Raw genomic sequence first — 115343 nt, 5'->3', positions numbered from 1 at the left:
GCATCGGTCGTTTTATCCTTTTTGCAGGAGATACCGGCAGCCGTTATAAGGAACAGGCATAGTAAGGAAAGTAGTTGTTGGTTGAATATTTTTTTCATCTTCATTGATTATTTTTTTTCAATACCATTTATTTCTTAATGACTTTCGGTACCACGCGGAAATTATCAAAAGACATATCACAGTTGAGATCACCGCCACCATGGAATAATACCCGGGCGTAATAACCAGTAGGCGATACCGTTAGTTTACTGTTATAGGCAGCCGCTACTTCTTCAAATGGTATGATCACCGTTTGCCACACGCCTTTGGTATCGTATGGCGGATTCCATAAGTAATCACCGTGTGAGTCATTGTCTACGCCAACACATAATTTTATGACATTAGCATTGAAAGGTTTTTTGGTATTGAGTTCAAATTTCAGGTTAAAATTTTCCGGTTTAAGAATCGCCTCATCAGGAATGTTTTTGCTGATGGCGCCCATTGCATCTGCCGGTCCGCCTACTACTTCCTTCCACTGCCAGCCGGATATGGCGTCTTTTACCCTGATATAATTTCCATTGATAGTGGCAGGGTCCTCCGGGCCGGGATTACTAACCACGAAACCAGATCCCCACCAACCGGAGAATGGGTCACTGCTGATGAATATATTCCTGTTGTCACGGAACCAGAAGTCGGATGCTACTTCACCGAAATTTGTTTTCACCGTGATCTGCCCTGGCAGTGCTCCTGCCGGTACTGTTACTTTAACCATCTCATCTTCTACAGACACAATTTCTGCTACGCCGCCACCCGGAAAGGTTACGGTAAGCGGTTCATAGAAATAATTTCCGGAGATAGTAGCCACACCACCATCGGGTACATACTCACAGTCCATCCGCGTAATGATGGGTTCACCGATCTTTACAGGAAAGAAATATTCCAGCGTCTTTCCATTGGAAAAATTAATCTTCAGTTTATTATCAACTACCGTCGGAATTTTACTGGGCACACTTACCAGGATTGTAGTGCTGGTAACATAGGTGGGTGTTAAGGAGGCCATCAGGTCATTAAACCATATTTCCTTTGCATCCTGTAGGTTTTCCCCTACAATAGCGATGAGCATTCCCTGGGCAGCCGCTGCCAGTAAGGAGTCTCCGGACACAGGGTCTGTTACCCGGATATAGCTGATCCTGGGTTCCCCGTTGTTGGGCAGGTCATTGTCTTTCTTACAGGAAGTATAAAATACCACCGTAGCCATCGTTATGGCAAGTAGCAGTAAGGAGCGATATATATTTTTCATGTGAGATACATTTTTATGAGAACAGATGAATTTACCCGGCTTAATAATCTACTGCTTCTTTCTTCAGGTTTGGCGCCTGGCTTATTTCTGCCGCAGGTATCGGGATGCGGAAGTTACCGTCGTTGGCCGTGATATATTTAAATGTTACCCATGATGTTTTAACACATTTCCAGGAGGTAGGGTCCGGCATTTTATCCGGTGATGTAAAGAAAAGTCCCCTGTATTGTGAATTTAAAATGCTGTAGGCTTTTGCTTTATTATAGTAATGCAGGCTTACGAGGTCATACCATGCCATTCCTTCCATGGCAAATTCAACGATGCGTTCATTAAAAATAGCATCCGCTGTGAGTGGCTTATCGTAAGGTGGAAGACCGGCCCTGGTATGTACTGCGTTGAAATAGTCGAGTGCCTTCGCATCAGTAGTGGTGGCGGCGTTACCTAAAGTCGCCTCAGCATAGATCAGGTACATTTCCGACAGGCGCATCATATAGGTATCATTGCCATAATTCTGGGTGGCCGACTGCCCGCCTACATCCGCAGCACGACCTGTTACATATTTTTTAATGCACAGGAAATTGTTGTCTGTACCATTGAACGGATATATTAATTTAGGCGTAGTGCCGTCCGGTAATTTTTCGGTGATTTCCGGGTAAAAGGAGCCTGGCATAAAAAAGGTGGCCTTTAGTCTTTGGTCCAGTGTTCTGCCACTGATGAGCGTATCGCCATAATTAATCATGCCTTCATATTTGCTCATGATCCACCAACTGGCGGTTTTATCACCACCCCAGCCATCGCCGTTACACATTTTGCTGTCGTAGTTCAAATCAGAAGGCGATGCGTTGGATGCGCCCCAGTCGTTAGGTGCGTATACCCATTGCAGTGAGAACAGCGATTCCGCATTATTATCATAGGGAAACAGGAAGAGGTCTGCATAATTTTTCAATAAAACATTCCCGCTTTTAGTGATCACACGTTCCGCATAATACTTCGCGCTGTCTAAATAGGTCTGATCCCTGTTACCGGCGCCATTGGCGCCTACTCCGGCCCTGGTAAGGTAAAAACGCGCGAGCATGCCTTCAGCAGCCCACTTTGTAAGCCTGCCGGGGCTCACCGGTGTTTCCGGCAGATCTTCTGCAGCGGCAATCATTTCATTGGTGATAAACCGCCATACGCTTGGAATGGTATTCCTGCTGATAGTAGTATCAGAAAGTAAGGTCAGGTTGTTTTCTATAATAGGTACTTCTCCCCAGTTCATCACGAGGTAGCGGTATGCCAGGGCCCTCATAAACCTGGCTTCTGCAATGGCCATCTTTTTAATCTGTGGTGACACACCCTCTCCCGCATACTGGTTGATGTTGGCGATAGCAAGATTAGACTGCCCGATCACAATAAAGAAGGAGCGCCACGATGCACCATTGGCGGTGGTATTGGCGGTGGTATTAAACTCTACGTTGTCCTTGTCATTGTACCCGGAAAAAGAGGTCCCTGCCCGGAAATCACCGATGCTGATAGCAGACCGCCCATTGTAATCAGACCATACTTTACTGTATAATAAAGCAGTACCGGCCAATACCTGCGCATCGGTTTTATAAAAGTTTGCATCAACAATCGCATCTTTAGGTGGTCTGTTCAAAAAATCCTTTGAACAGGCAAACAGGATAAGAACCGGAACCAGGAAATATATACGTTTCAATTTTTTCATAACCAGTGTTTTTAGAAGTTTACGCCTACACTCAATGTATAAACAGGTGTGAGTGGATACCGCCCGTAATCCAGCCCTATGGCCTGATTACCGGCTGATGCATCCCTACCCACATATCCCCCTACTTCCGGATCGAAGCCGGTATAACCGGTGAGGGTGGCCACATTTTGCGCACCCACTGTGATCCTCGCACCTCGTACCACTCTTTGTTTTGCTAACAGGGAAGCAGGCAGATTATATGACAGCGATATATTTTTCAGCCGTATAAACGATCCGTCTTCCACATACTTGTCCGTAATGCGTCCGTAGTTACTATTTGGTCCGTGAGAAATCCTGGGGATATCTGTTCCGGGGTTTTCGAGTGTTACCGACCCGTCAGTACCGGTAATCGGTTTTGCATAATCCATAGCTGCTACCAACAGGTTCCTGCTGGTATTGATATTATTCGGATTTGCATTTACCCTGGCCAGGTAGTTATACACATCATTTCCTGATGTGGCAGTAATAAGGATGCTCAGGTCGAAACCTTTATAAGAGAAAGAGTTGGTAAACCCTGCAAACAATGTGGGATAAGGGTTACCGATAAATGTCTGGTCATTGATATCAATGATGCCATCAGGCACGCCGTCAGGGCCACTGATATCTTTGTACTTCACATCTCCCACCCAGATATTATCTACATTGGTAGGCAATCTTTGACCGGTATTATCTGCCGGCACGGCACTTTTATTTATCTCTTCAACAGACTGGAATATGCCTTCTTCTTTATAACCCAGGAAAAGCCATGGCGCTTTACCTACAACAGATTGCTGGGTCCAGTCATTCATCCACCAGGAAGTGCGGTTCAACTGGGATGCATCTGAATTGAATTTTTTAATTTTTGTTTTAAAGCCGGAGATATTAAAGTTAGACTCCCACTTGAAGTTTTTGTTCCTGATATTGGTAGTGTTGATGGTGATGGCCCATCCTTTGTTTTCCAGTGCGCCGATATTTACCGTAGGTGATTCTACAGCACCGATACCATTGGTCCCCATGTACCACGGCAGCGGGTTTATCATCAGGAGGTTGTTTGTACTTTTTACATAATAATCAAATTCAACCTGGATCCTGTTATCAAACAATCCTGCATTCAGGCCGATATTGTTCGTCTGGGTTTCCTCCCATTGTAATCCGGGGTTGGGATAGCGGCCGGGTAAAAAGCCGGTGCCTGAAGGTGTAGCCGCCGAGGTCATAGGAGAATAAATTCCTCCACCGCCGCCCTGGTTACCGGTGGTACCGGTTTCCAAACGTAATTTCAACTCACTGATAAAAGGAACATTAAAAAATGATTCTCTTGAAATCCGCCATGCTGCTGATACAGCGGGGAATAGCCCCCACCTGTTATCCTCTCCGAAATTGGCAGAACCATCCCCCCGGATAGTAGCGGAAACAATATAGCGGTTGTCGTAATCATAGTTGAGCCTGCCCAGGTAGGATTCCATCGCCCAGTCTCCCTGACCACCTGTGTTGGTGGCAGACAGCGGATCGCCCCCGGCCAGATCCGGCAAATCGTTGGTCAGGAAACCTGTTCTGTTAGCACCTAAATTCTTCCACGCCGATGTCTGTGCTTCATGACTGGCCATTACATTGAAATTATGTTTTCCCAGTTTTCCGTTATACTCAATCAACTGGTTCCAGCTCCAATAAGTATTTACATTACTCGTGTTGGTCAGGGAAGCTTTATCATTTACTGCCCATCCAATGGCATAAGTAGGCAGGAAGATCATCGCGTTTGAATAACCGACATTGGTATTAAAAGATGATCTGATAGATAAATTCTTTATAGGGGTAATACCGATGTTCAGTCCTCCCATGAACTGTCTGCGGGTATTTTTATTCTGATTTAAACTAGCGATGGCGATAGGGTTTACCGGTGTGTACTGATTGGCACCATTGGTAAGATCACCACCACCCCAGCTACCATCCATATTTTTCACGGGGATTTGTGGTGTTATCTGCAACGCATTGGAGATCACATTTTCCTGGCTGGTACCCAGGCTCTCATTCGTTTGGTTAAAGCTCAGGTTAGCGCCGATAGTTGCCCATTCCCGCGGTTTATTATCGAGGTTCAGCCGGAAACCATACCTGTCAAAACCGGAACCTGCTGCTATCCCATCCTGTTTCAGGTATTCGCCCGACAGGTAATAGGTTGTTTTGTCATTTCCTCCACTCAAACTCAACTGGTGTTTGTCCATGTCGGCATTTTTAAATAACACATCCTGCCAGTCGGTTCCTTTTCCCAGCAGAGATGGATCTAAAAATTCTGCCGGCGTACCTCCTCCTGCCAGCGCATGATACTCTTTCACCATCTGTGCATACTGTTGTAAGTCCATTACTTTGAGGTGAGGCGGCGGTGTTTGTATACTATGCTGGAAAGTGTAATCTATCTTGGTATCCCCTGCTTTACCACGTTTGGTGGTGATTAACAGTACGCCGTTGGTAGCCCTTGATCCATACAAAGAAGTGGCCGAAGGGCCCTGTAATACCTCAATGCTTTCAATATCAGCAGGGTTTAAACCTGCCAGCGGGTTAGATGAACTTTGTCCACCGAAGGCAACGGCTTGTCCGGCTACCTGCACGCCGTCAATCACATACAGTGGCTCATTGGTACCATTGAGCGAGTTGATACCCCTGATATTCACAGAGATGCCACCGCCCGGCTGACCGGAATTCTGTGTAATGTACACGCCGGCTGCCCTACCCTGAATGGCCTGTTCCAGGGTAGTGTTGACCGTTCTGTCCATCTCTTTTGATGTGACAGTTGTTTGCGCGGCAGTGAGGTTGGCGCGTTTTACTTTTCCATAGGCTACAACTACCAGTTCATCCAGTTTGCTGGCCGTGCTGGTCAACGAAACATTGATCACGTTGTTGTCCGAAACGAGCATTTCCCTGGATTGAAAACTTATGTAACTAAAAACGAGGATACTTCCTGCGTCAGCATTGATCACATATCTGCCATCGGCATTGCTGATAGCCGATATTTTAGTTCCTTTCACCAGGATAGTGGCTCCTGGTAAAGGTTTGGCATCATCGGCAGTGGTGATCAATCCCGTAATCCTATGGGTTTGGGCGATGCCGGTAAAACTGATCAGCAACAATGAGAGGCTGAGAATAAGACAGCTTCTTACGCTTGTTCTTTTTAATTTTTCCCCCATGTTAAAATGAATTAAGGTTAGTAGATAATTGGTTCATAACGTTTAGTTTAACTTGATTTTGGAAGCTTTCTACAGTGAAAGTTGTCAGGCATGTTTATTAAAGTGGAATGATGCGCGTGGATACTCAGTGGAATAATAATAAGGGATGTCAGTTATTCTTTGGTTGTAAAGCAGATCTTACGGTACAGGCAATCGCTTTTCCGCAAAATCTGCCGGTCCGGCAGTTTTACTTTTCATAACGTTTGGAATTACAACTGAAGCTAAAGTAGTTTGTGTAGAATCAATATCAGCTTTGATAATGATTATACCACAAATGTTAAGCAGTTACAAATGACTGATTAACAGGATTTTATTTTTCAAAAACCGGAAATTATTTAACAATAGTGGGTATATCAGGAAAATTTGGGGGATTTATTTCCTGTAACAACCGGTTGCGTGTAGCCGGTTCCGTGGGGTATAAAATGGCGTCTTCGCTAAGATCGGTCCCTCCGGGACCGATCTTAGCGATTGATTTATGGGGATGATTTATGCAGATGATTTACAGAAAAAAAACCACTAAGAAATTTTACTTCACAAAAACCCTTTCTTCTTTTTCATATTCTCTTCTGATACCTTCTAAAATATCATTTACAGAGATGGTAGGGCTGTTTCGGTAAATGGTCTGGAGGGAGGCATATTGAATGACGTTCGTGATGGCAGCGCCACTCAGGTCATACCGGAGCGCAATGTTTTGCAGGTCGGCGCCGGGTTCGAGCGGTGCTTTGACAGGGAGGGCTGTTTGCCAGAGCGCATAACGTTCTTCGGCGTTGGGCATTGGAAAGTGTATGATGGAATTAAAGCGGCGCACAAAAGCCTGGTCTATATTACTTTTATAATTCGAAGCCAGGATGATGAGCCCTGGAAAGTCTTCCACACGTTGTAACAGGTAAGATACTTCCTGGTTGGCATATTTATCATGTGCGCTCTGTACATTGGAACGTTTGCCGAAGAGGGCATCTGCCTCATCAAAAAATAAGATCCAGTCTTTATTTTCTGCTTTATTGAAAACTTTCTCCAGGTTCTTTTCGGTTTCGCCAATGTATTTGGAAACGATCTGCGACAGATCTATACGATATACGGACTTCTTAAATTCCTTTCCCAGCAGGGTGGCCGTTAATGTTTTACCGGTTCCTGAAGGACCGTAAAACAAGGTTCTGAAGCCGGGTTTGATCCGTTTATCCATCTGCCAGTCGCGCATGAAAGTACCGTTGTGCAGCAACCATACTTTTATATCATTGATCTGGTTGGCTGTTTTTGTGTTGATCACCAGGTCGCTCCATTCCATGGCGGTAGTTACCGGGCGGGCAGGGAAGTCGGGACTAAAAGCAGGTGGGCTCACCGTTCCTGTTGTAAACAGATCGATATATTCGGGTTCCAGCAAAATTCTGCCACTCATGCGCGGCTCTCCTTCTTTCACCTGTTCCAGCGAAAGGATGTGGTTTTTCGCAAAGAAATGTTCCCCGGAAAAATAACTGGTAGCCTGTAATCTTTTGGAGATGTCATTGCCTGCCAGCACAAATAGAGCGGTTTCCCCGGTGGGTAGTGTGCCCCGGTGATTGGTACCTTTTACGCCGCCGATCTCCTGGAAATCGCCGCCATCAGGCAGGTACTGCTGGATGATTGCATCCAGAAAATTGGGCTGTACATGTGGCATCAGTGCCAGCATTAAAATGATGCGTTCTTCGTTGTTGGGTTGATACAACGACAGAAAATCACTAAAGGCGGAGTCGTTGCCATCCGGCTGCCATTCAGGATAAGAGAAGGCGGTGGCATGCTCCTGTTTGAAATAATCTGCCAACCTGCTGTTAATACAACTTTGCAGAAAACTGAGTGAGCTGGTAATATGCTGATGATTTGTCTCCAAAATAAAATCTCCTTTTTAAAAAATAACCGGTCGTTAAGGTTGTCCCTGTAAGAGTCGCTGTGCTTCTTCACTACCCATTTCAGCAGGTGGCCTGTTGAAACTAACCAATCCGTTGGCCTCCAGGCTAAGCATTAACTGGTACATAGATAAGCGGCCAATATCTGCCACGGTAAACCTGACGGGATTTCCGCGACTGCTCATAGCGGTGTTGATGTCTGCTGCTATTTCTGTCAGTACACCGGCAACGGGATAATCACTGAGATGTTTAGAAAGATTGATCAGCAGGTTATCCGGACTACCACTCAGTGATAAAGAAGATATAATGGCGCCCATAAAATTGAGGTGCCGCCGGCTTCTGACAGGCAGAATGTTATAGGTCCAGTTGCCCGGATCACAGATGGCTCTTCCTGTCATGATGCCCTGCAATATAACGGTGCCGGCAATCCTTCCTATGGCGCCCAGTGATGCACTTGCCACTGAAATACCGCTGGCAATAGCGGTGCTGACCTCATACACCCTGGAAGTAACAAAGGCTGGTCCGCCTTCGGCTACAATACCGCCGGAGTCGGTGAAGGTGTGCCGTAAAGCATCTCCGATACCTGCACTCGCATCATACTGATCAGGCGTACCGCGACAACCGGCATAAGGATGATTGACATCTACCAGCACACCGGAATGATCATATACACATTCATTCATGGGGTCACTGGGAGTAGGCGCCCGTTGTTCAAGAATAGTTCTGAACCCGCAGTGGAATACAGCAGTAGGGCCCGGATACAGCCGCCACCCGGTTGGTACGGGATCGCTGTCATTGAGATGTGTGGGGCATGCAGCCATACGTTGTATAACTGGCTGGCGCTGAACAACCGGCTTAAAAAAAGGCGACTGCCTGGTACTACCAGTGCTGCCTGCTGTGGTAGTAGGCATATGCTGTTTTTTTATGGCTGTTGTTCCGGACATAGCGATCATAATTATTTAAGGACATGCTGCTCCTGCGGCCATGGTGGGGCAGGGGTTATTATTTCCCGGCGGACAGGTATTTCCTTCACAGGCATTTGCTATCATACCAAAAGGATCTGCGAGTAAACGGCTCTTAAAACATTCCCAGGCAGTACCGGAATGATTTTCACCGGTACAACGTGGTGCTGCAATCGAATTTAGTGTATTGAATACAGTCGTGCCGGTGGCAAACTGCGCTGCCAGCACTGCCTGCAAATTAGCGGGAAGCGCCCTGATATTAGCGGCACGCCAGCTGAATACGGGATTAGTTGTAGAAGAAGTATCTTCTGATGGAATCAATGAAAGTGCCCTGAAGTTTGCAGGATCAATCATAGAAGTTAAAGTAACGCCGCTTCCCGGATGACGCGCCTGTTCCACTTCCAGGTAACTCAGGTGCACCGCTCCTTCCACCATTCGCTGGGTTTGTTGCTGCGCTGTAACCATAGCGGTATTTGCAGGATCTATCGTACGGTATAAATTGTCGTCGCCAATAGCGCGCCAATGGAATGGCGTGGCGCCGGTACTTCCCGGCGGCGTAGCCTGACTAACTACATCCAGTCCTGCGTTATCTGCATCATGCATAGCCAGCGACAACAGATCGCCAATAGAATAGTTATTCAGCCTGTTGCCAGCCAATGCACGAACCACAGGCTCTACCCGGGTAATTATCAGTGCCACAGGCGCGATGTAATGATTATCCACATCCTTGATATAAGCGGCCATAAAGCAGGAAATTAACTGGATGAGATTATCTGTAAAGTTAGGATACATATTGTTCCAATACTGTTTTACCTGTCCTCTTGGTGTGCGGACATGGCCAGCAGAAAATGCATCTGTCAGGAAGTGATCAGCGGATGCTTCCAGCGATTCTGGCCAGAAAGGTTGCACCGTCAACGGCGAAGCACCTGCGAGGAAAGCCGCCCTGATAGCCTGTGTATGCAATGTGATATACATATCGCGGTTGTTGCGGCCCAGCGCGCCGGTAGAAAAATGCATTTCATTCTGCCCTGCCAGCGCATCGTACCGGGCATCTACCGCTGCTACTACGCCCGCACCTACAGTGGGAGCCGGACCGGAAGAACCATTTACTTTCCATCTTGCATAATCAATTTGTTCCCGCCCAAACTGGCCCTGGTGGGCAAGGTCCTGCATTTGCGACAACGATTCAAAATAGTCGCCTGTCATGGCGATCAGCTCCCCGAAAGAAACACGACCATATCCGAAAATAGATACCTGCTGATCCGCTGCGGGAATAGCATTATTGCCAATGGTAACATGTTCGGTAGAACCAAATTTCTGTACCTGATGCACGCCATTACCCTCGTCCTGCTGGATCACATGGGTCAGTTCATGCCCCATTAATCTTTTTCCTTCCTGTGTATCAGGATTATATTGTCCACTGTTAAATACAATGTTGCTACCGGTTGTAAATGCCAGCGCATTGATAGATTGTGCCGACTTCGCCGCCACCGTATCCGTATGTACTTTTACGTGACTGAAGTCATAATTAAACCGGGGCTCATAGTAACTGCGCACGGTATCGGGCAAAGCGGCGCCACTACTGCCTAGTTTACCCACATAACTTTCCAGTGCATCATCTGAAGTTGTTTCTTCCCCGTTCATTTCCTTGCGTTGTAATTTTTCTTCTTCTTCACAGTGGGCACATTTCCGTTGCAGCCGCGAAATAGTATGTGTAAAAAAAGGAGACGGCCCTGTTCCTGGTGCAGGCATACGCATCACCTTATCGGCCATGGCATCCGCTTCGCGTTCATACGGATCATTGGGTTGACCCACGGCCAGCCTCGGCTGAATGGCCGGCTTAAAAAAAGAGGCCGGTCTGCTTTGCGCCACAGCATTTCCGGTCGACTTATCTCCCGTGCGCTGTATTACTTTATTGGACATTGCCTTTATTATTTACTTGTTTTACAAACTGCCCGATGGCAGGTTCACTACGCCGTATCAACATACAGGACCACCAGGCGGACAAGTAGCCGCGCGTCCGGGCGCGGGCGGATCATCCCAACCCGGTACCGTACCCAATGCAGCCGGCTGCGGTGACATATTATCACAACAAGCCCTTGCGAGCGTACCGGCAAAAGTATTGCTGTTGGGTCCTAGTCCCCTGTACAAACTTGGATCTGCGTAAGCAGTAAATGCATTTCTTAAACAAACATCGAGATTGGTGACGCCGGGTCGAGGCCTGCATTCAACACAGGTAGGTCCTTTCCCGCAAGGGTCAGGAGACGCATCTGTTTTGGTGGCTGCTGTACCCGTAACCACCCAGTCGTTTCCTGAAGTAGGCTTACACCTCGTTATGATAGCATATTGTGAAGCGGGTGTGGCTACAAAGGCATGATTGGCAACAGCGCCCAGGCTACCCTGTAACTCACGGGAACAAACACGGTAAGGTGTGGATGGCCCTACAACGGGCAATCCGGGTGTAGCGGTGGCCAGCTCCTGCCGGAGGTGCACATCCCGTTCGGGATCGCCAATCGGCGCATTATCCATATTCCATTTCTGGATCACCGTATTCATTTCCTTGCGCTGCACTTGCTGCTTTTCTTCTTCCTCACAATGCGCGCACTTACGCTGCACACAACGCGGTGCAAAAAAAGGAGCGGCGCTTTCCGGCGGCTTCTTTTTCTGTACCGTTGTTGCGCTATGTTTTTGCAATAAGTGATGCATTCATTTAATTATTTACTTCAACGGCCGGATTTATTCAGGAACGTGCGGATGCTGCTATCCCGCGCATTAACATCCATGGGAACAGGCACTTTATGCTGATCAATTTCATTGATGAACGCCATCGCATAATCGCAAACCCTGTACTTATACCGGTTGTACTCATAGTATTCTTCAGACCCCCACATAGGCGCCTGCGACGTATCACTTAATAAAGGGATCAATGCGGGCCGTATCAGGCGCCCTTGTTCAATGATCGCCTTTCCACCATCTTCCCAATAGCTATGCGGCAAGCCCCATGTATTGAAATAATGCGATCCCTTCAGCGATATGGTTAAGATGCTGCTTTTAATTGCCGCATTCACTGAATCATAACTGGCTTTATCTATTTTACGCAATGCCAGTAAATTCAGCAATGCAGCTTTGCCGGGTTTGTCCAGTGATGCTTTCAGCGATTCGGTCATACTTTTATTTCTGCTTGTTACTTCCGCAAAAACAAGGGAATTGTATGGCTCTCTGCCCTTCTCTGATTCCGCTTCCATAGCGGTGATCAGCTGTGCAGGGCTCATCGCTTTTAATTGCTTCAGATAGGCTTCTTTTTTCCGGCCTGCATCTTCCATTACTTTATTTCTTACGGTTGTTATACTATCATGCTCATTCGATGCACCACCGTTCTTTCCCTGTTGCTGACAGGCAGATAAAAAAGCACCAAAAATGAAACAACCTGTTATCAGATCTTTTATTTGCATAGCATTTATCATTAAGGCATCCTGCTAAATGTTGGAAAAACATGCTTCCCGGCGCTAGGCGCGGTTGCATTCCATTGCGCCACTGCCGCATCAAAAGCATCCTGGTGCCAGGTGACCGCTATTTCGTGAAAAGGGTTGCCCGCTACACCATTGTTGATGGTAAACAACCAATAGTAATAGCCCGACAACTTATTCACACATGCTGCTGTACGATCAATACAAACCGGTACACTCACTGCATCAAACCAGCTGTTGTCCGGCCAGCCGAAAGGCCCATCCAGTAAGGTGGCCGTAGTATGATCACTGCCAATAGTGATGGTCCCTGCAAAGGTGTTATCATCATTCCGGCCGTAGTATCCCCATTGCTTTCCGCTCAACCGGTCCACTGCCCAGCCATTAAAGGCCGGTTGCGGATTACCGGTTACCATGCGGGCTGTTTGTTCTGAATTAGGCGAAAGATAATTACCTGTTTCAATATCAATCACCCGGATCATTTGTACATATACGACCGAATCGCAATTGCATGCGGCGCCTTTACACAACGCGGGATCAAATGCAAAGTTTAGTTGCATATTGATGCCCCTGTTGCTATGTGGCGTACCCGTAAAATTGAATACGCCACAAGGCAGGGTAGGTTTACCACAACCAGCTGCAAGAGAAAAAATAAGGAAGAGCGCAGCTATTAAACTGCCGGCACTATATCTTTTTTCCATGGAAAACTTATTTTAATGCTGCCGGTTTTTATTTCTTACGTCTTGTCAATAAGAACAACAGGATCAGGATCACAATACCAATCAATATCCAGATCCAGTAATTAGAGCCTGGTTCTGTAACCGGTGGTGGTGGCGGTGTTACAGGACCTCCATCTTCTTTCACCAGCGGAAAACTTTGTATAACACCACCCAGTGTCATTTCTTTTCCACCTATAACGGCTACCTGTTCAATCCGGATTTGCAGATCTTTTACGCCGGCAGGTGCTTTCTCCAGTAATTTTAAAGAGAACTTTATACCGTCCACCTGTTGCGGTGCGAAGAGAATATTTTCAAAGGCAGCCATATTCCCGGCCAGGAAGAAGTCATTTCCCCGTAATTCAATACCATGCTGCTTCAGCGCCATCTTAAAACTATCGCTTTCATGTGTAAAATTATTCCCTTTCAACCACCACTCTGTTACATTTTTACCCAGGGTCACTTTTACTTCTGCATACTTCATAAACCCAGTACCTTCACCCAGCACATTGATCCTGATACCACCCTTATAAGCATCTTTACTATAATTACCGATCATAAAAAGACCGGCTGTTTCGCCACCGGGATCGGTCACAGGATCTTCAATACCAATATTCTTCCAGATAACTTTGTTATTGTTTTTTACATAGTCGCCCAGGATACCGGTAACAGACAAGCCAAATGGAGGATCAGGTTCTTTTCCTATCCTGGCCAGCAAACAGAAATGCTTGTGGGAGGAACCGGGAAGACTCGCAAAATCATATTCATTGGGATTGGGCGGTGTCCAGTTTACGGCTACTCTTACCACGCCACCGGCAGGAATCGCTGGTATGTCTGCGGTACCGATCAGGCCACCGAGCGGCACACTGTGGTTGTTGGTGTTTGTCATGGAAAGACTTCCATCCCAGGGAGAAGGCCAGGCCAATCCTGTAGATGCCTTTGCCCAATAAACCTTTACTTTATTACCCGCAGTGGCGGTTCCCGGAAAATCGGCGGTCCCCTTATTCCTGATTTTTACATACAGGAAATTAGGCTGACCACCAACAGGATCTTCCTGTGTTTCCTGGTCTGCCAACGGGTATGAACTGATATCATGGCGCTTTACCCATATATCAAGACTTCCGTAGAAATAACTTGAAATGGTATTAGGCTCAGTGCCCACATCAGTGGGTAAATCCTGTGCCCATAGATCAAAGGTCTTATCCTGCGCAAAGGAGACATGCCCGCACAACAGGACAAAAACAGAAAGCAGCAGCCTGCGGGAAATTACGTTCACAGACCCTTGCATGCAGCGTTTATTCCATGATGCATTAAAAACAGTTGCTTGTAAATTGTTCATGAGTCAGAGTTTAAACATAAATAATTGATATGTTGTACCGGTTATGACCACTCTACATAAATGAGTTCATTTAACCAGGGCAATTTGATCATTGATAAGCCCCAGGGTAAATGACTGAGCAGGATATCGATGGTCCGTTGTTCTACCTGGATCAACCACCCTCCATCTTCTCTCCTGCTGAGTTTTCCCTGTCTTTGTAAAAAATTATTCCTGAGTCCATCAGCGGACGTGTTTTTTAAAATGCGCCAGTGTTGAATAACGGATGCCAGCAGGTTATCTGCTTCCTCCTTTTCATTCACTGTTAAGCGGAGTTCCTTTTCCACCGGTTCATCCAGCGGTACCCCACAGATAATTTTATTTAAAGCAAGGATGTATTCAGGAGGCGTCTCCTCACCTGTTGCCATATATTGTAACAGGTGAATGGCCCTGGTACGCGCTTTGTCGTCAACAAAAACATTTTTATGCAACAGCCCCAGCGCGGTAAAACAAGTAGACAGAAACGGATGTAATAACACCATACCTGCATTGTTGATGTATATTTCACCAGTAATATTCTTCCCTTGTTTTTTATTTTTTTGGGAGATGACAGCCTTCTTTTTCTCCGCTGTAAAAGGTGTAATCGTTTCTTCATCCAAATCCCCGGCAAGTGAATCATTTGGCTGATCCGGGTCCGCCTTTTTATCAGCAACGGTCAGCAATTTTCCCAATACCGTTTGCACAGTGGTAAAGGCAGGAACCGTGCGCACTCTCCACGTAGCCTCTTCATACAGTTGCCGGATACACAGGGCTTCATCCACACGTTCCACATATGCTATCAAAGAAAAAACAACAGCGTTACTGAAATAATTTTCCATCTCTGCCAGTGTCGTGATTCCCGGCTCAACCCCTGTTTGCAATAACTGCTGCCATAACAAGCGTTGTAACCTTTCTTCCGGAATGATAAGGCGTTGCGAAGTGCGGAAGAAATGATGCAGTAGATCAAAACGCTTCATCAGCGCATCTTTTTCCTGCGGATGTAGTAATGCAACAAGACTTAAAAGAAAAGTATCTGAGAACTGTTCCGCACAGCGGATCAGCGCCTGCTTATTGGTTTTCAGCACATGCAGCACGGCAGTAACAACTGCCACTGGTTGTGTCTTAAAAAGATCAACTAACCCCGCTTCATATACGGCGATGTCTTTTACATCAGCATACCAGGGAAATAATCCGGTGTTGAGAAAATGAATAAATGCATCCAGCTCACCCACCGGTTCCTCCACAGCAGCAGCTGATCCGGAATGATCTTTTTTTCCGGTGCTTTCTTTAAAAGCATCCAGCTGTAAAGCAATCTCCTTTATCACCTTATCCACCAGCTCTGTTGCAATCCTGTCAGGGGCTACTTCAATCAGTCCCAGTTCCAGTTTATTAATCCTGAAAACGGCTTCCGGGTAAGTATACCGGTCAAATAACAATTCCAGTTGCGGCAAAAGCAGCTCATAGTAAACCCGCTTTATTTCACGTTGCACCTGCGCAGGATTATTGTCACCCATCAAGGCAATGTCAATCACCTGTTTTTGAATCAGGTGTCTTTGTGAATGGCTGTTTGATGGGCTGTTCATATTATACTGTTCTCAGTGTATTTAATTGTGCGATCAATACATTCTTCGCATCACTCAACTGTTTCTTCTCTATATCATTTACACCTTTCAATGAACCTGCTATTGTTAACCACGCTTTATATGCTTCCTGGAAAGTTTTCATGTCATCCGCTTTGGCGATCCAGTAAATATCCGGGAGGATATGCGCGGGTGTTTCTGTTCTCACTATTTTTTCCACCCATACCCGGAATGCCGGTTCTTTAAACTTCCCCATATAGCCGGGAAACACAGCCGAAACACGGCATGAATAAGTATCTTCGCCCTCTATCGTCAAATCACCCTTGTAATCCAGTGTCAATGAAAGAAAATCATCTTTATAAGTTGGCCCTACAAAAACGGGTCGGAGTAAAATATGTTCAATCAGATAAAAACCTTCCCCGCTATATTTTTCATAGATAAAAGCAATCGTTTTGGCAATGGCTTCCCTGGCCAATACTTCCGTATTAAATTCATCGCTGCTTACCGCCACTGCAACAGCCGTGCTATCCATTACGGAGAAGAAATACTTACCGCCACCATTTACCGCGATCAGGTAATTCTCTTCTCCGGTACCCAGTGCGATCAAGGCATCAACAGCTGCCGACCAAAGCGCAGGGGTATTATAACTCGCTGTACTTTTCAGTAATTCAATGCTGCTTTCATCCAACAGTTTATACCGTTCTTCTCCCGGTAAATCAGTTACTTCCTGCCAGGTCATAAAAAATTCAGCGATGTCCCTTACCAGGTCTCTACGCCGGCTGCTTTGAAATCCCAGGAACCTGGTCACTCTTTTCTCCAATCCTGAAACATTGTCCGTATCCCATACATCGGGGCTTGTATCCGGTTTTTTCGCCCTGTAATTGAAGGCCGAAGACCGGTGTGCACTGAGGAAAGGAAACGCACTTAGAAAATCCAGTTTCTCCTGTATTTCATAACTGCCATCCAGCTTTTTATTAAAGTAGGCCAGCAGAGAAAAATCTTTACTATCCTGTCCAAACCGCGCCAGCATATGATTTACAAAACGGTTTCTCCGTTTCACAAACAACGTCTTGTCTTCAGCGGCGGCAGTTAGTTGAAGCACATAAGGGTTAGTGGTATTTTGTTGAAAGAGATCCCATGCCTGTGCCAGCAGGATTTCATTTTTTATTACGTCCTGGCTGGGGTTAAATCCGGCCAGCAGCGCCGCTACATTGGGCACTGTATATAAGGGTTGTGTAAAATAAGTTTTGTCAATCGCCGGAGAAATAGAAAACAGTTCCCTGATGTGTGCCAGCTGGCTCAGGTAATCCGCCAGCAACTGTTCAAAAAATAACAGGTATGCTTTCATTTGCCGGGCCTGTGCTTTCCGCAGGTCCGTTGCATTGTCCGGTAGGCCCGCCTGCCCGATGCCATAGGTAAGCGGAAAATCGTTCTGAATGGAATAGTAGGTATCCACTTCTTTGAAAGTACCCTGCGGTAATACAGGTTCCATTTCCAGCAACATGCTCTTTACCACTATGTCGGCAGCTTTCAGGGCATTGAACAAGGTATCCAGCCGTGCAGCGTCTATCACGTTTACGATGGCTTCCTTGTAAACGAGTATCGCAGATTTATGAATGCTGAGCCTTGGTCTGTAAATATTGCTCAGGGTGAGTTTAAGACAATTCACCACATCAACGGTAATGGGTTGGTTGTTGATATAATTGGTGATGCTGAAATTTTTCACGGCAATCACACCAGTAATCCCCATCATGATGTTGATCAGATCAGACGTATAGATGATATCAATTGTTTTCAGTTCGCGCAGCTCATCATCATCAATAAATCCATGTGTCAATAACATGCCTTCAAAAATCTCATCTACCTGTTTTCCTTTACCAATCATTTGTGCAAAGGAATAGAAGCTAACAGAGGGATTCAGGAATTTATCTACCTGGTAATAAAATTCGGCCAGTACTACTTCGATATCTGTGTCGGGAGCAACAATGATTTCGGCATTGATAGCAATTTCCTGTACACGTATGACGCTGAAAGAGAAAAAATCTTCCGCTAAATTTCTGTAGATATTTAACTGCTCCCGGATAAGCGCCACCTGTGTATTGGTGAAATTCATTTTACCGGCGAATATGGCGATCACACCGGTGGCAGTGGCATCGGTCAATGCTGTGACCAGCGCCGCTTCAATAGTTGCGGGCACTTTATCTTTCAGGGCAGGTGGCAGTGTAATGTATACGCCGATGTTTTCTGTGGTATCAGGATTAGCGCCCACATGATAGGTGACGGTAAACTCCGCAAAATATTCTTCTCCCGGCGTGATCATATTCACCACCACATTCACCAGTGTGATAATCACCGGATCGTACCAGATGGGAGAAGCCTGATCCCAGAAAGGAAAGGCGATATCCACTTCGTAAGGCAATGCATCTACGGTAATCACAACCGGTAAGATGTTGCTGTTTAAATCTCCCCATATTTCATTCTCTTCAAACTCCAGCTGTACATTGTACAACCCATTGAGCTGGATCGGTTCACTGCTGGTATAGCTCAATGCTTTCAATGCCAGGTTCACAAACAAGGGCTGTTCCGACACTGTTGATTTTTCAAGCCATGCATTGCGGATACCTACCTGGTCAATCAATAGTTTGCGGTAATCTTTGACGGTGACGGGTACATTGGTGAGTACTTCGGCGGCCGTAAAAAAGTCTTTGACAGGTAACTCCGCATTACTCACCGCAATCAAATCCTTTATATCAAAATTGGCTCTGGCGCCTAGATCCGTAATGGCATAGCAAAGCATTTCCAGCATGGTAATACCGGGATCATGCACATTGTAGTCTGTCCACACGGTTCCCGAAACGCCCTGTATATAGGCGATACCGGCCTCCCGCAGCAGGTTATAATCCATGCTCGGTTGTGCAGGCGGATTTTTTGAGATAAAAGCATCGTCCATAAAAACCTGATTAACTTACTTTGGCAATCTTGTTACCGGCATAATGCTGATCTTCCGGCAACTCACTTTCCTGCAACTGCGTTTTACCCTGTACCTGTATTTTATTGATCACGTTATGGACCTGTATGTAGGGCAGGTTGCCCAGCGCATTCAGTACGAGGTTAATTTCTTCTACGCTCAATTTCAGATTGATGTCGTTCATGGGAGTAACATTTTATGGTACTATAATTTGGGGATGATTATTTTGATTTGCTGGCCGATACTTTCCGGGCGCCACCTTCCAGTTTCTTTACTCTTTCTTCCAGTTCCTTCACGGCATTGATCAACATAAAAATAAAATTGCCGGTCACCACAGATAAAATTTCTGTTTGTTCTTCTCCGTCTTCCGATTTATCCAGGTGTGTTTTAATGGCATAGGGTGCAATTTTCTGAATATCCTGCGCCAGTACGCCCACATATTCTTCATCATTGTCGGTCCCTTCATTTCTTTTAAACCTGTATTTCACGGGGGCAATACGGTTTATAACAGACAACCCGTCTTCAAAAGGCAGGATATCTTTTTTCAGTCTGGCATCTGAAATATCGCTGATGGTACCAAAGTATTTTACATCTGCTTCCACGGTAATACCCGAAGCGTCGATGGTGAGGTGTTTTTTGGTGGTAGCGGCTACCACTCCTTTTTGATCTTCTGTTAAAAAACGCAGGGCGAACCCTGTTTTCCAGATAAGGTTTGTGTCTCCTAATGGGCGCGGTGGCGCGCTGATGGTAGTATCAGGGATATTTAAGTAGATAAATGATTCATTGGCTGCACCAAAAGAACAACCGATAGCTGGTCCGCCTCTCAACGGCGTAACGTTGGATGCTTCCACCGACATAGCCGGTGATGGCTGGTTAACGCCCATACTGCCGTTTGGCTGAATGGTGAGGATCTCCTGCCCTGCGGGCGCATTAAAGAAAGAAAAAACCGATGTAGGTGCGTTCAGGTGTAACCGGAACTGGTTGGCTTGCGCGCCGATGCCAAAAGCATTGCCAAAACCATCTTTCAGAATGGCAATCTTTGTATTGCCTACATCGCTTCCCAACGACAGCTTTGCACCGGGTGCAGCATCGCCGATACCAACCGTACCGTTGTAATTCAGCATGGTACCAACTTCTGTCCACTGGCCACCACCACCGCTGCCCAGGGTGAGTGATTTCCAGGCAGCACCATCATATCCTTCAAAATCAGCACCGTTAAAACGGATAGCACCGGGTGAATCAACGGTCGTATTACCTATTTTAATGGCGCCGTTTATATCCGCTCTTTGTGCAGGTGCAACAATACCAAAACCAATATTTTTGGTTACCGGATCTATGTTCACCTCATCATCTGCCTTATTTACAAAGGAGTCAATGAGATCAGCAAAGTTTTGCTCAGTGGGACGGTAGCCCGTTCTAAAATTGGCTTTTATAGCTGCTTTAGTTGCTTGTGCCATTTTATTTAAAGTTTTAAAATGATAATATCATGTTTCACTAACAATAAAATCTACGTCTACGGCCATCATACCAATGCCAAATGCATCCATCCCTGAGCAAACATACTGGCCGGATTCCAGTACGGTGATCCTGTGCTCCGGCGCTGATACCAGGATAGACCGGGCTGTTTTGGCCGCAGCGGTTTCCACATCTGCCCCTACTATAAAATCCACTGCTATCGTCATATCCCCTATGGCGGGGTATACCGGTTTTGCGATAATAAAATCCACATCTATCGCCATTTTGCCGATACCATTATTTTCGTATCCTTCGAAAATGTGGTACATACAGAAATTATTCACGAAGTCCACATAAGGCCGCTGCTCTATAAAAGCCAGGATAACCGATTTGTGGATCTGGTTTTCAAAAATGATGTCATGTCCTTCTTCATAAGCCCAGGGCGACAGGAATTTTTTGATGTCTTCATTCAGCAATTTCCCGTAATAACCGGCGTCCAGGCCAATATGGAATCCTACTTTGAAGTCCACCAGCACCTGTTCATACAACGGGTTCTCTACATGAATATCAACAAAGGGAGATACACAACCGGATATAAACTGCCGGATATCTGTCAGTGTATTCACGCCTGTTCTGGGCTGCAGTGGATCGGGAGCATTTTTATTACGTAGATTGGAGATGATGATCAGCGTAATACTGCCGGGTGCGATCTCGGAGGAATCGTTGGTATGATTGATACATTTGACTTTGTAAACAGAAGGAAACTGTTCCAGCACCATCCGTTCGTAATCCCAGATTTGTACTGCCCTGTTCTTGTGTTTCACTCTTTCACTTACCCGTATATAATATTCACTGCTTTGCTCTGCGGGTTGGCCACCAAAAGAAGGATAAGGCTGTTGCACAGATTTGATCTCCGCATGTTTGCTGACGAATTTTTTTATGGTGTTGCCGGGAAGCCCGTACACCAGGTGTTCCAGGCTATTGCCGTTATCCACAAAAGTGGCCGCTACTGCCTGCGCATTAACAGCTATTAACTTGCTCACCACGCCTGCATTGGCCACAATAGCTGCTTTTAACCAATACAAACCAGCTATGAGGATGGAGGCATTATTATCTGCATCGCCGGGAATATCAAAACTAATGATACCGGCCATCTGGAATTTGTTGGTAGTATCTCCCAATATTTTCAGGTTATCCAGCAGCACCCATTTATTGCGCCGTAAATAACTCCATTGAATGGTTACATTTTCACTGTTGAAGGCGAGGCTGTTATCGCCGGTGCCTTCGGCTACCTGGAAGAAGAGGCTTAGCGTTTGCGGAGGTACCAGGCTTTTAATGCCCAAGTACAAATTGCCTTCTTCCTGGTATTGTGGTAAGAAATAAACAGCGCCGCTTTCTGTTGCAGATACCACCGGTCGCTGACCAAATGGTTCCACATAAAAATACTGCGCACCAAAACCGGCGTCTTCGCCAAAGGCATCAAAACCAGCGTAAGCGCCTGATGCCGTATAATCAACGCTCATGCTTTTAATAACCGGCGTATATGGCTGATTGGGAAAATCAGGATTAGGATCTGTAGGCGCTCTCTTTGCTTTAAGAATAGCGGTGTTGGCATAAAGAGAAGGATACTCCTTATGGCCAAATGCCTGCACCTGGTACAAGGGTCTCACAGGAGATGACAGCTCCAGCTTCGCCATAAAACGGTCTGGTATCAGCTCCGTGCTGATGGCATCCGCATTATTTTTAACGATATCAATATGAGTGGTATCGAGCGCATCAAACTGAAACAGGTTGACCGTTTTCATGCGCCACTTCTGATCATTCCTGTAACTTAGTTTAGCTTTAAAACTGGTGTAGTTGATGGGTATTGCCGGCACATCCTGGTATAGTGCATAGTAGTTATCCATATGCGGCGGCTTATCCATCCAGGTGATGTTTACGGCCATGGTGTCCATGGCTTTGCTATCAAATTCGGGCGCACCGATAGCAAAGGAGGAGCCGATCACCGGTACGGCGCCGAAAGGCTGGAAAGGCTTTTGCGGATTCAATACCGACTGGTCCGATTCCACGATCAACGCAGAAAAGCCGGTCACGGCCACCGCAACGGTTGTTGACACCAGTTGCAACTGACTCAGTACTTTATAGGAATAATCGCTGGCATTGTTGTTCAGCAATAATTTGATTAACGGAAACGAAGTCTGGTATCCTTCTTTGATCACCAGTTCATTATAGGCCGTAACAGCAGGAACTGCCTGCGGCAGATTGAGAATCACCGCGAGCTTATAATATTTCGTAGTGGCATCCACTACCTCCACCGATAACTTTGCTACCGGCGTGTAAGGACCTAGCCATCCTTTTTCTCCTGAGAGATAGGCGGAGAAAGGGTTGTGCAAATCAAAATTAATGACCGAGTTCGTGAATATAAAACGGAAGGTGATAGTGATGGTGCGGTTACCTTCGTTCAGCAACAGCAAGGGGCTGGCTACCGCTATACCTGTGTGTGCCTCCTGCATGGTGAAGCTGTCCGGCCCTTTATCCTGCTGACTTTCACCGAATGTATTCCAGGTAGGATCGGTGGCGGGTAGTTTTTTGCCGAGTCCGTCGGCAGAATTGGCTACCGCAGCGGCGTATATTTTGTAATCTTTATCTACATCTACAAAAACAGTTTTAATACTTTCTACAGTTGCTTTGTTTAATACAATATCAATGTCTGTACTGTACAACAGTTCTTTCCCGGTTTCATCTTTACCGGCACTGAGTAAAGTACCTGCGGGTAAAAGATAGGTACTCACATTTCTGGCCAGTTCAAAAACCAGGTTCACTTTATCCGCAACGGCAGCATTGGCCGGTAGTTGCAGGATTTGCTGGTAATAAAAATCCAGGTGCCGCTGGGTGATGGTGTTAATATCCCGCTGCGCATACCGGAACAATTTTATGAATGCAGCAAAGAGCGCCAGGTGAGGTTTAAGGCTGCTGTTTCTTACACTATCCAACAGGTCGTTAAAATCCATATCGAAAAATGCGCGCCAGTCACCGTCCGAAAAGTTATTGAAATCGTAATACCGGACCAGTTTAGCAAATGCCCTGGCAAAATCGATGATATCCATTCTGCTCCGTTCGTCCACCTTCACAAATGCCGGATCTTTTGGGTTCAATGCCGGCAATAAGCGTTCATCGCGGCTTGTACCATCACGGCGTAAAGGGTTACGGGGCAGAAAAGTATAATCTACGCTCATTTATTTGTTCCCTCTGTTTGATAAAAAGGAAAGACCAGGTTGCTTCTGGTGTTGGTATTACGAATAGTATAATCAACCAGGAGAATAAACAACCCTGCATTATCATCGCCCGGTACGATATCAACTTTATTCACATCAATACGCGGTTCGAAGTAAAGGATAGCCTTTTCAATCCTGTTTTGCATCTCCGTTTTCAGGGTGGTGTCCAGGTTGTCGAATAGCAAATCTTCCAGGCTGCAGCCGTATTTCGGTTGCATAATACGTTCGCCTAATGCGGTGGAAAGGAGGATCTGCAAACTGCTTTCAATATCATCGGCTCCGTCCAGCATCAGTATTTCTGCGGATGATTTATCGAAAGATGGCGGGAAACTCCATCCTCTTCCTAAAAAAGAATTTTCTTGTGTCATAACTATCCGATTAAAACAGTGAAACAGCCTACTACTATACTTCCGCCATGTGCAGTTGTGTCGCCAACCCTGGCTGCAAATTTTCCGCCTATCTGTACAGTTGCTGAGCCGGTGGCAATGGAATCCGGTGGGCCGGTGCAAACCGCCATATCTCCCACACAAGCCGCCGGCATGCCGCCAATCAGCACGGTAGCGCAACCGGGAGGTAGCAACGGTCCGCCTACATGCGGAACAGGCCCGGTGGTGAGCGGACAAACATGCATATCGGTTATTCTTGCTGCTGGAGGCATTTTACGTTAGTTTATTTGTACCAATGATCCTTTTAATTTTGCGATGGCGCTACTGGTCAGTTCTATTCCGGCACTTCCATCTGCTTTGAAGGAAGCCTGTGCCGTGCTTTCAATATTTTTCCCTTTGATCGCAATATCATCGTCTGTTTTGATGGTGATTACTTTCTTGCTTTCGATCGTAATGCCATCCGTATCCATCGTAATTTTATTGCCGTTTTCATCTTCCATTTTCAAGATCCCTGCGTCTTCATCCAGCACGATACTTTTTCCGGCAGGGGTTTCCAGTGTGATGGATTTTTTATTATCATCAAAAAGCATTTTCATACCACTGCGTGATACATATCCTTTTTCATCGTTTTCATCTGTTGCCGTGAGCGGGGCCGGTTTGTTGCTGCTATTTAATGCGCCCAGCACCACAGGATCGCGCGGGTCATTGTTCAGGAAACCTACTACCACTTCATCGCCTACTTCCGGGCGGAAAAAGGTGCCGCGGTTATCGCCTGCATCGAGGCAGGCCACCCTTGCCCAGATACCCATTTCATCATTGTTGATGATAGGTATTTTAACGAGAATCCTGTCTTCACTATCCGGGTCTTCCTTCAGTTGTGTAACCACCCCTATTTGTAAGCCCTGTATCGCCGGCAGGATGCCGGATGCCGGCAACTGGGTTACCGGGTACGTTTGTGTAAACCAATCGGGAGAAAGGCCGAACTGCGCATCCGTTTTCCAGGTTCCCTGGCCAATTTCATGACGGATACCGGAAACGAATACGGTGCCGTTCATCCGGTCACCCAATCCTTCCAGCACGATAAGGTTGCCGGGCTTTATGCCAGCGAAGCCCATAAACCCTACACGTCCCCTGATCTTGGCGAGTTGTTTTTTCAGGAGCTGGGCATCTGCCCACGCCTGCAACTCTTCCTGCGGCAATGTGCCGGTATGTCTTAATTCAAACTGTTCCAATCCTATTACAGCAGCCAGATCTGCGGCGGAAATATTGCCGTTACCACTGATAGCAGGATCTGTGGCATCTGTTTCCAATACCGCCTGTGTGGCGGGGTCCCAGGCATACGCCTTTACCGCCTGGTACTGATCCCGGGCATCCATGGTGGCATCGAAGTCAAGAATGGTACCGCCATAGAGCAGGTTTAAAACTGGTTCGTCACTAAGCGTTGGCGCCTTAACGGTAATCTGACCATCATCTGTGATACAAACCTTTCCGCTCGCATCTATACGGGAGAGCATAAAATCCCAGTCTGTACATCCAAACTGGACTAATCGTTTATGCTGTACCGTAGTCGTCTCAATATCTTTATCCAATCCATATCCATCGATGATCTCTTCAATTACTTCGCTGTCTTTTTTATCAATGAAATATTTGTTCTGCGGGCCCACGGATAGTTTCACCGCTTTGTCCCTGCATTCCAGCAGGAGCATCGAGCTGCCATTACTCCGTATTTTTATACCATGTTTGATGATGATGCCTTTAAAAATGGTGGTTTCATCTGACTGGTATCCTACTAAAATTTCAATTTCTTTACCGGGGATAAAAAGATCGAGGCTACTCACTTCAAAGTTTTCGTCCGCCGCACTTCCATCCTGCAACACGATATCGGCGGAAGGGATTTTATTCACTTCCTTGTTAACCACCATTGACAACACGCCATACACCTGAGAGATAGCCTCACCTTCCATTTTGATGGTAAATGTGACCAGTCCTACCGGGGTACTTGTTGGTAAAATTCTGCTGTCGCTCATTGGTTACTTTTATCTAACGGTGGAAACTTGATGGTATCACCGGGCCTGATATTTCTGAAGTCAGTGAGATTATTAAATCGCGCTACCTCCAGGTAATAGTCTGCGCTTCCATAAATACGGTAGGTCATTAAGGGCAGTGTATCGCCCTGTTTCACTACCCGGATGTGCGTCAGATCCGGTGAGTTGCTTTTCTGCATGGCCACTTTCAGGTCGTCTTCAATGGTACCGCTAAAAGCCGCGGTGGCCACCACTCTTATCGGGGTACCATCGGGTTTGAACAGTTTGAAATTGAAGCTCAGGCTCGTTAGTACGCCTTCAAAAAACAAGGTACCCCACAACAACTGCACCCTGCGTGGTGAGTGCCCGGTACCGTTGTATACATATACTACCTTTTTAAACTTGTTGATATCTGCTAAAATATCGTACTTCTTTACCGCGCCGGTAGCACCGGCAATAGCGCCCGCGATGGCGCCTACAGCGGGAATACCACTCAATGCACCGGCCAGTCCGCCCAGTGGCTGCGGTATCACACCGGAACTATCAAAAAGAAAATCGAACTGAAGATCCGGTGGCGCCGTGTACGCATACTGCTGGTTCTTACCGGTACTACCTGCAGCTGGCGGCGTAGGATTATACACTACCAGGTGCCGCATGGTATATGATTCAGGATTTACCAAAGCATCATACATCAGGTCGGGGTTCTGTGTAACCTGGCCGTTTTCAATGGCTTTGATCTTCAGCTTTTTTAATTCACCGGGCATCGTTTATCTCTCTTTTTTTTCGTTTACAATTTTCAGTACCTGTTCCACACATTCCGCCACAATGGAATTGAGTTGATTCTCAGACACCGTGGAGCCGGTATTTGTTTGCGGCATACTATCCTGTACCTGTACTTTGATGTTGAGTTCTTTTATTTCTATCGGCATGATGCTGATTTTTATATGCCCACACTTACAGATCCTGACAATGCACCTGAAATGGCGCCCTGAAGCCCTGCTGCCAGATCCATGGCCGCTGTTGCGGGATCGTAGTATTTGAAATACTGGTAGTTCAGTGCCATTGTTTCAATGACCACCTCACTTCTCTCTGCGTTAAAAGCGCCTATTTCCAGTCTTTTGGGGATAGCATTGATAACATACCAGTTATACAATGGCAGGTGCTGTTCATTGAGCAGTGAAATGAGAATATTGGTGGGCTTGAATTCAAAATTTTCAATTGCATTTTTACACCACTGAAGGATGCCCGAACCCATAAATTTGCCCCGCTTCAACACCAACTCGTTGTAATTGGTTCTTACCGGCAGCTGGTGTATAAAGCGGTTTTCACCGCCTTCTTTATAGGGTTCTGCTTCTATGTTTACCGTGAGCCCACTTACTTCCTGGAACCTGAAATCATTGGGCATCTGCGGAAATAATTCAAAGGCTACGGTAAAATGAAATCCTGTTTGGGGATAATCCAATATGTCGGGCATGATTATTCATTTTGAATGGTTAACCCTTCATGGGCCAGCTCTATGGTTTCTACCGCCACATCATTCCCATCAGCTTTTAAATCGGTGGGGGTGATCTTGGCCGGCCATGCATTCTTTACTTTCCAGACGACTACCGGTTCATGATTTTCATTGAGCAGGGAAATGATGAGGTTACGCCGTTCAATGGTATTTAAGCTCACGGTGTTGAACCAGGCATAGAACTGGTTGTCTGATTTAAAGGTGCCTCTCTTTAAGGTGATGTTGGAGTATTTGCGCTGGCCCGGCATTTTTACTTTTGAATATTCGGGGCTGGCGCCATCTCTGTATTCAATCACCTCTGTGCTGATATCAAGACCGGAAACTTCAGTAAACCCGATTTTTGAGCCACCCCATTCTACCTGGAAGTGGAACTTAGGAAGAGGATATTCTGCCATAATATTATTTTTTAACTATTACAAAGTGTATATCGATATACTAAGATTCCTGGAGTTTATGTTCGAACCGGAGGATGATGAATTCCGCCGGCCGTACGGCAGCCATAGCAATTTCAACAATCAGTTTACCATCCAGGATGTCCTGTGCAGTCATGGTTTGTCCGAGGCCGCATTTCACAAAAAATGCCTGCTCCGGTTTTGCGCCGGCCAATGCGCCTTGCCGCCATAAGAGGGTGAGATAATTTTCCAGCATGGCGCGCACCTTCACCCAGGTATTGGCATCATTGGGTTCAAATACAAAGGGGAACGTTGCTTTCTTTGCTGATTCTTCCACCATGATAAACAGGCGTCTTACGGAGATATACCGCCATTCGCTGCTGTTGCCGTCCAGTGTGCGGGCGCCCCACACGAGGGTTCCTTTACCGGTAAATGCCCGGATAGCATTGATGGATTTACCTGCTACGTCATCTATATTCAAAGTATCCTGTGTAACGTTATCGATGATCACAGAAGGCCCTACAACAGAATTGAGGCTTACATTGGCCGGTGCTTTCCAAACGCCTCTTGTGCCATCAATTAAAGCGTAAACGCCGGCTACAGCACCAGATGGAGGCAGTTTAGACAACTCACGTTGCAGGAACAATACCCAGTTACTGATCACCGGATGTGATTTATACAAGGCATCCTGCCCGAATTTTACATATGATGCGGTAGCGGTCAACAGCTTATTGATAAAGGCATTTACGCCGTTGATAATCCCATCCAGGTCACCGATAACATTGAGCGCCTGTGTATGCACTGTGCTACCAGCCGTATTATAAACGGTGGTACTCAGTGGAATGGTAGCAATGGTATTCGGTGGCGGCGGAGTGGGTATCCAGAGCGCCAGTAACGGATCATACGCAGCGAGGGAAGCGGAGTTATCTGCTCTCAGCACAATGGCATCGGCATTTTTTTCCAGGGCCACCAGGTCGCTCAGAAATTTTGCGAGTCCGGCACCGGGGTCTTTGGCAAAATCGTCGAAAGCCTGTTTCAGTTTCACATTGACAAAGGCTGTTTTTACAGGTGGTAATGCCAGCATCACCAGTTCTATATAATCCATCAGTGCGTCCAGTGCGGTTTCTGTAGGCGCGCCGTCGGCAGCTTTCAGCACATCATTTTTTAGTTTGTTGTAACGGTCAATGACAGATGGGTATACAGTAGCTCCATCCGTTACCAGTGTGGTAATGGCGCCTGTTACTACTGTCTGATCCGCATTATTATTCCGCAGGCTGGTCACCAGCGCGTTAGTAGCCGGTACGGAGGTAAGGTTTGCCAGATCTATTTTGGTAGCTACAGCAGGAGGAACGGGTGTATCAAAAACATGATCATCCAGTAAGCTGAAACCAATATCCTTTGTAAAGGAGCTGATTAACCAGGGTGTATAACATGCCGCATAGTTGAGCGCATTGATACCGATCCTGTCCTTGAAATTGCTGACGCTTGTCTTCCAGGGTGTAGTGGTACCGGTATTGTTTTCCCGGGTATCAAACACGCAGAACCTGTCCTGCAGGGCAGCGCATTGCGACAACGCCATTTGTTGCAGGGCAAAAAAGGCGGTATCATCCAGTTGTACGGCGTCGGGAAACAGGATCAGGGTGGGTTCATCAAACACTTCGATGGCTTTCACACCACCACGCAGGCCGGTGGGCGGCGTTAGTGTTTCATCGCCGGCAATAACATTATCTGTGTAGCCACCCACAGAAACGATGTAGCATTTGCCGCCGCCATTATCAAAAAAGAGCCGCAGTGCATCAAAGAGATAATACATTTTTGTGTAGGCCACCTGTGTAACCACATAATTATGCAGGGGGTCTACGTTCAGGGTAAAATCGCCCGGGCTAACGGTATACGGGCCACCAAAAAGTTGCCGGAAGTCCACCAAGGATGTGATCTCCGTTGGCTTAAATCTCAACGACTCCCCTTTTCTTTCCGCTATTTCCGTGTATCCGATAAAAGCCGGAACAGCAGTATCCACCTGTGCTACAGACGGTGGGAACAGCGGAATTTCTGTGGTGTAAACACCAGGTGTCTTAATTGCGGTTTCATTAATTTGTGACATGTAACCATCTTTTTATAATAATGAAAAAAAGATATTTCAGATTGTACTTTTAAACACAACATTGTATTGCGGGCTTTGAATCTGCTGATCTGTACCAAACAATTCGTAGGCGCTATTGACAGCGCCGGCAGCGAAAACATCGATCACACCAAAACAGGTTTTATCGGCAGCTACGACGGCCGTATTTTTCAGGTCATCATCATTCACACCATCTGCATGCATGCTGATACATCCACCCGTACCTATATTCACCTTGTTTGAAAAACGATATACCCGTTTTGCGCCGGCAGCTACCACTACAGTCCTATCCAGGAAATCAGTGGATACCTGCATCAGAAAACGGATCAGCAGGTCGCCGGAAACCCTTGTGTAGGGCACCTTCGGTTCTGCCGCAGGCGGGGCAAATAATTTACTGCGTACAAAACAGATCAGTGTATCACTAAAGAACCGGTATCCCATGCTGTAGCTGGTAAACAGTTCTTTTGTCTGCTGATCGGGTTCCAGTTGGATAGCCGATGAAATGAACCGCTGACGTGCAGGATCATAGCCCGGATGCAACATCTTTACGGTAAATAATTGCTTATATATAGTACTGATGACCTCCATTTTATTTTATTGGTACAGTGGACCTATTTTGTATGATAACCGGCGATAATTTCTTTTATGATAGGGCCGTTCATTTCGGTAATACTGTCGAGGGTAACCATGCGTACACGATAGGCCACAGAAGGGTGATAACGCCCGCCCAGCATTGCCCATAGCTGATGGAGCTGTTCCAGGTTCAGGCTGACCATTTCCAGGATAAGTTTTTCTATACCTGCATCCAGTGCCGGGGTGTTTGTATGATCAAATACAAACTTCCGCTGGAAGAAAGAAATAGCCTGCTGAATACTTTGCAATGCCATACCATAACCGCCTGTATCTCTTACAGAGGTAAATAATAAAGTGAGATATAAATGGACCGCAGGATTCTTCATTTTAATTTCCATGCCATTTCTGACAAAGTTCTGGGGGTCTCTTGAAATCCTGTTTTCCTCAATATTAATCAGTGAGATGACGATGTTTTCATCGCCACCATGGCTGTTATTGGCCAGTATCTCTCCGATATTGCCCAACTCGGCCGGTACCCCACCTGCGATTAGCTCAGTGCGGAGTATATCTATTGCCGGAAATATCATGGCACACAGGGGTTATGTGTTAATAGATCATCTCTTGATTCCGTAAAAAAATACTTATTCTTTGGGGTAAATTAAGGGGCAAATGTTCAAACAGAAAAAGTAATCTAACAGTCTGGTTCTTCAAATAAATCCTTAAAAATGCTTATTCAACAACCTATCGTAAGTGAATTCGATGTAAAAGTTATAAACTAAAATCGACATTAACAAAAAGTAGACAAAAAAAATAATATAGCGTTGAAAACAACTTATAAATAGATCCCATAATATAAATATCTGATAGACGTTGGGAAAAAGCAGGAGGGTAAAGCATCTTGGAGGGCTGCCTCTCGGGGCGCAATCAATTGCATTTTTTTGGAGGGCAAGGTAAAAACGGACTTGTTGGTTATACCGGATTATGAAAAGCAGGTAAGATGTGATGCCACCCGTTAAAAATTCCGGCTATAGCCAGGATAAGAAATGTAAAAAAAATGTAATTCTATGGGTTAAAACAAGTAGCTGACAATGTATGATTCCGCTGAAAACTACCACAGCAAACCACTACAACCGGCTAATTCGATTTTATAACGCACTCTCAAAAACCAATAGTTACGCATACCGCAGTGGCAAAGGGTTTGGGCGGCTCCAAACCCAAATTTCATCATAACGAAAACAGCCAAATTATCTCTTTAAAAATAGCTACGCAATTGATAGTTGAAATTAATATTTTTGCTTTTGTTATCCCCGTAGACATGCAGGATTTGATACACCATCCCGTTCATGAATACAAGTTGCCTTTTACCCGGATGCAGATACCGCACTGAGCATAAAAGCAATTCATCCGCCTATAAAACCCGCTAACAGGATTTATGCACACCGTTTGAGAAAACAGACGTGTTTGTGTATGCGACTGCTATTGAAATTAAACAGGTTTACCTCTTGGTATAAAGATACTAATTGTTGAAGGGCAATTGGTTTTACAGTAAGGCACCGATGTGGATCGGTGCCTTTTTTTATGTAGATATTCCTGTTTTATTTTTCACATCAGCAACTAATCAGACTATCTCCACACTACCCACTCCCATATTACAATACGTGCCTACTCCTCCATCTACCAGTAGCTCCAAAGCTGCCCTCGTTCCTTTTACTTTCATCCGGAAATTAGCATATCCCTTGATCTTTGTTTGCGCAGCAGTATCAGTTTCGATGGTTATTAACCGCGGTCTGGGTGATTTACTGAATAACAATACTTCCATCTCTGCGAAAGAAAATGCCAGGTCTGTAGCCACGATGCCATGAAGTGCCCTAAATTTCTCTTTCCAGTTAAAGAGTAATACCCGCATAAAATCGGGATGATTTGGCGCCAGGAAATTATAGTGTCCCTGTTCATTCATTGACCCACAAACAACTGGTGACGTAGGTTTCAGCAGCAACTCCTGTACATGATTATTACTTCCCATTACAGGAATAGCGGCTAATGTCTCCACCCGATCAATGGAAAAAATGGCCCGGCTATGCTGGTCAGCTATTTCTATCCGTTGATGCAAGAATAAACCTTTGATAAAATTTTCTGCCACCTGCGGCAAATGAAATGAAACCACTAATTCTGCTACATCGGACAAAAAATGCAGCCGGTCATCAACAATCCTGAAAGGCGTTTTAATATCTGAGAAAGTGAAAAGCTTAAAAGCTTTGAGTGAGTCTTTTTGCGTATATCCTCGACTATGCAGAAATTCAGCATAGTCCCTGTCTGCGCTGTCAAGAATCTTGTAGATAACCGCTGACAGCGGGTAGGAGTAATTTATAGGTATTAAAGTCTTCGACTGGGCCGGGGATAATATCAACTTAAATTTCATAAATATAAGATGCTACACAGGGATACTTATAATTATACGCTATCACATAATAAGAATAATTTCACATTAAAAAAAAGAAAATAAAAATCAAAGTTCAGCGTAGTACATTTTGAGGAGTTGTTCGTTTAGATATGTTAGAGGATACATCAAAGTACATAGTTAGGCTGCAATACGGCATCATTATGCCCGGGCATACTCAGCGCATTGATAACGCCAACGCATAAACGAAAATACGCCCTACGCCTTCACCCAAAACTTCAGCAAATCATCCATATGCGCACCTACCACATGATACCCTGCGGGGGCATCTTCTTCGGGGCAATGATAGGTCGCCAGCCGCGTTCCTGCCGGCATTTTTTCGAGTTGCTGGCACATATAGCCGTTATAATGATTGAACAACTGGGTAGAGAAATCCAGTTTATCATCTATTCTGAAAGAGCCGGGAAGATGCTCATAGAAAGAGTTAAAGAAATAAAAATGATCGTAGTCTTTTAAGTCAAGCGTGGTGAGGTTACCGTGTATGAAGGTAATATTGTCGAGGCCCAGTTTTTGCTGCGCTGCGGTAGCATAAAGAGATAAGTCATCGCGCTGTTCAATGCCGTAAAAGGAAGCATCAGGATGGTAGTAGGCGCCACTCAGGCAAAATTTTCCGGCGCCACTGCCGATGTCCAGGATCTTTACACCGGCGTTGGTAGCAAGAAAGCTGGCTGCTTTTCTGGCCACCTCCAGTGGGGTCCAGTGCTTGTAAGCAAGGGCCTGTATGTAAAGCGGATAAAGATGGTGAAACTGAAAATCTGATCTAAACCATCTATCTGCATGTCCGGATAAAAACGGCATCGTCGTTGGCACTGTCACTAAATTTTAAGTTGGTTCAACGCTCACTTCACAACAGCGGAGCGATGAACTTCAAAAATCAATATATTATTTTATAGTCTTACTTTACTTCTTCATCCACATCTTCAGCAATAAATCTGCTGATGCTTCTACCAGTTGGTAATTGCGTGGTATTTCATCCTCCAGACTGTGGAAGGTAACCAACTTGGTTCCACTGGGTTTACTATCCAGCAAGTCGAACAAATGCCGGGTATAATAAGCATACAAACTAATAGAATGCTCCACCTGCTGATCTATCTGCCCTTCATCTACCAGGTTCTCAAAAAAAGCATTGTAAAAATAAAAGTGATCGTAGTCAGCAGGATTTATCTCCGTAAAATTACCGTGAATAAAACGCACATTCTCCGTCACCGTTAGTGCTTTGGCTGCTTGTGCAAAATTGTATAATTCCCTTCGTTGCTCAATACCATGAAAAAAGGCGTCCGGAGAATAATGTGCAGCAGCCAGGCAAAACTTACCCACTCCACTGCCGATATCCAATATCCTTGCACCTGGTGCTGACGCTAAAAACCGTGCTGACTTCCTTGCTACCCCCAGTGGTGTCCAATGCTGCCGTGATAACTGCTGGATCCTTTCAGGATATAACCAGTCAAACGCCGCATCATTTACATACCACTTCGGGTTTAATAAAACATTCTCCATAGAAGGATCGGGACACTTTTAGAACAGATTAATAAATGATAGTGCCTGAGCGCATAGCTGCGCAGGGGAATTTATCTGCGAGACTGCATCATATGCATGTCTCCCAGCTAATAAAGCACTTTTCCCGGGAGTACTTTTTACATCTATCATATTATATAAAACATTTCTTTACTATCTATAAAGGCATATACCTGTTAACAGACCCGCAAAGATAACGCTTTTTTCCTTCTCTCCCACCGGGAACTATCATCATAAACCGCAAAAGCAGGCCCCTAGAGGGCCTCGTCCACCAGGTACAGGATGGACTCGTAATTCTTGTTTAATGCCTCAGACATGGCCATTTCGCACGTTTTAGTAGAGGAGTAATATCCGTCATATTCCTTTTTATTCACCTCTTCCGCCTCCGGACGGGTAGCGGATGCAGTGAGCTCGGGGAACATAAAGCCCCGGTCGCCCGCCATCCCACAACATCCGGTATGCAACGGCACCGTTACATTAACAGCAAAATGTTTCGACACCCCGATAAATTTACCGGCTGTCTTCATCTTTTCCAGCGAACAAACGGAATGCAGCACAATATCATTTTTCTTTTGTTTTACATCTGCCAACGGCATTACAAAATCATGCAGGAAATCAACACTGTCCAGGATGGTCAGCCGATCAAATTTATGCTTGTTGGCTTCATCCAGCGTCCCTTTGATATGATGTAAGGTATAAGCACAGGAGCTTACATCCACTACCACCGGCAAAGCCCCTTCCCGGCTAATATCCCATAGCTGGTTCACGATTTTGTTGGCCGTAAAATGATAAGCATCTTTATAACCTTTGGAAGAAAAGATCTGACTACAGCAACTGCCGCTCGCATTGGGCAGCACCAACACCTCAATCCCTGTTTTTGTACAGATACTTAAAAAAGTTTCCAGGATGTTTTTCTCTTTGCCCGCGTAAGTACCCATCATCCGGGAGATACAGCTGGGAAAATAAACGACCGTATTTTTGATAGCAGCAGCCGGTATTTGCTGGTTATATTTCAGCACAGATAGTTTTGGGGGAGATGATAAATGCGCCGTCCACAAAGGCATAGCCGGCACCACCTTCTTTAACCCAACTGTAAGACGGGTCATGGTATTCTTTCCCAACACACTATTAATACCTGCACCCACTTTCAGCGCCGTACGGGCACCCCATTCCACTATCCCAAAATTCTTCGCCGCCATTAAAGCCAGCTGATTGGAGAAAGTTGAATGGTTTTCTCTTCTCAACCGCTTTACCAGGTCGCCGGTATTGATATCCACGGGACAGGCTGTCGCACACAATCCATCTACAGCACATGTTTCCAGTCCTTCGTACTGATATTGATCCAGCAACACTTTATAATTTTCCTTGTCTCCCGATGTTTTTAATTGTTGTAATACTCTCCTCACCACGATCCGCCGCCGGGGCGTCATGGTAACATCACGACTGGGGCACTTATGCTCACAATACCCGCATTCTATACAACGATCCACTTCTTCTTCCACGGATGGAAGCTCTTTCAGATTCTTGATGTGTCCATTGGCATCATCATTAATGATTACCCCCGGATTCAACAGCAAATGCGGGTCAAGCACTTCCTTGATCTGTTTCATCAGGGCATAGGCATCCCCTCCCCACTCTGTTTCTACAAAAGGCGCCATGTTGCGCCCGGTGCCGTGTTCCGCCTTTAACGTACCGTTATACTTCTCTACAACCAACACCACCACTTCTTTCAGGAACTTATCGTACCGCGTGATTTCCGCTGCTGTATTAAAAGATTGCGTCACCACAAAATGGATGTTTCCATCTTTTGCATGGCCGAAAATAATGCCGTTAGGATAATTATACTGTAGGAAGAGTGCCTGCAGGTCTGCGATAGCAGCGCCCAGTTTCTCCACCGGAAACGCCACATCCTCCAGTATAACAGTGGTTCCGCTGGCCCGTACCGCGCCTACTGCCGGAAAAAGCCCCTTGCGTACTTTCCACAAAAAGTCCTGCTCTTTGGGATCGCGCGTAAAAACAGGCGCATTGAAAAGCGACAGGTTTGCCGCCGCTACTAAGAACTGGTTTACCCGCTCATCCAGTGCAGCCACCGTATCTTCCTGGAATTCAATCAGCAACGCCGCTGCCGCTTCCGGCAATGTTTTTACGATAGGCGGCATACCGGGCAAGTCTTCCACGCTGCGCAAAGAAGCCCTGTCCATCAATTCCACCATCATGGCACCGGCATTCGTAAGCGGTACAATCGCTTCACAGGCTGCGTGAATAGTAGGGAAATATAAAAGTGCAGTAGATTTAAACGGATAATCAGGAACGGTATTTAATACCGCCTCTGAAATAAAAGCCAGGGTGCCTTCGGCGCCGATCAACAGATGCGCCAGGATATCCAGCGGATGCTCATAGTCGATCAGTGCATTCAGCGAATATCCTACCGTAGTTTTTGTCTGGTATTTGTCCCGGATCTTTTTATATAATACTTCATCTCCCATGATCCGGCGGCGGATGCCCTGCAAACTGTTATGCAACTCATTACACTCCTGCTCAAACCGGCTATAGTCCTGCGGATCTTCGGTGGTAAAAGTCTTTCCATCCGGCAAAATAAACCGGATATATTTTGTGGTGTGGTAAGAATTCAACTTTACACCGCAACACATGCCGCTGGCATTGTTGGATAAAATGCCCCCTATCATGGCCGCACTGATACTGGAAGGGTCCGGACCAATCTTGCGTTTGTACTTTTTGAGGTAAGCATTCACCATCGCACCGGTAATACCCGGTTGTACGCGCACCTGGTCGCCGGATGCCTCAATCTGTATTCTATTCCAGTGCTGGCTCAGGTCTACTAAAATCCCATCGGTGATAGACTGCCCTGAAAGGCTTGTCCCACCTGTACGGAATACCAGCGGGATCTTATGGAGTTGTGAAAAACGGAACAAAGCAATGATCTCTGCTTCTCCTATCGGCTGTACAACAGCTTTCGGCAGCAAATGATAAAAGCCTGCGTCTGCTGCAAATGATACAATATCAATATACTTTGACCTGATACGATTTTCAGGTAAAATGCTGCTTAATTCTTGCGCAATATTCATACTTATGCTATAATAGATCGACCTCTAATATATAAAATTACACATTATAGCTTTGAACTATTCGCACTTACAACGTTACAATTTCTTAAAATCCGATGGCCGCAGATTGGTAAACTGGTAGAAGGTATTGCTGAAAGACGCGATGCTGTTATATCCTATGGCATAGGTGATGTCGCCGATAGAATGATTTGTCTGGATAAGTTCAATGGCACGTACCATACGCAGGGATTTCAGGTATTGCAGAAAAGAGATATTAAGGGTAGACTGGAATAACCGCGACAAGGTACGTTCGCTCAGGCCGAACTTCTTCCCGATACTATGCAGGGAATGCGTTTCTGCGATATGTTTATCCATATAATTCATGATAGCCAGCATGCGTTCATTTTCTGTAGATGGTAACATGATCGGATTGATGCGGGTACTGATGGCGGGCAGGATGTTTTTGATCGCTGCGAGAAACAGGTACCGGTCTTCCTTTCCGCTGATATGCCCGTCCCAGTCCTGTGTATACTGGATCATCTGCAACAGGAGATCATTGATAGGATAAATGCCCAGCTGCGCATAGAACGGGTCCTTGGAATCATCGTGGGTATAAAAAAACAGGGAGCGCATTACGGTAGCAGAGTAACCTACCTTTAAAATATGTTCCAGGCCAGTAGGCACCCAAAAGTAATGCCTGGCAGGGATTACGTAGGTTTTGTCTTTTATATGAATATAGGCTACCCCACCTTCCACATACGATAACTGTCCTTTTTTATGCTTGTGAAAGGGGATATGCTTTTCTGATTTCTCATGCATCACATAAACGGAATCGGGCCGTTTATCTATTTCCGGCAAAGAGGCTATTAAACTCATAATATGGCTGGAATCAATAAATCACCTACAATTTAAGAAATAATACGCAATTCCTGTAATAAGCGTATAACAGGCAAGTATCTGCTTATTTGGCTGAAATCGACAAATAAATGTCTATTTAAGGAAAACGGCGTCTTTCCCCTCACAATACCTTTGCTGATTATTGCTTTATTCCCTTATATTAACAGAACCGTCATTTACCTGAGATCCAATCAACCAGCACCATTTTAGAATCATTTTAAATTTAAAAAAATGTAATCAGACACATCTCCCTTACAACTTCGTAATTTCATTTTAATAAACCGATATCATGAAAAAAACAGGTACTTTATGTGTGCATCCGCTTACAACAGGCAATTTTGAAGGCGCCGTTACTTCGGCCATCCTCCCTTCTGCTGCATATAATTATATCGATGCAGCGGAGTTGAAATATCCCGGCTTTTACTCTACTTATAACCAGCAACGGCTGGGACAAATTATGGCGGAGCTGGAACAGGGCCAGTGGGGAATGATGTATAGCTCCGGTATGGCAGCCATCAGCACGGCCATCCTCACATTTGCACAACACAACGATCATATCATTTTTTCGCGCGACCTCTATGGCGGCACCTGGAAATTTGCAGAAGAAGAGCTTCCCAAAAGAGGTATTACGTGCAGCTACGCAGATAATAATGTGAAGAGCTTTGAATCGCTGTTACAGAAAAACACAAAGATTATTTATATAGAAACGCCTGCCAACCCGCTGCTGAACATCGTTCCGTTGCAGGAAGTAGCTGCATTGGCCAAAGCGCATGGGCTGATCACCATCGTAGACAATACGTTTGCATCTCCCATCAACCAGTTGCCATTACAACTGGGTATCGACATCTCTGTACACAGTGGCACCAAATACCTGGGAGGCCATAATGACCTGCCTTTCGGCGCCCTGATCTCCAATAACAAGGATCATAAAGAACAAATCCACCGCACGGCAAAAATGTATGGTGGCTCACTTACACCCTATGAATGCTACATGGCGGAAAGGAGCTTAAAAACGCTGGCACTAAGGGTGCACAAACAAAACGACAATGCACTGCTGCTGGCGCAACACCTCAGCGGCCATGCTGCTATCGGACGGGTGTACTATCCGGGACTGCCCTCTCACCCTGATCATGCTTTGGCGGCGAAACAAATGAAAGGATTTGGCGGTATGTTGTCTTTTGAACTGGATGTAGCACCAGACAAACTACTCGTATTCCTGAAAGCACTCTCCCTGATCAAACCTGCGCTGAGTCTCGGCGGCGTGGAAAGCCTGATCTGCCAGCCGGCTGTAACGTCCCATCGTGGCTTAACTGCGGAGGACCGGCAACGTTTAGGCATCAGCGATAGTTTGTTGCGGCTGTCGGCAGGTATTGAAGATGCAGAAGACCTTATCGGAGACATCGAAGCAGCGATAACAAAGGCGCTATAACTGCTGACTGAAGTATGAATAACCGTCGGGGCATAATTGTTGGCGATACCATCAGTAATATCTAACAATATGGAAAATTCATTATCTGATAGTGGGCTTGTTCCGTCACAACAGGGAGGTGGGCAGTCCAACACATCATATACACGCAAAACCATCAATCCCAACGAGGCCGTTGCCATCTACGAAGCAGCCCAAAAAAGACTGCTGGATGTAAACAACTGGCAGGAAATCAGTGGCGACCTCACGGCATCTTTCACCTTAACGGATGACGATGGCAAACCCCTGCACCGCAGTGCGCAGGAAGGAGATAATATCCGGATCAATATTCCGGGGCCGGGTTCTCAAACCGGTGAAGGCTACGACTGGGTTAAAATTGAACTGATTGCTGAAAACAATAATCCCGACATAGCCTACACCGGCATGCGGGTCCGACCGTTTCCCCTTCCGGAAAAGGCCGGCAAAGAAGTGGCGCATTTTTTCAAAGCATATGCCACCAGCTCTTTCATTGTTGAAAAAAAAGGTAATCAGATCAAAGCAAGTGTATATGGCCGCAATGAAATACCCAATACGGCGGTGGTACCTTTCAGCGATAAAGTCCGGAACTTCTTTATTGGTTTGGGTGCTATCCTCGGGTTATCCAAAATACAATGGAAAAGCCTGGTAAAGGGCTTGTTGAATGGGAAAAGATAAGTTGCCTTATCTTTTCCCATATCAGGTCCCTGCATCACCATTGTGCGAAATAAAAGCCACACCTTCAATAGCAGTCCGGAGAAAAAGTATCTGAAGGCAGTGGCTCATCGCCGACCAGTTCTTCCTCGTCGATCGGGATACCCTCTTCATTTTCAAGCTCCTGTATTTCTTCTTCCTCCTCCCGCCTGTTATCACGGGGATCATCATGATGTAGCATATACAAATTTTTAGAAGTGTGAAAAAAAGCCGTCTTTGTTCGTGCGATTTCACTACACCGTTTGTTATAAGCCTTATCTAATGAAAACTACTGCTAATTATAAATTACGTTACCCTGTCTCCAACCAATTTGCCACAAAATGCCTGCCGATGAAACGATTTATTTATTTCTCATAGCGCACCCGCCAGATGATATTACTGGCATCGTCTGATACCAGCATAGAACCATCTGCCAGCACCGCTATGCCTACCGGCCTCCCGCGTACTTCGCTTTTTTCAAGATCATCCATAAACCCGGTTAAAAAGTCTTCCGCTCCGCCGGCAGGCTTCCCATCCCTGAACGGAACAAACACCACCTTATAACCCGATAAAACAGAACGGTTCCACGAACCATGTTGTGTAATAAATGCGCCGTTGTGATATTTTGCCGGGAATGCATTTTTTTTATAAAATAATAGTCCGAGTGAAGCTGTATGTGAGCCCAGTGGCAGGTCGGGCGTTATTGCCTGCTGACCGGGAGCCGCCGCCATCTTATCTTTCATACGCGGTTCTGCATGGTTGCCATAGTAATAAAAAGGCCAGCCATAAAAGCCGCCTTCTTTCACCTGGGTGAGGTAGTCCGGCACCAGCTCATCACCAAGTTCATCCCGCTCGTTCACGGCTGTCCATAAGCTACCGGTAACCGGCGACCAGTCCATACCTACAGGATTACGCAGTCCGCTGGCATAAATACGTTCTCCGCTGCCATCGGGGTTCACTTCCAGGATATTGGCCCGTTTCTTTTCATTGTCCAGTCCCTTTTCCGCCACATTGGTGCCTGATCCTACGGCGATAAAAATTTTATCTCCCCTGGCATTGGTAATGATATTGCGGGTCCAATGCCGGTTATATTTACCGGCAGGCAATGATAAGATCTGTTCTCCTTTTCCCCTTATAACAGTATCGCCGCACTGATAGGGAAAGCGCAGTAACGCATCCGTATTGCCGACGTAGAAATATTTACCCAGGATCAACATACCAAAAGGCTGATTGAGGTTCTCCAGCAACACATGACGACTTTCAGGAATCCCGTTCTTATCAGCATCTCTGAACATAATAATACGGTTGGCACTTTCCCCATAATGCTGTGTCTTAATTTTACGGGAGAGTTTCGCGCCCAACTTCTTTATGCCTTTTAAAAGCGTGTTCGATTCTGCTACAAAAATGTCCCCGTTCGCTGCTACATAGATCCAGCGCGGATGATCCAGTCCATCTGCAAATTTTGTCACCGTAAATCCTGCTGGCGCCAGTGGCACTTTCCCCTCTTTCCACCCCACTACGCTGCTGTAATTTTTGGCAGAACCCGTTGCATAAGGCGGCGGTAAAGTATCTGCCTGGTACCCTTGTGTATTCACGGAGCCGCTGTATGATCCGTTGTTAATTTTCCGGGCGTTACAGGCGGTAATCATAAGCAGGAACAGGAAAAAAGAACGTTTCATCATGCAGTATTATGGTTACCCAACATCCTTCAGAAACCGCGCCAGACCTGCCGCCAATGGGAAGAACAAAAATGCCTGCGTTACACCGGTCAGTTCAAATAAAAAGTTATTGGGCTTTTCATACATCGGCGGGGGAAACATATTGTCAAAGGTCGCGGGGGAAATGCCGCCATAATAAAGACAGTCCTTCAGCAAGTGATTATATACCCCTTCATACAAACCGATCGCCAATACCGGCAACAGTAAAACAAGTAGCATATAAATCCAGCGTACAACACGCTGCCCACGGGTGTTTCTTACCAACATCCGGTGCAACAGCAACACGATCACAGCCGCCGGAATACCAATAATCACCATATGCAAACGCCACGGTGTATGATAGATGAAGGCGCCATAAGCATGATGCACCGCGGTTAATAACAACATGGCAACCGCCAGCCAGGTAACTTTTTTCAGGTTTTTCTCTTGTGTCATTTCATTAAATTTACACAAGGATATCCCCACAATCCGGATCTGACAAGTAGTCAATTTAAAATTACCAGGTCATCTAAAGCTGACTATTACTGATCTTTAATTCATTATAAAAGTACAAGCAATACGATATGACGAAAAAAAATGAAACCATCTCTTCCGTTACGTATAATCCTGCGGTTTGTCCCGTTGCCGGTACCTTAAAAATTATTGGTGGCAAATGGAAACCAATGATATTATACCTGGTTGGGGAGGGCATCAACAGGTTTGGTCAATTATCGAAGAGTATGCCCGAGATCAGCAAACATGTACTGACACAACAATTGCGCGATCTGGAAACAGATGGCGTTATATCCAGGGAAGTTTTTGCAGAAATACCCCCACGGGTGGAATATACACTCACTGAAAAAGGAAGATCGCTGTTATCGGTTACACAGGCGATGATGCAGTGGGGACTTGCAAATCTGTAAAGAGAGCCGGTATTTATTCTTTCACAGCATCGCCGGAAGGCAACCGGAACCATTCTTTTGCATAAGGTTTCAGTAACACATTGGAAGCGGCAGGACCCCAGGTACCGGCTTTGTATAAATGCAGTTGTTTCGCCGGATACTTTTTCCAGGCATTGAGAATAGGCATTACTACTTTCCAGGCCGCTTCCACCTGGTCGGCACGCATAAAGAGCGTAGCATCGCCATGAAGTACATCCAGCAACAATGCTTCGTATGCTTCGGGCAGCGTTTCCGTATAGGCGTCCTGGTAAGTGAAGTCCATTTCTACGGGCACGAGTTTCATCTGCAATCCGGGCAACTTGCTTTCAAACAGGAGACTTATTTCCAGTTCCGGTTGTATGCTGATAATAAGCCGGTTGGGCACAATATCATCTTTGAAGATCTTGTGTGGCGAATCTTTGAACTGGATCACAATCACGGATGACTGCCGGAACATGGATTTACCGGTACGTAAAAAGAAAGGAACGCCCTGCCAGCGGTCATTATCAATAAACAATCGCAGTGCTGTAAATGTTTCGGTATTGGAATTGGCAGCTACCTGTTCTTCTTTGCGGTAGGCAGGCATCTCCGTATCGTTGATTTCACCGGCAGTATATTGTCCGCGGATCACATTTTTAAATAGCTGTGCGGAAGCGAAAGGCCGCACACTTTTCAACACTTTTGTTTTGGCATCGCGGATCATTTCTGCTTTATAGGCGCCAGGACATTCCATCGCAATGATGCATAACAGTTGCAGGAGATGGTTCTGGATCATATCGCGCAATGCGCCGCTGCTGTCGTAGTAGCCGCCGCGTTTACCAACGCCTACCTGTTCTGCTACGCTGATCTGTATATGATCAATATATTTTTTATTCCACAGTGGTTCAAATACATAATTGGCAAAACGGAAAGCCATGATGTTCTGCACGGTTTCTTTACCCAGGTAATGATCGATGCGGTAAAGTTGCTTTTCTGAAAACCGTTTACCTAAATAACGATTCAGTTGCTGCGCCGTAGCGAGATCGGTACCGAAAGGCTTTTCTATTACGATACGATCCAGTGCTACTTTATTACAGAGTTGTTGTTTGTATATTGCGGCGGCAATGATTTCAATAAACCGCGGTGCGATGGCAAAATAAAACAGGCGTGTTCCCCGTTGTCCGCTTGCTGCTTCAAAAGCCTCCAGCTGATCTTTCAGCGTACTGTAGGTAGATGCTTTCATAAAGTCGCCCTGCAGATAAAACACCTGTGCTGCAAACGCCGCCCACTTCTTCGGATCTGCTTTACCGCTACGGCTGAATTCATTCACACCATCCAGCAGCTCTTTCCTGAAAGCGTCCTGATCTGCCGCTAAATAATCAACACAATAGATACAAAATACCGGTGGCAGATGATCGCCGATATACAGGTTATACAATGCAGGAATGAGTTTACGCCTGGTAAGATCGCCCTTTGCTCCGAAGATGGTGATGGCCGCAGGATATGTTTTTCCGTTTTTCATACTATTGAATATAATCCATTTTTCTGAACTGCTGTCATCGGATCAGGTCATCTCCTTCTCAAATATTTCCTGTATCTGCCTGATTTCAGCTTCATAAATAGTTTTCTTCCGCATCGCAAAATACAGCGTGTTTTCTATCACATTATTTCCTTCCCACAACGTTTTTATTTTCCCCGCCGCTATTTCCTTTTTAGAGAGAAAGTCCGGGATCACCGCCACGCCTTTATTTCCGCTGATGCAACGTATAATGGAACAAAGATTAGGAACAATATAGTTGGGTTTAAAATCGGGTCGTTTGTTAAAGTTCATGTGCCAGAACCTTCTCAGGTGTTCCATATCACCTGTGGTGCCGTACCAGGTTTGTTGTTTCAACCATATTTCTGCGGCGGCAAAATCTTTTTGTTGCAGTAGTTTCTGAAAAGGTTGGGTAACGGTTCCCTTTCCCGCTACCAGTATGATCCGTTCTTTAAAAAATGGTTTATAGGAGAGATTTTTATAATCACCTTTTTGTGGGGTGATGATCAGGTCCAGGATACCGTTGTCCAGGTCTGCCTGCATCTGTGGGTACTCGCCAAATTTAATGATCACATTAAAGGGTAAGGTAGGGAGATAAGATTCCAGTGTAAACTGAAATGTTTCGAAGCACATACCGATGCTGATAGTGGGCCGGTCTTTCTCCACACTCCGGTGAAAATGCTGTTCAGCAGACTCCAGTTTATTCAACGCTTCCTGCACATAGTTATATAGTACTTTGCCTCTTTCAGTGGCCACCATTTTGCGGGATGTTCTGTCGAACAACTTATACCCCACATAAGTTTCGAGAGAGTTCAGGTGCAGGCTAACCCCGGGCTGGGACACAAACAGCGCCTCCGCAGCGCCCGTGAGGGTGCCGGTTTCATAAATAGCCTTAAAGGTCCGGAACCATTCAAGATTCAACATATTTATATCATAATTATGATACAAATATATGGTTTACCTAATTATTATAATAGATTACTGTATAAAGTATTCCACTCCCAGCCTGTATCCTTTCATGCCCAGGCCACAGATAGATCCTACGCATTTGGGGGCGATCAGGGAAGTATGCCGGAATTCTTCCCGGGCGTATACGTTACTGATATGAATTTCAATAACCGGTGTTTTAATGGCTGCAATGGCATCGCGGATAGCCACAGAAGTATGCGTATAGCCGCCGGCGTTAAGCAGGATACCATCAGCAGAAAAACCTACCTCGTGCAGGTGGTTGATAAGCTCCCCTTCTACATTGCTTTGAAAATAACTAAACTGAACAGCAGGAAACTGTTTTTGAAGATCCTGAAAATAATCTTCAAAAGATTCATTGCCGTAAATACCCGGTTCCCGCTTACCCAGCAGGTTCAGGTTAGGACCATTGATGATCGCTATCTGCATGATGGAATGATAAATTGATGAATGAAACGAAGATACTCAATCCTGTTTATTATTTGTATCGCTGCCCCAACGGTAAGTTTGCTGCTCAATACCCGCCAGGTCAATGATGCGGTCTACCACCGTTGCAGCCACTTCTTCTATAGTGACCGGTACGCTGTAAAAAGAAGGGGTAGCCGGACAAATAATTCCACCCGCGAGGGTCACGGTTTCCATATTGCGGATATGCAACAGGTTATAAGGTGTGTCGCGTACTACACAGATCAGTTTCCGCCGTTCTTTTAGTATTACGTCCGCTGCGCGGGTAATCAGGTCGTTGGAAATGCCGGTGGCGATGCGCCCCAGCGTGCCCATGGAACAGGGGCAGATGATCATGGTATTAAATCTTCCGGAGCCGGAAGCAAAAGGTGCGTGAAAATCCTGTTGGGTATAAAAACGAAAAGGCAGCTGTTGATAATCTTCGTTGCGAAGTTCTGTTTGCCACACTGTTTTGGCATTTTCTGTCATCACCACGGCTACTTCATCCAGCTGATCTGATGCAGCATGGAGCTTTTGCAGCAACTGCCGTGCATAGATAGACCCGCTGGCGCCTGTAACTGCTACTACTATACGATGTTTCATGATGCTATACAATAAGATAGCACAAAGCTAGCCTATTATCCGTTAAGGCGATCCGCAATCTCTTCCATCCGGATGCCGTTATGGCTTTCATCATAAACACATACACCGTTGTGGATCAGCAATATCTGCGGAGATTCATGTTCAACGTTATAGGAATGCGCTACTTTACCCGAAATATCACGATGCGCGATAAGGTCAAGATAATAAAACGTTAACCCCTCCGGTGCAGTGGCCCGCTCCAACCTGGCTTTAGCCATCGAGCTGATAGAACACCGCGTGCTGTGCTTGAATATAACTACCGGTTGATGAGCAGATACTGTATTGATTTCCTGCAATTGATCCTCGCTGGTTAACGTTTTCCAGTTCATTATTAACAAATTTTACTATGATCCGCCACAGGCGCCTTTCCCATTCCCCTCATCGGGCATCCTAATTTCTGATGGCTTGCGCAGGACGTTAAGAAAGCTGCAAAGATACAAACCATACCGGCGTAGCCCAAAATTCTTACATACGATTTCATACTGGGAGATTTAATAAGTAAACGAAATTTCATAGGAAATATGATATCCCTACTTTTTTAATCGTGTTTTGTAACGTTATTTTGCAAATATAAAGAATACATTAAAAAAAACAACAATACAATTTTAATTTTTAGATTTAAATATTTAGATTTTTAGTTATTTAAGAGAGATATCCGGGAGATCTACGCAAAAATCTCCCCTTAAATAACTAAATACCTAAATCCGAAAATCCCAAAATATTCCTGGTATGGCAAAAGTACATTTTATTGCAATTGGTGGCAGCGTCATGCATCAACTGGCCATTGCACTCAAACATAAGGGCTACGAAGTAACCGGTAGTGACGATGAAATATTTGAGCCGGCCCTCTCCAATCTCCGGCAGGCGGGCATTCTCCCGGCTTCCATCGGATGGGACGCCGCCCGGATCCATACCGGCATCGATGCGGTAATCCTGGGCATGCACGCCCGGGAAGACAACCCCGAACTGATCCACGCCAGGGAACTGCAACTGAAGATCTATTCTTTCCCGGAATATATCTACCAGGAAAGTAAAAACAAAACAAGGGTGGCCATCGGCGGAAGTCATGGTAAAACTACCACCACCGCCATGATCATGCATGTATTGCAGGAAAACAAACGGGCATTCGACTATCTCGTAGGGGCAAAACTGGAAGGCTTTGCACAGTCTGTAAACATTACAGATGCACCCCTCATTATCTGTGAAGCGGATGAATACCCGGCTTCCGCGATCGAAAAAAGGCCCAAATTCCATTTCCTGCACCCACAAATTGCGGTATTAACAGGTATTGCATGGGATCATATCAACGTATTTCCCACTTATGAGATCTATAAAGAACAGTTTGCCATATTTATCAGGCAGATGGAATCCGGACAGGTACTGATCTACAACAGTGCAGACCCTGAACTCGTAAACCTGGTGACGGCTACCGGTGGCCACCTGAAGCTTATCCCCTACGCCATCCCTGCCCATACCATCCATCACGGTATTACCAGGGTATCTTTCGGGGAAGCGGCTACCGACCTGGAAGTATTCGGCGACCATAACCTCCTGAATTTGCACGCCGCCAAACTGGTATGTAATGAACTTGGCATTTCCAACGAGGAATTCCTGGCGGCAATTGCTACCTTTAAAGGCGCAGCAAAAAGGCTGGAGCTGGTGGCCAGGAATGAATATAGTGTCATTTACCGCGATTTTGCACATGCCCCCTCCAAGGTGAAAGCCACCATGGAAGCGACAAAACAGCAATTTCCCGACAGAAAACTGGTTGCAGTACTGGAGCTACATACTTACAGCAGTTTGAACGCCGGCTTCCTCGCACAATACGCGGGAGCCATGGACGCAGCAGATGTGCCGGTCATCTTTTACAGCAAACACGCACTGGAAATCAAGCGGATGCCCGATCTGGCCCCGGAATTGATTACACAGGGCTTTAGCCGGAACGACCTCCGCATTTTCCACGAACGGGAAAAGCTGGAAGCCTTCCTCGCAGAACAGGACTACCGGAATACCAATCTTTTACTCATGAGCTCAGGCACATATGACGGATTGGACTTCCCTTCCCTGAAAAACCTGCTGGACAAATAACAAATAGCTAAATTCGCACATCAAAAAACACAAACAACAAAACACAATAAAATACCTAAATCAAAAAATAACTAAATACCTAAATATTATATAATGCCTTCTTTGCTCCTCAAAAGGCCTCTGGCCGTAATTGATCTCGAAACCACAGGCACAAATGTGGCTTCAGACCGTATCATCGAAATTGCTATCATCAAAGTATTTCCTGATAAAACAACGCAGTCCAAAGTTAAGCGTATCAACCCCGGAATGCCGATTCCAGCAGGATCTACCGCAATTCATGGTATCAGGGATGAGGATGTGAAAGACGCGCCTACCTTTAAACAGGCGGGCAATGAGCTGAAAATGTTCATGGAGAACTGTGACCTGGCCGGGTATAATTCCAACCGTTTCGATATTCCGCTGCTGGTGGAGGAGTTTCTCCGCGCCGGTATGGAGTTCGATGTATCCAAACGTAAGTTTGTAGACGTGCAAAGGATCTTCCACCTGATGGAAAAACGTACCCTTGGCGCCGCTTACAAGTTTTATTGCGATAAACTGCTGGAAAATGCCCACAGCGCAGAAGCAGACGCGCTGGCTACCTACGAGATCCTGGAAGCCCAGCTGGGACGCTACGAACAGCTGCAACCGGATATCGACGGACTGGCAGACTTTACCAAAGAAGAAGAATTTGTGGACTTTGCCCGCCGGATGGTGATGCAGGGCGGTCAGGAAGTCTTTAATTTCGGTAAATACAAAGGCCGTCCTGTAAAAGACGTGCTGAAAGCGGAACCGCAATATTACGACTGGATGATGAAAGCAGATTTCCCCCTCAATACCAAACAGAAACTGGCAGAGATCTACCATAACATGATGTTAAAAAAGATATAAACTTTTTTTAGAACATCTTATCTTGCGCCGGAATTGAATTATTTTCGCAGTCCAAAAATATCATCTGCTGAATTGGAAAAGCTTGTCATTATTCCTACGTACAATGAAAAGGATAATATCCGAAATATCATTGACGCTGTATTTTCCTTACAGCAGAATTTTCATGTGCTGATCATAGATGATGGGTCTCCCGATGGAACTGGCAACATTGTCAGATCAATGCTACAGCAACATCCGGGCGAACTGTTTCTCGAGGAAAGATCAGGCAAACAGGGCCTCGGCACGGCTTATATCCATGGATTTAAATGGGCGCTGGCAAAAAACTACCAGTACATTTTTGAAATGGATGCGGACTTTTCGCACAACCCTAAAGACCTCGTACGGCTATACGAAGCCTGTGCAAATGAGGGGGCAGATGTTTCCGTAGGCTCCCGCTATGTTAAAGGTGGCAAAACCGAAAACTGGCCATGGGACCGAGCTGTATTATCATATGGTGCATCCATCTATGTAGGACTGATCACCTGGATGCCGGTGAAAGATCCTACCGCCGGGTTCGTTTGCTATCGTAACTCCGTACTGAAATCCATTAACCTCGATAAGATCCAGTTTGTAGGCTATGCTTTCCAGATTGAAATGAAATTCACCGCCTGGAAACTGGGCTTTAAAATAGCAGAAGTCCCCATTACATTCAAAGACCGCAGAGAAGGATATTCCAAAATGAGTAAAGGCATTGTGAAGGAAGGCATTCTTGGGGTATTAAAAATACAGTGGCAAAGCATGACGACCAGGACTTAATGGATTTATAGGATTACCCGGATGGGTGGAGAAGATTAAGATTAAGAAGATTAAAAAAGACAGTGTTATTACTCTCATCTTCATCTTTACCTTCTTCTCAATCTTCTTAATCTTAATTTTTCTTAATCTTCTCCACCCATCCTGCAAATCCTGCACATCTGTTCAATCTTGGTCAATCTTGGTCGATGAAAAAGGCATTTTTACAACTCCATCTCTCCGTATTCCTCGCAGGATTCACCGGCATTCTTGGTAAGCTGATTACACTGAATGAAGGACTCCTGGTGTGGTACAGGCTACTTATTACCAGTGTTACCTTATATATATTGTTCCGTTTTCAGGGTACCCTGAAAAAATTGCCCTGGAAAGATATTCTCCCGATCGGCGCTACCGGTGTGGTGGTAGCCCTCCACTGGCTCTTCTTTTACGGTAGTATCAAATATTCGAATGTATCTATCGGGGTTATCTGTTTCTCACTCACCAGTCTTTTTACAGCCATCTTTGACCCGCTGATCAACCGGAGCAGGTTTGATGCCGCTGAAATGCTACTGAGTATGCTCACCCTTTTCGGGATCCTGCTCATCTTTCATTTTGATACACAGTACCGTACAGGCATCATACTCGGCATTATCTCCGCAATGTTTGCCGCACTCTTTACCGTGTTCAACAAACGGCTGATCAAACGGTTTGATACTTACACCATCACCTTTTATGAACTCTCTGTTGGCTTTGTAGTGCTAACGATGTTCATGCCTGTATACCTCTATCTTTTCCCTTCGGCTACATTGCTGCCTACTTCCGCAGATGTGATCTACCTGCTGATCCTGGCCTGGGCCTGTACTGTGTGTATGTATTTGCTGAGTATGAGTGCATTGAAAAAGATCTCTCCCTTTACGGTCAATCTCTGTTTTAACCTGGAACCGGTATACAGCATTGTGATGGCCTTTATCCTCTTCCACGAAAACCAGCACCTGAATAGTGCTTTCTATGCAGGGTTAGCTTGTATTGTCCTTTCTGTAGCCCTGCAGATGGCACGGGTGGTATGGCAACACAAAACCGTAAAAGCCTGATTTATTCAGAACAATTCCAGGTCAAGATGTTGAAAGGTAGACAGGACGTGATGTGCAGGGGGTAATTCGGTGATCAGGTAATTAATCAGGTTAAGGTCACATACTTTCATGCGTTGGGAAGAATTGAGTTTTTCCGCGATGCTGAGAATCGCCAGTTTCTTTGCCGCCTTTATCATGGCTCTCTTCACTTGTACTACTTCCCAATCGGAATCCGTCATCCCATTCTGAACAGAAAAACCATTTGCCCCCAGCAGGCAAAGATCTACTTTGATGTCTGCCAGTTGATTAATAACGCTCGCGCCTATATGAACATGCGAACTTTTGGAGAGCTGTCCGCCTATACTGATCACAGTCAGATTGGTATGCTCTACCAGTTGCAGGGCCACCAGCGGGCTGATAGTGAAGAAAGTAGCACGCAGATTTTCCGGTATACGTTTCGCCAGTTCTATCATAGTAGTACCGCCGCCGGTAAGTATCACCATATCATTTTTCAGCAGGCGGATGGCTTTCTCAGCGATCTGTTGTTTCGCTTCCTGTGCATATACCATGTTCTCCGCATTGAACGGATAATGAAAGGACCGGCCTATAGCGCCGCCATGTACTTTTAGTATTCTCCCGTCTTCCGCCATTTCTTTCAGATCACGGCGTACCGTGTCTTCCGATATACTCAGCATGGTACTGATGTCTGTAGATAATACTTTGTTGTGCAGATTAATCTGCCGCATGATAAATGCCTGGCGTTCTTCTTTTAACATGCTGGGGAGTGATTTTTATTGGTGGACAAATCTATAAAAAAGTAAGCCAAATTTGGAAATGCGTGTTTTAGCAGGTTTCATCCGGCAAAACACGCTTTTTTATGGATTATGCTTGAATTTACAGAAACTATATTATATATTCATGCACGAAAACGCATATTAACGCAAGATCACTATCCCTGTTTACAACAAAGAAGCGTCAGCCTGTAGAAATCTAAATCGTTATTAATACCAACCAAAAATCTGTAAATCAATCGTTTAATATCTAAATAAACCATTTACAACCAGTTCTAAACGTTCCCAACATGAGAGAAAGACTACTTTTCACTTTCATCTTTATGCTGTTTTATGCCAGCTCCTGGGCCCAACATGGGATTTCCGGAACCGTGGCAGACAAAAGCAGCCAGCAACCGATTATCGGCGCCACCATCATCGTCGGTAAATCAGGCGTGGTAACCGATACCAAAGGTAAATTTTCCCTGGTAGTGCCCTCCGGCACAACAGCGTTACGCGTTACCTTTGTGGGCTACAAATCACAGGTAGTACCCATCACGGCAGACAATGTGTATCATATTCTGCTGGAAACAGATGAGCGTTCCCTGGAACAATTTGTAGTAGTAGGTTACGGTACACAGAAAAAAGCCAACCTCACCGGCGCAGTGAGCACCGTTGATGTGGCTAAAACCATGCAGAGCAGACCGGTCACGGACCCTTCAAAAGCCCTGCAAGGCATCGTTCCGGGCCTCAACATCACCTATTCAAATGGTGGGCTTACCCAGGCGCCCGTGATCAACATCCGCGGTACCGGTTCTGTAAACGGCAGCGGCAGACCACTCATCCTGGTAGACAACGTGGAAACACCGGATCTTACCCTTATCAACCCGGATGATATTGAAAGCATTTCTGTGCTGAAAGATGCCGCCTCCACCTCTATCTATGGCGCCCGCGCTGCCTTTGGTGTGGTACTGATCAAAACAAAATCCGGCATACGCAATATGCCTACCACTGTACGGTATTCCAACAACTTCTCCTGGAGTACACCCACTGCCCTCCCCGATTTCGCCGATCCTGAAAAGGAACTGACAGGGCTATACGAAGCCAATGTGCGGGCGGGTAACAGCTCCCCAGAATTGTTCGGCATGCAGATGCTGAAACTCCGCGACGGTATCAAAAACTGGAAAGAGAAATATGCCAACAACCGTAAAGGCATCGAAATGGTGCCCGGAGAAGATTTTGAAATCGACCCTAATGGTGGCCCCGCCTACTTTTACCGCGTATGGGATGTAAAAGACCTGATGCTGAAAAAATGGACCCCGCAACAAATCCATAACATCAGTGTACAGGGTGGCAGCGAAAAGATTTCCTACTATATGTCCGGCGGTTACAGCAATTCCGGTGGTATCATGAAAATGAACCCGGATGATATAAAAAAATACAACATCACCGGTAGCATCAATGCAAGCGTCACCAGCTGGCTGGACCTGGATGTGAAAATGATGTACCGCAACTTTGAATATGACTATCCCTATCAATACCAGTCCTACTTCCAGTATATGTGGCGATGGGGTTCCTATTTTCCTTACGGTACTTACCAGGGAAAATACTTTCACCATACACCCGGATATCTCGCGAACGCTAATACCAATACGGTTACCGACAACTACTCCCGCACAAGCCTGGGTGCTACGCTGAAACTAACCAAGGACCTGAATATCCGTGCAGATTACACCATTGGCCGCGACAACCTCGTACGGCATGAAGTAGGCGGGAAAGTAATGGCATGGGACTTTTGGTCTGCCGGCCTGCCTTTCAACAACATTGCTACGGCATCCCAGGATGTAGTAGGTTACAGATCTGCCAACTACAAGGTGAATACCTTTAACCTGTATGCCACCTACAATAAAAAACTGGGGCAGGATCATCAGCTGAAATTCATTGCAGGTGTCAACGCTGAAGATGTGGATACCCTTGGCTTCGGCGCTTACCACCGGAATCCGCTGGACCCTTCCAAGGCTGAAATTCCGCTGGCCAGTGGCGACTACCTGGCTGATGGCTCCCACCTGTCGAATGCCTATGCAGGCTTCTTTGGCAGGATCAACTACAACTACAAAGACAAATGGCTGCTGGAACTGAACGGCAGGTATGATGGCGCCTCTTCTTTCCCGCCAGCAGACCGCTGGTCATTCTTCCCCTCAGCATCTGTCGGATACCGGATCTCGGAAGAGAAATTCATGCAGCCCATTAAAAAAGTGCTGTCGGATATGAAAGTCCGCGCTTCCTATGGCACGCTCGGCAACCAGGATATGGGCGGAAAATTCTACATCCCATCTATGTCTACCAACAACCAGGTAAACTGGATGAATGGCGGCAACTATGCATCCGGTGTAAACGCTCCCCGCGCAGTAGCCCAATCCCTCACCTGGGAAAGGGTACGCACACTTGATATCGGTACCGATTTCAGCCTGTTCAATAATCATATAGGCGTTACCGTAGACTGGTATGACCGTACCACCGACAACATGCTCACCAATAAAGCAGTAGCTGCCACTTTTGGTACAGATGCACCCCGTATCAACGACGGCGCCCTCCGTACCCGTGGCTACGAAATAGCCATAGACGCCAATTACAACCTGAAAAAAGATTGGGCCATATACGGTTCCGTCGCTTTCTGGGATAGCAAAACAGTTTTTACAGAATGGAATAACCCGTCTATGTTACTGTCTCAAAACTATAAAGGCAAAGTACTGGGTGAAATATGGGGCTTTGAAACAGAACGTTATTTCACCAAAGGCGAAGACATCACCAAATTACCCGACCAGTCGAAACTGGCCAACGGTAACTTTGTATTTGGTCCCGGTGATATAAAATACAAAGACATTGATGGTAATAATGTAATTGACGGTGGCAAGGTGACACTGAATGATCATGGCGACCTGAAAGTAATCGGCAATTCCACGCCCCGTTATCAATACAATTTCCGCCTGGGTAGTACCTTCAAAAACTTTGATATTGATGTATTGTTCCAGGGTGTTGGTAAAGTAAATTATTGGGGACTGGGTGATTTAACACTGCCCATGTACCGCGCCGGTGATATCCTGTACGAACACCAACTGGACTACTGGACAGAAAGCAATACGGATGCCCGTTACCCCAATCCATATCCGGGTAATGCCAGTGGCAAGATTGCCGGTTTGCTGGCTGGAGGCAACAACTTCTACCCACAATCAAAATACCTGCTCAACCTAGCCTATCTGCGTCTGAAAAACATCACATTGGGATATACCCTGCCGGATAACCTGACAAAACAGATCCACATCCAACGGTTACGCGTATACGGTAGCGCCCAGAACATCGCTACCATATCCAACGTAGGTGTGCCGCTGGATCCGGAAATCACCACAGGAGAAGGAAGCATATTCGGCAGAACCTGGCCGTTTCAGGAAACGTGGTCATTCGGATTACAGGTCACCCTTTAAACTATTAACACATGAAAAAGCGTATATACTTACCCGTTATATTGGCATTTCTGCTGGCAAATGCCGGCTGCAAAAAATACGTAGAGAAAGGATTGCTCGATCAGTTTGATGATAACACTTTCTGGCGTTCGGAAGATAACATCCGCCTCTACACCTGGCCCTTTTATGAAGCATTTGCCGGTTATGGAAACGGTAATGGTTTCGGTGATTTTTATTTCTCTTCCTTCTCCGACGATCAGGCCAGTCCTTCGTTTCAGAAATTCACCCAAAACGTTCCGGCCAGTGCCGCTTCCTGGAGTTTTACAGATGTCCGCAAAGCCAACATCATGCTGGAAAGGATCGATGCGGTACCGATTTCTGATGAAGCCAAAAATCACTGGAAAGGGGTAGCCCGGTTCTTCCGCGCCCTCACCTACTTCGCCCGCGTAAAAGATTACGGCGATGTTCCCTGGCTGGGAAGATCCATGGATATCAGCGATACCAGCTACATCTATAAATCACGCGACCCGCGCACCGTTGTCATGGATAGCGTGCTGGCAGATCTCGACTTTGCAACCACCAACATCCGTGTCAGTGACCAGGCCAATACCATCAACCGTTATGTAGCTCTGGCCCTCAAGTCACGTATATGCCTATACGAAGGTACCTGGCGGAAATACCATACCGCCCTTCAGTTACCGGGTGCCGCCAAATTTCTCCTCGCTGCCAAAGAAGCCAGTGAGCAACTGATGGCCGGTCCGTATGCGCTGAATGCCGACTACAAGACCACCTACAATTCAATAGACCTGGCCGGCAACACGGAAGTAATGCTGTATAAAAAGTACCTGCCCGGATACCTCACGCACTCACTGATCGGTTATCTCACCAGCAGTACGCCCATGTCTGGTCCCAACAAATCCGCCATCGATGCCTATCTCTGCTCAGACGGATTACCCATCGGTCTGTCTCCTTTATACAAAGGTGATGACAACCTCGCGAACACCCGGACCAACAGGGACTACCGCCTGCAGGAAACGATTGATACCGTACTCTGTTACATCGGCAATCTCGTAAGCGGCAGAACCAGCAGCACCGGTTATCGCCCGGCTAAATTCCTGCAACCTGCGGTAGCCAATGCATTGGCGCCATACAACGATACCGATGCACCCATCTTCTGGCTGGCAGAAGTGTTGCTGAACTACGCAGAAGCCTCCGCTGAACTGAATGATATGGGTCAGTATGCCTTTGCACAGGGTGATCTGGACAAATCCATCAACCTGCTCCGCGTTCGTGCAAAACTGCCTCCCCTCCAATACCAGGGCGCACAACAGGTAGCTGTAAATGGTGCGGTGTACGTAGATCCGAAAAAAGATGCAGCCGTTCCCTCCCTCATCTGGGAAATCAGAAGGGAAAGAAGAACAGAGCTTATGTTCGACGGTTTCCGTTTCCAGGACCTGATGCGCTGGGCCAAAGGCAGCTACATGAATACCACCAATCCTGATATTTCAAGAGGCGCCAAAGTACCGGATAACGGAGCTGTCATCAGAGATGCAGATGGTTATATCACGCCATACACACCAGCTACCAACAACCGTACTTTTGCAGATCCTAAAAATTACCTGCAACCCGTACCCAGCGGACAGATTTCACTCTATCCCGGCGGCAACCTGGCGCAGAATCCGGAATGGTAGACCAGGACCAGGATTAAAGGATGAACAGGATTTTCCCGATGGGTGTAGTAGATTTATGTTTTAGATTTATGTAGTAGATATAAGAGAAAGAATAATTATTGATCTTCTTTTATATCTACTACATAAATCTAAAACACCCATCGGGAAAATCTTTTTTAATCCTGCTAATCTTGGTCTATTTTGCGGCTATGAGAACAACGTTTCTGGCCTTCTCCCTGCTGGGGGCCACCTCTTTTGCTTATGCGCAACAACCGGCAAAAAAACCGCTGGATCACAGTGTGTATGATAGCTGGCAGAGTATTGGTACAAAACTGATCAGCAACAACGGACAATGGGTGGTATACACCGTTATACCACAGGAAGGCGATGGCAGCCTCGTGATTTATGACCGTAAAACATCGCAGTCATTGGCAGTGCCGCGTGGCAGCAGCCCGGTGATCACACAGGACTCCCGTTATGTGGTGTTCAGTATTAAACCGCTTTTTAAAGATACCCGGGAAGCGAGAATCAAAAAGAAAAAAACTGCCGAAATGCCCAAAGACTCTATGGGCATTGTAGCACTGGATAGTAAAGATGTACTGAAATTCCCTGCCGTAAAATCATTTAAAACACCTGCCAAAGGCAGCGGCTTACTCGCTTACCTGCTGGAAAAGCCGGTAGCTGACAGCACCCAAAAAAATACGGCAGACGATGGCAAAAATATACCTGCCGACTCAGGAAGCGGTACCCTCGTCATCCGTCAGCTGGGCACAGGCGCACAGGACTCCGTAAAAAATGTAACGGAATTTACTTTCAGTAAACCTGGCAACAGTTTGCTGATTGAAATCACTTCCGATAAAAAAGATCCCTTATCCCGCAGTGGTGTACTGCTATGGCATACTGCTGCCCGTAAAGCGGATACGCTGAGCCGCGGCTATGGCGGATATAAACAGTTTGCCTTTGATGAAAAAGGAGCGCAGGCAGCTTACTTTGGTATACGCGACAGCTCCAAAGCCGCACAACAAAATTACCAACTCCTCTACTTTAAACCGGGACAGGACAGCGCCTACATCGCAGCAGATAAAACCAGCAGCGGTATCCCTTCCGGCTGGAGTATCAGCGCCAACAGCCTGATCTATTTCAGTAAAGACGGGCAACGTTTGTTCTTCGGCACCGCGCCGGTATTGCCCGTAAAGGATACCAGCATCGTTGACTTTGAAGTAGCTAAAGTAGATATCTGGCATTATAAAGATGATTTCCTGCAGCCCATGCAATTAAAAAATGCAGATAAAGAGCTGAAGAGAAGTTATGCTGCTGTATACTACCCTGCATCCGGGCGGGTATTGCAATTGGGCGACAAAGACCTTGAAAATGTAGTAGTCCCCGCAGAAGGCAATGGCGACTACGCCCTCGGCTATACGGATAAAGGCGAACGCATACCGCTGCAATGGGTAGGGCGCACACTGAAAACCGCCTATCTCATCAACCTGAACGACGGTACCCGTCAGAAAATAAAAGACAAACTGGATGGATTTTATTTCATCTCTCCTGCCGGTAAATACATCGGCTGGTATGACCTGGTAAACAGGCAGTGGTTCACCTACGAAAATGCTACCGGCACGGTGATGAATATCAGCAAAGGTATTCCTACACCGGTATTTGATGAGGAAGATGATCACCCGGATGTACCCGATGCATATGGCCTCGCCGGATGGCTTGAAAATGACCGGTTTGCGTATATCTATGACCGTTATGATATCTGGCAGGTAGACCCTACCGGAAAATCAGCGCCGCAGGCAATTACAGGTGGCATCGGCCGTAAAGAAAAAATCTGTTTCCGGCACCTGAAACTGGATGCAGAAGAGAAATTCTTCCGCCCCGGTGAAACCCTGCTGCTCAGTGCATTCCAGGACACCACAAAATACAACGGCTATTACACCATGCGGCTGGCAGGTAAAAAAGGAAAGGCGGTATTGCCCAGGCAAAATGTACTGGGACCCAACAGTTACACGGACCTGCTAAAAGCCAGAGATGCATCCGCATATACTTTTACCAAGGCCAGCTATGAGCTGTCGCCGGATGTTTATACCGGCGCACAGATCGATCAGGCAGTGAAGATCAGCAGTACCAATCCGCAGCAACAGGGTTACAATTGGGGAACCGCTTCACTTTATAAATGGACTTCTTTTAGTGGAAAGCCGGCGGAGGGAATCCTCTATAAGCCGGAAAACTTCGACTCCACCAAACAATATCCGGTCATCTTTTATTTCTATGAAAAATTAACGGATGGTCTTTATAATTATCAGCCGCCGGCGCCCACGCCTTCCAGGCTTAACATCTCTTTCTTTGTAAGCCGCGGATACCTGGTGCTGGCACCCGATATCAGTTATGAAAATGGTTATCCGGGTAAGAGTGCCTACGATTATGTCGTGAGTGCAGCAGAACACCTGGCAAAACAACCCTGGGTAGATGGTAAGAATATGGGTATCCAGGGTCAGAGCTGGGGCGGCTACCAGGTAGCTTATCTTATTACACAGACCAACATCTTCAAAGCTGCGTGGGCCGGGGCGCCTGTGGCCAATATGACCAGTGCTTACGGCGGTATCCGTTGGGAAAGCGGGATGAACAGACAGTTCCAGTATGAGCATTCACAAAGCCGTATCGGCGCCACGCTGTGGGAGAAACCGGAACTGTATATTGAAAACTCTCCGCTCTTTAACCTCCCGCGTGTAAATACGCCGGTAGCTATTATGGCCAATGATGCAGATGGTGCAGTTCCCTGGTACCAGGGCATTGAAATGTTTACCGGCTTACGTCGTTTAGGCAAGCCCGTATGGTTGCTGAATTACAACAACGAAGCGCATAACCTGGTACAACGGCAGAACCGCAAGGATATCCAGCGCAGGGAACAGCAGTTCTTTGATCATTACCTCAAAGGCGCACCTGCTCCTCAATGGATGGAGACCGGTGTTCCCGCCACCGAGAAAGGGATTAACTGGGGCTGGAAAACAGAATAATACAAATTGTTTGCACAATGGTTTTTTGTGATGAACAAACATCATCGTGCAGACATTCGCCAAAATATTCTTTTTTAATATAAATTTAAAACCATATATTTACAGTAACATCGCCACTTTAGCGTATTGGTGTGATTTTGCAGCGATAGCGATATCCTTTGAAACACAACATTTTGTACCTATGAATTTCTACATCTACCACCCTGAGGATGCATTACGTCCATTCGTAAAGCAATATTATTATTGGGAAGATAATTCCAGCGGCCTGATTCAGCTACCGCAACATCTTTTTGCTTTAGGCGATCAGTACATGGTATTTATCCAACAGGGAGAAGCCGCCGTGAAACCGGTAAATCATGCAGGCTTTACCTTGCCGCAGAATGCAGTGATCGGGCATTTTACCTGTGCCTGTCATTTGCAGGTGAAGGGACCCGTTAAAATGGTGATCGTACAATTAAATGCATATGGTTGCTATCGCTTTCTCGGCATGAATATGCAGTCCTTTACCAATTACTACCGCAACCTGGCAGCAAATGAAAACCCGCTCTGGATGCAGTTATCACAACAACTGGAACAAATTCAGCAACCTGCTGATATCATTTCAATACTCAACAACACTTATCAACAAGCCATGGTGCAGCACCATCATCCACTGAAACAGGTGAATGAAATGGTAGATTACCTGCTGGCCAACCATGGGAATGTAAGCCCCGAGGAATTGTCGCACGCTTTCCAGCTATCCAGGCCCACGATGGAACGTATTTTCACCTCCGTAACAGGACTGCCTCCACAGTTGTATGCACGTATGGTACGTTATAAAACGGCCCTGCGCTCGCTGCAACAGCTGAATTTATCGCAGTGGCAGGCCAATCTCGCAAAAACAGCCTATTATAGTCAGGCTATGTTTATAAAAGATTACCTGGAATTCAATGGAGAAACACCTTCTTACTTTGCCCGTTCCGGCGCCGCCACCATTGCACATATGCCGGTACCCGGCCTGCAACAGGTAGCAGTAGCCAGTTAATAAATTTTGCCGTATTTTAGTAACCTCAATGTTACTATGCCATGGCAATAATGATAGCAAAGAAAGAAGATTATTACATCTCTACAGATAAATCAAAACTTGATATCAGCGTCATTCATGACTTTCTGGCCAATGAATCCTATTGGGCACAAAAAATCCCCCGCAGCGTAGTAGAAAAATCGGTGGAGGGATCTATGTGTTTTGGTATTTATCACCAGGATCAACAGGTGGGGTTTGCGCGGGTAATAACTGATTGCGCCGTTTTCGCCTACCTGGCGGACGTGTTTGTTATCAACAGTCACAGAGGAAAGGGCTTATCAAAATTCCTGCTGGAAACCATCCTCTCACATCCTGATCTCCAGGGGCTGAGAAAGTGGCTGTTGGGTACTGCCGATGCACATAAACTTTACCGGAAATTTGGTTTTACTGAAATCCCGAATCCGGAAAGATTTATGCACATTGCTAACGCCAACCCATATACGTAAATAAACAGTCCTGTTTTTTGCTTAACCTAATTTCCCCTTCATGAAAAGAATTATTTCTATCGTACTGTTGCTCTTGCTGGCCATCCTCATTTTCTGGCTGGGCAAACGTTTTGGCAGTACGGATATAAGTCAGCAGGTAATTTCCAACAGCACTATTGTAAAAGAAATTGCTGAACTGGCTAGTCTTGATGTACAGGGAACGGCGAGCATCAAACGCAGCAATATTGAAAACAGCGGAGGCTGGACAGATAACCTGAAGAAAGCTTTCCTGGAAAATACGGTCTGGGTGGCGATTCCCTACCAGGCTAAATTCGGGGTGAATATTGACAATAAATTATTTAAAGTGGAGATGACAAAGCAACAGATCATCCTTCACCTGCCCGCACCACAACTGCTCAGTTACGAATTGAAAATGGACAGGATGGAAACTTCCAACCGCAAGGGATGGCTGCTTTCCCAGGATGACGAAACCTATACAGAAGTACAAAAGAAACTATACCAGACTTCCCGCTCCCAACTGGAAAACAACGCTATTTATATTGAGCAATCCAAAGAGAAAATAAGGAAGGTAATGACGCAATACTATGCTCCCTTTCTGAAAGACCGTACCCTGGAAATCAAATTTGATGGTGCTGCTGCGGTACCGCCACTGAACTGATCAGGCTGCATTCCTGGCGATATATTTCACCAGGCTTCTTTTGGCAATGGGCAACAGTGTTTCATCCACCGGTAATACCAGCGGTGTTTCCACGCAGTAAACGGCCGGGTTGGGTAGTTCGCTGTTTTTGCGGATCAGCATCGTTTTGATATGTTCGCAGGTATGTACCAGGTCTTTTCTGTAGGCTTCCAGGTAGTGGGTATGAATGCCCCGGAACTTTTCATCGTGCCGCTCGAAAATGGTCAGCCGGTAAGTGTACACCAGCGTATCACTGTACCTCCCGTCGCAGAGCAGCAGGTAACCTTCTGCTGTTTCCAGCGGAATCAGCCCTACCGGTGAGATGCTCAGTTTGTCCTGCACAAATTCATAGATCTCCGTTCCATCTTTAATGGTTTGGTTCATTTGCGGCAGGGAATACCGGATGATATCTTCCAGCTCTTCCATCAGTTCATCATCCGCAATCATCTGTTCATACAGCAGTTGTAGTTTCTGTATGTTTACCGCCGTAAGCCGTTTGGGAAATTGCTGTTGTAAAAACTGTTTATTTTCCCGGAAAGCGAGGAGGTTGTTGTAGTGAAAAATAATATCCGCCAACTGCGGATACAATTTATTCTGATTAAAATAATGATTGATGTCCTGCAGGTAGGAAAGCAAGGTATATTTCTTCAATTCAAAGTCGATATAACCTTCTGCAAACCAGGTTTCGCTCAGTGCTCCCATGGCAAATTAATTTAATGGATCATACCTTGAATTTACGAAAAAAAAGGCACAAACCAGCCCCCTTTTTACCCGCAGAAGCAAATCCCAATAATAATTAAAATGTATCATAACATGTGCCTGTAAAGGGTTTGAATATAGGGAGCTATATCAAAAAAGGTGCTTATAAGAATTATTTTTTACCGGTGACTTTTTTATTAATGTTATTTTCATAACTTCAGGATATTATTTTTCATTATTTTAATTTCAGTTATCATGAACATTTACGTAGCCAACCTGCACTACAGGTTGAACGATGAGGATCTCCATCAGATTTTCAGCGATTTTGGAGAGGTTACCTCCGCTAAGGTTATCAAGGACCATGAAACCGGCCGCTCACGTGGTTTTGGTTTTGTGGAGATGCCTAACCAGGAAGAAGGAGCAAAGGCTATGGATAGTTTGAATGGCAGCGAAATCGAAGGCAAGCAATTGATGGTAAACGAAGCAAGACCTAAACAACCGAATAATAATTTCAAAGGTGGTGGTGGTAATAACCGTGGCGGCGGAGGATATGGTTCCCGCGACCGTCGTTATTAATCCCCTTATTCGGGTTCAAAGGAATTTAAAAAAGGCTCTCCATGGAGAGCCTTTTTTAATGCAATTATATGTTGAAACGTTCTTGTTATACATTCCTTTTCGGGTCAAACGCTTCCAGTTCCTTCGCTACTGCGCTCAGGAAAGTAGAACCCAAAGAACCATCCACAATGCGGTGGTCATAAGACATGGACAGGTACATCATATGCCTGATCCCGATTGTATCCCCCAGTTCTGTTTCTATCACCACCGGACGCTTTTTAATGACACCAACAGCCAGAATAGCAACCTGGGGCTGGTTGATGATCGGCGTCCCCATCAGGCTGCCAAAAGTACCTACATTGGTTAAGGTGAAGGTACCGCTCTGGGTATCTTCCGGTTTCAGTTTATTCTGACGGGCAGCATTGGCCAGGGAATTTACCTGCCTGGTTAATCCTACCAGGTTGAGCACATCTGCATTTTTAATCACCGGCACAATCAGGTTACCGGAAGGTAAGGCGGTGGCCATCCCTATATTAATATCTTTCTTGATAATAATCTTATCACCATCCAGGGAACAGTTGATTAATGGGAAACGCTTGATACAGCGCACAATAGCTTCTACAAACAGGGGCGTAAAAGTGAGCTTTTCACCCTCGCTTTTTTCGAAATCCCCTTTTACACGGTCGCGCCATTTAACCATATTGGTCACATCCGCTTCCGCAAAGCTGGTAACATGCGGGCTGGTTTGTTTGCTCATCACCATATGATTGGCAATCAGCTTACGCATGCGATCCATTTCTATGATCTCTACATTACCGTTGTAAGTAGGCGATGATACCGTAGTGGTCACCATCTGTGCACGGGAAGCAGCCGGACCAGACACCTGTTCAGGTGTAACATCCGGTATGATCTTGCCTTCCCTTCGGTCGGCAACATACTGTAAAATATCTCTTTTGGTAACACGGCCATCGTTTCCGGAGCCAGGGATCTTTTCCAGGTCAGCAAAGCTGATCCCTTCCTGTTGTGCAATGGTCAGCACCAGGGGTGAATAAAATCTCGGGCCTCCACCGGTAAGTCTGACTTCCTGCACATTTGCAGTGACAGGTGCAGCGGCGGCAGTAAATTTTGGTTCAGAGGCAACGGGCGCTACAGGTATAGGTTCTGTATCAGCCGCAGCATCGGCATTGGTACTAATGCGGGCTATCACCGCGCCTACGGGTACCACATCATTTTCAGCAAAGAGCACTTCTGTGATCTCTCCTTCCGCGATAGAAGGCACCTCGGTATCCACTTTGTCGGTAGCAATTTCCAGCACCGTTTCATCAAGGTTTACGTGATCGCCGGTCTTTTTATGCCAACGCAAAATGGTAGCTTCCATGATGCTCTCCCCCATTTTAGGCATTACCAATTCTACAATAGCCATAAGATTGATTTTAGCTTTAGTCGCAACAAAAATAAGGGAATTGTACCAATTCGGAATATGACAATGTCCCTATTGCAGGATCAGTTTACGCAAAGCATTCATCGCATAAACAGCCGTCATCTGTATATTCCTTTCCCGGTCGTACCGTAACTGATGTTTTACAGTTACCACATTGGTGGCATCTCCCACTGCAATCCATACCGTGCCTACGGGTTTCTCTGCGGTGCCTCCGTCTGGTCCCATAATGCCTGATACGGCAATGGCATAATCTGTTTCCAGCAGTTCAAGCGCCCCGGCATGCATTTCTTTTACGATGGCTTCGCTCACCGCCCCCTCTGCTTCCAGTGTAGCTGGCTTTACGCCCAACAACTTCACTTTCATTTCATTAGCATAAGTAATGGCGCTGCCTTTGAAATAGGCAGAACTTCCCGGGATAGCCGTAATCCAGCTGGCTATCTGTCCACCTGTGCAGCTTTCCGCCGTACCCACTGTTTTACCTCTTTCCAACAGCAGTTGCCCGATCACCTGTGCGATGGGCATATCCTGATCGGCCACTACGATGTCCGCCAGCAGCTCCTTCAACTCATGGAAAAGGATGCTTAGTTCCGCCGCCGTGGCGAGTTTATCGTCCCCGAAAGCGGTGAGCCGGAGTTTCAGCAGGCTATAACTGGGCAGGTAAGCCAGTTTGATATGTGATGGTAGCTTAGCTTCAAAGCCAACCAGTCTTTCTGCAATAAACGACTCTCCCATACCCGCAGTCAGCAGGGTTTGATGTATCACAGCCGGTGTACTAAAATGCGCTGCCAGTTGCGGCAGTACATAAGTTTCCATAATCCCCTGCATTTCATGCGGTACGCCCGGCATGGAAACATAGATCTTCCCATCTTTTTCAAACCACATGCCCGGTGCGGTGCCTCGTGTGTTCTCGATCACTGTGCAGCTTTCCGGCACCAGCGCCTGATCTACATTACGTTGCAGTACCGGCAAGCCGCGGCTTTCAAAAAGATGCATTACCCGGTGCAGCGTAGCTTCATGCTGTACCAGCCGGGTATGAAAATATTCGCATAATACTGGCTTGGTAATATCATCGGCCGTAGGCCCTAATCCACCGGTTATCAGCACAATATCAGAAACAGCTGCTTCTTTTTCAAGTGCTTCCAGTATATCTTCCTTTACATCGCCAATGGCTACACGCCGGTGTACCCAGATCCCCATCGCATTGAGTTGCTGGGCCATCCAGGCAGAGTTGGTATCTATTGTTTGTCCTATCAGCAATTCATCACCAATAGTGATGATACTGGTTGTTACTTGGGCCACAAGGAAATATTTTATTTAAAAAAAGGTTCTAATCTTTCTTTCAGCGCCTCCGGTAAGCCGGCTTTCTGTCTTGTATTCACATCCACAAACACGAGCGTGGTAACGCCCACATTCAGCAGCTCACCTTTTTCGTTATACAATTCGCTGTGGAACTGTATTTTAGAACTTTTTGGCAATTCTTTTAATATAGTCTTCACCGTTATCAGGTCATCATAAAAGGCTGGCCGGAAATATTTTACATTCAGCTCTGCTACAGGCATCATCACGCCTTGTTCTTCGAGTTCACGATACGTAAATCCCAGTTCGCGGATCGCTTCTGCCCTGCCTACTTCGTAGTACAGGCCGTAGTTGCCGTAATACAGGTAACCCATCTGGTCTGTTTCACCATAGCGTACCCTGATCGTTGTTGTACTGATAAACATGCTTCCTTCAATATAATTTAGCTAAAAACCCGGACGCGCAAAGACCGGTCCATACTTATTTTCCTAATGCGCCATCAATTGAAAACCTACCGGGTCCTGTAAAGAAAAGTACTATAAATGATGTCAGAAACAGCATGGGCAACTCAATTTTGCCAAAATTAAGTGCGGCAGTATCCTGGCCGTGAATGGAAAAAATAACCACGCACATGCAGATCATCACGGGAATAGTAGCCAGTCTGGTCATCAGACCCAACATGATAAATATCGAACAGAAAAATTCGGCGAATACCACCATTCCCAGGGAAATTTTGTGTCCTACCCCTAAAGGATCAGGAAAAGAATTCATTTTGGCCGCAAAATTGACAAGCTTAGGCCAGCCATGTAGCATTAAAAGGCCGCCAGATACCAGCCGGAGCACCAGCATGGAAAAATTTACAGCACCGTTGGTGTAACCAGTAGAGAACAGTTTTCTCATAGTAGGTAAGGTTTTTGCTCTATAAAAATATTTTGCCGCAATATAGGGCAATAGCCTTTGTCATGCTTCCTGAGTTATCCACATTGTTGGAAACCCGATCGGAAAAGAAAGGATATAACTTTTATATTTGCCTGGTTTGTGTCCCAGATAATGTTCCGTATAATGCCCGGCAGGAAAATATTTCAGGCCGGTATTCGTTTTAAACGCATAATTCAAGATATAACAGCTAAAGCATGCAGTTCATAAGAAAAATTTTTATTCCAGGACATCTGTACATTTCCCTGTTGCTGTTTACCGGCGCAGGCTTGGCAGGATTGCCGGTAGCACAGGCGCAGCAAACACGTATCTATACTGATGCTGAGAAAGTATTCAAAGATGCACAGCAATATTTCCAGCAGGAAAAATATGCTGTATCCATGCAGCTTTTCAAGCAAACGATCGATAATATCGATTATTTCCATGAAACGAACCGCGACCTCGTTAAAACAGATGCCTACTACTATTATACCATCTGTGCACTCAAACTGCAACAGGATAATGCGGAAAAGACAGCATTGGAATACCTGAAAATATTCAATAACAATGCCCGTGAGCAACTGGTCAGCTATCAGCTGGGGAAATATTATTTCCATCTCAACAAATTCAAAGAGGCCATTCCGCTGTATGAGAAAGCCAATATCGACAATCTCTCCAACGCCGAAATTGCCGAAGCAAAATTTGAACTGGCCTATTGCTATTTCAACGTAAAAGACTTCAAAAAAGCATTACCGCTCTTTGCTGCCATCCGGGAAATACAAGGTAAATATTACGTACCAGCCAATTATTACTATGGCTTCATCGCCTATTACAACCATCAGTATAATGATGCGATGAACAGCTTCCAGCGTGTCATCAATGATCCTAAATACAGCAATGTGGTACCTTACTACGTCGCTGAGATCTACTACTTTCAAGGCAAAACAGATCAGCTCATCGCCTACAGCGAACCATTGCTGAGAAAAGGCGGACAATATTATGAAGCAGAACTGAAACAACTGCTGGGTAAAGCCTATTTCGAAAAGAAAGATTATAAAAATGCACTCCCCTACTTACAGGAGTTCCAGGATAATTCAGATGAAGTAAGAAATGAAGATATCTACCAGTTATCCTACTCTTATTATCAAACCGGTAATCTCAACAAAGCCATTACCGGGTTCAAACAACTGAGCAGCTCAAAAGATTCACTGGGACAAAACTCCATGTACCTGCTGGGCGACTGTTACCTGCGTACCGGTCAGAAAGCCAATGCGCGCAACGCTTTTGCGTTCTGCGCCAACAATAGCTCCAATGCAGCACAACAGGAAATATCCCGCTTTAACTACGGTAAATTATCCTACGAGCTGGGCTACCAGGATGCTGCCCTCAGCGAACTGACACAGTTTGTAAAACTATATCCCGCATCTGCTTACAACAAAGAAGCGCGGGAAATCCTCGTGAACCTTTTCATGAATACCAATAACTATAAAGATGGTCTGGCTACTATTGAACAGATCCAGGATAAGAACCCTACCGTGCTGAAAGCGTATCAGAAAGTAGCCTATGGCAGGGCCACCCAGCTGATCAACGATCAGCAACTGGCAGAAGCGGACCGGTTGCTGGATATCGCCATCAGTAATCCATACGATCCACAGATCAAACAACTGGCCCATTTCTGGAAAGCGGAAATTGCACTACGCCAGAATAAAACAGCGACCGCCGTTACTAACCTGAACGCCTATCTGAATAATACAGCTCCTGTTTCCGGCGAAGCCAATGCGCAAACCGCCAGCTACAACCTCGGTTACAGCCTGCTGAAACAGGATAAATACAGTGAAGCACTGCCTTACTTTGAATCGGCACAACGGGCCAGCGGTCCTAATGCAGAACGTATAGCCGCCGACGCTGCCCTTCGCAGTGCAGATTGCTACTACATGCTCCGCCAGTTCCCCAAGGCCATCAGCCTGTACGACGGTATTATCAACAGCAACGACGCGGGTGCTGACTATGCCATCTATCAGAAAGCTATCATCCTTGGCCTGCAAGGCAAACAAAACGATAAGCTCGCATTGCTGAAACAATTGGGTAACAAATTTCCTACTTCCGGATTCGGCAACGAAACCGATATGGAGATTGCGAATACCTATCTCTCCGAAGAAAAATATACAGAAGCAATACCGTACCTGGAAAATGTTTTGCAAAAGCAGCCTAACGGCGCCAACGCTCCCCGTGCACTGCTGAAACTGGGCCTCTGCTATTTCAACAAGGACAACGACAGCAAAGCACTGGCTTACTACCGCCAGGTAGTGGAGAAATTCCCCGGTTCACCGGAAACCAATGAAGCACTGCAAAGCATCAAATCCATTTACGTGAGCCAGGGTAAAACAGACGATTACCTCGCCTTCCTGAAAGCCAGTGGCAGAACCGTTACGGCATCAGCAGAAGACTCTCTCGCTTACGCCGCAGCAGAATCAAGGTTTACCAATAACGATTGCGCCGGTGCTACCACCGCTTTCAACAGCTATATTGAGAAATATCCGAACGGTCAGTTTATCTTACCCGCCTATTTCTACAAAGCAGAGTGCGCCTATAACAATAAGGACTATACGAACGCATTGCCTGCCTACGAATTTGTGCTGTCCCGTAATAATAGTTTATATGCAGAAAGATCTGCACTACAGGCGGCTAATATCAATTTCTACCAGCAGAAAAATTATGATAAGGCACGCACCTATTACCTGCAGCTGCAAGACCTTTCCACCAGTAAGGAAAACAGCCTGACGGCCACCAGGGGCCTGCTACGCAGTAACTACCAGTTGAAACACTGGGATGAAGTAGGCAACTACGCAGAGATGCTGTTATCTGCTGCCAATATCAGTACGGATGATCAGATCATCGCACACTTCTACCTGGGCAAGTCGCAGAAAGAAGCGAAGCAATACGCCAACGCAATGGCTGAATTTAAAACCGTAGCCGCACTCACCAAATCAGAAACAGGTGCAGAAGCCCGTTATGATATTGCCGACTGCTACCTGCAACAGGATGACCTGGCCGCCGCTGAAAAAGCTGGTTTCGACGTGATTAAAAACACACCTTCCTACGAAATATGGGTAGCGAAATCCTATATCCTGCTGGGTGATGTATATACCCGCCAACAGGATTATTTCAATGCCAAAGCTACTTTCCAGAGTATTGCGACCAACTGTCCAATACCGGAACTGAAACAGGAGGCGAAAGAGAAACTGGCGAAAGCGGAAGCGGAAGAGAAAGCAGCAGGGAAAAAACCGAAGAAATAACCACCAGGAAATATTTTGGGATTTTGGGATTTAGAAATTTAAGTTTACGACAGCATGAACATTCAGAAAATATATAACAAACGCGCTTTCACAATAGCAGCCCTGGGTATTGCAGGTCTTTTGCAGCAGCAACAGGCCAGTGCACAGGAAACGTTGAAACAGGAAACGATTGATATCATTTCCACCAATCAACCCAAACTGCGTGATGCCTATAAACTAAACCTGACGGCTTCTCTGCCCGGCATTGATACCAGCAGGCCCAGTCTGAAATACGCAGTGCCGGCACTCAACCTGAACTTCATGTATCAGGCTGCCCCACTGAAACCACTGGCATTGGGCAAAGATTCACTGAGCCTGTTGCAGAATAATTTTATCAAACTGGGTTACGGTAATTATCAGACACCTTATCTCCAGGCCGGATTTGGCAGTGGCAGAAAGGATATGTATAACTACGGCCTGTATGTAAACTATACCGGCTCCAAAGGAAAGGAAATTCCTGACCAGGATTACAGCAACCTGAATGTACTGGCTTCCGGCACTTATCTGTTGCCAAAATTCCAGTTTGATGCCAGCCTGGGTTATGACCGTAATACAGTACACTACTACGGTTACAACCACGACACGTTGAAATATGACAAGAAGGATATCGCACAAACCTTTAACCAGGTAACCGCTATCGTGGGCGTAAAAAACCGTCCGCAAAACGACTGGGCATTTGAATTTCAACCACAAGTGAAATTCATTCTCTTTAATGATTCCTACAAACGCACGGAAAATACTTTCCACATGAAAGTACCGGTGCGTAAACAGGTATTTGAAGACATCTACATAAAAGCAGAAGGTGTGTTTGATCTGTCTACCTACAAGGAAGATAATAACCGCGCCATCAATAATAACGTAGTGGCCATTCATCCCTCCGTGGATATCATCAAACCCGGATTTGTATTGCATGCCGGCGTTAATCCAACCTGGACAAATAACAAATTTTATCTCCTGCCGGATATCGTCAACGAATCACACCTGATTCGTAAAAAACTGATCCTGAGCAGTGGATGGATTTCTTATATCGAGAAAAATTCCTACCGCAACCTGGCGAATAAAAATCCGTTTATGGCAGGTCTGACCGACGGTATGCTGAATACCCGCGTAGAAGAAAAATACACCGGTATCAAAGGTACCCTTGGCAGTCATTTCAACTACAATACAAAGTTTGCATCCGTTACCTGGTATAATATGCCGCTGTTTTTAAATGACAGCGCCGATACCAAACAATTTATCACCCGCAACGAAGAACAACTGCGTGCTTTCCAGTTGCATGCAGAAGTAGGCTATATTGAAGAAGAAAAATTCCAGGCAAAGGTGTCTTTCGACTGGTACAATTACAACAAACAACAAACAGAGGTGAAACCCTGGCATCTGCCTCCTTTCCAGGGCGACTTATTTGTACAGTATACACTCGCCAGGAAACTCCACCTGAATGCGGATCTGTTTGCACTGAGCGGAAGCTATTACCAGCTGCCAAACAAGGATTTCAACAAAACCAAAGGAGCCTGGGACCTGAATGCCGGCGCATCTTATGATATCGGCAAAAATTTCAATCTCTGGATAAATGCAAATAACATCTTCAACTCCCACTACCAACGCTGGTACCTGTATCCAACTTATGGATTTAACGTAGTGGGTGGTATAATGGTCAAATTCTGACCAGGATGTGACCAGGATGAAAGGATTATGAAGATTGACAGGATAGAACTGGGATAATAGTAAAAATTGAAAAAACAACAGGATTAAACACGTTTTGAAGGATTAACGGGGAGGAAACAAATTTGAAGGATTAACAATAGCTTTGAATAGCTGATATTTTATAATTCTTCATCCATCCTGGTTATCCATTTAATCTGTTTAATCCTGGTCAAATTGAAAAACCAACAGGGTTAAACACGTTTTGAAGGATTAGCCGGGATGAAACAAATTTGAAGGATTAACAGTAGCTTTGAATAACTGATATTTTATAATTCTTCATCCATCCTGATCATCCTTTAATCTGTTTAATCCTGGTCAAACCATGGCTTTGATACTACAGCAATACATACAGGAAGTACTGTTCAGACAAAGGGTTTGTGTAGTTCCGCAACTGGGAACTTTCACCCTGCAGCATTTTCCGGCACAGTATAACGCTGCCGCCCAAACGCTGACTGCCCCCAGGGATCAGGTCACTTTCAGCCGTTCCTGGCAGGATGATGGCTCTTGCCTGGAATGGATTGCGCTCAAGGAAAACCTGGTGCCCGCAGTGGCCCAGCGTAAACTGGAGAAATACCTGGAAGATTTAAAAACCACCCTGCAATCCGGCAAGCCCCTGCATTTACCGGGCATAGGCCAGTTGCAAGGCGATTTTACCGGTAATATCCACTTCCATCCGGAAGAATTGCCGGTAGACCAGGAATCCTTGCCCATCGCACCTATAAACCGGCAGGATGCAACAGATACGTTAAACACAACAAATATTACAGCCACTTCAGCTACACCGGATACCACACCAGCTTCCACCACTCCTGACTACGAACAGATGGAGCCGGTTATGACAGCAGAAGAGGAAGAAACACTGGATGCAGTAGCAGAAGAAAGTATTTTTAAATGGTGGTGGGCTATTGCCGGCATTGTATTTATCGCCGGAGGACTCGGTACCTGGTGGTATGTCAATAGTCAGACGCAGCCCGTGGAAACTGCCACACCGGCGCCAGATATAGCGGCAACGGCAGATTCCCTGCAAAGGGTAAATGCTATGGCAGACAGCCTCACCGCAGTAGCAGCGGCAGACCGCGCAGCCAATGACAGCGTATCTTATTTTGTGGTAATAGAAGAATTTACAGACAGCACCAAAGCCGCACGCCAGGTAGCCCGCAGACTAGGCTGGGAGCAGAATGTAGTGATGTATAAAAGAGATGATACCTACAAGGTGGCAGCACCTGTAAGATCACTGCCGGTAGATACGACAGCGGAACTTCAGAAAACAAAGGAATTATTCAAAACCAACAAAGCGTACCTGGAATTTTAACGCATCACTTTAGTTCACCAGCCACAATATCCAGTCCTTCTGCAAAAGTACGCGGCTGATAACCCAGTTCTTTTGTTGCCTTGTCAATCACCAGACCGGTTTTTGCTGGTCGTGGCGCAGGTTGGGAAAGGCTTCTGGCACTTATCTTTTCTATCAGGCCCGTGTCCAGTTTAAAATACTCCGCCGTTCTCAGTGCCATATCGTAGGGAGTGAGTATATCTTTCCCGGAGATATTGAAGTAGCCGGTTGCTTTTTTGTCGGCAACCAGTTTACATCCGATAGCCAGATCCTGGCATAAGGTGGGTGTACGCCACTGGTCATCCACCACTTTTATTTTTTTACCTTCCTGTAAGTTATTCTTTACCCAGGTGATCATATTACTGCGGTGCGGATCGGCCACTACGCCGTATACCAGTACCGTACGTACGATTGCCCACTGCAATTTGCTGTTGTGAACCAGCCGCTCCGCCGCCACCTTACTGGTGCCGTAGTAGCAGATGGGATTTACCGCAGCATCTTCGCTGTAGGGGCCCTGTAAGCCATCGAAAACGAAATCGGTGGACAGGAAAATGAAAAAGGCATTACATTTTTCAGCTGCATGCACGAGATAACGTGTAGCGCCTACGTTGGTATCCCAGCAGGCATCCTTATTTTTTTCGCATTCATCTACCTGCGACATGGCTCCGCCATGAATAATAATGTCTGGCTGATGTTTCTCCACCAACTGCTGAACGCTGCCTGCATCACGCAGATTTACCGCTTCATAAGTGTAATTATCGCGCTGCGGAAAGCGATTAGGCCCTCTCCCGGTGGCGATTACATCATATGTTCCTTCCTGGACCAAAAGAGGGATCAGGTGTTGACCCAATAGTCCGTTACTACCAGTTATAAGTACCTTCATAATGCCATATTAGTACGCTGTCTTTAAAGATAAGAAAAATAGCTGTTCGCTTTGAGCATTAGCTGTTGGTGATCCTAAAAAAATCATCACCAACAGCTATACGTTGTCAGCTTTGCGCTGTTATTTCTTCATCCCTAAATTATATAAAGTAAATGCCCATATATCCGTTGCCTCTTCAATTAATTTGGAAGTAGGTTTTCCGGCGCCATGCCCCGCCTGTGTTTCAATGCGGATCAACGTAGGATTGGGACCGGCATTGCAGGCCTGCAGCGTCGCCGCAAACTTGAATGAATGCGCTGGTACCACCCGGTCGTCATGATCGGCTGTGGTGATCAGCGTAGCCGGATACGAAGTACCTGGCTTCAGGTTATGCAGCGGTGAATACTTCACCAGGTATTTGAACTGGTCTGCATCGTCACTGCTGCCGTATTCTACCGCCCATGCCCAGCCGATAGTGAATTTCTGAAAGCGCAGCATATCCATTACACCTACTGCCGGCAATGCTACTTTAAACAGTTCCGGCCGCTGTGTCATGCAGGCGCCTACCAGCAAACCACCGTTGGAGCCGCCGCGGATAGCAATTTTAGTGGGATTGGTGTATTTTGTTTTTACCAGGTACTCCGCAGCACCGATAAAGTCGTTGAATACATTTTGTTTTTTATCCAGCATACCGGCTTTATGCCATGCTTCGCCGTATTCGCTGCCGCCGCGCAGGACTACTACCGCATAAATCCCGCCCTGCTCCATGAAATAGAGGTTGGAAATGCTGAAGGCAGGCGTTTGCGGGATGTTAAAGCCACCATAGCCATAAATCAGCACCGGGTTATTACCATCTTTTTTCACCCCTTTCTTGGCAGACAGGAACATTGGTACCCGTGCACCATCTTTGCTGGTAAAAAACACCTGCCTGGTTTCGTATTCATCGGGATTGAATTTTACTTCCGCTTTGTTGAACAGCGTAGAAGTACCGCTACCGATTTCATATTTATACACCGCAGGCGGTACTACAAAGGAAGTATACGTATAAAATAATTCCTTATCTTCTTTTTTACCATTAAATCCGCCGGCAGTACCGATACCCGGTAAAGTGATCTCATGTTCCAGCTGACCACTGTAATCATATTGGTATACTTTGGTGGCAGCATCTTTCAGGTAGGATAAAAATAATTTACCACCGGCGTTGCCTACATCCTGCAAGGCGTCCTTTTTTTCCGGTACAATGGTTTTCCAGTTTGCTTCGGCTGGATTAGCAGGATCAATCAGCACCACTTTATAATTTGGTGCGCCGTGATTGGTGAGTACCAGCAGTTTGCCGCCGTCATTATCAATAACACCGGGTTCATAATCGAAACCTTTTACCAGGAGCGCAAATTCCTTTTGTGCAGGATTTTGCAGATCGCGGTACCAGACTTCCCGGCCAGAAGTGCCTTCTGTAGTATATAAGAGCAAAAATCTTTCATCTTCCGTTACACTTACACCCGCATTACGGAGTGGATGTGCTTTATCTACATATATTAATACATCTTTATCCTGCGGATCTCCCAGCTGGTGGTAGTATACCTGTTGGAATTCATTTTTTCCGGATAGTTTGCCTTGTTCATCGGGCTTGTCGTAACGACTGTAATAGAAGCCGTTACCTTTCCAGGAGAGGCCGCTGAATTTCACCCATTCCAGTTTATCGGGGCGTATTTCTTTGGTTTCCACATCCATTACAAATCCTTCCTGCCAGTCGGAGCCGGCTTTTGAGAGCAGGTATGCCACATATTTACCATCTTTCGAAAAACTGGTACTGCCTAATGCGGTGGTGCCAGCGGCAGATAATTTATTGGGATCGATAAATACTTCCGGGGTTCCACCTAGTGTTGCGGAGCGGTAAAGGACTGCCTGGTTTTGCAGACCGTCATTTTTATAGAAGTAAAAATAATTGCCGTGTTTTACGGGTGCGCCACTTTTCGGGTAGTTCCACAGTACTTCTAATCGTTTTTTAATCTCGTTGCGGAAAGGGATGGCAGAAAGATAGGTTTGTGTTACTTTATTTTCGGCATTCACCCATGCTTTTGTTTCGGCGCTGTTGTCGTCTTCCAGCCACCGGTAAGGGTCTGCGATTTTTGTGCCATGATAATCGTCTATTGTGTCTACTTTTTTTGTTTCCGGATAGGTGATAGATGGTAATTGTGCCATAGCTTGCATAGTCATTAAACACATGCTCATAATGAACCAATTCCTATTAGTCTTTTTCAACATGCCTATATTTTTTGGAAAAATTAGCTACTTTGTTTGATTAAAATTAAATATTTAGGTTAATTCCTCAGATAACAGTTAGAAAACAATTGCAAAATGTTATTTTTGTGCGCCTTTAAGGTATTTTTTTAGCAATTTATATGAAAAAATTGAACAACATTGCAGTCCTTACTTCCGGGGGAGATGCCCCTGGCATGAACGCAGCCGTTCGTGCCGTTGTAAGAACGGGCATTTATCATCAGCTGAATGTGTTCGGCGTAATGTACGGCTATAGGGGAATTTTAAAAAATGAGATCTTCCCGATGGAGTCTAAATCGGTGGCTAACATCATTCAACGTGGAGGAACCATTTTGAAGACCGCCCGATGCAAAGAGTTCTATGAATATGAAGGGAGGAAAAAGGCTTATGAGAATCTGAAAAAACACAACATTGACGGGATTGTGGTAATTGGTGGAGACGGCTCGTTCAATGGTGCGCAAAAGTTCAGCCAGGAATTTGATATTCCTTGTATAGGCTTGCCTGGTACTATTGACAAGGACATTGCGGGTACTGATTCAACGATTGGTTTTGATACGGCGGTGAATACTGCGATTGAAGCGATAGATAAGATCAGGGACACTGCGGATGCGCATGACCGCTTATTTGTGATAGAAGTGATGGGCCGCGACGCCGGTTACATTGCCCTGCACAGTGGTATTGCTACCGGAGCGGAGCACATTATGATGCCTGAGCACAAAACCGAATTAAACGACATTATTGAAGAATTGCAGGCTAACGAACGCCGCCGTAAACTGGTCAACCTGATCGTAGTCGCCGAAGGCGATGAAAACGGGGGCGCCAACGAAGTGGCCCGCAAGATTAAGGAAAGCTGTCCACAACTGGACACCCGTGTTTGTATTCTCGGACATATTCAGAGAGGTGGTTCACCTACCTGTATGGATCGTATTCTGGCAAGCCGCATGGGCTATGCTGCAGTGGATGCCTTATTAGGAGGTACCCACAACGTAATGATTGGTATTGTAAATGACAAGATCCATTATACACCTCTTGATAAAGCTGTTAAAGCCAAACAGGAAATTGACCCCGAATGGTTTAAGATTGTTAAAATTCTTGCGAGTTAAAAATTAAGACTTATGAGTACAAAGGATCTTTCGAAATACTATCACAAGCAGATGGATAACGCTGCTGGCAGAGAACACTCTTCCCACAAAACAAAAATTGTGGCTACAGTAGGGCCGGCCTGTGATACCTATGAACAACTGCTGACATTGGTGAAAGCCGGCGTGAATGTGTTCCGCCTGAACTTTTCACATGGCTCGCATGAAGATAAACTGCGGATCATTGAATATATCCGTCAGATCAATAAAACCGAACCTTATAACGTAGCTATCCTGGCTGATTTGCAAGGACCTAAACTGCGTGTTGGCGAAATAGAGAACAACGCACTGCCCCTGAAAAAAGGCGATATCCTCACTTTCGTAAACGAAAAACTGGTAGGTACCAAAGAAAAAATATACGTTTCTTACCCTGACCTCTATAAAGACCTGAAACCAGGTCAGAAAATATTGCTGGACGATGGCAAAATCGAAACAGTAGTAAAAGAAATCACTGCCAACGGAGAAATCAAAGCGGAAGTATCTTTACCTGGTGTACTGTCTTCCAAAAAAGGTTTTAACCTGCCTGATACCAAAGTATCATTGCCTGCGCTGACAGAGAAAGATATTATTGACCTGGAATTTATCATCAATAACGAAGCGGATTGGGTAGCACTCTCCTTTGTAAGAAGTGTAAAAGACCTGATCGATCTGCGTAAACGCCTGGAAGCGCGTAATTCCAAAATCAAGATCATCTCCAAGATCGAGAAACCGGAAGCAATACAGAACCTGAAAGAAATCATCTGGGAAAGTGATGGCGTAATGATTGCCCGTGGCGATCTCGGTGTAGAACTGCCTGTAGAGCAGATCCCGATGATTCAGAAAGATATTATCCGTAAATGTATCCACCGTGCCAAACCCGTTATTGTGGCTACACAGATGATGGAAAGCATGATGGACCGTACCCGTCCTAACCGTAGTGAAATCACCGACGTTGCCAACGCAGTACTGGAAGGTGCTGATGCCGTGATGCTGAGTGGTGAAACCGCTACCGGTCAGTTCCCGGAACTGGTGATACAAACGATGAATAAAATCATCCAGGAAGTGGAAAAAGAAGCGATCATTTACAACCGTAACCTGATCCCTCACCGCCACTCTCCTACCTTCCTCAGCGATGCATTGTGCTACAACGCCTGTAAGATTGCGGAAGACCTGGATGCGGATGCACTCATTGGTATGACACAGAGTGGCTACACCGGCTTTATGCTGAGCAGCTACCGCCCACGCTCTCCGCTGTATATCTTTACCAAGGAAACTACCCTGGTAAATCAGCTGAGCCTCAGCTGGGGTGTTCGCGCTTTCTACTATGAAGAAGAAGAAAGCCTGGATGATATCGTTTTTGATCAGATCCGCATTCTGAAAGAAAGAGGATTCCTCAAAAGCGGTGATGTGGCTGTAAATACCGGCAGTACGCCTATCAAACAGCACCTGCCAACCAATATGCTGAAAATCACGAAAGTAGATTAATACGAAAACCAGGATTCATGTGAATCCTGGTTTTTTTTATCAAAATAACAGACAGACTTGTCTGTTTATAAATTATTCCCTAATATTGCATCATGAAAGAACAGGGCGCCAAAGAAAGGATACTCAGCACTGCCTGCCAACTGTTTTATGAGCAGGGCTACCAGGCTACGGGTATTAACCAGATCATTGAGGAGGCAGGTATCGCCAAAGCGAGCCTCTACCAGCACTTTCCGTCAAAGGAAGCACTGCTCAATGAATACCTGCTGGTAACCAGGGTGAATAATTATGAACACCTGCATACATTTACAGCAAAGATGCAACCCGGCAAACAAAAGCTGATGGGCCTGTTCGACAATCGTCTTCAACGCATGGAAAAAAGTAAATTCAAAGGCTGTGCCTTTATCCGCATCGCCTACGAATTACCGGAACTCAATGAAGCAGCTACCGCCCAGGTACGCGCGCATACACAAGGACTTAAATCATTTATTGAACAACAACTGCTCGTCATCAGACATCCTTTCCCGAAAGCTGAATTAAGGGAGATGACCGACATGATATTAAATCTATACGAAGGCGCCGGCCTTCAGAGCTATATGCTGCGGTCAGCAAAGCCTGTGGAAGACACAAAAAAAGTAGTACAGAAATTACTCCTCACCATACCAGGATTAAACAGATTAAAAGATTAAAATAGGATGGGTGTTCTGTTGAATTTTTGATAAACAATAAAACACCCATCCTGGTAATCCCAACAATCCATCAATCCTGGTCAATTTGATATTTATATGAAAACAGACCAGTCTGTATATATCCAACAAAAAGCCATCAATCCATGGCTATCGCTGTCCGTCATCCTCCTGGCGCCACTCATAACGGTGATCGATATATTTATTGTCAACATCAGCACACCGGCCATAAAAGCCTATTACCAGAGTTCGGATGCTGCTGTAGAACTGGTCATCGCCGCTTACCTGGTAGGATACGCTGTGTTCCTGATTACGGGTAGCCGTGCGGGTGATTATTACGGTAGAAAAAGAATGTTTATCACCGGTTTGGTAGCATTTACCCTCACGTCCACCATCTGCGGATTTGCCGGCTCTATAGAGATGCTGATCACCGCCCGTTTTTTTCAGGGCGTAGCAGCAGCTTTCACCGTTCCGCAAACGGTAACGCTGATCCAGTTGAATTTTCAATCGTCAGCAGATAAGGACAAAGCCTATGGCTTGTATGGTATTTCTCTCTGCATCGGCGCCACACTGGGACAATTCCTGGGCGGATATTTCGTGTCCTCCCACTGGATCGCCGACAGCTGGCGGCTGATCTTCCTGGTGAACCTGCCCGTAGGCTTCATAGCCGTGATACTCGCTTACTTCTTTGTAAATGAATCTGTACAAAATAAATCTACCCGTTTTGATGTACCGGGCATCATCCTGCTTACACTGGCACTATCTTCTCTCATCTATCCGATTATTCAGGGAGCGGAAAAAGGCTGGCCAGCCTGGACGATTGTCTTGCTGATATCTTCTTTACTCCAGTTGATCCTCTTTGTACTATATCAACACTATTTAGGAAAACAACAACGCGAACCACTCCTACCGCTAGACCTCTTCCGGGTCCGGAGTTTCAATATAGGTATTGGCAGCGTGATCTTTTTCTTTAGTGCACATACCGCTTTTATCTTCGTATCTGCTATCTATATACAAAGTGGTTATCACCTGCCGCCACTGGAAACAGGCTACTATTTTATGATGCTCTCTTTTCCATTTCTGCTGTCCTCCCTGTGGTCTATAAAAACGGCGGCACGTTATGGTATCGGGCTACTCCAGGTTGGTTGTATACTGATGATCCTTTCCTTTATCATGCAGCTACTCCTCCTGCATACACCCCTGCTCAATCATTATGCATTGTTCGCCTGTCTGATTGTTTACGGCCTCGGTTCGGGGATTGTGATGCCTTCCCTGCTGAAAGTATCGCTGCGTGATGTACCTGTGGATAAGGCAGGAGCCGCCAGTGGCGTATATTCTACCATACAGCAGTTTTCATCCGCATTAGGTGTAAGTATTATTGGTGGGATCTTTTTATATCTCGCAAGACATACCGGCATCTTTTTTACCGGCTACAAAGTAGCCCTGTATTGCATGACAGGATACTTAGTGATCGTTATGATATTGTTGAACGGATTGAGAAAGATTACTTCCGTTTATACGTCGCCAGGTAAATGATCAGCGCCACGGTAATCAGTCCTGTTCCTGCGAGGCATACGCCATTCCATTTTGCTACATCCCATACCCACAGGCCCAGCCCGGAACCCAGCGATGTACCGATAAAGCTTGTTGTCATGTATACGGTATTCACACGGTTACGGGCCTCCGGCAACAAAGCATAAATCCTTGTTTGATTGGATACGTGAATACCTTGTAAACCAAGGTCTATGGCGATAACGCCAATGATCACACCGATGATATTGGTTTGAAAAATATAAAAGAGCAAGTACCCTAACAATAAAAAAATGATACCATACCCGATGGCTATACGGGGATTCTTTTTATCGGCAATACGGCCTACCAGCGGGGCACCCAGCGCACCTGCGGCTGCCGCCAGGCCCATCAGGCCAATTTGTTCACTGGTATAATGAAACGGCGTATCAGACAATAGAAAAACAACAGTCGTCCAGAACATGCCAAACATGGCAAAGCAGCACGCATTGATAGCGGAGGCTTCGCGCAGTACCGGCTGTTCCCTGGCGAGTGTCAGCAACGATTTCATCAGATCGCCGTAGGTACCCCCAAAAGTAGGTTTGCTTTTAGGGAAGGTCAGCATCATGATCACCACCAGCAGGCCGCTGATGCCGGCAGCTATCCAGAACATAGCGCGCCACCCCAGGTGATGCCCTACGATGCCACTCAAAGTACGCGACAGCAGAATACCCACCAGCAGACCGCTCATAACAGCGCCGATTACTTTACCACGGTTGGCCGCATCAGAAAGATGTGCTGCCAGCGGTAAAACCAGTTGCGGTACCACGGAAGTGAAACCAATCAGGAAACCGGTAACCTTCAGCATCGCGATATTGACGGATAAAGCCGCTGCCACCAGCGCCAGTACGGCCGCCAGGGTCATGATCACAATTTGTCCCTTACGCTCCAGCTTGTCGCCCAGCGGTACACAGAACAATAACCCCAGCGCATATCCCAGCTGTGTAAAAAAGGTGACCTGTCCGGCATTACTCTCTGATACTTTGAACTCTTCACTGATCAATACCAGTAAGGGTTGGCTGTAATATATATTTGCAACGATCATACCCGTACACACGGCCATCATCGTAATATTCCACCTGCTTAATGCCATATAACGCGCTGTTTTAGCGAAACAAATATACGTAAAGCATTGAGGCATTTAACAGGAGACATTATACCAACGGCGACCTCCTTTAACCGGAAAGCAGTAAATTTGTAGCCATTGACAGCTGAAGGCTAACTGCCGATGACTAAAAGCTTATCGTTATGTTTACAAGTATTAATCCGTTCACACAGGAAACCATTGCTGCATACACAGCACATACCGAACAGGAAATAGAAAAAAAACTGCTGATGGGTGAACGTGCTTACCGACAGCTGTTACAAATCCCGCTGGAGCAACGCTGCCAGTGGATGATGGGAGTGGCTAAGTCGCTGAAAGATAATGTGGCGGAACATGCGGCACTGATTACACAGGAGATGGGGAAAACAAAACTGGAAGCCGAAGGCGAAGTACTCAAATGTGCTACCTCCGCGGAATATTATGCAGAGAATATTGCGGAGATGTTGCAACCCAAACTGATTACATCCGATGCTTACAAAAGTTATGTTGCTTACGAACCCAAAGGCATCATCCTCGCTATTATGCCCTGGAACTTCCCCTATTGGCAGGTTTTCCGTTTTGCGCTCCCGAATATCCTTGCCGGCAATACCGGTTTGCTGAAACATGCCAGTAATGTGAGTGGCTGCGCCCTGGCCATAGAAAGGGTTTTCGCCGAATCAGGATTTCCGGCCGGCACTTTTCAATCAGTGCTGGTATCTTCCAAAAATATAGAACCAATCATTGCAGACCCGCGTATCCAGGGTGTAACGCTCACTGGTAGCACCCCTGCCGGCAGAAGTGTGGCTGCGCTGGCAGGAAAGTATATCAAGAAAACAGTACTGGAACTGGGCGGCAGCGATCCATTCATTGTGTTAAAAGATGCAGACCTGGAAGCCGCTGCAAAAACTGCGGTACAGGGACGTATGCAAAACGCCGGCCAGTCGTGCATTGCAGCCAAACGCTGGATTGTGGAAAAAGAAGTAGTACCGGCATTTACAGAACTTGTACATCATTTCCTGGAAAATATACAACAGGGCGATCCTACGCTGGAAAGCACTACCATGGGACCTATGGCCCGTCCCGATCTGGCGGAGGAACTGGCCAAACAATTACAGGAAACCATCCGTCAGGGCGCCAGGTTGGAATTGGGAGGTACGCATGAAGGCTGTAACTTCGCGCCGACCCTGCTGACAGGTGTCACCAATAATATGACGGCTTTTAAAGAAGAAACATTCGGCCCACTGGCAGTGATCATCGAAGCTAAGGATGAACAGGAAGCCATTGCACTGGCTAATGAAACTGACTTCGGACTGGGCGCCGCCCTCTGGACCAGCGACCTGGACAAAGCAGCACGCCTGGCTACACAGATTGAAAGCGGCAACGTTTTTATCAATGCCATGGTGCGCTCTGATGCACGCCTGCCTTTCGGCGGCGTAAAACAATCAGGCTATGGCAGAGAACTATCACTGGAAGGCACACACGAATTTCTGAATGTAAAAACCGTTTACATAAAACAGTAAATATTCATAATGACCACCTCTCTTAAACGCGACCGCTACACGCCCTATGTCTCCTTCACCCGCAAAGAGTGGGCTGAAAGAAGCGGTGATGCTATGCTGCAACTACAGGATTACGACCTGGAGTCGCTTCATGGCATGAACGAACCACTCACACAGGAAGAAATCACGCAGGTATATTTACCGCTGGCGCATCTCCTGAACCTGTATGTGACAGCATCACAACAACTGCATCAGGCGACCAGTAATTTCCTCAGCAGCCAGGCACATAAAGTGCCCTACATTATTGGTATTGCCGGTAGTGTAGCAGTTGGCAAAAGTACAACAGCGAGAGTGCTGCAAAAATTATTGCAGGCATGGCCCAATCATCCGCGGGTAGACCTGGTGACTACAGACGGTTTTCTCTATCCCAACAAAATACTGGAAGCAAATGATAGCATGAACAGAAAGGGTTTCCCTGAAAGTTATGATATCAAAAGACTGATCCACTTCCTCGCTGATGTAAAGTCGGGTAAAGAGCGGGTGGCAGCGCCCTTGTACTCACATCTTGAATACGATGTACTGGGCGGACAGCTACAATGGATAGAACAGCCGGATATTGTGATTGTAGAGGGCGTAAATGTGTTGCAGGTAAGACCCCGGCAACAACAAAAAGATCCTGCGGTGTTTGTATCTGACTTTTTTGATTTTTCTATTTATGTAGATGCAGCAGAGAAAGATATCCGTAAATGGTATATCGCCCGGTTTGAATCACTGCGCAGCACGGCCTTTCAGAATCCGGAATCTTTCTTCCACCGCTATGCCCATCTCTCTGATGCCGCTACGGTGGAACTGGCTACACAGATCTGGGATGATATCAACAAACCTAACCTGGAACAGAATATTGCGCCTACCCGTTACCGCGCCAGCCTGATCCTTGAAAAAGGGCATCATCATTTTGTACAGGCCATCCAATTGCGCAAAACATAGCCGATAAATTTTTAAATTTTCAGACATAAAAAAGGGCTTTCTTCCGAAAGCCCTTTTTTGCATAATGCCGGGAGTGTATCACACCCATTCATTAACATGCTTGGCATTGCCCATGCTAATTTCACGGGCGGAAATGGTGAAGGAAATTACCATCGGGTTTTTATTCTCATAGTCAAAAGACTCTTCGAATTTCACCAGATAACCTTCTTTAAAATCCAATGTTTTCAATTTGGAATCAGTGTCTCTTTTGTAGAACGTAATGGTTCCATCTTTTCTTTCAAAGTTGTTAACCATCCACTCAAAGAGATCTGTTTTTCCGTTTGACTCTACGGTCAATTTGATGCGGCCACCACGTGTAATGGCGGAGGGACGGCCCGTAGCATCTGTTTCCTGGCTAAGATCGTAAGCGGCATGTTGAACATTGTAGTTCTCACCATTTACTGTCAGTACTGATTTGAAGGACATGTTGGGTTAAATTTTAAGGTTACAATAAAGAATAAAACCTAATTAATACCAATAAAGTATGAGCTTCAAATATAAAACATTAAATTTTTAGTAAGGAACACTAACTATATTTTTTTATCACTTTAACAAATAAATTTTATTGTGATATTTATTTATATTAATACAGTCGTATCGGTTAGTGAGCACGGCTATTGAGCAACATCATCTGTCTGCAATTATCCAGATCCCTGCTCTTACTTTCCAGCTTGCTATTCAGATCCATCACCTGTTCCTTCAGCCCTGCAATATCCTGTTGCGCATGCTGTAATTCACGCAGCTGCTGTTTTGTTTGTTGCAACGATAAACAGTTCTGCACTACATTATCATACAGCCCGTAATGTGTTACCGCCTCTTTGGGAATGGAATTGCGCATATCTGCAAGAGATGCTGCTATTACCTGATCCATGTAGTTGGCATTCTGATTGGGCAGGTTGATAGAATCCAGGTTACGCTTTACCTTATCCAGCTTTTGCAGGAACTCCGCCTGGAAAGCCTGTTCCTGCCTGAATGTGCTCAACTCTTTACGCAGCGATGCATTCTCCCGCGCAGGCACCTGGTAATTAAAAAATACCGCCACTACAAACAGCGCCACTGTTATCAGGAAAAATAACAGGAACCACATAAAAGAAGTAGTCCTCTCCTGCTTGTTTAATACTTGCATATCAGTTGATGAGTTTTATAATTAAAGTAATGGGTCCCGCAAAAAAAACTAATCCGTAAAGAACCATCTTTTGGTTTTATGTTTACGCAGATACTCTGCATCTTCGGCGGACTCTTCTTTTACGAAGATGTTACTATCCTGTTTACGGCCAATGTAATCCAGCCTGCTCAGGCTTTCAAACAGTTTATTCACTGCCCGCACAAACGGGATCATCGGCTGAAGACATTCGCGTACATCGATATGCCTGTAGCGGATGTTGGCACAATTGATCATGAGGTTTTCCAGCTCACCCTGCCGCAGCTCGCACCATTCGGAAAAGTAATTCAGCAACTCTTCCTTACCGGCACCCGCGCGCTGATCAATGGCATTCTTCATGGTACGGGCCAGCCCGGCAATAATTTCCAGCATCTGCGCAGGCGGCTGATTTAAGGACAGCCACCGGAATTGTGTGATCCTGGTACCGAGAAACTGCACCATCTTTTCCGTGATATACAATACTACCAGTGCCAGATCATTATTCTGATTGCGGCCATAAATTTTTTGTATGATATGTACGCCGTACAATTCCATCTGTCCTAAAAACTGATCCAGTTCGTGATGCAGGTCTATTAATGCGGGGTGTGCGCCCACGATGCTGCAAGGTGGAATATAATCGTCTTCCATCTGTGGTCTTCCATCTGCTACTGTTATTTTAGCCAGCACCATCTGGTAACTGCCCAGTTGTCCTTGCGGTAACTGAGAGGCTGGAGAGATATACAAACTATATTCAGGCGTAGCGTAAGGCAGTCGCGGCGGCTCCTCTTCCAGCAGCGGCTCACCGCTGGGCTGCCGGTTAAACGGATTTACCTGCATCAGCACGTAGTAAGTACTTTCCGTATGGCTGGGGTCCCATGTGTAAGTAGCTTCCGGAAAAGTGGTGGCATACTTCAGGGAATGCACGGTATGCTCCGGGATTTCAATGCGGCCGCCGCCGGGGGTAACAGCGCGGCATTCCGTGAGCTTGATCCGCCATTGCTGTTGGTTATCGGTTACAAACCAGCAACGGAGCGATTCCTTATTTTCTGCTTTGGGCGGCAACAAGCCATAGTTCAGCGCATGCAAGCCACAGGAAAGCGCATCCCTGATCTGATCCAGCATCGCATTTTCAGTATCAATGAAATGCTGTTTTTTTATCTTCATCCCGTCTACCCAGTTTACGGGAAAATGTTTTAACGGCTCCGCCATAATAATACTTTTAGGATAACGTAATTCTGTTGCAAATGATCACACTGTTCTCCCTGATCCCGTTCATAAACACAGCCTTGTTAGGGTCCAGTGTTTTGGCAGATCCGAACCACCGCGGCTTCAGGTGAAACACCCAGCCATAGGCTTGTCCGTTGGTATCCGCAAAATCAATCGGTGTATTGGGATAACGGTCATTATAATCATTGATAAAATGATAAAAAAGATCACCGAGATCCATTTTAATAGGCGTGCGTGCCCGGAAATACGTGCGGTTATGATCCCGCAGTCCTTTTTCCATTTCCAGTCCTATCACGATCAGGTCTTTCATTTCTTCTTCATTCACTTCCGGCACATCCTTATACATCGGGTATTGCCACCATTTATGCACTTTCACAGGAATGGCCATCATCTTCTCAAAAGTTTTATAAACAAATGTAGGCAGTACAAAAGAAAACATGCTGGTCAGCATGGGATAATAAAGGAAGGTATCCTTATTAAGTAAACGATGTACCAGTACAAATGCAATACCGCCGAATAACCAGATGGCGATGATGAAAGACAGCTCCGACAGCAGCGTGGTTTCATTGGCCCAGAAACGTGTATACATAAAATGGCAGTGCACAATACCTAATCCTAAAAACCACACTTCATAAAAGAGGTACTGGCTCATCAGGTTCTGATGCGTAAAAAGAAAAGGAATGGAACTGATGACAGCAAACACCAACGTTGTACATACTAAATACCACAGTGCTTTCTTTTTATAAAGACTGAAATTTTTAATGTATCTGCTGAGTAAAGCCACCAGGATAGAACCCACGGCCATTACGCCGGCCAGCATCAAATAGAATTTAGCAGTGTATCTCATAGTTCTTCTGATATGTCAGGTTTTTCTGTTTTTGGGTGCTGCACATTTCGACTTTTTTATGCGTTAGCAGTATCAGCAAAAATAATTCCAGCTACAGGAAAAAATTATATCCAGCGATCCCCTCTTCAGGCAACCGGTCAGATACGGTAACTGTTTTCTCTTCCGGATGCGGTTCCAGCAGTGTGGAAATAGTTATATCCGCCGGAAAAAGATAGCCATAACATGTTTCCAGCAAACGACCGTAAGGCTGCCATGGTAAATAATCATATATCCGTTGGCGTTGTAGCGGACCTATCGTTACCGTAATGTGGGGCATGTCTGTATAGAACACTTCTCCCACCATGGTATCTACACCGAGTACGCATGCACCCAGGGGCGCGCTGCTACCGGACACAACGGCCTGTGGTGCCTGGTCCCGCACTATTTCCACCTCCTGCTCCAGTACAAGTTGCAGGCATAATTTCACCAGCGTCATATTACCGGCTATGCGGTGCATATATGGAAGCAGCTTTACCAACCTGTTGGCTGCTGCACCGGGAAGTCCGTCGGGGAGTTCCCAGAAAACATGGAACAACTGGTCTGCATCTTTCCCAAACACATCAAATAACAGGTGTTTTTCCCGTTGCTCCAGGAATACACGTTGCAGGAAAAACTCATTTTCCAGTGGCTGAAAAAAACGCCGTGCCTGCTGTTGCTGTTGTTGTTGTTTTTTATAACGGGCCACCATGTCGGCGGTACCGTACTGTTGCTGCTGTTGTGAAAATTCATGGAATAAACCTTCCGGCAACCTGTCATAGATGCCATCGCGTGAAAGCGATAAGGCAATGTAAGGTTGATATGGCTGGCTGTCATCCAGTTTTGCATGTAAAATATCCTTGTTGAATGAACGGGTAAACACATTCTCCATCACCACCACGATCTCTTCTTCCCGTACATGATTATCGAGTAATTCGCCCACCACCACTTCGGCCCTTACATCGTAGGGCAACGCGTTTACATGGTCAAGCACTTCTTCCAGCACCGCAGCCTTTTGGGCGTTGTTTACCATAAGAGGATTATTTAGGTTTTTCCGGGTTTCGCTATTAACGATAAACGGTTAGCATAACTATCTATTTTCTATTCAAAGGACTATGGCTTTCCGGGCTAACTGTTACCAGCAAAAATAGCGTATTGCTTTAATTCTGTGGCTTAAATTTTGAGCATTAAAAAAAATTCTGTGCAATTAACTACGGCAATTTATCTAAAAAAATATTAAAATTGTAAAAACCTGAAAAACCGATGGCGCCCCGTAAACCCGAAAATGAACGTAAAGTAAATTCATTCAGACCCTTTGGGAAAATTGCCAGTCATGTTGACCCCATGGTACTGTACACATTCCTGGGCCTGTTTGTTGCAAGCCTTATCCTGCTTGCCTTTCAGATGGATGTAAAGGAAGATTGTACCAACACCAATATTGTACTCAGCCATAAACAACACAGCACCGGTAAAGCATATACAGTGGGAGAAGTCATTACCTTCCATGCAGAAAGTGCAGATAAAAAAAGTACTGATTTCACCTGGGAGTTTGGTGATTCCTCCGCCAATGTAGCCGGACCACAGGTGTATCATGCTTTCAACAAAGCAGGCAGCTATCGGGTAACGCTTACATCCGGTAAATGCAGCTGGAATAAAGAAGTAATTATTGTAACGGGCATTTCCGAAACACCTGTGAATACCGCTGCCGATATATTCCCCGTGATAGAAGGACCAGCAGAAGCACTTGCCGGCAGGGCCGTCACCTTCGTTAATAAAACACCCAATGCACGCAGCTGGAGCTGGCGGCTCGTACAGGATAACGCTGAAACACATACGAATTCATCCGTTACTTATACCTTCTCCACTCCAGGCGAAAGAACGTTGTCACTCATCATCAACGATGATAGCAGTCACATGGTGTTGAAACACATCAGTGTATTCCCCGGAAAAGCGGCAGCACCCGCCAGTGATAATTACACACCGGCTCCTTTCCCTGTAGATGAGCCAGCAGCAGCACCTATACCGGCAGCGCCCGAAAAGCCAAGGGTACCGGCGGTATCTGATGACGAGTTTCAATACATGCTTACACAGGTGACCAACAAGCAAAAAAATGCAGCCGACTTCTCAAAATATCTTTGTGATAACCTGGGTGCACGTGTATTGCTCAACGATAAAGAAACCGATAATTTTTCCCATTTCTGCTCCCGCATTTATGGTAAAAAGAAATTTAAAATAGAAAAAGTAAACCTGGTAAAAGATGAGAACGGTTGTGTAAAAGAAATCAGGATTATGTATGATAAGAAAGGATTTCTGGGAATTTTTTAAGCAGATAAGATGAAAGGGAGATATTATAAATTACCGATGGACTTCTCACAGATCCTGCAAAAGAAGGATATGGCAGCCGTTACGCTGGAAGAATCCGTATCACAACATATCCATTTACTGATCACAACAGTATTGGGAGAAAATAAAGACGATCCCGATTACGGTTGCGAATGGTGGGATCGCGACTTCGATATCAAAGCCTCTAACAACGAAGTAAAGGAGCAGATAGAAACCGCAGTAAAGCTGGCCGTAACCCGCTACGAGAAGCGCCTGGGGCAGATAAGAGTGGTAGCCGCTGTAAACCAGGAAGAACTCATGTTGGCGCCGGTACACAAAATGAAGAAAAAGATCCGGGTCACCATCTCCGGAACGCTGACCAAGAATAACAATTCTTTTCAATACAGCAGTTATTTCTACATCAGCCCGCTATCGTACGATTGATCATTTGTTATTAACCACTTCACATGAAAGAGAAAAAGGAACGGATAAAAGACCGGATGCTGAAAACTGCGGCACGCCTCTGGGGATACCCCGACGCGGAAGTAGAAACATCTTTCGATCCTATCGTACAACTGTTGCTGGAAGCCTGCGCCAGCGAACTGGAAAAAATCTCCGGCGACGTAGATGTATCACACGCAAGGCTCGTGGAAAGACTGGCACAGATCATGATGCCGGAGCCCATCACCAGCAGCCAGCCTTCCTATGGTATACTGCATGCAGTAGCCACAGAAGCAACAGCAGATATCAAGGCCGGCCACCAATTCTTTCATCATACCAAAACAGGCAGTCATACCCAGGACCTTTTCTTTTCACCTGTTACAGACCACCGCCTCTTCCGCGGACAGGTACAATACCTGGCCATCGGCAACAAGATCTATGAAACACGCGACAACTGGTTTAAAGAACAGATCCTGCAAGGCGAGTATCTCCCCGACGCGCCACCCAATCACCTGTGGATAGGGTTGTCTATGGAGGATACACAACAGGGATTTGAAGGGATGTCTTTTTTCTTCGACCTCCGCAATATTCACCAGCAGGAAATGTTTTATCACTACCTCCCGCTGGCGCGCTTTTTTATCAACGACCGGGAACTGACCGTAAAAGGTGGCTACCGCCACAGCCGCTCAGTAGCAGAAGAAGAAGTGGATAAAATGATCCAGGTAGCCGTGGATACAAATGCCCGTTACAGTCAGCATGTGTTGCAGCGGTTCCGCCGGCACTTCCTCACGGTAACGGACAAGTATACACGCCCCACAGGGAGCACACCGGAACAACTGACACGCATCTTCGGACAGGAAGCCGCCAGGCTGAATAACGCCATACAATGGATCAGGATAGAATTCCCCGAAGCATTGCACCACACCCTGCTGGAAGACCTTTACTGCAGTATCAACTGCTTCCCTGTCATCAACAAAAAAAACAACGAACAATCACTCAAGCTCAACAAATACCTCAACATCATCCCGCTGCAAACACCTGATATCTTTTTTGATATTAAACGGGTGTATGACCTGGAAGGAACGGACTACTACGTACGCAACTTCTCCACTGCCGGACAGATGCAGGATGGTGAACTCGTAGTGCGCAGCAGCGGCATCGGCCGTTTCGATTCCCGCGAAGCAAAAGAGATCATCGCCTACCTGGTGGAAGTAATCCGGGATGAAAGCTCGCTTTTTGAGGAAGTAAAAAACGACTATGTAACCAACCGCATGCGGGAACTGCATCAGCTCATCGCTTCACTGGAAGAACAATTGCAGCCGGGAGCCAATAAAGGAAACATCCCCTACGTAATGGTGAAGCCACGGGAAAATGCCGCCTATATCTTTATAGAATTTTATTCTACCAACGGCACGGTGGCTAATAATATACGCATGGGCAGCAAATTGCTGGAATATGGTACCATCCATACAAAGCCCGGCAGCATTACACTGCTCACCAATACAACAGGAGGAAAAGACCGGCTGAATATTGATGAAAAAATCAATCTCTACCGCGCTCATTTGTTATCACACAACAGGATTGTAACCCCTGAAGATATCAAAGCATTGTGTCGTGCTGTTTTTGGTAAAGAGATGAAAAACACCACAGTAGCCAAAGGGGTTGCGCTGCAACCCGGTACCGGTGCAGGTTATAACCGTACCCTGGATATACATATCACACTGGTACAACCTATTGCAAAATACCCGGCGGCCAATCTTAACTATCTCAAAGAAGAATTATTACTCCAGCTGGAAGAAAAATCTGCCAATACATTTCCATACCGCATTTTCATCAACGATGTGCTGATGTGAGCATCCCTGCTGAGCAACTGTACATCAGCACCGGTCTTTAACTGATCGGGTGGTACACCCTTTTTACCATCGGCTGCACACAGGATCACCGTATTACCAAAACCCAGATCCACATACACCCGATTGCTCACCAACCACCCCTTACCGGAGAGCAGGGCATTTTTTCGTATATATACCCCGCTAGCCTGCAAATCATCCTGCAAGCGGAGGCTCACCAACTCTCCATCCCGGAAAGAAGCGTTTCGCTCCAGCCGCGCCGCATAAACAACGGATGTTCTTTTTGGGGCATGCTTACCTATGGTGATACGGATAGTATTAAACTCCTTTGCATGACTGTTGCCTGCCGGTGGTGTGGAAAAAACAGATCCATCGCTGCTGCTTTTATTAAACACATTATACCCGAATCCAGGCAGATACAACTCCGGGCTTTCAAATAATTGTTTGATGGCAATGATCTTGTAGATATACTGCGCCGTTTCATTATTCAGCATCAGTTGATAGTAGTCGCTACTGCCCTGCCGGCGGATGTTCCGGGAAATATTACCGGAGCCCGCATTGTAGGCTGCTGCTGCCAGTGTCCATGATTTCAGCTGGGTATGCAACAGGCGGATCAGTTTACATGCTGCGTGTGTGGCTTTGATCAGGTGATTGCGTTCATCATATCCTGCTCCTACGGAGAGTCCCAGTTCTGCTGCGGTGCCGGGCATAATCTGCCATACGCCCTGCGCGCCTACGGGAGAGGTGGCATTGGTTAAACCGCTTTCCACAATAGGCAGGTACTTAAAGTCCGGTGGCACCTGGTATTGCGCCAGAATGGGCTCTATGACGGGAAAATATTGTTCTGCTTTGAGTCGCAATGATGGTAGATACCCCTGGTAGCGAAGGTTCTGCTTGATGATATCCATCAGGCGATAAGATACAAAATCTCTTTCCATCGGTACCGTTTCGCCACAGAAGTCTACCTGCTGCGCGGTACTGATGTGCGGTAACAAACAAATGAATAATCCTGTCAGATACAAACATTTCATATAACAGGTATAATTATTTCGTCACCATATACTTAGGCAGTGCGGTGGCGGGCAGGTATAATACCACTTGCTCCCCGGATGCCGGTTGTATCACAATGACTACCTCATCATTTTTTTTGAATAGCCTGGAAGGCACTACAAATACTTCGCTGGCTTCATCGTGCGCTGCAACGCTTGCCGGACCGTGCTTATAGAGCATGGTCATGGTATGCAATACGGTGGAGTCTTTTTTCTCCTTGTGCAGGAGGGTCATCTTTGCAATTTCGTATGGCTCCTTGTTTTTATTGCGGATACGATAACAGAAATAGTTCATGTTATTGAGCGTCATCGCTTGTGCATAGCCTACGCTTATGCCGTCTGCTTTTGTTTCGTACTGATGGTTTACCTTTCTGTCTTTTCCGAAGTCTTCCGCAATTTTGCTGACTGTTACTGTGTCAATGCTGATAAGGCCACCTTCTTCCACAGGTACATTGTCCAGTGAAAAACCGTTGCTATCACCGTTACCGGCACGTGAAGCCCGTTTCCTGGCAGGCTTTTCCGGCGCGTTATCATTCTGGGCAACGGTGGGCGCACCATGCTGCATTTTGGGCGACAGTGCATATTTCAGCCTGGTAAGATCTACTTTATCCCTGAATGCGATGATCATGTAGTGAATGTTTTCGCCTTCGCGTACAATCAGGTTGGTGGGCCTGGGCGTTGCTACGGTAGGTCTTACAAATACCATGTTACCGTCTACGATCCGGTAATCGTAGTCCGCATTTTTGCCGTCGCCAATCTGAAAGGTGCTGATGAGAGATCCGCAGGTGATCAGGGTTACAGCGCCACGGGTGGTCAGCACCGTGTCGGCTTTTCCCTGCGCTGCCGTCTGCCGGGCAGTTCCTGCTATTAACAAACAAATTATAAAGCTACACAGCACTTGTTTCATTGTTGCTTCTCTTTTACTTTCTTCATGAATAAGGGCAAGATATAAAACTGTCAGCATTCAGCAGGATACCACCCGACATCCGCAGGATGATGATTGCTAAATACTTTCATAACTGCGAAAACGGGCTACTTCCTGCTGACAACTTTTATTTATCCTGCTCGTAGGTAGTATCCCAATCCGCAGCATCGTCGCCTTTTTGTCCTTCCATTTTGATCAGGAAGTTCTTAGCAGGAAAGTATGGCTTCAGGTGAATATCCAGGTGGATACGATCTTTCTGAATAGGGTCCTGTTCAAAGCGGCGGATATTAAAATCCTCGATGAGCTTATCAGGGCCGGTGATACCATCCAGGAAGCGGATGATCTGCTTCATGAGGTCCTTACGGGTATTGGCATTGAAATTTTCGAAAGCACGGCGGTTCAGGAAGTCCATCAGCACCTTGGTAACGAAATCGAATACACGTACCACAGAATAGGTTTGCAATCCCAGGTTATCGCCGTTAAACAATGTTTTGGCACTGAAGGCCATTACTTTTCCATATTCTTTTACCATGGGTACGAGGCCCATTTTTTCCAGGCTGGCGATTTCACTTTTCTTCAGTTCAAACCGTACCCCATCTACTTCGTTCATGCCGCCAAACTTTTTACCGGCGGTTACCTGCGACATCAGCGTTTTATAGATCTTTCCTGCCAATGCACCGGAAGGCGGTACATACAGGTTGTCCTGTTCTCCTACTTCTTCAAATTTACCACGGCCTACCAGCCAGTTACACGACATGATCACATTGGAACGATGGATCTCCCCACCGGTAAGATTAGCCAGCTCAAACATCTCCATCACATCATCCGGTGCATCCAGGTGAGCGAAGTCGGTTACCAGCATCGTTTTATTTTCATGCGCAATTTTTGCCCATTTTTCCAACACCTTGTTGGAACCCAGGTAGCCGGGGATCACGAGCAGACTGTAGTTGGAACGCAGATCGAGGCGATCGTAGTTATTCACCAGTTCTGTTTGTATAGCATCAATAAACCGGGTGTTGTCCAGGTCTTTGAGTTGTTCCAGTTCTACGTTGATGAAAGAGATATTCTTTATTTTATCTGCTTCGGTATTTTTAAAGAACAGTGCTACGTTGCGGTAGGCTTGTTCCAGTTCGCGCGTACCTTCTACCGCTTCCCCCAGGTTGTTGGATAATACCCTGTCGGCTTCAGCAGCATGTTCATTGCAGTAGTCCACCATTTCGGGGAGTTCTGTGGCGTCAGACAATACTTTTTCCCAAAGGGACAATGTTTTTCTGAGCTTGTCTCTTTCTGCTTTTTTGGCGGCTTCGGTTAAAAATATATTGCGGCGCGCTTTACGATCGGGGTTGAGATTCTGCGCACCTTCTACGGTTGCTTCCAACAGGTCGAAGCCGCCGTATTTTGCCAGGTCCTCAATGTGCAGGGCGAGGTCCGCTTCCTGCGGAGCGGAAGACTGACCCCCATTTTGCTGATCCTGCAACGCCTGGTTTTTCTGTAATTCTGCCATAGTGAATGAAGTTATGTTCCGGGATGAGGAACTGTTAATTATTTGGTATTCAGATCTTTCAGCATGCCGCGAACAGCGCCCAGCATGGCTTTACGGGCATCCGGATCGGCCAGTGCTGTTTTCAGGATCTTGTTTGTTTTCAGGTGCTTCATAATTTTCAGGTATTGTTCCTTTTCCGTAGCAAGGTCATTCAGGAAGGCGCTTTGCGCGGTGATGCCTTTCACACCAAAATCGCCGAGGTGATGAAACTGTAGTTTCTCAGGAACAGGGCGTCCTTCCGCATCATGAAAACTTACATTTACTTCGGGTTTGAAATTTTCAAAGACAGCCTCCACGGAGGTGAGCCCTTCCACAATTTCAGGCTTTACAGGTGCTTGCTGGGTGAGCTTTTCAGCAAACAGTGTACGGTTATGTGATATTTCCGCAATGGCTTCATTGGCGTCCAGCTTCACTTCTGTGCCGCCAATTCCGTAGTTGTCATTCATAATGAAATTTTTTTGATGTTGGAATTTCTGGAATGTTGGAATGTAAAAAACCAAAAGACCAATAAACAATTGACTACTGTTGTATTTATTGTTAACTAACTGATTAACCAATCTAATTGCGCAGCTTTCAGGTCCAGCGTTACCACCATATCCTTTTGCAGGCTACCGTCGATGATCATGCGGGACAATGGTTTGCGGAGCTGACCACGAATCACTTCCCGCAGTGGACGGGCGCCATATTGCGGCGAATAGCCCATCATCGCCAGATGTTTCCTTGCAGCCGGGGTGACGGTCAAACTAATCTGTTGCTGCTGTAGCAGCTGCAATAAATGTTGTAAATGAATGTCAAAAATTTTCTCCACGTTCTCCTGGCGGATAGGCCCAAAGGGTACGATCTCTGTTAGTCTTCCCAAAAACTCCGGTCTGAAATGGCGGGCCATCAGTTCCATGAGTTGTTGTGAAGCAGGTATTACCCCATCCTGAAAGGACCGGGTAATGGCATCACTGCCGATATTTGACGTAAATAATACCAGTGCGTTGGAGAAGTCCCCGGTTTTTCCCAGTCTGTCGTGTAATTTTCCTTCATCCATGATCTGTAAAAAAATATCAAATACAGATGGATGTGCTTTTTCTATTTCGTCGAACAATACTACGGCGTAGGGTTGTTGCCGTATTTTGTTTACCAGCAAACCGCCTTCTTCATATCCAACATATCCGGGAGGGGCGCCATACAATAATGCAGCAGCGTGTTCCTCTTTAAATTCGGACATGTCAAAACGGATCATGCAGCGTTCGTCCTGGAACAAAAAATCTGCCAAAGACTTGGCCAGTTCTGTTTTACCGGTTCCGGTAGGTCCGAGGAAAAAGAAGGAGCCAATTGGCTGACCGGGCCTGCTGAGGCCGGATCTGGATTCAAGAATGGCGTCGGCCACTGCCTTTAATGCATGGTCCTGTCCTACAACTCTTTTGCGTAAATGCAGGTCCATACTCACGAGGCGTTCTCTTTCCTGCGATTGTATTTTTCCTAACGGAATACCGGTGATCCCTGCAATCATGGTTGCCAGATCCACAGGCGTAACAACCTCCTGCTTTGCAGCCACCAGTGTGGTAAGCTGCTCCAACAGTTGTTGCAGGTATGCCTGTAATTCGGTTGTGTCGCTTATTTTATGTACTTCCTGTGCGGTATGCAGCTTGCTGGACAGGAGCGCACCGAGGCGTTCCATCAACTGCCGATAAAACCACAGCAGATCTTCATTTTGTAAGGATTCCTCACTAATAATAGCATCAAATTCTTTCTGTAAGCTATCCAATAAAGGGATGCCGGTATCCTGCATGGCGCGGATAGCAGCCATGGTCCGGTCCAGCAGGTTGATAGCACTATCTGGCAGACATCGCTCTTTCAGGTAACGCCTGGACAAACGGATGGCTTCGTATATGCTTTCGGGTGGTACCTTCAGCTGGTAGAAACTTTCATATACAGGCACTACTGCCGTGATCATGCGGGTGGCCTGTGTTTCATCCGGCTCTGCCAACGTAATGGTTTCAAAACGGTGGCGCAGGATGGCATCCGGTTCTATCAGTTTACGGAAGCCTTCCGGCGTAGTGGTACCGATGAGTATGATTTCACCTTTGCCCAGCGAAGCCTTGATCACATTGGCCATACCGCCACCGGATTGCTTGTCGAGCAAAGTGTGCAGGTTGTCAATAAAAAGTATATGCCTGCCCGTTTGTTTCAGTTGTTGTATAATTTGCAGCAGCCGGTCTTCCAGTTCGTTCTTATAAGCGGCCCCCGCAATAAATGCACCATAGTCCAGTGCATACATTTCGGACGAGTGTAACTGCAAGGGTACCTGCTTTTGTACGATAGCACGGGCCAGTCCTTCTACCAGTGCGGTTTTACCTACACCTCCTTCTCCTATGATAAGTACGCTGGCGCGGTCCTTACGTGTAAGGATCTCCGTTATAACCCTTATTTCTCCATCACGGCCTATTACCGGATGAAATGTTTTGAGCAGTTGCGGATCGGTGATACGGTACACATATTTCAGCGCACCCGGTTTAATAGTATTGGTAGTGGTCGTATTATTCGTGGGGCTGTCCTTGCTTTTTTTGCTGGCAGCAATTAATTGTTCACGGGTAAAAGGGAATGTTTTTAACTGTTCGTAAGAGAAGCCTACGCCTGGTGTACACAACGCAATAAGCAGGCTCCACGCATCCATTGCAGTTGCATCCTGCTCCTGCATAATATGCATCGCCTCCTGTAACACAGCAGCAGCGCCATCATCCGGCTCTGCTTCATCTGGCAGACGCGATGACCTCGGTAATTCATCCAGTCTTACTTCTGCCCATTCTTCCAGGTAATAAACATCAATATCCATTTGATGCAGTGCAGTGGTCAACCCTGTTTCCTTATGCATGCACGCGCGTAGCAAGTGCGCAGGCGTATACTGCGCATGATGGAAGTCCTTGGCTATTGCCTTCGAAATCCTGATGGCAGACTGCACATCAGTGCCGAATATGGTCAACGTCGACAGGGTCATTTGGATGATTCAGGTTTTTCTAAAACAAGTTAACAATGAGTATTCCTACCTTCCCTAAAGAGGCATCATAAAGATACTGCGAAAACATTTATATAAAATTCAATCCACAAGAAAAACTGACACGCGGATGATATCGTCCATTTATACTCAATAAATAAAGATAACCAAGCGCGTTATTTTTATTTGTAACAAAGCACAGAACACAGACCTGTCAATCATCTTCATAAATAATTAAAACTAATTTTATATAAAAAAATATAATAATCTGGATAATGTTAATAAAGCATAATTTTTTTTCGGGAGATATAAAGACAGAAAAATATAGATAGGATGTCTACCTATTAAATATGATACAGCATATTCATCTCCGTTAAAAATTAAAAGGGGCATATTGATTATTTATGCAGCAGAATAATTATTTTCGCAAGACCCATAGAAGAAGAACCGTTTAATTAACATCCATAAAAAGGAACCCATGAGAAAAACCTTTTGCCCGAGTAAACGATATTTTGTTGTTAATCATTTGCATATTTCTCAACATGTTTTTACAGCGATATAACTTCCCAAACAACGTTATTATCGCGCCTTTCATAAAAACCGGATCATTCACGTAATAAAAACTTATTTATGTCTTTCAAGGCAGAACTTATCATAGGAGGTAAATCAGCGAATGTATTGGAGTGCAACTATGGCTTCTCACAACATACAGATGCCATTGGCAAACCCAGCACACTCCCGCGGGGCGGCGCTATTTCCCTGGTACTCGAATCGGCAAGGGATACAGACCTTGTACAGTGGATGATTTCGCCGGAAGAAAAACGTGACGGCACCATCATCTTCAAACGCCGCGACCATGACTCCAGTTTACGCACGGTTGAATTTTCGGAAGGTATTTGTGTACAGTTCCATGAAAGCTACCACCACAACGGTAGTAGTCCCATGGTTACACATATCGTTATTTCCGCGCGTGAACTGAAAATAGGTAGTGTGGAATACAAAAGGAAATGGGAGGACTAATCATGCATGCCCTTCCCGAAAATATAAAGCTGGTAGCACGGTTCATGCTTCTTCACCTGGAACATAGCCCTGCAACACATATGCCCGGTTACGAACATACTTCCATCGCTTTTCATCTTCCGGCACTCCTGCACAATACAGGTCTTACCCAAACAATTATACCCGCTTCTTCCATCCACTGTGTACGGGAGAATAACCTGCTGCATATACAGGTGCCGACTGTGGGAACTTTTAGCATCGATCCGGAGAAAAAGGAGCTACATACATTTATAGTACCTGCGGCTGAAATACCCGCCGATACTACGCTTCCAGCCAATTTATTAAAGTTCGGAAAGCAGGTAAGCGGATTTCAGGAGACGCATAACGGTTTATACAAAAGCCGGGAAGTACATTCCATTAACATGCCGGATCCTTTTCCGGGAAGCGCATTCATCGACAAAAATGATTTTTAAACTTATTACAAAGTAATACTTATGGGTGACGATAAATTTCTGAAAAAGTCAGCAATAGGCATTGAAGGTTATGCGGGCCCCGTGGAGTTTAATAATATAACCCTGGAACAATCCGTTGGCAACCACCATTATTTCAGCTTCCTGTGGCGGCCCGGTGGTGTAATCAACAATTTGTCATATCAGCGGCACATTGTTGAAAGCTATATCGGCAAAGGGATCTCTATCAGTTTTGATGATTTCCGTTTTAAAGGGCTGATCACCAGCATTGCGGTGATGGAGGGAGATGGCGCCACCACCGGGTTCCAGGTATCCGGCGTGAGCCCCACCATTTTGCTGGATGATGTTCCGCAAAGCTCTTCCTACTATCAGCAATCATTACAGAATGTAATCCAGGGAGCGTTGAAAGATGCCAGCAGCAGCCTGCTGAAAACACAGATCGTACCCGGTTATAAAAAGCCATTACCTTATTGCGTTCAATATAATGAAACCGATTTCGACTTCCTGGCAAGGGTTTCCGCCCGCTACGGTGAATGGATGTATTACGATGGCAACACCCTCGTAATCGGCGACATACAGAAAAAAGAAGTGAAGCTGACAAAAGATGTTACCCTGCATAACCTGAAAACAGTAGCTGCCGTTACCCCGCAACGGATCAATTATGTGTCGTATGATGCGATGAAAGCCTCGCCCCTCAGCGAAAAATCGCAGAAGGCAGAAAGCGGCTCCCATCCGCTCATGCAGCTGTCCATGTCGGCCTCTGACGATCTCTATTCCGCTAATTCCAGCAAACAAACGTTTATCCATCATGGTTATACATCCGACGAACTGAAGCAGGTAAAGGAGCTGCAAACAAAAGTAACTTCCGCCGCTTTCGTAAAAGTAAGTGGCATCAGCCAGGTACCGGTTATGCCCGCTCAACGGATCAGCATTGCAAGTGATAGCAGTCAGTCGGCCTACACGGTCATCTCCTGTACACATTTTGCCAGCGGCCCCGGCAACTACCATTGTTCTTTTACCGCCATACCTGCCGACGTAAAAGTGCCACCTTACAGTAACCCCCACCTGGTGCCCAAAGCAGACATACAAAGCGCGCTGGTAAAAGACAACAACGATCCGGAAAAGCTAGGGCGTGTCAGGGTGCAGTTTTTCTGGCAAACGCAAAATGAACTGAGCCCCTGGCTCCGGCAGGCGTCGCCCGCAGCAGGCGGTGGTACAGGTTTTCACTTTGTACCCGAAGTAGGCGAAGAAGTAGTGGTAGGATTTGAAGGCGGCAATGCAGAAATGCCTTTTGTGCTTGGCAGTAAATTCAACGGCAAATCCAAAAGTGGTTACGGCGATGCACAAAATAATATGAAAGCCATCAAAACCCGCAGTGGTAACCTTATTCAACTGGACGACAACTCCGGTAGTGTAACCGTTACCGATAAAAACGGCAGCACCATGATCATGGATGGTTCCGGCAATATTACCGTGCAATCACAAACACTGGTGACCGTTAAAACAGATGATAAAATTGTAGTGGATGCTCCCAATAAAATAGAATTTATTTCAAAGGAAATACATCTCAAAGGCTCACAAAAAGTGATCATCGGAGAAGGTGCGGCGAAGATCACGGTAGACAATTCCGCCAACAAGATCGTTTCCAATGCTGACAAAATACACGCCACCGCACAAACCCTGCATGAGCTGAAAAGCAATGCCAACATGAAAATGAAGGCAGAACATCATGAAACAACCGGCAACACCAAAGTAACGATTAACAGTACTGAAATAAAGGTAAACGGACAGGCCACCACAGATATTAAGGGCGGTATGATAAACCTGAACTGCTGATGAATGAACACAATCCGATAGCACAGGAAATCAACAAGATCCAGCAGCATTGGCGGAAGGGCGTATACAACAGGCCCGGTCTGCGGCTGGTGAGACTGGTTATCAAACCGGAAGAAGCACGGCTATACGAAGGTTTTTGTAAACTGGAGTCCACTGCCCATGGGCAGTTGGAGGAAGTGTTTGTTACCCATCTCACCCCTTTTGAAAATGAAGACACCTTTAGTACAAACCTCATCAAAGACTGGCTGGAAACATACGATGGCAGCACCGAATTGTTGAAAGAAATGGAACAACGCGGCGCGGCTCTTCATTGGGACGCCCACCCCTACCGGCAGGCATTGGCCTATGACGCACAGGCGCCGCAGGATGCGCTCCTGTTGCAAATGCTGCAAACATTCCGCGAGGCACTCCCCTTTCAGCCACGGGAGCTGGTGCTGGCACTGCTGCCGCGGCAGGTGAGCGATACCCGCAGCTTCGCTTCCTGGCTTGCCAGCCTCCTGAAAAGAGGCATCCCCGCCGGTATAAAATTGCTGGTCATTGACCATGTGAATAAAGATCATCTTGCGATCAACGAACGTCCTTTCCCCGGCCAGGTGCTTTCCATGCACATTCCATTACAACTGGAAAACGCCATACAGAAACTGGCCACCTCCGGTAATCCCAACGACCCGGAAGTGCAGTACCGTAAATGCCTGTTTGAAATGGGCAACGCCTTAAAAGACAAGGACCTCAAACGCCTGCATTATTGGGGACAACGCATGCTCGACTGTACCCAGCGAAGCGGCAACAAAGGATTATTTGCTACAGCACATATTTCGTATGCGGGCATGTTGTTTAACTTCAAGCGCGACCCGAAGCTACCACTGCTGCTGGAAAAAGGTGGCCGCATAGCCAGGCAGGGTATGCAACACGGCGATCCGGCATGCCTGCCGCTGGTGATACAGTTCTATGGTTACCAGGGCGCCTATGCACAGATCAGGAAACGGTTTACCGAAGCGATCGACTGGTTTATCAAACAGGCGGCCACCGCGCAGGAACATAAGTTCCTGCCGCAGGCCATGAATGCCTGGTACCAGGCAGCAGAGTTATGCCGCCGCAAAGATACCAGCCGCTATTATACGGTGCTGGAGCAGGCTTACCAGGGCGGCATTGAAATGAATGATGACGAAATAACCACGTCTGTTTACAGCTACCTCGTGCGTGATTATCACGATTACGCCTATACGAATAAGTTAACCACGGTTGTACACGATATCAATGAAAAAATGAAAAGACTGTTTGGCGAAAACTGGAAGGAAGAGATAGACCGAATGAAAAAGTCAAGAACCCGCATGATCATGCAACCTCAGATAGAAACGGAAACCGAAGATGCGTCTTCATCTTAAATAAATTAAAAATACCGCTGGAAATCTATGCTAGTCAGTAACAAGCACTTCACGCCTGTTATAGGCCTCGATATTCATATTGTGATCCTTTTCGGATTCCCGGTACCGCTGCCACACCCATATATCGGGCTGGTAGTAGACCCGATGGATTATGTTCCCTTTATAGGCGCTACCACCAAAGTAAATCATGTACCGCGCGGCAAGAGCGATACCAGCGGCATGCTGGTGTTCCTTTTCCACATCCCCATGGGCGGCCCTTTCCTGCTGGCGCCGATGATAGGGCATGATTCCGTTAACTTTTTCGGCAGCAAAAAAGTAAAAGTAGATGGCAACCTGATGACCCCTTCGGGTCACATGCTGATGACCTGCAATGATATCGGTATACCGCTGTCGCTCACACCGGGCAAGAAAATGATCCCTATCCCCAGTTTATACCTGCCCACTTCTTACTCCATTCCATTATCATTTGGTAAACCCGTGATGGTGGGTGGCCCCTTCGTGCCGGACTGGGCGGGCGTTATTCTCAACCTGCTGATGTCCTACGGATTTGGCGCCGCCATGAAAGGATTGGGTAAAGCCGGAAAAAAACTGGCCACTAAATTCAATCATACTTTAAAGAATAAAATAGGCAGCAACAAACTGAGCAAAGCCCTTTGCAAGAAAGGGTTTGAACCGGTAGACCTGATACAGGGGATTGTGATCTATGACGGAACTGATTTTGAACTGCCCGGTCCCATTCCGTTGAAATGGGAGCGTTCCTGGAATAGTGACAGTCCGTTTAACGGCCTGCTGGGCCATGGCACGCTCCTGCGTTTTGATATGCGCATACAGGAATTTCCGGTGGAAGATGCCACCGTAGTTTTGCTGGAAGATGGCCGCAGCGCCGTATTTGAATCATTACCGTATAATGGCAACAGCGACTACAATCGTCATGAGAAACGACAACTGACCCGCACTAACAGTGATGAATATACGCTGCTTGACTATGACAGCGGGTTAACCCACACTTTCCGTAAACAGCACCCGCAGGATGAGCAATACCGGTTGATCAGCATACAGGATGAAGCCGGTTTTATGATCAGCTTACACTACAATGCACAGGGGCATCTCCTGCGTATCATCGACAGCGCCGGCAGACATTTGCTGATCCGGAGCGATGAGCAGGGCAGGATTACACAGGTAACCGCACAGCATCGCGGGCAACAGCGGTTGCTGGTCAGCTATGCCTACAATGAAGCGGGCGATTTATGTGAGCTAACGGATGCCTTACAGCAAACTACGTATATCCAATACCGTGAGCATCGCATGGTAAAAAAAACAGACCGCAACGGACAGTCATTCTATTGGGAATACGATCATAAAAACCGTTGTACCCATACCTTCGGAGAGGATGGCAGCATGGAAGGCTTCCTGGAATACCACCCGGAAGATGGATACAACACTACCACCAATTCGCAGGGACATACCACCACCTGGTACTATACACCGGATTTTGTGGTATCACAGATCAAAGATCCGGAGGGGAATACTACCTTCTTTACGTATACCGATGAAATGGAAGTATACCGCTACACAGATGCAGAAGGTAACACTACCGGCTATACGTATGATGACAGGGGAAATACCACCGCTGTGGTACAACCAGACGGATCCTCCCCCACCGCTGCTTACAATGAGGCGGGGAAACCCGTGAGTATAGCGGACGCAGAAGGTAACAGCCGCACCTATATTTACGATGCAGATACCGGGTTGCTGCATACCCTCACCCTGGCCGACGGCAGCATGCGCGTATTCCGGTATAATGAAAATAACCTGTTGTGTAAAATAGAAGATGAGCAGGAAAATGAAACACTGCTCACCTACGACGATGATTTTAACCTGGAAGCCGTTACCCTCCCTGATGGCGGAAAAACAACCTGGGAATATGATGCCTGGGGACAATGCCTGCAACTCTGTAATCCGCTGATGGAAGAACAGACGTTCAGATACGATGCCCTTGGCCGTATCACTCATGTACACCTACCCGATGGCAACCAGGTACAACTGCAATACAATGCTTACGATAAAGTAACCACACAGAAAGATAAAAACAAGGAAATCCACTTCCGCTATACGCCGCTGGGCAACCTGAAACAACTGGAAGAAAAAGGCGTTAAAACACATTTCATTTATAACAAGGACGAAGAACTCACTGGCGTTGTAAATGAACATGGCGAAACTTATCGCTTTACCCGCAACAGCACCGGCAGTATCATTGCTGAAACCGGCTTTGATGGCATCACCCGCCACTATGAGCGTGATACAACCGGCAAAATAATAAAGGTGCACCAGCCGGGTGGAAAATGGACAACCTACGAATATAATTACAACGGGCTGATTACAAGAACGGAACACCAGGATGGCAGCTGGGAAACATTCAGCTACAACCGCAACGGCGCACTTACGGAAGCTACCAATGCCCACAGCCATGTACAATTGCAAAGAGATGCGCTGGGACGCATAACGCAGGAATGGCAGAATGGACATTTGGTGACCAGTGAATACGATGTAACAGGTAAACGCACTTCCCTGCAAAGCAGTCTTGGCGCCTCCATTCACACGCAATGGGACAACATGGGCGACCTCACGGGCATACAGGCCGCAACCTCCACCACAACAGCCCCGTGGACCGCACAGATACAGCGCAACTTACTGGGACTGGAAACAACACGCACTTTACCCGGCGATATAAAAAGCAACTGGGTATACCACCCGGGATCAGCCGCGTCCGCGACACCGGACGCCCACACCGTTACCAGCCATGGCAAAACCACGCGCAGCAAGGCGTATCACTGGGACGTCCAACACCGCCTGAAACAAATCATGAATGGCATTACCGGCAGCATGATCAAGTTCGGGCATGACGACTTTGGCAACCTGGCCTGGGCGCAATATGAAGACGGACACTATGATTACCGGACACCCGATAAAGCCGGTAATCTCTATAAAACGCCCACCCGCAACGACCGGAAATATAGCGAAGGAGGACGTTTAACAGCAACAGCCGATACACGCTTCATTTATGACGAAGCCGGAAATCTCACAAAAAAAATTGTTACCTCCTCTTCATTCCCCGTAACCTGGGAATACGAATGGTACAGCAACGGGCTGTTAAAACAGGTACGCCGTCCCGATCAACAGACCGTTACTTTTCAGTATGATGCCCTGGGACGCAGAACAGAAAAGGTTTTCAACGGGCAGCTAACCCGGTTCATATGGAATGGTGATATGCCTTTACATGAGTGGAATTATCCCGTCAAAGATAAACCCACCCTTATCATCGATGAATCTGGCACCATCAGGGAAAGCCATCCGGAACCTGTTCCTCCCGATACCCTCACCACCTGGGTATTTGAAGACGATACTTTTAAAGTGGCAGCTAAAATAACCGGGCAGGAGAAATATACCATCATCACAGATCACGTCGGCACACCCTGTGAAGCATACGATGCGTCAGGTGATAAAGTATGGGCCGCCGAATTGGATATTTATGGGAATGTACGTAAGTTGGAAGGACAGAAAGATTTTGTGCCCTTCCGGTACCAGGGGCAATATGAGGATATAGAAACGGGACTTTATTACAACAGGTTCCGGTATTACAGTGCAACAGATGGGCTATACATAAGCCAGGACCCGATTGGCCTGATGGGAGGAATGCAGCTATATGGATATGTGCCCGACCCCAATAGCTGGATAGACCCATTAGGGTTGAATGCGAAACCGGAAACCGCTGCTGAATTTGAGAAGCGGTTGGCAAAAATGCGGCCCGGAGAAAAACCTATTGCGGCCCGCGGAAAACTAGACAAAGTTGCCAGCAGAAACGGATGGGCAAAAGACCCTAAACTAACCGAAAAAAACGGAAAACGGGTTGTTTATAAGGATGCTGACGGGAAACTCTATTCACAGGACACGCAACACGGAAGATTCGAGTACCTGGATAAAAGAGGAACACACCTTGGTGAATTTGATATCGATGGTAATCAAACAAAAGCAGCAGATAAATCAGGCGGACATAATTTGTGTACATAATAGATTTGATAAATGACAAAAAGTATTAAGCTGATCAACTACACAGAAGAGAACATTGAAAGAGGAATGATCTTAAGGTGTAAGGGCAAAGACCCCTATGAGGAAGTAGTTGATTTTTTGATATGCGAATTATCATCAGATGATGGCTATCAATTAGTGGTATCATCAGGATACAAAGCCGGGCTCGCGTATGTGATTTTGCCCAGGGAATCTGTTCCGGAAGGATTCCGGTTTGGATTGGCTACCGCCTGGCTATTAGCCAACTGGCATATATGGGGTTATATTGATTGCCCGCTGGAAGATGTGTGGCTACTGGAAAACTCCACACCGGCATATCCGGAATAAATTTATAACCTGTTACAGGCGCCGCTTTTTTATGAACGAGAAAAAGCGGTGCTGGTCCAGATGCCCGCATTTTGTTGCAGGTCATCCACCAGTTGCAGCAGTGTTGTGAAGTCCAGATAAAAACCCGCCAGCAATTGCCGGTTGGTAAGCGACTGATGCAAACCGGCTTCAAAATAATCTACCCCATGACTGATACCGATATAGATACGGTTATTATAAAAGGAGATAAAAATATTTGCGGAAGAACGCTCCTGCAAGGCAGTGATCTTTTGCATCAGCACCGGTGTGAGCAATTGCTGCGCGGCCTCCACATCCGGTGAATAGGTCATAAATAATTTATTGAATGCAGCATCGGCAGGTAATACCTTTTTCCCCAGGCTCCACGTTTCGATAAAGCTACTTTCGGCATGGGTTCCTGTCAAGAGCTTGTCCATCATGGTACTACGTGATATAACGTATACGGGTATATTAAAATGACGCGGGAACTGTGCTATAAAATAACTTCCTTCAAACACTACATCTGCACCACGTCCGCGCAGGGTCACCAGTGGCATATGGGTTACTTTAAGATCACAGCACTGGAAATGAAGGTCGCCGGCACGACCGGATATCTGATCGTTGCCGGTAACGCGGTAATCCCTTTTTGCAAACAATCCACTTTCGGTAAACTCCTCCCGGCTCGCATGATTCAGTGGCTGATACGCATATCCGGGGTTGATAAAAGCGATAATGGGTTTTACTATTTTATATTTAAAATCCTGTTGATAATCTATTGCCTGTTGTGCTCCGCGCAGCCGCTTCATAAAATAACGGAGGCCGAAACTTACTATCAGCGCCAACAACACGCCACCCACCAGGTACAGCATGATAACACCGGTGTTGGGAACTGTCTTTGCATCGGCCTCTGTAGCAGGTTTGATCACGAAGAAAAAAAACAGCACTACGGGGAGAATACCTGGCAACCACATCCAGCGAAGCCAGCTGCGGCCCGCGATACGCTGGCTTTCCAGTTGTTGTAGGTCACCGCTCAGGTGTTGATCTGCAAAAGCATTAAATTCTTCCAGTGTTTTCATACTGCTTTAATTATCGGACCAGTTGGCAGAAGGACTGCCACCAATAGTACTGCTGGCAGTGTTGCTGATAAACGCCCGGAATGGCTGCACATTTTCTTCTGACAAGGGTAGTTTATAATTGATCCGGTTTTGCCCTACTATGGTCTGCACATATTCCATGGGAAACAACCTTACCCTGATCAGGCGCAAAGGCAGGATCAGCTTATAGTTTGTATAAGTATGTATCTTATTTACGGGTTCACCTCTTTCCAGTCTGTTTACAAAATCGGCAATCCTGCGGGGTCGCTTCCCTGCCTGTAGCAGCATGATGATATAAGGCACCAGCGGACCTATCGCTATTGCTGCGAACAGAAAATACAGTACAGGCGGCAGCTGCGCGCCGCTGCTGAAAAGGCTGACCGCTACCAGTGCCAGGAAGAGTAAGACGGCTGTTTCCGCCACAATCAGTGCAGTAATGGTTTGCTTCCTGTCTCTTTCATGGATCTCCAGTAATGTTGTCCTAAGCTCCTCCAGGTTTTTCATATGGTTTGCTGTTTAGGAAGACGGGAATAACACACACTACTAAAATAAAGTAAAACTGTCAGAAGACAAAACAGTTATTAGTATGTTGTTACCACCGGAGGATGTGCAAACTCCTGCCAGGCTGCGTCCGCCTCCTCCGGCGTGATATCTCCGTCATATACCATCACACGATATGTAAGCGTATATTCATTTCCGTTAGTAAGCACCCACGGCTTCATACGGATAGGTGAAAAGTTTACCATCAACTCTCCACCTTCCATATCTTCCGGCCAAACACGTAAAGGCTCCGGTGCATCGTAATTGGTAGGAGCGCCCATGATCAGCAAACCGGCTCGCCCTTGGGGCGTGGTACCTGTAATCTTTATCCAGCGCGCCCTGGTACTGTCGGCATCTTTACGGGTTTTGCCTTCCGATGTCAGCACCTGGCTTGTTTTCGCCGTAAAATCGGCCGTTGTACGCAAGCCAAATCCCCCACCATAACGGTATTGCAGCAATGTCACCGCACTATCGGTAGCACAACTGAAAACAGAAGTGAGATCCCACTGGCGGCGGGCACCCTGGCTGGTAGCGGGGTAAGCCTGTACATGCCAGGTTTCATTCAACGCTACTTTTTTAGTACCGTCTTTCATAAAAGCAATATGTTCCTGTTTCGCAGTAAATCCGCACCACACGCCGCCGGAAGTCACCCCCAGCATTTTTGCGAAACGTACCGTTCCTTCTTTCCTCTGCACATTCCAGAAATCAACTTCCTGGCCTTCAAACAACGTGTGGGTCCAGGGATTCCAGATACCCATATGATGCATGTGTGGAACATTCGGAAAAATATTGGTCAGCACAGCGCCATTAGGCGCCCATAAAGGATGAATAAAACCACTGCGGTTATAAAGCGTATCAACGCCTGCAGGTGGCCGCACTGTCTCATAATTATATTGCAGGATGTGTTGTGTATCCTGTTCCAGCACCACGGCGCCGGATTGCAGCACCGCCCGCATCACAGGATGTGCAGATGGCTTGCCGGCTGTATGTTTTAATTCATATTTTCTTATACTGCCTGCGGGTGTATTACCACTCATGATCCACCATACCTCTCCGTCTGCTATAGTAACAGGTACGGGCATACGCTTTTTTCCGATCACTTCTTCCATTACCAGTTGTGCGGTATCAGCCGGGTTATTCAGCCGGTAATGTACAATGCTGTTATGCCTGTTTATATTGCCGGCATTCACTGTATAGCGGGCAATCGTTTGCGCCTGTGCGCCAAAGGCGGAAAACAGCAACAGGAAAAAGCAGGTGTAATGTAGTTTCATAACAGGATCGCAGATTTACTTAAAAATACATTTTCCTTCTCCACTATGCAAGTACCTTGCGTAATACCTGCTTAATATTGTAAAAAGCGGCACGCTAGTTATCCTTTTATTCAATATTTTTGAGGTTATAAGGAGGATACTATGGCAACCCCAATAATAAATATGCTCACGACGAAATTGATAATTACCAACAGGACAGCCCTGCAACAAAAGTATGGTGACAGTCACACCGCTATCCTTGACGACCTGAAAACACTGCAGGCATTTGATACCACCAGGCACCTTGAATCCCAGATCATTTTTGTGGATGATCCCGTGCAAATGCTGGCCTGTCAGGCTACCGCTGTTACCGATGCTACCGATGAAGCACAACACAAAAAAGCCATCGATGAATTATACCGTTTCTTTTCTCCCGGCTATATCCTGCTGATAGGTGCACAGGATATTATACCCTTTCAGCGGTTGAAAAATTTACTTTCGGGAGATAATGATCCGGACAGCCTCATCCCCAGCGATCTACCTTATGCGTGTGATACACCCTACGATACGGATCCGGGTAAATTTATTTCACCTACACGCGTAACGGGCAGGCTGCCAGACATACCGGGTCATAATGATCCTGCATATTTTCATTCGCTGATCCAGGACATCATCAACATGCAACCGCTGCCACAAAGCGAATACAGCACCTATTTTTCTATCAGCACATTCGACTGGCAAAACTCTACACAAAACAGTCTCCAGAATATTTTCGGGAATACTGCCAGCCTGCTTGTCTTCCCGGATAACCCGGCGCTGACCGGCACCAACTGGACACCACAGCAGCTCACCCCGAAAACACATTTCATCAACTGCCACGGCGCTATCAATAACCCCGCATACTACGGTCAGAAGACCGCCAATTTTCCGCTGGCGATGCGTTCCGATAGTATTGTAGATAAAATCAGTCATGGAACAATTGTAGCGGCAGAATGCTGCTACGGCGGACAGCTATTTGACCCGCAGAAGAATGCTGGAAAACTCATGAGCATGGCCAACAGCTACCTGCTCAATCACGCCATCGCATTTATCGGCAGCTCCAATATTGCCTACGGCCCGCCTACCGGGCAGGGACTGGCCGATCTGCTCACGCAGTTCTTCCTGATCAATGTGCTCAGTGGCGCTTCTACCGGCAGGGCCATGCTGGAAGCCCGGCAACGGTTTCTCAACGAAATGGGCCCCACGCTCGACCCCTTTGAACTGAAAACAGCCGCGCAGTTTTATCTCCTGGGAGATCCCTCCCTGCAACCCGTCATCAACGATAAAGATCCCAGTGCAGTGGGCCTCAGTGAACCATTCATCAACACCGTTCAAAACCGCCGCGATAACCTGGAAGCAAGAGGTAAAATGCTGGACGACTTCATCGCCGTACCACGCGCCTCAGAGAACGATCATGCAACCGACTCCACGCTGCAATCCGCCATGCAGGCACTGCTCAGCGAAAAACAGTTCGCAGAAAAATCAATACCCAAAACATTTATAAACCACCGGAGAAGCAACCAACCAACAGCGCCAACAAATGCCGCTGTGCCATCTGTAAAATTTCACGTATTTTCGGAATCATCTCCCAACGGGAATACTACCTCCACTAAAGTGCTCGTAGTAAAAGAAAAAAACAATCAAATACTGGGCTATCGTGAATATGTCAGCAGATAAAAACCACCGGGATGGGAATCCCCATATCATCACCCTTACAGGTAGACTGGTACTGCGTACATTTGGTAAGCATTCCAAGAGTGAACATCTGGGGGTATTCATCGTAACAGACCAGGGGGATTACCTGATACGTCCGGCAGGCGGCAATCCTTTTATGAACAATCCCCTGGCCGCACTCGCCGGCAAAACCATTACCACGGAAGGTTATATTGTAGACTATGTTTTCCTGGCCAAAAGCTGGCAGGAAGCAGATTAACTATTTGATCTCCCCTAAAAAATATACATCCGTCATTTACGCAGTAACTCCGCGCCGATGCCCGGCCTGTTGGCATACAGGATACGGCCGTTCTCGATCTTCACACCATCTGCTGTATCTTCTGCCAGCAGCAACGGACCGTCCATATCCACATAGTCCAGCAGGGGCAACAGGTGCGCCACCGCAGAAGTACCCACTGTGCTTTCATTCATGCTGCCAGTCATCACCTTCATGCCTAAACGTTTTGCTTCCGCTATCATCCGCAGGGCTGGTGTGATACCACCACACTTGGTCAGTTTTATATTGATCCCGTGAAAATGGCCATGACACTTTGCTACATCCTGTTCTACGATGCAGCTTTCATCTGCTATAACGGGCAGGGCTACACTTTTATATACCGTTTTCATACCGTCCCAGTCTGCCGCCGGCATGGGTTGTTCAATAAACTCCACACCCAGTTCCTTCATCGCGATGGCATTGCGTAAGGTTTCATCTACGCCCCACGCACAGTTTGCATCCACCCGGAAAATGGCGCTGGTGTGCTTTCTCAGCTCCCGGATGATGGCAATATCCTCCTGTGTGCCCAGTTTAATTTTATAAATAGGCCAGGGGAATTCCCGCAGTTTATTCACCATATTTTCAATGGTATCGATACCAATCGTATAGTCAGTGAGTGGGTTGCGGGAAATATCCAAGTTCCATACCTCATACAGTTTCTGCTGCCTGGCTTTGGCGTACAGGTCCCATGCAGCCAGGTCGAGCGCACACAAGGCAAACATATTATCCTGTAGCAAAGGGTACAGGTCCTGCCAGAAAGCTGCCGGTGTGGTGAGCGTATAATTTTCGATAAAAGGGCGATGTGAATTAATGGCTTCCATCAGCCGGGGCACCGTCATGTTGTAATAGGAGTTGTCTGCTGTTTCACCAAGGCCGCTGTGGCCGTCCTGCTGCAATTCCACTACCAGTAAGGGTTGTACATCTTTCGATTTCCGGGAGATAGTGAAAGTATATCGGAATTTCAGTTCAAAAGGATAAAGTATTAGTTTCATTTTATGATAATTGTACATCAGGAAGGAATCATTCCTTTCATTATTCTGTATCTCCAATAATA

The 115343-nt window shown here is 46.2% G+C and carries 97 protein-coding genes (2 of these 97 cut by a window edge); 34 read left to right on the top strand and 63 right to left on the bottom strand.

The genetic code is table 11. The features are described from left to right. From ABQ275_RS04395 to ABQ275_RS04245, 31 genes are all read right to left on the bottom strand, one after another. Nucleotides 1–98 carry the start of a hypothetical protein gene (locus ABQ275_RS04395; protein WP_349317059.1) on the bottom strand. 505 nt of this gene lie to the left of the window's left edge, so 98 of the gene's 603 nt are visible here — the first part of the coding sequence; it begins with the start codon at nucleotides 96–98; the stop codon falls past the left edge of the window. A gap of 29 nt (nucleotides 99–127) precedes the next feature. Then, entirely contained in the window at nucleotides 128–1279 is a 1152-nt protein-coding gene (locus ABQ275_RS04390) for a glycan-binding surface protein (RefSeq protein WP_349317058.1), read from the bottom strand. 40 nt (nucleotides 1280–1319) lie between these two features. Then, a complete protein-coding gene (locus ABQ275_RS04385) occupies nucleotides 1320–2981 on the bottom strand; it encodes a RagB/SusD family nutrient uptake outer membrane protein (protein ID WP_349317057.1) in 1662 nt (553 codons plus the stop codon). A gap of 11 nt (nucleotides 2982–2992) precedes the next feature. Then, the gene (locus ABQ275_RS04380) at nucleotides 2993–6175 is read right to left on the bottom strand and encodes a TonB-dependent receptor (protein ID WP_349317056.1); all 3183 of its coding nucleotides are present in this window, start codon (nucleotides 6173–6175) and stop codon (nucleotides 2993–2995) included. Nucleotides 6176–6740: 565 nt separating this feature from the next. After that, a complete protein-coding gene (locus ABQ275_RS04375) occupies nucleotides 6741–8078 on the bottom strand; it encodes an ATP-binding protein (RefSeq protein ID WP_349317055.1) in 1338 nt (445 codons plus the stop codon). Nucleotides 8079–8111: 33 nt separating this feature from the next. Beyond that, nucleotides 8112–9038, bottom strand: coding sequence for a hypothetical protein (locus ABQ275_RS04370; RefSeq protein ID WP_349317054.1), 927 nt, complete (start codon nucleotides 9036–9038; stop codon nucleotides 8112–8114). A 15-nt stretch (nucleotides 9039–9053) separates the two neighbouring features. Further along, nucleotides 9054–10979, bottom strand: a complete 1926-nt coding sequence (locus ABQ275_RS04365) for a DUF4157 domain-containing protein (RefSeq protein WP_349317053.1) — start codon at nucleotides 10977–10979, stop codon at nucleotides 9054–9056. Between the two features lie 57 nt (nucleotides 10980–11036). Continuing rightward, nucleotides 11037–11762: a hypothetical protein gene (locus ABQ275_RS04360; RefSeq protein WP_349317052.1), complete on the bottom strand. Its 726-nt coding sequence runs from the start codon at nucleotides 11760–11762 to the stop codon at nucleotides 11037–11039. A 17-nt stretch (nucleotides 11763–11779) separates the two neighbouring features. Continuing rightward, nucleotides 11780–12508 (bottom strand): hypothetical protein, encoded by a 729-nt coding sequence (locus tag ABQ275_RS04355; RefSeq protein WP_349317051.1) that lies wholly within the window; start codon nucleotides 12506–12508, stop codon nucleotides 11780–11782. Between the two features lie 11 nt (nucleotides 12509–12519). After that, entirely contained in the window at nucleotides 12520–13221 is a 702-nt protein-coding gene (locus tag ABQ275_RS04350; RefSeq protein ID WP_349317050.1) for a hypothetical protein, read from the bottom strand. Between the two features lie 28 nt (nucleotides 13222–13249). Then, entirely contained in the window at nucleotides 13250–14575 is a 1326-nt protein-coding gene (locus tag ABQ275_RS04345) for a hypothetical protein (protein ID WP_349317049.1), read from the bottom strand. Nucleotides 14576–14616: 41 nt separating this feature from the next. Further along, on the bottom strand, nucleotides 14617–16173 hold the full coding sequence (locus ABQ275_RS04340) for a contractile injection system tape measure protein (protein WP_349317048.1): 1557 nt from the start codon (nucleotides 16171–16173) through the stop codon (nucleotides 14617–14619). Nucleotide 16174: 1 nt separating this feature from the next. Continuing rightward, a complete protein-coding gene (locus ABQ275_RS04335) occupies nucleotides 16175–19120 on the bottom strand; it encodes a hypothetical protein (protein ID WP_349317047.1) in 2946 nt (981 codons plus the stop codon). 10 nt (nucleotides 19121–19130) lie between these two features. Further along, nucleotides 19131–19322: a hypothetical protein gene (locus tag ABQ275_RS04330; RefSeq protein ID WP_349317046.1), complete on the bottom strand. Its 192-nt coding sequence runs from the start codon at nucleotides 19320–19322 to the stop codon at nucleotides 19131–19133. 37 nt (nucleotides 19323–19359) lie between these two features. After that, on the bottom strand, nucleotides 19360–20595 hold the full coding sequence (locus ABQ275_RS04325) for a tail fiber domain-containing protein (protein ID WP_349317045.1): 1236 nt from the start codon (nucleotides 20593–20595) through the stop codon (nucleotides 19360–19362). A gap of 27 nt (nucleotides 20596–20622) precedes the next feature. After that, on the bottom strand, nucleotides 20623–23829 hold the full coding sequence (locus ABQ275_RS04320) for a baseplate J/gp47 family protein (RefSeq protein ID WP_349317044.1): 3207 nt from the start codon (nucleotides 23827–23829) through the stop codon (nucleotides 20623–20625). After that, nucleotides 23826–24236: a GPW/gp25 family protein gene (locus ABQ275_RS04315; protein WP_349317043.1), complete on the bottom strand. Its 411-nt coding sequence runs from the start codon at nucleotides 24234–24236 to the stop codon at nucleotides 23826–23828. The genes ABQ275_RS04320 and ABQ275_RS04315 overlap by 4 nt, the downstream gene beginning before the upstream one ends. A gap of 2 nt (nucleotides 24237–24238) precedes the next feature. Then, nucleotides 24239–24526 carry a PAAR domain-containing protein gene (locus ABQ275_RS04310; protein ID WP_349317042.1) on the bottom strand — a complete coding sequence of 96 codons (288 nt, stop codon included), beginning with the start codon at nucleotides 24524–24526 and terminating at the stop codon, nucleotides 24239–24241. A gap of 6 nt (nucleotides 24527–24532) precedes the next feature. Continuing rightward, a complete protein-coding gene (gene vgrG / locus ABQ275_RS04305) occupies nucleotides 24533–26281 on the bottom strand; it encodes a type VI secretion system tip protein VgrG (protein ID WP_349317041.1) in 1749 nt (582 codons plus the stop codon). Beyond that, nucleotides 26278–27042, bottom strand: a complete 765-nt coding sequence (locus ABQ275_RS04300) for a hypothetical protein (RefSeq protein WP_349317040.1) — start codon at nucleotides 27040–27042, stop codon at nucleotides 26278–26280. The genes vgrG (ABQ275_RS04305) and ABQ275_RS04300 overlap by 4 nt, the downstream gene beginning before the upstream one ends. 3 nt (nucleotides 27043–27045) lie before the next feature. Next, a complete protein-coding gene (locus ABQ275_RS04295; protein WP_349317039.1) occupies nucleotides 27046–27207 on the bottom strand; it encodes a DUF5908 family protein in 162 nt (53 codons plus the stop codon). Nucleotides 27208–27218: 11 nt separating this feature from the next. Next, nucleotides 27219–27752: a phage tail protein gene (locus tag ABQ275_RS04290; RefSeq protein ID WP_349317038.1), complete on the bottom strand. Its 534-nt coding sequence runs from the start codon at nucleotides 27750–27752 to the stop codon at nucleotides 27219–27221. 2 nt (nucleotides 27753–27754) lie between these two features. Then, nucleotides 27755–28186 carry a phage tail protein gene (locus ABQ275_RS04285; protein WP_349317037.1) on the bottom strand — a complete coding sequence of 144 codons (432 nt, stop codon included), beginning with the start codon at nucleotides 28184–28186 and terminating at the stop codon, nucleotides 27755–27757. Nucleotides 28187–28226: 40 nt separating this feature from the next. Then, nucleotides 28227–30287 (bottom strand): phage tail sheath C-terminal domain-containing protein, encoded by a 2061-nt coding sequence (locus ABQ275_RS04280; protein WP_349317036.1) that lies wholly within the window; start codon nucleotides 30285–30287, stop codon nucleotides 28227–28229. Nucleotides 30288–30323: 36 nt separating this feature from the next. Further along, nucleotides 30324–30893 (bottom strand): hypothetical protein, encoded by a 570-nt coding sequence (locus ABQ275_RS04275; protein ID WP_349317035.1) that lies wholly within the window; start codon nucleotides 30891–30893, stop codon nucleotides 30324–30326. A gap of 23 nt (nucleotides 30894–30916) precedes the next feature. Further along, the gene (locus tag ABQ275_RS04270; protein ID WP_349317034.1) at nucleotides 30917–31465 is read right to left on the bottom strand and encodes a DUF4255 domain-containing protein; all 549 of its coding nucleotides are present in this window, start codon (nucleotides 31463–31465) and stop codon (nucleotides 30917–30919) included. Nucleotides 31466–32496: 1031 nt separating this feature from the next. After that, nucleotides 32497–33297, bottom strand: a complete 801-nt coding sequence (locus tag ABQ275_RS04265) for a CRISPR-associated endoribonuclease Cas6 (protein WP_349317033.1) — start codon at nucleotides 33295–33297, stop codon at nucleotides 32497–32499. Nucleotides 33298–33534: 237 nt separating this feature from the next. Continuing rightward, nucleotides 33535–34146 (bottom strand): methyltransferase domain-containing protein, encoded by a 612-nt coding sequence (locus ABQ275_RS04260; protein ID WP_349317032.1) that lies wholly within the window; start codon nucleotides 34144–34146, stop codon nucleotides 33535–33537. A gap of 90 nt (nucleotides 34147–34236) precedes the next feature. Continuing rightward, nucleotides 34237–34833: a class I SAM-dependent methyltransferase gene (locus ABQ275_RS04255; RefSeq protein WP_349317031.1), complete on the bottom strand. Its 597-nt coding sequence runs from the start codon at nucleotides 34831–34833 to the stop codon at nucleotides 34237–34239. Between the two features lie 272 nt (nucleotides 34834–35105). Beyond that, nucleotides 35106–37937, bottom strand: coding sequence for an FAD-binding and (Fe-S)-binding domain-containing protein (locus ABQ275_RS04250; RefSeq protein WP_349317030.1), 2832 nt, complete (start codon nucleotides 37935–37937; stop codon nucleotides 35106–35108). 75 nt (nucleotides 37938–38012) lie between these two features. After that, nucleotides 38013–38792, bottom strand: a complete 780-nt coding sequence (locus ABQ275_RS04245) for a helix-turn-helix domain-containing protein (RefSeq protein ID WP_349317029.1) — start codon at nucleotides 38790–38792, stop codon at nucleotides 38013–38015. 310 nt (nucleotides 38793–39102) lie between these two features. On the opposite strand from ABQ275_RS04245, the gene ABQ275_RS04240 reads away from it, so the two are divergent. Continuing rightward, the gene (locus ABQ275_RS04240; RefSeq protein WP_349317028.1) at nucleotides 39103–40242 is read left to right on the top strand and encodes an aminotransferase class I/II-fold pyridoxal phosphate-dependent enzyme; all 1140 of its coding nucleotides are present in this window, start codon (nucleotides 39103–39105) and stop codon (nucleotides 40240–40242) included. Nucleotides 40243–40311: 69 nt separating this feature from the next. Continuing rightward, nucleotides 40312–40932 (top strand): hypothetical protein, encoded by a 621-nt coding sequence (locus ABQ275_RS04235; RefSeq protein WP_349317027.1) that lies wholly within the window; start codon nucleotides 40312–40314, stop codon nucleotides 40930–40932. Between the two features lie 64 nt (nucleotides 40933–40996). On the opposite strand, the gene ABQ275_RS04230 is transcribed toward ABQ275_RS04235, so the two are convergent. From ABQ275_RS04230 to ABQ275_RS04220, 3 genes are all read right to left on the bottom strand, one after another. Beyond that, nucleotides 40997–41149 carry a hypothetical protein gene (locus ABQ275_RS04230; RefSeq protein WP_349317026.1) on the bottom strand — a complete coding sequence of 51 codons (153 nt, stop codon included), beginning with the start codon at nucleotides 41147–41149 and terminating at the stop codon, nucleotides 40997–40999. A gap of 163 nt (nucleotides 41150–41312) precedes the next feature. Then, the gene (locus tag ABQ275_RS04225; RefSeq protein ID WP_349317025.1) at nucleotides 41313–42629 is read right to left on the bottom strand and encodes a sorbosone dehydrogenase family protein; all 1317 of its coding nucleotides are present in this window, start codon (nucleotides 42627–42629) and stop codon (nucleotides 41313–41315) included. A 12-nt stretch (nucleotides 42630–42641) separates the two neighbouring features. Then, nucleotides 42642–43100 (bottom strand): hypothetical protein, encoded by a 459-nt coding sequence (locus ABQ275_RS04220; protein ID WP_349317024.1) that lies wholly within the window; start codon nucleotides 43098–43100, stop codon nucleotides 42642–42644. A gap of 128 nt (nucleotides 43101–43228) precedes the next feature. Between ABQ275_RS04220 and ABQ275_RS04215 the strand changes: the two genes are divergently transcribed. Beyond that, the gene (locus ABQ275_RS04215; protein ID WP_349317023.1) at nucleotides 43229–43567 is read left to right on the top strand and encodes a helix-turn-helix domain-containing protein; all 339 of its coding nucleotides are present in this window, start codon (nucleotides 43229–43231) and stop codon (nucleotides 43565–43567) included. Between the two features lie 13 nt (nucleotides 43568–43580). Here ABQ275_RS04215 and zwf read toward each other — a convergent pair whose 3' ends face one another. The 5 genes from zwf to ytxJ are packed head-to-tail and all read right to left on the bottom strand — an operon-like array spanning nucleotide 43581 to nucleotide 47482. Then, complete coding sequence (gene zwf / locus ABQ275_RS04210) at nucleotides 43581–45086, bottom strand: glucose-6-phosphate dehydrogenase (protein WP_349317022.1); 1506 nt, start codon at nucleotides 45084–45086, stop codon at nucleotides 43581–43583. Between the two features lie 42 nt (nucleotides 45087–45128). Next, nucleotides 45129–46025 (bottom strand): LysR family transcriptional regulator, encoded by an 897-nt coding sequence (locus ABQ275_RS04205; RefSeq protein ID WP_349317021.1) that lies wholly within the window; start codon nucleotides 46023–46025, stop codon nucleotides 45129–45131. Between the two features lie 54 nt (nucleotides 46026–46079). Continuing rightward, a complete protein-coding gene (aroQ, locus tag ABQ275_RS04200; RefSeq protein ID WP_349317020.1) occupies nucleotides 46080–46496 on the bottom strand; it encodes a type II 3-dehydroquinate dehydratase in 417 nt (138 codons plus the stop codon). A 36-nt stretch (nucleotides 46497–46532) separates the two neighbouring features. Continuing rightward, on the bottom strand, nucleotides 46533–47114 hold the full coding sequence (locus tag ABQ275_RS04195; protein WP_349317019.1) for a UbiX family flavin prenyltransferase: 582 nt from the start codon (nucleotides 47112–47114) through the stop codon (nucleotides 46533–46535). A 35-nt stretch (nucleotides 47115–47149) separates the two neighbouring features. Continuing rightward, nucleotides 47150–47482: a bacillithiol system redox-active protein YtxJ gene (gene ytxJ / locus ABQ275_RS04190; protein WP_349317018.1), complete on the bottom strand. Its 333-nt coding sequence runs from the start codon at nucleotides 47480–47482 to the stop codon at nucleotides 47150–47152. A 400-nt stretch (nucleotides 47483–47882) separates the two neighbouring features. Here ytxJ and ABQ275_RS04185 point away from each other — a divergent pair, with 400 nt between their 5' ends. The 4 genes from ABQ275_RS04185 (at nucleotide 47883) to ABQ275_RS04170 (ending at nucleotide 51970) form a co-directional block, all read left to right on the top strand. After that, the gene (locus ABQ275_RS04185; protein ID WP_349317017.1) at nucleotides 47883–49241 is read left to right on the top strand and encodes a Mur ligase family protein; all 1359 of its coding nucleotides are present in this window, start codon (nucleotides 47883–47885) and stop codon (nucleotides 49239–49241) included. Nucleotides 49242–49334: 93 nt separating this feature from the next. Further along, the gene (locus ABQ275_RS04180; RefSeq protein ID WP_349317016.1) at nucleotides 49335–50108 is read left to right on the top strand and encodes a 3'-5' exonuclease; all 774 of its coding nucleotides are present in this window, start codon (nucleotides 49335–49337) and stop codon (nucleotides 50106–50108) included. 72 nt (nucleotides 50109–50180) lie between these two features. Beyond that, nucleotides 50181–50903, top strand: coding sequence for a polyprenol monophosphomannose synthase (locus tag ABQ275_RS04175; protein WP_349317015.1), 723 nt, complete (start codon nucleotides 50181–50183; stop codon nucleotides 50901–50903). Nucleotides 50904–51088: 185 nt separating this feature from the next. Beyond that, nucleotides 51089–51970 carry a DMT family transporter gene (locus ABQ275_RS04170; RefSeq protein ID WP_349317014.1) on the top strand — a complete coding sequence of 294 codons (882 nt, stop codon included), beginning with the start codon at nucleotides 51089–51091 and terminating at the stop codon, nucleotides 51968–51970. Nucleotides 51971–51975: 5 nt separating this feature from the next. Here the strand turns inward: ABQ275_RS04170 and ABQ275_RS04165 are convergent, their stop codons facing one another. Then, the gene (locus ABQ275_RS04165) at nucleotides 51976–52725 is read right to left on the bottom strand and encodes a DeoR/GlpR family DNA-binding transcription regulator (RefSeq protein ID WP_349317013.1); all 750 of its coding nucleotides are present in this window, start codon (nucleotides 52723–52725) and stop codon (nucleotides 51976–51978) included. Nucleotides 52726–53030: 305 nt separating this feature from the next. Here ABQ275_RS04165 and ABQ275_RS04160 point away from each other — a divergent pair, with 305 nt between their 5' ends. The 6 genes from ABQ275_RS04160 to ABQ275_RS04135 all read left to right on the top strand — a co-directional run bounded on the left by ABQ275_RS04160 (nucleotide 53031) and on the right by ABQ275_RS04135 (nucleotide 63034). After that, nucleotides 53031–56201: a TonB-dependent receptor gene (locus ABQ275_RS04160; protein ID WP_349317012.1), complete on the top strand. Its 3171-nt coding sequence runs from the start codon at nucleotides 53031–53033 to the stop codon at nucleotides 56199–56201. Nucleotides 56202–56212: 11 nt separating this feature from the next. Then, on the top strand, nucleotides 56213–57871 hold the full coding sequence (locus ABQ275_RS04155; protein WP_349317011.1) for a RagB/SusD family nutrient uptake outer membrane protein: 1659 nt from the start codon (nucleotides 56213–56215) through the stop codon (nucleotides 57869–57871). 188 nt (nucleotides 57872–58059) lie between these two features. Continuing rightward, nucleotides 58060–60867: a prolyl oligopeptidase family serine peptidase gene (locus ABQ275_RS04150; RefSeq protein ID WP_349317010.1), complete on the top strand. Its 2808-nt coding sequence runs from the start codon at nucleotides 58060–58062 to the stop codon at nucleotides 60865–60867. A 181-nt stretch (nucleotides 60868–61048) separates the two neighbouring features. Then, on the top strand, nucleotides 61049–61891 hold the full coding sequence (locus tag ABQ275_RS04145; protein ID WP_349317009.1) for a helix-turn-helix domain-containing protein: 843 nt from the start codon (nucleotides 61049–61051) through the stop codon (nucleotides 61889–61891). Between the two features lie 41 nt (nucleotides 61892–61932). Beyond that, complete coding sequence (locus ABQ275_RS04140; protein ID WP_349317008.1) at nucleotides 61933–62376, top strand: GNAT family N-acetyltransferase; 444 nt, start codon at nucleotides 61933–61935, stop codon at nucleotides 62374–62376. 40 nt (nucleotides 62377–62416) lie between these two features. After that, nucleotides 62417–63034 carry a DUF4230 domain-containing protein gene (locus ABQ275_RS04135; protein ID WP_349317007.1) on the top strand — a complete coding sequence of 206 codons (618 nt, stop codon included), beginning with the start codon at nucleotides 62417–62419 and terminating at the stop codon, nucleotides 63032–63034. Here the strand turns inward: ABQ275_RS04135 and ABQ275_RS04130 are convergent, their stop codons facing one another. After that, entirely contained in the window at nucleotides 63035–63754 is a 720-nt protein-coding gene (locus ABQ275_RS04130) for a hypothetical protein (protein ID WP_349317006.1), read from the bottom strand. Nucleotides 63755–64006: 252 nt separating this feature from the next. On the opposite strand from ABQ275_RS04130, the gene ABQ275_RS04125 reads away from it, so the two are divergent. Further along, nucleotides 64007–64327 (top strand): RNA-binding protein, encoded by a 321-nt coding sequence (locus ABQ275_RS04125; protein WP_079468754.1) that lies wholly within the window; start codon nucleotides 64007–64009, stop codon nucleotides 64325–64327. Between the two features lie 85 nt (nucleotides 64328–64412). Here the strand turns inward: ABQ275_RS04125 and ABQ275_RS04120 are convergent, their stop codons facing one another. The 4 genes from ABQ275_RS04120 to ABQ275_RS04105 form a co-directional block, all read right to left on the bottom strand. After that, entirely contained in the window at nucleotides 64413–65729 is a 1317-nt protein-coding gene (locus ABQ275_RS04120; protein WP_349317005.1) for a dihydrolipoamide acetyltransferase family protein, read from the bottom strand. A gap of 69 nt (nucleotides 65730–65798) precedes the next feature. Next, nucleotides 65799–67046 carry a CinA family nicotinamide mononucleotide deamidase-related protein gene (locus ABQ275_RS04115; protein WP_349317004.1) on the bottom strand — a complete coding sequence of 416 codons (1248 nt, stop codon included), beginning with the start codon at nucleotides 67044–67046 and terminating at the stop codon, nucleotides 65799–65801. An 11-nt stretch (nucleotides 67047–67057) separates the two neighbouring features. Beyond that, entirely contained in the window at nucleotides 67058–67468 is a 411-nt protein-coding gene (locus tag ABQ275_RS04110) for a thioesterase family protein (protein WP_349317003.1), read from the bottom strand. Nucleotides 67469–67523: 55 nt separating this feature from the next. Next, nucleotides 67524–67943, bottom strand: a complete 420-nt coding sequence (locus ABQ275_RS04105; RefSeq protein WP_349317002.1) for a DoxX family protein — start codon at nucleotides 67941–67943, stop codon at nucleotides 67524–67526. A gap of 233 nt (nucleotides 67944–68176) precedes the next feature. Between ABQ275_RS04105 and ABQ275_RS04100 the strand changes: the two genes are divergently transcribed. The 3 genes from ABQ275_RS04100 to ABQ275_RS04090 all read left to right on the top strand — a co-directional run bounded on the left by ABQ275_RS04100 (nucleotide 68177) and on the right by ABQ275_RS04090 (nucleotide 74309). After that, nucleotides 68177–71254 (top strand): tetratricopeptide repeat protein, encoded by a 3078-nt coding sequence (locus tag ABQ275_RS04100; protein ID WP_349317001.1) that lies wholly within the window; start codon nucleotides 68177–68179, stop codon nucleotides 71252–71254. A gap of 54 nt (nucleotides 71255–71308) precedes the next feature. Then, complete coding sequence (locus ABQ275_RS04095; RefSeq protein ID WP_349317000.1) at nucleotides 71309–72958, top strand: hypothetical protein; 1650 nt, start codon at nucleotides 71309–71311, stop codon at nucleotides 72956–72958. A 361-nt stretch (nucleotides 72959–73319) separates the two neighbouring features. Then, nucleotides 73320–74309 (top strand): hypothetical protein, encoded by a 990-nt coding sequence (locus ABQ275_RS04090; protein WP_349316999.1) that lies wholly within the window; start codon nucleotides 73320–73322, stop codon nucleotides 74307–74309. Between the two features lie 4 nt (nucleotides 74310–74313). On the opposite strand, the gene ABQ275_RS04085 is transcribed toward ABQ275_RS04090, so the two are convergent. After that, on the bottom strand, nucleotides 74314–75210 hold the full coding sequence (locus ABQ275_RS04085) for an SDR family oxidoreductase (protein WP_349316998.1): 897 nt from the start codon (nucleotides 75208–75210) through the stop codon (nucleotides 74314–74316). Nucleotides 75211–75330: 120 nt separating this feature from the next. Beyond that, nucleotides 75331–77391, bottom strand: a complete 2061-nt coding sequence (locus ABQ275_RS04080) for a prolyl oligopeptidase family serine peptidase (protein WP_349316997.1) — start codon at nucleotides 77389–77391, stop codon at nucleotides 75331–75333. Between the two features lie 200 nt (nucleotides 77392–77591). Between ABQ275_RS04080 and pfkA the strand changes: the two genes are divergently transcribed. The 4 genes from pfkA (at nucleotide 77592) to ABQ275_RS04060 (ending at nucleotide 82291) form a co-directional block, all read left to right on the top strand. Beyond that, the gene (pfkA, locus tag ABQ275_RS04075) at nucleotides 77592–78572 is read left to right on the top strand and encodes a 6-phosphofructokinase (protein ID WP_349316996.1); all 981 of its coding nucleotides are present in this window, start codon (nucleotides 77592–77594) and stop codon (nucleotides 78570–78572) included. A 12-nt stretch (nucleotides 78573–78584) separates the two neighbouring features. Further along, complete coding sequence (gene pyk, locus ABQ275_RS04070; protein WP_349316995.1) at nucleotides 78585–80072, top strand: pyruvate kinase; 1488 nt, start codon at nucleotides 78585–78587, stop codon at nucleotides 80070–80072. 92 nt (nucleotides 80073–80164) lie between these two features. After that, nucleotides 80165–80758 carry a TetR/AcrR family transcriptional regulator gene (locus tag ABQ275_RS04065; RefSeq protein ID WP_349316994.1) on the top strand — a complete coding sequence of 198 codons (594 nt, stop codon included), beginning with the start codon at nucleotides 80165–80167 and terminating at the stop codon, nucleotides 80756–80758. 96 nt (nucleotides 80759–80854) lie between these two features. After that, complete coding sequence (locus ABQ275_RS04060) at nucleotides 80855–82291, top strand: MFS transporter (protein WP_349316993.1); 1437 nt, start codon at nucleotides 80855–80857, stop codon at nucleotides 82289–82291. Here ABQ275_RS04060 and ABQ275_RS04055 read toward each other — a convergent pair. Continuing rightward, the gene (locus ABQ275_RS04055) at nucleotides 82260–83417 is read right to left on the bottom strand and encodes an MFS transporter (protein ID WP_349316992.1); all 1158 of its coding nucleotides are present in this window, start codon (nucleotides 83415–83417) and stop codon (nucleotides 82260–82262) included. The genes ABQ275_RS04060 and ABQ275_RS04055 overlap by 32 nt on opposite strands. A gap of 155 nt (nucleotides 83418–83572) precedes the next feature. Between ABQ275_RS04055 and ABQ275_RS04050 the strand changes: the two genes are divergently transcribed. Continuing rightward, a complete protein-coding gene (locus ABQ275_RS04050; protein WP_349316991.1) occupies nucleotides 83573–84928 on the top strand; it encodes an NAD-dependent succinate-semialdehyde dehydrogenase in 1356 nt (451 codons plus the stop codon). 9 nt (nucleotides 84929–84937) lie between these two features. Next, nucleotides 84938–85894 carry a type I pantothenate kinase gene (gene coaA, locus ABQ275_RS04045; protein ID WP_349316990.1) on the top strand — a complete coding sequence of 319 codons (957 nt, stop codon included), beginning with the start codon at nucleotides 84938–84940 and terminating at the stop codon, nucleotides 85892–85894. Nucleotides 85895–85972: 78 nt separating this feature from the next. Here coaA and tssD (ABQ275_RS04040) read toward each other — a convergent pair whose 3' ends face one another. The 5 genes from tssD (ABQ275_RS04040) to ABQ275_RS04020 all read right to left on the bottom strand — a co-directional run bounded on the left by tssD (ABQ275_RS04040) (nucleotide 85973) and on the right by ABQ275_RS04020 (nucleotide 90196). Beyond that, nucleotides 85973–86359, bottom strand: a complete 387-nt coding sequence (gene tssD, locus ABQ275_RS04040; RefSeq protein WP_349316989.1) for a type VI secretion system tube protein TssD — start codon at nucleotides 86357–86359, stop codon at nucleotides 85973–85975. 175 nt (nucleotides 86360–86534) lie between these two features. Further along, entirely contained in the window at nucleotides 86535–87059 is a 525-nt protein-coding gene (tssO, locus tag ABQ275_RS04035; RefSeq protein WP_349316988.1) for a type VI secretion system TssO, read from the bottom strand. A gap of 48 nt (nucleotides 87060–87107) precedes the next feature. After that, nucleotides 87108–88283 (bottom strand): hypothetical protein, encoded by a 1176-nt coding sequence (locus ABQ275_RS04030; protein ID WP_349316987.1) that lies wholly within the window; start codon nucleotides 88281–88283, stop codon nucleotides 87108–87110. Between the two features lie 10 nt (nucleotides 88284–88293). Beyond that, nucleotides 88294–89148 carry a TssN family type VI secretion system protein gene (locus ABQ275_RS04025; protein WP_349316986.1) on the bottom strand — a complete coding sequence of 285 codons (855 nt, stop codon included), beginning with the start codon at nucleotides 89146–89148 and terminating at the stop codon, nucleotides 88294–88296. 91 nt (nucleotides 89149–89239) lie between these two features. Beyond that, nucleotides 89240–90196: a hypothetical protein gene (locus tag ABQ275_RS04020; protein ID WP_349316985.1), complete on the bottom strand. Its 957-nt coding sequence runs from the start codon at nucleotides 90194–90196 to the stop codon at nucleotides 89240–89242. Between the two features lie 230 nt (nucleotides 90197–90426). Between ABQ275_RS04020 and ABQ275_RS04015 the strand changes: the two genes are divergently transcribed. Genes ABQ275_RS04015 through ABQ275_RS04005 form a run of 3 tightly spaced genes read left to right on the top strand, consistent with a single transcriptional unit; the run spans nucleotide 90427 to nucleotide 93779 of the window. Next, nucleotides 90427–91488, top strand: coding sequence for a PKD domain-containing protein (locus ABQ275_RS04015; RefSeq protein WP_349316984.1), 1062 nt, complete (start codon nucleotides 90427–90429; stop codon nucleotides 91486–91488). Nucleotides 91489–91497: 9 nt separating this feature from the next. Continuing rightward, the gene (locus tag ABQ275_RS04010; RefSeq protein ID WP_349316983.1) at nucleotides 91498–91929 is read left to right on the top strand and encodes a GPW/gp25 family protein; all 432 of its coding nucleotides are present in this window, start codon (nucleotides 91498–91500) and stop codon (nucleotides 91927–91929) included. A 23-nt stretch (nucleotides 91930–91952) separates the two neighbouring features. Next, nucleotides 91953–93779, top strand: coding sequence for a hypothetical protein (locus tag ABQ275_RS04005; RefSeq protein ID WP_349316982.1), 1827 nt, complete (start codon nucleotides 91953–91955; stop codon nucleotides 93777–93779). On the opposite strand, the gene ABQ275_RS04000 is transcribed toward ABQ275_RS04005, so the two are convergent. The 5 genes from ABQ275_RS04000 to ABQ275_RS03980 all read right to left on the bottom strand — a co-directional run bounded on the left by ABQ275_RS04000 (nucleotide 93689) and on the right by ABQ275_RS03980 (nucleotide 100279). Beyond that, complete coding sequence (locus tag ABQ275_RS04000) at nucleotides 93689–94807, bottom strand: lytic transglycosylase domain-containing protein (RefSeq protein ID WP_349316981.1); 1119 nt, start codon at nucleotides 94805–94807, stop codon at nucleotides 93689–93691. The genes ABQ275_RS04005 and ABQ275_RS04000 overlap by 91 nt on opposite strands. Before the next feature lie 13 nt (nucleotides 94808–94820). Next, nucleotides 94821–95732 (bottom strand): hypothetical protein, encoded by a 912-nt coding sequence (locus ABQ275_RS03995; RefSeq protein WP_349316980.1) that lies wholly within the window; start codon nucleotides 95730–95732, stop codon nucleotides 94821–94823. 145 nt (nucleotides 95733–95877) lie between these two features. Beyond that, nucleotides 95878–97254 (bottom strand): DUF5458 family protein, encoded by a 1377-nt coding sequence (locus ABQ275_RS03990; protein WP_349316979.1) that lies wholly within the window; start codon nucleotides 97252–97254, stop codon nucleotides 95878–95880. Between the two features lie 38 nt (nucleotides 97255–97292). Next, nucleotides 97293–97739, bottom strand: a complete 447-nt coding sequence (locus ABQ275_RS03985) for a hypothetical protein (protein WP_349316978.1) — start codon at nucleotides 97737–97739, stop codon at nucleotides 97293–97295. Between the two features lie 95 nt (nucleotides 97740–97834). Next, on the bottom strand, nucleotides 97835–100279 hold the full coding sequence (locus ABQ275_RS03980; RefSeq protein WP_349316977.1) for an ATP-dependent Clp protease ATP-binding subunit: 2445 nt from the start codon (nucleotides 100277–100279) through the stop codon (nucleotides 97835–97837). Between the two features lie 627 nt (nucleotides 100280–100906). Between ABQ275_RS03980 and tssD (ABQ275_RS03975) the strand changes: the two genes are divergently transcribed. The 6 genes from tssD (ABQ275_RS03975) to imm45 are packed head-to-tail and all read left to right on the top strand — an operon-like array spanning nucleotide 100907 to nucleotide 109379. Continuing rightward, entirely contained in the window at nucleotides 100907–101296 is a 390-nt protein-coding gene (gene tssD, locus ABQ275_RS03975; protein WP_349316976.1) for a type VI secretion system tube protein TssD, read from the top strand. Further along, nucleotides 101284–101748, top strand: a complete 465-nt coding sequence (locus ABQ275_RS03970; RefSeq protein WP_349316975.1) for a hypothetical protein — start codon at nucleotides 101284–101286, stop codon at nucleotides 101746–101748. Before tssD (ABQ275_RS03975) ends, ABQ275_RS03970 begins: the two co-directional genes overlap by 13 nt. Before the next feature lie 21 nt (nucleotides 101749–101769). After that, nucleotides 101770–103581 (top strand): type VI secretion system tip protein VgrG, encoded by a 1812-nt coding sequence (gene vgrG, locus ABQ275_RS03965; RefSeq protein ID WP_349316974.1) that lies wholly within the window; start codon nucleotides 101770–101772, stop codon nucleotides 103579–103581. Continuing rightward, a complete protein-coding gene (locus ABQ275_RS03960; RefSeq protein WP_349316973.1) occupies nucleotides 103581–104966 on the top strand; it encodes a hypothetical protein in 1386 nt (461 codons plus the stop codon). The genes vgrG (ABQ275_RS03965) and ABQ275_RS03960 overlap by 1 nt, the downstream gene beginning before the upstream one ends. A 27-nt stretch (nucleotides 104967–104993) precedes the next feature. Further along, complete coding sequence (locus tag ABQ275_RS03955; RefSeq protein WP_349316972.1) at nucleotides 104994–109034, top strand: RHS repeat-associated core domain-containing protein; 4041 nt, start codon at nucleotides 104994–104996, stop codon at nucleotides 109032–109034. Between the two features lie 12 nt (nucleotides 109035–109046). After that, nucleotides 109047–109379 carry an Imm45 family immunity protein gene (gene imm45, locus ABQ275_RS03950; protein ID WP_349316971.1) on the top strand — a complete coding sequence of 111 codons (333 nt, stop codon included), beginning with the start codon at nucleotides 109047–109049 and terminating at the stop codon, nucleotides 109377–109379. A 29-nt stretch (nucleotides 109380–109408) separates the two neighbouring features. Here imm45 and ABQ275_RS03945 read toward each other — a convergent pair whose 3' ends face one another. The 3 genes from ABQ275_RS03945 to ABQ275_RS03935 form a co-directional block, all read right to left on the bottom strand. Next, nucleotides 109409–110452, bottom strand: coding sequence for a DUF3137 domain-containing protein (locus ABQ275_RS03945; RefSeq protein ID WP_349316970.1), 1044 nt, complete (start codon nucleotides 110450–110452; stop codon nucleotides 109409–109411). Between the two features lie 6 nt (nucleotides 110453–110458). After that, nucleotides 110459–110974 (bottom strand): hypothetical protein, encoded by a 516-nt coding sequence (locus ABQ275_RS03940; RefSeq protein ID WP_349316969.1) that lies wholly within the window; start codon nucleotides 110972–110974, stop codon nucleotides 110459–110461. 77 nt (nucleotides 110975–111051) lie between these two features. Further along, nucleotides 111052–112281: a PmoA family protein gene (locus ABQ275_RS03935; protein ID WP_349316968.1), complete on the bottom strand. Its 1230-nt coding sequence runs from the start codon at nucleotides 112279–112281 to the stop codon at nucleotides 111052–111054. A gap of 141 nt (nucleotides 112282–112422) precedes the next feature. Here ABQ275_RS03935 and ABQ275_RS03930 point away from each other — a divergent pair, with 141 nt between their 5' ends. Further along, nucleotides 112423–113976: a hypothetical protein gene (locus ABQ275_RS03930; RefSeq protein ID WP_349316967.1), complete on the top strand. Its 1554-nt coding sequence runs from the start codon at nucleotides 112423–112425 to the stop codon at nucleotides 113974–113976. Further along, a complete protein-coding gene (locus tag ABQ275_RS03925; protein ID WP_349316966.1) occupies nucleotides 113963–114232 on the top strand; it encodes a hypothetical protein in 270 nt (89 codons plus the stop codon). The genes ABQ275_RS03930 and ABQ275_RS03925 overlap by 14 nt, the downstream gene beginning before the upstream one ends. A 32-nt stretch (nucleotides 114233–114264) precedes the next feature. Here the strand turns inward: ABQ275_RS03925 and ABQ275_RS03920 are convergent, their stop codons facing one another. Then, nucleotides 114265–115281, bottom strand: coding sequence for a dipeptide epimerase (locus ABQ275_RS03920; RefSeq protein WP_349316965.1), 1017 nt, complete (start codon nucleotides 115279–115281; stop codon nucleotides 114265–114267). A gap of 17 nt (nucleotides 115282–115298) precedes the next feature. Next, on the bottom strand, nucleotides 115299–115343 hold the 3' end of the coding sequence (locus ABQ275_RS03915; protein WP_349316964.1) for a 4-alpha-glucanotransferase. The gene runs 2568 nt beyond the window's last position; 45 of the gene's 2613 nt are visible here — the last part of the coding sequence; the start codon falls outside the window, past its right edge; its stop codon occupies nucleotides 115299–115301.

The sequence above is a fragment of the Chitinophaga sp. MM2321 genome, assembly GCF_964033635.1.
Classification (GTDB): Bacteria; Bacteroidota; Bacteroidia; order Chitinophagales; family Chitinophagaceae; genus Chitinophaga.
This window is presented reverse-complemented; position numbering and strand designations above follow the sequence as displayed.

Coding starts and splice junctions, on each gene's coding strand:
- ABQ275_RS04390 (WP_349317058.1), bottom strand. CDS start 1,279: ATGAAAAATATATATCGCTCCTTACTGCTACTTGCCATAACGATGGCT.
- ABQ275_RS04385 (WP_349317057.1), bottom strand. CDS start 2,981: ATGAAAAAATTGAAACGTATATATTTCCTGGTTCCGGTTCTTATCCTG.
- ABQ275_RS04380 (WP_349317056.1), bottom strand. CDS start 6,175: ATGGGGGAAAAATTAAAAAGAACAAGCGTAAGAAGCTGTCTTATTCTC.
- ABQ275_RS04370 (WP_349317054.1), bottom strand. CDS start 9,038: ATGTCCGGAACAACAGCCATAAAAAAACAGCATATGCCTACTACCACA.
- ABQ275_RS04365 (WP_349317053.1), bottom strand. CDS start 10,979: ATGTCCAATAAAGTAATACAGCGCACGGGAGATAAGTCGACCGGAAAT.
- ABQ275_RS04360 (WP_349317052.1), bottom strand. CDS start 11,762: ATGCATCACTTATTGCAAAAACATAGCGCAACAACGGTACAGAAAAAG.
- ABQ275_RS04355 (WP_349317051.1), bottom strand. CDS start 12,508: ATGCAAATAAAAGATCTGATAACAGGTTGTTTCATTTTTGGTGCTTTT.
- ABQ275_RS04350 (WP_349317050.1), bottom strand. CDS start 13,221: ATGGAAAAAAGATATAGTGCCGGCAGTTTAATAGCTGCGCTCTTCCTT.
- ABQ275_RS04345 (WP_349317049.1), bottom strand. CDS start 14,575: ATGAACAATTTACAAGCAACTGTTTTTAATGCATCATGGAATAAACGC.
- ABQ275_RS04340 (WP_349317048.1), bottom strand. CDS start 16,173: ATGAACAGCCCATCAAACAGCCATTCACAAAGACACCTGATTCAAAAA.
- ABQ275_RS04335 (WP_349317047.1), bottom strand. CDS start 19,120: ATGGACGATGCTTTTATCTCAAAAAATCCGCCTGCACAACCGAGCATG.
- ABQ275_RS04330 (WP_349317046.1), bottom strand. CDS start 19,322: ATGAACGACATCAATCTGAAATTGAGCGTAGAAGAAATTAACCTCGTA.
- ABQ275_RS04325 (WP_349317045.1), bottom strand. CDS start 20,595: ATGGCACAAGCAACTAAAGCAGCTATAAAAGCCAATTTTAGAACGGGC.
- ABQ275_RS04320 (WP_349317044.1), bottom strand. CDS start 23,829: ATGAGCGTAGATTATACTTTTCTGCCCCGTAACCCTTTACGCCGTGAT.
- ABQ275_RS04315 (WP_349317043.1), bottom strand. CDS start 24,236: ATGACACAAGAAAATTCTTTTTTAGGAAGAGGATGGAGTTTCCCGCCA.
- ABQ275_RS04310 (WP_349317042.1), bottom strand. CDS start 24,526: ATGCCTCCAGCAGCAAGAATAACCGATATGCATGTTTGTCCGCTCACC.
- vgrG (WP_349317041.1), bottom strand. CDS start 26,281: ATGAGCGACAGCAGAATTTTACCAACAAGTACCCCGGTAGGACTGGTC.
- ABQ275_RS04300 (WP_349317040.1), bottom strand. CDS start 27,042: ATGCCCGGTGAATTAAAAAAGCTGAAGATCAAAGCCATTGAAAACGGC.
- ABQ275_RS04295 (WP_349317039.1), bottom strand. CDS start 27,207: ATGCCGATAGAAATAAAAGAACTCAACATCAAAGTACAGGTACAGGAT.
- ABQ275_RS04290 (WP_349317038.1), bottom strand. CDS start 27,752: ATGCCCGACATATTGGATTATCCCCAAACAGGATTTCATTTTACCGTA.
- ABQ275_RS04285 (WP_349317037.1), bottom strand. CDS start 28,186: ATGGCAGAATATCCTCTTCCTAAGTTCCACTTCCAGGTAGAATGGGGT.
- ABQ275_RS04280 (WP_349317036.1), bottom strand. CDS start 30,287: ATGTCACAAATTAATGAAACCGCAATTAAGACACCTGGTGTTTACACC.
- ABQ275_RS04275 (WP_349317035.1), bottom strand. CDS start 30,893: ATGGAGGTCATCAGTACTATATATAAGCAATTATTTACCGTAAAGATG.
- ABQ275_RS04270 (WP_349317034.1), bottom strand. CDS start 31,465: ATGATATTTCCGGCAATAGATATACTCCGCACTGAGCTAATCGCAGGT.
- ABQ275_RS04265 (WP_349317033.1), bottom strand. CDS start 33,297: ATGAAATTTAAGTTGATATTATCCCCGGCCCAGTCGAAGACTTTAATA.
- ABQ275_RS04255 (WP_349317031.1), bottom strand. CDS start 34,833: ATGGAGAATGTTTTATTAAACCCGAAGTGGTATGTAAATGATGCGGCG.
- ABQ275_RS04250 (WP_349317030.1), bottom strand. CDS start 37,937: ATGAATATTGCGCAAGAATTAAGCAGCATTTTACCTGAAAATCGTATC.
- ABQ275_RS04245 (WP_349317029.1), bottom strand. CDS start 38,792: ATGAGTTTAATAGCCTCTTTGCCGGAAATAGATAAACGGCCCGATTCC.
- ABQ275_RS04240 (WP_349317028.1), top strand. CDS start 39,103: ATGAAAAAAACAGGTACTTTATGTGTGCATCCGCTTACAACAGGCAAT.
- ABQ275_RS04235 (WP_349317027.1), top strand. CDS start 40,312: ATGGAAAATTCATTATCTGATAGTGGGCTTGTTCCGTCACAACAGGGA.
- ABQ275_RS04230 (WP_349317026.1), bottom strand. CDS start 41,149: ATGCTACATCATGATGATCCCCGTGATAACAGGCGGGAGGAGGAAGAA.
- ABQ275_RS04225 (WP_349317025.1), bottom strand. CDS start 42,629: ATGATGAAACGTTCTTTTTTCCTGTTCCTGCTTATGATTACCGCCTGT.
- ABQ275_RS04220 (WP_349317024.1), bottom strand. CDS start 43,100: ATGACACAAGAGAAAAACCTGAAAAAAGTTACCTGGCTGGCGGTTGCC.
- ABQ275_RS04215 (WP_349317023.1), top strand. CDS start 43,229: ATGACGAAAAAAAATGAAACCATCTCTTCCGTTACGTATAATCCTGCG.
- zwf (WP_349317022.1), bottom strand. CDS start 45,086: ATGAAAAACGGAAAAACATATCCTGCGGCCATCACCATCTTCGGAGCA.
- ABQ275_RS04205 (WP_349317021.1), bottom strand. CDS start 46,025: ATGTTGAATCTTGAATGGTTCCGGACCTTTAAGGCTATTTATGAAACC.
- aroQ (WP_349317020.1), bottom strand. CDS start 46,496: ATGCAGATAGCGATCATCAATGGTCCTAACCTGAACCTGCTGGGTAAG.
- ABQ275_RS04195 (WP_349317019.1), bottom strand. CDS start 47,114: ATGAAACATCGTATAGTAGTAGCAGTTACAGGCGCCAGCGGGTCTATC.
- ytxJ (WP_349317018.1), bottom strand. CDS start 47,482: ATGAACTGGAAAACGTTAACCAGCGAGGATCAATTGCAGGAAATCAAT.
- ABQ275_RS04185 (WP_349317017.1), top strand. CDS start 47,883: ATGGCAAAAGTACATTTTATTGCAATTGGTGGCAGCGTCATGCATCAA.
- ABQ275_RS04180 (WP_349317016.1), top strand. CDS start 49,335: ATGCCTTCTTTGCTCCTCAAAAGGCCTCTGGCCGTAATTGATCTCGAA.
- ABQ275_RS04170 (WP_349317014.1), top strand. CDS start 51,089: ATGAAAAAGGCATTTTTACAACTCCATCTCTCCGTATTCCTCGCAGGA.
- ABQ275_RS04165 (WP_349317013.1), bottom strand. CDS start 52,725: ATGTTAAAAGAAGAACGCCAGGCATTTATCATGCGGCAGATTAATCTG.
- ABQ275_RS04160 (WP_349317012.1), top strand. CDS start 53,031: ATGAGAGAAAGACTACTTTTCACTTTCATCTTTATGCTGTTTTATGCC.
- ABQ275_RS04155 (WP_349317011.1), top strand. CDS start 56,213: ATGAAAAAGCGTATATACTTACCCGTTATATTGGCATTTCTGCTGGCA.
- ABQ275_RS04150 (WP_349317010.1), top strand. CDS start 58,060: ATGAGAACAACGTTTCTGGCCTTCTCCCTGCTGGGGGCCACCTCTTTT.
- ABQ275_RS04145 (WP_349317009.1), top strand. CDS start 61,049: ATGAATTTCTACATCTACCACCCTGAGGATGCATTACGTCCATTCGTA.
- ABQ275_RS04140 (WP_349317008.1), top strand. CDS start 61,933: ATGGCAATAATGATAGCAAAGAAAGAAGATTATTACATCTCTACAGAT.
- ABQ275_RS04135 (WP_349317007.1), top strand. CDS start 62,417: ATGAAAAGAATTATTTCTATCGTACTGTTGCTCTTGCTGGCCATCCTC.
- ABQ275_RS04130 (WP_349317006.1), bottom strand. CDS start 63,754: ATGGGAGCACTGAGCGAAACCTGGTTTGCAGAAGGTTATATCGACTTT.
- ABQ275_RS04125 (WP_079468754.1), top strand. CDS start 64,007: ATGAACATTTACGTAGCCAACCTGCACTACAGGTTGAACGATGAGGAT.
- ABQ275_RS04120 (WP_349317005.1), bottom strand. CDS start 65,729: ATGGCTATTGTAGAATTGGTAATGCCTAAAATGGGGGAGAGCATCATG.
- ABQ275_RS04110 (WP_349317003.1), bottom strand. CDS start 67,468: ATGTTTATCAGTACAACAACGATCAGGGTACGCTATGGTGAAACAGAC.
- ABQ275_RS04105 (WP_349317002.1), bottom strand. CDS start 67,943: ATGAGAAAACTGTTCTCTACTGGTTACACCAACGGTGCTGTAAATTTT.
- ABQ275_RS04100 (WP_349317001.1), top strand. CDS start 68,177: ATGCAGTTCATAAGAAAAATTTTTATTCCAGGACATCTGTACATTTCC.
- ABQ275_RS04095 (WP_349317000.1), top strand. CDS start 71,309: ATGAACATTCAGAAAATATATAACAAACGCGCTTTCACAATAGCAGCC.
- ABQ275_RS04090 (WP_349316999.1), top strand. CDS start 73,320: ATGGCTTTGATACTACAGCAATACATACAGGAAGTACTGTTCAGACAA.
- ABQ275_RS04085 (WP_349316998.1), bottom strand. CDS start 75,210: ATGAAGGTACTTATAACTGGTAGTAACGGACTATTGGGTCAACACCTG.
- ABQ275_RS04080 (WP_349316997.1), bottom strand. CDS start 77,391: ATGGCACAATTACCATCTATCACCTATCCGGAAACAAAAAAAGTAGAC.
- pfkA (WP_349316996.1), top strand. CDS start 77,592: ATGAAAAAATTGAACAACATTGCAGTCCTTACTTCCGGGGGAGATGCC.
- pyk (WP_349316995.1), top strand. CDS start 78,585: ATGAGTACAAAGGATCTTTCGAAATACTATCACAAGCAGATGGATAAC.
- ABQ275_RS04065 (WP_349316994.1), top strand. CDS start 80,165: ATGAAAGAACAGGGCGCCAAAGAAAGGATACTCAGCACTGCCTGCCAA.
- ABQ275_RS04060 (WP_349316993.1), top strand. CDS start 80,855: ATGAAAACAGACCAGTCTGTATATATCCAACAAAAAGCCATCAATCCA.
- ABQ275_RS04055 (WP_349316992.1), bottom strand. CDS start 83,417: ATGGCATTAAGCAGGTGGAATATTACGATGATGGCCGTGTGTACGGGT.
- ABQ275_RS04050 (WP_349316991.1), top strand. CDS start 83,573: ATGTTTACAAGTATTAATCCGTTCACACAGGAAACCATTGCTGCATAC.
- coaA (WP_349316990.1), top strand. CDS start 84,938: ATGACCACCTCTCTTAAACGCGACCGCTACACGCCCTATGTCTCCTTC.
- tssD (WP_349316989.1), bottom strand. CDS start 86,359: ATGTCCTTCAAATCAGTACTGACAGTAAATGGTGAGAACTACAATGTT.
- tssO (WP_349316988.1), bottom strand. CDS start 87,059: ATGCAAGTATTAAACAAGCAGGAGAGGACTACTTCTTTTATGTGGTTC.
- ABQ275_RS04030 (WP_349316987.1), bottom strand. CDS start 88,283: ATGGCGGAGCCGTTAAAACATTTTCCCGTAAACTGGGTAGACGGGATG.
- ABQ275_RS04025 (WP_349316986.1), bottom strand. CDS start 89,148: ATGAGATACACTGCTAAATTCTATTTGATGCTGGCCGGCGTAATGGCC.
- ABQ275_RS04020 (WP_349316985.1), bottom strand. CDS start 90,196: ATGGTAAACAACGCCCAAAAGGCTGCGGTGCTGGAAGAAGTGCTTGAC.
- ABQ275_RS04015 (WP_349316984.1), top strand. CDS start 90,427: ATGGCGCCCCGTAAACCCGAAAATGAACGTAAAGTAAATTCATTCAGA.
- ABQ275_RS04010 (WP_349316983.1), top strand. CDS start 91,498: ATGAAAGGGAGATATTATAAATTACCGATGGACTTCTCACAGATCCTG.
- ABQ275_RS04005 (WP_349316982.1), top strand. CDS start 91,953: ATGAAAGAGAAAAAGGAACGGATAAAAGACCGGATGCTGAAAACTGCG.
- ABQ275_RS04000 (WP_349316981.1), bottom strand. CDS start 94,807: ATGAAATGTTTGTATCTGACAGGATTATTCATTTGTTTGTTACCGCAC.
- ABQ275_RS03995 (WP_349316980.1), bottom strand. CDS start 95,732: ATGAAACAAGTGCTGTGTAGCTTTATAATTTGTTTGTTAATAGCAGGA.
- ABQ275_RS03990 (WP_349316979.1), bottom strand. CDS start 97,254: ATGGCAGAATTACAGAAAAACCAGGCGTTGCAGGATCAGCAAAATGGG.
- ABQ275_RS03985 (WP_349316978.1), bottom strand. CDS start 97,739: ATGAATGACAACTACGGAATTGGCGGCACAGAAGTGAAGCTGGACGCC.
- ABQ275_RS03980 (WP_349316977.1), bottom strand. CDS start 100,279: ATGACCCTGTCGACGTTGACCATATTCGGCACTGATGTGCAGTCTGCC.
- tssD (WP_349316976.1), top strand. CDS start 100,907: ATGTCTTTCAAGGCAGAACTTATCATAGGAGGTAAATCAGCGAATGTA.
- ABQ275_RS03970 (WP_349316975.1), top strand. CDS start 101,284: ATGGGAGGACTAATCATGCATGCCCTTCCCGAAAATATAAAGCTGGTA.
- vgrG (WP_349316974.1), top strand. CDS start 101,770: ATGGGTGACGATAAATTTCTGAAAAAGTCAGCAATAGGCATTGAAGGT.
- ABQ275_RS03960 (WP_349316973.1), top strand. CDS start 103,581: ATGAATGAACACAATCCGATAGCACAGGAAATCAACAAGATCCAGCAG.
- ABQ275_RS03955 (WP_349316972.1), top strand. CDS start 104,994: ATGCTAGTCAGTAACAAGCACTTCACGCCTGTTATAGGCCTCGATATT.
- imm45 (WP_349316971.1), top strand. CDS start 109,047: ATGACAAAAAGTATTAAGCTGATCAACTACACAGAAGAGAACATTGAA.
- ABQ275_RS03945 (WP_349316970.1), bottom strand. CDS start 110,452: ATGAAAACACTGGAAGAATTTAATGCTTTTGCAGATCAACACCTGAGC.
- ABQ275_RS03940 (WP_349316969.1), bottom strand. CDS start 110,974: ATGAAAAACCTGGAGGAGCTTAGGACAACATTACTGGAGATCCATGAA.
- ABQ275_RS03935 (WP_349316968.1), bottom strand. CDS start 112,281: ATGAAACTACATTACACCTGCTTTTTCCTGTTGCTGTTTTCCGCCTTT.
- ABQ275_RS03930 (WP_349316967.1), top strand. CDS start 112,423: ATGGCAACCCCAATAATAAATATGCTCACGACGAAATTGATAATTACC.
- ABQ275_RS03925 (WP_349316966.1), top strand. CDS start 113,963: ATGTCAGCAGATAAAAACCACCGGGATGGGAATCCCCATATCATCACC.
- ABQ275_RS03920 (WP_349316965.1), bottom strand. CDS start 115,281: ATGAAACTAATACTTTATCCTTTTGAACTGAAATTCCGATATACTTTC.